This is a genomic window from Sphingobacterium haloxyli (assembly GCF_002980525.1).
Classification (GTDB): Bacteria; Bacteroidota; Bacteroidia; order Sphingobacteriales; family Sphingobacteriaceae; genus Sphingobacterium; species Sphingobacterium haloxyli.
The window spans coordinates 230,687-346,029 of sequence record NZ_PVBQ01000002.1 but is presented as its reverse complement, the minus strand read 5'-3'; the positions used below and the strand labels follow the sequence as shown (position 1 = coordinate 346,029).

Below are 115,343 nucleotides of genomic sequence, written 5' to 3'. Positions count from 1 at the left end.
CGCGTATAAGCGGATTAAATCGTCATCCCGTTTTCCTACGCCTACATAAATCGCCTTATCGATGGCTGTTGGTAGGACAAAGCCTTCATTGTAATCCGTATGTTCGCCAATGATATTAATTCTTCCCGGCGAGCGGACCACATGTGTCGGCGCATATCCAAAAACGGCCGTATATCTTTCTTCTATCTGCTGTTTCGAAATCATGTGTTTATGCTATCCTTTGTAATGAATCGTCGATTGTTGTTTCAAGGTATTTGCTGCTTGTTCTGGGGTAATGTCACGTTGTGGTGTCGCCAACATCTCGTAACCGACCATAAATTTCTTTACGGTAGCCGAACGTAATAACGGCGGATAAAAGTGCATATGCCAGTGCCATTCGGGATATTCCCCAGAATTTACAGGCGATTGGTGCATGCCTGCTGAATACGGAAATGAAGTCTTAAAAATATTATCGTAACGAATGGTTAATTCGCGTAAGGTACGCGCAAAGTCTTCTTTTTCCACTTCGCTAAATGCTAAAACGGAAGGAACAGGCCGTTTACTGATAATCATCGTTTCGTAAGGCCAAGCTGCCCAGAAAGGAACAAGCGCCACGAAATGTTCATTATCGATGATGATACGTTCGTCTTTTTTCAGTTCGATCGCTACATAATCTTGAAGGAGTGTACGCCCGTGCTGCTTGAAATAGGCCTTCTGTTGCGTAGTCTCTTTTTCTATCTCCACAGGTAGTGAGCTTTCCGCCCAAATCTGACCGTGTGGATGCGGATTGCTACAGCCCATAATGCTGCCTTTATTCTCAAATATCTGAATGTATTTTATCCATTCTTTTGCAGCCAGTTCCTTAAATTCCTTTTGCCAAAGGTCCACTACGGCTTTAATCGCCGGTAAATCCATTTGAGGAAGTGTCAGATCATGACGCGGTGAAAAGGAAATCACCTTGCATATTCCTCTTTCGGATTCGGCTATAAGTAAGTTTCCCTCATTAAATTGCTCAACGGACGTTTCTTCCAGTAAAGCGGAAAAATCATTGACAAATACAAAACTGTCTTTATAGTCCGGATTTTGCGTACCATCTGCGCGTACGTTACCCGGGCATAAATAGCACTTCGGGTCGTACTGTGGACGGTTATCGGGTGCTAAATCTTCGACCTGTCCTTGCCAAGGGCGTTTACTACGATGGGGAGAAACAAGGATATAGTCTCCAGTTAACAGATTCTTACGTTTGTGTGGTTGTTCTGCAAAATCTAACATGATTTAAGGTTATATTTTTATAAATATCAACTTTTTTTTGCAAAAACAAAACAGGATGACAATAAAAAGTGTCTATAATACACTTTATAGATGCGGGATGTCACAAAGACTGGCGTATCTTATTTAGATCGATGAGGCTTTTCTAAAAGACAGATACTAAGACAACATTGGTTTTTCCCCTTTTATCAATTCGAAAACGGTTATCTCTGGTAGAATACCCACGCGTCCCGGGTAGCCTAAAAATCCATAACCGACGTTTACATAGAGTTTTTGGTCTTGTTCTTCATAAAGCCCCGCCCATTCTTTATATACGTATTTAGCAGGACTCCACTGGAAATGTTCGCCACGGACCCCGAACTGCATGCCATGGGTATGCCCCGCGAACATCACGTCAACATTCGTATCCAGCACCTGTGCTCTCCAATGTGAAGGGTCGTGTGACAGAAGAAGTTTCACGGGAGATTCTTCCGTTCCCATCAACGCCTTTTTTAGATCGCCTTTCTTCGGAAAACGACCCGTGCCCCAGTTTTCCACTCCTATAATCGATATCTTCTCATTATTCACCGCGATACTCCGATTCTCATCCAATAACAAATCCCAGCCCATCACTTTGTGGGTTTCTTTAAGATCTTTCAGGTTTTTACGCTTTGCCGCAGAATCCTCTCTACCAAAATAGTAATCTCCATAATCGTGATTACCTAATACCGAGTATACGCCTAAATCTGCTTTCAGCTTGGTAAAAATATCTTGGTAATCCCTCATTTCAGAAGCTACATTGTTAACTAGATCTCCGGTAAAAAACACGGCATCTGGTCTTTCGCCCATTAGCATTTCTATCCCGCCCAATACGGCTTTTTTATTATAAAAAGATCCAGAGTGTACATCGGATATCTGAGCGATACGCATACCATGAAAGGATGCTGGAAGATTAGGTAGATACAGCTTCTGTCGGATAACTTTATAGTCATAACCACCGGAGATCATTCCCCACGACAAGGGGAATATAGGCAACGACGCCACCAGTATTCCGGATTTGGTTAAAAACTCGGAGCGTGAAATACCATTAACCGGCTTTTCTGGCAGTGGTTCCGAGAGTTCCTCTACATGGTCGGCTATATTTCTGTTCTTGCGCGGCGTAAAAAGTTTGGCAATCCAGATTCCCCCTCGGCGAACGTCGTCGAGAAGCAAAATGATGATGAAAATAAACTTACTGACCGCGGTCATGAAAAACGCGACCAGGATAATCGACCTATAAGCTAGCGGAAGATTAAACTGCGCCGAGATATAGAGTCCTAATAAAAGGCCAATAGAATAGCCCCACCATACAAATGAAAACCACTTCGTTTTCGCGACCTTAATTTTCGTCGCCCGTAAAGCGAAGAAAATGTAAACGTCAAAAATAAGTAATAATATTGCGTTAAATATTAACATATCAATTCTTTTGTCATTGTGCTAATCGTTTTAGCACGTTAATCCATTTGGGATCGTCATTCAGACTTTCGACCATGGTAATTTCTTCCCCCCCCAATGATTTAAACTCGTTCGCATATTCAACACGAATTTCATCTAATGTTTCTATACAGTCGGCAACGAAAGCCGGACTAAATACCAGCAGCCTCTTAAATCCTCGCTCTGCCATTTGGTGAAGTGTATCAGAGGTATATGGCTGAATCCACGGTGTCTTTCCTAACCTAGACTGGAAACAAACAGAATACTGTTCTTTTGAGATACCCAGTTTTGCTGATATTGCGCGCGATGTTGCATAGCACTGTGACAGATAACAATGCGCTTTTTTCTGCTCTCTACAGGATTCACAGCCCGTATCCGGACAATTTAGCGTACCGGTCGGATCGACTTTACTGAGCTGTCTTACCGGTAATCCGTGATAACTGAACAGGACATGGTCATACTCCTCAATGGGATATTGACGTGCGTGATCGGCATACGCTTCACACATCTCTTCATCATCACAATAATTACTAACGAATGTCACTTGTGGAAAATACTGCCAACCCCGCATGATTTCCATTACTTTATCAATAACCGAGCCGGTAGTGGCAGATGCGTATTGGGGGAAAAGGGGAATCACCCGAATAGATTCCAACTGCATTGGCTCCATTCTCTTGAGTGCCGATGCAATAGAAGGGCTTTGGTAGCGCATAGCCAGCTCTACATGGTATTCATCTCCAAGTTCTCGTTGTAACAAATCACGTTGTAATTGACTGTAATATAGCAGTGGAGATCCCGTTTCATCATCCCATATCGTACGATAGGTTGCTGCTGACAGCGGTGCACGCTTAGGAACGATCGCCCCTTTTACCAGTAATGTCCGTCCCAGATAAGGAATATCCATTACACGAGGATCCATCAAAAATTCTGTCAAATACCGACGTACATCAGCTGTTGTAGGATTGTCCGGTGTGCCTAATTGCACCAAAAGAACTCCCTTTGTAGCACTCTTATTCATTTGTTACAAAAATAACCATAAATTATACGAGAGAGAGGAAAGCACCTATAATATGAGAATAACATGACCGTGGTTAAAGGCGCTCCAGCGCTTGTTTCACGTCCTCCATAAGCCACATAGGGGTAGATGTCGCACCACAGATACCGACTGTATCATTAGTTTCGAAAAGAGTTTCATCCAATTCTGCGGGGTCGGATATAAAATAACTCTGGGGGTTCGCTTGTTTACACACATCGTAAAGCACCTTCCCGTTAGAAGATTTCTTTCCGGATACAAATATGATCTTGTTATATCGGCGAGCAAAGCCCCCTAAATCTTCGTAACGGTTAGATACCTGTCGACATATGGTATCGTTGGCTTTTACTTCATAGCCTCGGTTTTGTAATTCCGCTTTAATAGCGTAAAACTTGTCAACGCTTTTTGTAGTTTGGCTATATAATGTAAAAGACGACGGAAGTTCGATATTATCTAGTTCCTCTAAGTCTTGAAAAACAATAGCTTCATTGTTTGTTTGCCCTTGTAGACCGATCACTTCTGCGTGGCCGTGTTTGCCAAAAATCAAGATTTTTTCTCGACCGTCATGCGAGGTCTTGATTCTGTTTTGAAGTTTGAGAACCACCGGACACGAGGCATCAATAAGGCTAATATTATTGTTTAGCGCTGTACGATAAGTCTCGGGAGCTTCGCCATGTGCCCGAATCAGGACTTTTTCATTTTTTAAGTTAGCTAAATCTCCGTGACCGATAATACGTAGACCTTTTGCTTTTAAACGGGCTACTTCTTCGTCGTTATGAACGATATCGCCCAGGCAATATAAATATCCATCCTCTTCAAGGATTTCTTCCGCCATATCAATAGCATAAACAACACCAAAACAGAAGCCGGAGTCTTTATCAATCGTTACTTGAAGATCTTTAGCCATACCTTACAAAAATACAGATTATTTTTGTAATTAATACTTCTTGATCAGACTCCCTCCTAAAGGTATAAAACTGATAGGGTTAAAAGAAGGTTTTTCTTAAGCAACTTTTTTTAGAAAAAAGTTGCGCAAAAAAGCGTCCTTCAAATATTTGAGAGAATTGGATAGTACTAAGAATGGATTTCTACAGACCTCAAACATTTGGATGGACATTGAAGGTTAAGGAAGGGTTCATACAATTGTATTGTTCCGCCCTTAACTGCTAATGCCGCATCAAAAATTTTGAAATATGTAGGAATTAAATATATGCACTATCCTTCCCATCAAAACTATTCTCGATGCGGGAAAAGTGCGGGGTAGTGGGACGCATAAAATTTTTCGGCGGCGAGGTTTTTGGTTCTTTGTCACTGGGAAAAAGAACATGAAAAATTGATAAAAGAAATGGCTCTTTTAAAACAACCTCTTCCACCAAGACTTCTTAATACCTACATACCACTGATTATTTTCTTCTTTTACAGGAAACACATCGATATAATTCCCTTGTCCCTCGTCACCTCTTCCGGTTTGCAAATCAAATCGATGCCTGTGATAAGAACAAACTAATTTTTCACCTTCACACCAGCCCAGACTAAGGTCGGCTCCTGCATGAGGACAACGGCTCGAAGTAGCGTAAAGTTTTCCATTCAATAAAATGATGCAAAGCTTCTTGCCGCCGACCTCCGCTTTCTCAATTTTCCCGTCTTGCCGAGGCTTTTTTATAGCAAACCATTCTATATTATCCTTATCCATGTCTAAAGATAACAAAATGCAATAACCGTTCGCTGCATTAAAACAAAAAAAGAGACGCCGAGGCGTCTCTACTACTGTAAACAAATCGTTCAATAAAAAATCTATTGAAATTTCTTAGCGTTTATCTTTCTTTCGTTTTCTGTAAGGTAAATCTTACGCAAACGAATGGACTGAGGTGTCACCTCGATATACTCATCTGCTTGAATATATTCCATACATTCTTCCAGCGAAAACTTGATGGCTGGCGCGATTCGTGTGTTATCATCCGAGCCAGAAGCACGCATATTAGTCAACTGTTTTCCTTTTGTGACATTGATTGTCAAATCATTATCACGGATATGTTCGCCCAAGACTTGCCCTTCGTAAATATCTGCACCTGGATCAACAAAGAAACGTCCACGGTCTTGCAGCTTATCAATAGAATACGCAGTTGTTGTACCGGTATCCAAAGAAATCAATACACCCGCCAAACGACCCGGAATAGTTCCTTTCCAAGGTTCATATCCTTTCAAACGATGAGCCATTACCGCTTCGCCAGCTGTAGCTGTCAAGACGTTATTCCGTAATCCGATGATACCTCTCGATGGGATGGAAAATTCCAAATGCTGCATTTCTCCCTTTGTTTCCATTACGAGTAGCTCTCCTTTCCGCTGGGTAACCAACTCGATCACTTTTCCTGACACATCTGCCGGCACATCAACAACCATCTCTTCGATCGGTTCACACTTCACCCCGTCAATTTCTTTTACAATTACTTGCGGCTGGCCTACTTGTAATTCGTAGCCTTCACGACGCATTGTTTCGATCAATACCGACAAATGCAGAATTCCACGACCATACACTAACCAAGCATCCGGAGACTCCGTAGGAACTACACGCAACGCAAGGTTTTTCTCCAATTCTTTCTGCAAACGGTCGTGGATATGACGAGAGGTAACAAACTTACCTTCTTTACCAAAGAACGGAGAATTATTGATCGTGAACAACATATTCATTGTTGGCTCGTCGATGTGAATAACCTCCAATTGCTCGGGGTTTTCAAAATCAGCTATGGTATCTCCAATTTCAAAGCCTTCTATACCTACGACCGCACAGATATCGCCAGCTTTTACTTCCGATACCTTTGCGCGTCCTAAACCTTCAAATATCTGCAATTCTTTTACGCGGGATTTCACAACTTTTCCGTCACGTTTCACTAAGGAAACGGGTTGATTTTCTTTGATAACACCACGTGCTACACGCCCGATAGCAATACGTCCAACAAATGTAGAGTAGTCTAATGACGTAATCTGCATCTGCAATGTACCCTCAGAGATTTTCGGGGCAGGGATATGCGTAACAATAGCATCGAGCAATTCTGTGAAATCTGTTGTGGGTTGTTGCCAATCAGTAGACATCCAGCCTTGCTTAGAAGAACCGTATAAAACCGGGAAATCGAGCTGTTCTTCAGTCGCGCCTAAATTGAAGAATAAATCGAATACTTGTTCGTAGACTTCATCTGGACGACAATTTTCTTTGTCGACTTTGTTCACCACTACGATAGGTTTTATTCCTAAAGCCAGTGCTTTCCCCGTAACGAAACGAGTTTGTGGCATTGGGCCCTCGAACGCGTCCACCAACAATACCACCCCATCTGCCATTTTTAATACACGCTCCACTTCTCCACCGAAATCGGCGTGACCTGGCGTATCGATGATGTTGATTTTGGTATCTTTATATTTTACGGATACGTTTTTGGACACAATCGTGATACCCCGCTCACGTTCCAAGTCATTGTTGTCCAAAATCAATTCTCCCATATTTTCGTTATCCCTGAACTGATTCGTATAATGTAGGATTTTATCAACGAGGGTTGTTTTGCCGTGGTCAACGTGCGCGATAATCGCAATATTTCTGATGTTTTGCATTGAGCGATAATGTATTATATAAAAATTTTGAGGTGCAAAGATAACCATTTTGCACCTCAATTTTTTATTTTTTAGATTATTATTTTATTAACTGCTATTTAGCCTTCCTTTCTTACTCCTTAAGGGCCATCTATTTTTTCGCTATTACACCCAGCTGTTTGCCCACTTTGGTAAAAGCGGCAATGGCCTTATCTAGATGCGACCGATCATGGGCTGCGGAAAGCTGCACACGGATTCTAGCTTTGTCCTGCGGAACAACCGGATAATAAAAACCAATCACATAAATGCCTTCGTCTAACATTTTAGCCGCAAATCCCTGTGCCAACTTAGCATCATATAACATCACCGGGACAATCGGATGGAAACCGGGCTTAATATCGAAACCAGCTTCCAACATCTTTTCACGGAAATATTTCGTGTTATTTTCGAGTTTGTCGCGAAGCTCAGTTGTTTCGCTCAACATGCCTAATACGGCGACAGAAGCACCTGCAATTGCTGGAGCCAGAGTGTTCGAAAACAAATACGGCCGCGACCGCTGGCGCAACATATCAATAATTTCCTTACGTCCCGAGGTGAAACCTCCTGAAGCACCTCCCAGTGCCTTTCCGAGGGTACCCGTAATGATATCCACACGATCTATCACACCGAAGAGTTCGTGCGTTCCTCGGCCGGTCTTACCTATAAAGCCCGAGCAGTGCGACTCATCAATCATCACCAAAGCCCCATATTGGTCCGCTAAGTCACAGATTTTATCCAATGGTGCCACCGACCCATCCATGGAGAACGCCCCATCGGTTACAATAATTTTATGACGAGCTCCTGAAGCTGCTTTCAGTTGGGCTTCCAAGTCTTCCATGTCACAGTTTTTATATCGGAAGCGCTGCGCCTTACACAAACGTACACCATCTATAATAGAGGCATGGTTAAGTTCGTCCGATATAATAGCATCTTCTGCACCAAGCAACGGCTCGAAAACACCTCCGTTGGCATCGAATGCCGCCGCATATAAAATGGTATCTTCCGTACCCAAAAATTCGGATATTTTACGCTCCAGTTCTTTATGAACATCTTGCGTTCCACAGATGAAGCGAACGGATGACATGCCATAGCCATACTGGTCAATCGCTTTCTTTGCCGCTTCTATTACTTTTGGATGGGAAGACAGACCCAAATAATTGTTTGCACAAAAATTGATGACTTCCTGTCCTGTACTGACTTTGATATCCGCTCCCTGTGGCGTCACTATAATACGCTCTTCTTTATACAGACCTGCCTCTTTAATTGCTGCAAGCTCTTTTTCCAATGCCGGTTTTAACGTGTTGTACATCTTAAAAGTTATGAGTTATAAGTGATGAATTATAAGTAGGTAAAGTTATATTTTCTTTACTTTTACGAAGATAACGGTATATTTTGGAATACGGCGCATGAAATCGTTTGCTCAATTTATTCGTAACGTAGCGCTTCCACAGGATCCAGTTTGGAAGCCTTTGACGCCGGATAATAGCCTGACAGCATCCCTACGCCGACACAAACAGACATACCTAAAGCCATCCATTTCCACGGAATAATAAAATCTGCTCCTAAGGCTAGCGCTAATAAGTTACCGATAACAATACCAACTGCAACACCTACAATGCCGCCCAATACACAAATAACGATAGCCTCCATTAAGAACTGTTTTCTAATGACGGAGGGGGTCGCTCCTATTGCCTTACGCACACCTATTTCACGTGTTCGTTCCGTAACCGAAACAAGCATAATATTCATCAAACCGATAGAAGCACCCACCAGTGTTATAAAGGCGATAACAACCGCCCCTAAGGTCACGTAGGCGAGATTCTGCATCAATATCTGTGCGACGGCATCTGATTTAACTATTTCAAAGTCGTTAGTTTGTTTAGCGGTCAATCCACGGATTTTACGAAAAGTTGCAATGGCTTCTCCTTCCGCTCCTTCCATTTTATATGGATCTGTAGTCATTACCGTAATGACAAATGAAGGATCTCCTTGTGCCATCATCGATCGGCTCCTCGAGAGGGGAATGAAACAGGTTTTATCTGATCCGAAGCCTGCGCTGGAACCTTTGCTTTCCAACACACCTACCACGGTAAACCGCTCTCCCCCTATGGTGATATATGCTCCGATTGGGCTTTTCTTATTCTTGAATAGTTTACTCTTAACCTCCTCACCTATAATCACAACACTATTGGCATTTTCCACATCCTGCACCGTAAAATCACGACCATCCGAAAGCTTGTACCCTGATGTCTGTAGATAGTTGTCGTCTACCCCTATCACGCCGATATTGGGATTTGTTTTTTCTGCCATGTACTTGGCAGTTGCCCCCCAGGTAACGTTTGCGCTGAGCGAAACAATAGCCTTATAATCAAAGCGCTCCTTGAACGATAGCGCGTCCCGATACGTTATGGATGGAAAAACTTTTGCCTGGCTTCCTGAATCTCCAATACGAACATTCACACCGCGGTTACGAATATTAAATGAGTTTGCTCCCATGGACGAAAAAGAGTTGGTCAACGAACTCTGCATGGCGTCTATCGAGGTCAATACGCCAATCAGCGCCATAATACCTATAGCAATGATAAGCGCCGTGAGAAAGGTACGCAACTTGTTACTTACAATGGATTGCAAGGCAAGTTTGACATTCTCACGATAAGACATATTAACGGACATAACGTGTTATTTCATTCAAACTTACATAAAATGCGCAGTATTCACGAACTCCTAATAGAAAAATCATGGTAAGTAATCGCATGTAAACGGCCCTGTGCGTAACTCTCCCCAGCCATTAAGAGCTATCAGTTTGTCAGTTGCCAGGTCTGTGTTCGACCAATCAAGGAAAACCCTACATAACCACGCACGAGAAGCCTGTTACCCTCTCGCGTGATGTTACATTTATATGTTTTACCATTCTTGGGATCTACAATAGTCCCCCCAGAAAACTCGCCACCCTTTTTTGTTATCCCTCGGATAATCTCCAGTCCCAACAAAGGCTGATTTTTACGATCGTCTTTACACTGTAAACATTTGTCGTTTTCGGGCTTTATTAGTAGCCTGCTAATTTTTCCGTAATATTTCCCATCTGATTTTTGGAAGATTTCCACAACGGATCTTGCCTCCCCCGTTTCATCGTCTATGGTTTTCCACTTTCCAATAATATTTTGGTTATTTTGTGCTGTAGCGTTAAATCCAATCAACATGCTAAGCCATACGAACAATATTTTTCTCATATCTTTTTGTTTATAACTATCAACCACACGTAAAACAATCAAAAACCATGCAGAAAACGGAGCGTAATGCGTTCAGCAGTACACTAACGGTTAACCGGATTAAACAATATTTCGTTCAGGCCGCAGTAAGGACAACAGATCGTGTTGTAAATTGACAACTTCCCCTATTACGATAATTGCTGGATGCGACATCCGTGTTTCCCGACTAACTTTGACAAGATCCTTGACTTTGCATACCACTTTCTTTTCATTTGCTTGAGAAACCTGCTGTATAATAGCAGCCGGTTTATCGCCTTTCCCATTCATCAGATATGTCCGCGCGATTTCGGCTAATTTACGCATTCCCATGTAGATGACAACGGTAGAATTACAATGGACTGCTAGCGAGAGATCAGCTGCCATGTCACCATCTGCTTTCATTCCAGTTAACGCCCACACACCTTCACTAATACCGCGATGGGTCAGTGGAATATCGTTCAACCCGACTCCTTGCATACTGCTGATTCCCGGAACATACTCAACATCCACTCCTAACGTCTTCGCTACCAACCATTCTTCAAAACCTCTACCAAAAACATAAGGATCACCACCTTTCAACCTCACCACGTTTGAAAAACGTTTACAATAATAAGCAATCAATGCATTGATGTTCTCCTGCGGCACACATTTACCATACGGACGCTTACCAACATATATTTTTTGACACTTTTTAGAAGCGATATCGAGCATTTTTTCATTAACAAGGTTATCATAAAGCAAAATATCAGCGTTTTCAATACATTTATAAGCTTTTATTGTCAATAATTCCAAGTCACCCGGACCAGAACCAACTATTTTCAACACATTTCTTGTATTTTTCACAATAAACAAAACAAAAATATAAAACATTATAACCAAAAATATAAAAAACACGATATAAATCATAAAAAAATTGATTTTATAAAATATAAATATATAAATTAGCAAAAATAATTCATCAAACTATCGTTTTCTTTTAAAAAAATGAAAAAATGAGAGAAAAAAGAGTCGTAATAATAGGAAATGGAATGGTTGGACATCGGTTTTGCGAAAAAATATCAAATAAAAAAGGAGATTTTAAGCTAATCGTATTTGGCGAAGAGCCCATTCGAGCATATGACCGCGTACACCTCACCGATTACCTCGGAAAAAAGACGCTAGACGATTTATTCATGTCCGAAAATCGATGGTATAAAGAAAATAACATAGACCTTCATCTAGGGGACCCCATTAAAAAGATAGACACAACGAAAAAGCGTGTTTTTTCCATAAAAGGTTTGAGCATAGACTACGACTACCTTGTCTTTGCTACCGGCTCCTCAGCTTTCGTCCCTCCAATTCCCGGCGTAGAAAAAGAAGGCGTCTTTTTATATAGAAACATTAATGACCTCGACCTCATCAGGGAATACACCTCAAAAGCAACAAAAGGCGCCGTGATAGGCGGAGGACTACTAGGGCTCGAGGCCGCCAAAGCTCTAGTTGACTTAGGCATCAATGACACCGCAGTTGTGGAATTCGCCCCACGGCTAATGCCAAGACAGATTGACGAACTGGCAAGCAACACACTACAAACCAAACTCAAGAGTTTGGGACTGACCTGTTTGTTGCAGAAATCTACTGACCACATAGTAGGCGACCGAAAAATAGAGGGCCTTTCATTTGCAGACGAAACGCAATTGGAAGCCGACATATTGATTATTTCTGCCGGCATAAAACCACGAGATGAACTTGCAAAAGCCGCCGGACTAACCATCGGAAGTCGTGGTGGAATTGTGGTCGACGAGCACATGCGCACATCCGATCCAGCCATTTTTGCCGTCGGCGAATGTGCCCTATATGAAGAGATGATTTACGGCCTCGTTGCCCCAGGATACGAAATGGCCGAGACAGCAGCCGCAACCATCGCCGGAGAACAAAAAGTATTTTCAGGCTTCGACATGAGCACTAAACTAAAACTCATGGGAGTTGATGTTGCTAGTTTCGGCGACCCATTTATTAGCGAACCGTACGCATACACCATCTTACTGGAAGACAAAAACAAAGGAATATACAAACGTCTTAACATCAGCACTGACGGAAAGAGATTACTAGGCGGCATCCTCGTCGGCGAAGCCAGCAGCTATAACATGCTCCTACAGACTGTCAACAACAACATGCCTCTACCCGAACATCCCGAAACACTACTACTTGGCGAAACGAGCTCAGGAAAAAGCTCGAGCTCAGGCTTAGAAGCCCTACCGGACAACGCACTGATATGCAGTTGTGAAGGAGTGACAAAAGCAACGATATGCGATGCCGTCACACAGCAAAATTGTGAAGACGTCGATAGCGTGAGAAAATGCACTAAAGCAGGTTCTGGATGCGGCGGCTGCGTCCCGATGATCAAAGACCTGGTAACCTACACCATGAAACAACAGGGAAAATACATCCGCAACAGTATCTGTGAACATTTTAACTTTAGCAGACAGGAACTATTTGATCTAATAAAAATTCATGAACTAAAGTCCTACGATGAAGTATTGGACAACTTTGGAACCGGACACGGCTGCGAAAGCTGCAAACCCGTAGTATCTTCTCTTTTAGCTAGCTTGTGGAACGAGATGATATTAGGAAAAGGAAACGATGTAGCACAGGACAGCAACGATCGTTTCTTAGCCAATATACAACGAGGCGGGACATACTCCGTTGTACCACGGATTCCAGGAGGTGAAATCACACCAGAAAAACTAATCACCATCGGAGAAGTCGCCAAGAAATACAATCTCTACACCAAAATCACCGGTGGCCAGCGCATCGACCTGTTTGGCGCACATCTCAATGATCTTCCTTTCATCTGGGAAGAACTGATTACCGCTGGATTCGAAAGCGGACACGCATACGGAAAAGCACTACGCACTGTCAAAAGCTGCGTAGGTAGCACGTGGTGCCGCTACGGATTACACGACAGCGTCTCTTTTGCGATTCAGATCGAGGAACGCTACAGAGGGATTCGATCGCCCCATAAATTGAAATCAGGCGTCAGCGGCTGCATCCGGGAATGTGCCGAAGCACAGGCAAAAGATTTTGGCATTATTGCAACTGAAAAAGGATGGAACTTATACGTCTGCGGAAACGGCGGCAGCAAACCACAACACGCACAACTCCTAGCCAGCGACATCGACAGCGAGACCTGCATAAAGTATCTTGACAGATTCCTTATGTTTTACATCCGCACTGCCGACCCATTGATGCGCACCGCGACTTGGCTAAATAAAATGGAAGGCGGCATCGACTACCTACGAAACGTCGTGGTAAACGACAGCCTAGAAATGTCCGAAACATGGGAGAATGAGATGCAGGCATTGGTAAATGCTTATCAATGCGAATGGAAGACAGCGGTCAACGACCCCAACATTCGCAAACGCTTCGTACATTTTGTTAATGCCCCGGACGAAAAAGACGATACTGTAAGGTTCGAAGAGATGCGCGGACAAAAAAAAGCTACAGGCTGGAATAATTCGATGATATATTAATAAAACAACACAATCTTAAAAAATTCACCATGGAAACATTGACAAGCACCTCATGGAAATTAGCCTGCCGGGTAGAAGACACGATTGAAAACGGAGGCGTTTGCATAAAATTGGACAACACACAGATTGCACTATTCTATTTCAAGCGTCGCGACGAGTGGTTCGCCACACAGAATGAATGCCCACACAAAAGACAGATGATTCTAAGCAGAGGCATGATAGGCTCCTTAGGAGACAAACCTAAGGTTGCGTGCCCATTTCATAAAAAGACATTCGCACTAGACACAGGAGAATGCCTCTCTGGCGACGAATGCAGCATCAAGACCTATCCAGTAAAAGTCGAGGACAACCTGATCTACATCGCCATATAACACAAAAACAGCAGCTTAACACATTAACAACATTGCCACATGACAAAAATCAGCAATATCGTTCAGACTGGATTACTCACACTGGCAACAGCCTTCACCGCACAAGCCCAGGACAAAAAAATCAGCGCAAAAGCATTTGAAGGCATAGTGGTTGCAGGCTACGTAGATGGGGGCGCCTATCTCAACTGCACAGGCCCTTCCGTTAAGTATACCGAACAAAAATGGAATCTCACACTAGGCTTCCTCCCCGCGTTAAAAATCAAGAAAGACAGCGCCCCAGTCAAAAACTCCACGCTAACCCCGACACTTGCTTTAGGCGCCACACTAACTCTGTTTAAGCATTTCGCCATACAAATACCCACATTCTACACACCAAAGACAAGCACACAGAACGGACGATGGACTTTAGGCGCTGGACTAGGCTATAAAATCTGAATCGACAAAAAACTCAAACCTGTTCTCTTCGCTAACCACCCATACCGAGGGAAGATTAGGCTCGGAGCCCACTGCTCCGGCCTATTTTTCAAACGCGACACTATACCTCACTATAATACAGAAGCCGCACTTTATCTTTGATTTTGACGCGTTTGTTCGCCAAGCACAGAACCCCCTCCCCAATCAACTCCGCGAGCATACGATATGCACTCTCATAGGTACACCCAACATAAGCAGCCAAATCCGTCTTAGATAACACCATAGCAATATACCCATCTTCATCAATTCCCAATTTATTTTCCAACTGTACAATACTCCATGCCAATCTGCCTTTTACAGATAATCGCGTTTGATTGACGACTTTCTGCTCCGAAACCTGCAGCTCCTCCGCATAAAACATAAGCAGCTCATAGGTCAGCCCGATGTTTGTCTTCAGCAAGACCTTAAAAAAATCAATCGGCATAAAGCACAACACACTATCCTCCACACACATTGCCGATATCGGAAACAGAGATTTCCCCACCGCCACCCCACGATGCCCTACAATATCTCCTTTTTTTGCAAAACGCACAATACTATCCTTACCTCCCCTACACTGATAGACCTTCACCAGCCCCTGCTGAACAAAATATACACCATCGACAGACCCTCCTTCCGCTATAAATTGCTGTCCTTTTTTCAGACAAATAACGGTTCGCTTTATATTGATATTTTCCCTCCATTCCACACCAACATGTTTACACATAAAACAAGTGTGATCACATGTTTTTACTTTTTTAGTCATCGTAATATATTTAAAACTCTAGTAAAACCACAATAATACGACTAACTTCTGTAAAAAATCAGTTAATTTAGTGGAAAAACACAAAAATAACACAATTATAACAACGCAAATAACCAAAATATCATCATATAACTTAAACAACACCAATAAATACAACTTTTATAGATAAAAAATCATTACAAACCCGTTTTTTTATTAGAAATAAACAAAATATACAACAAAATATCTATATATTAGCAGTAATAAATGTAATTTTATATGATATAAACAACAATTAATACCAAAAAAAAGAGAAAAACAACATCAAACCCATATATTTCCCAAGATCGAAACCCATCTTGAAGGAAAGAAAACACGAAAAGCAGAGACATGAGAGACATAAGCCACAAGACCAGCACATTACGCACCGCGAACACCCATGCTGTCGTGTATATTACAGAACAAACAGCCCTCCGAATTAAAAAGGGCGAACTGCCAAAAGGGAATTTGTTTGACGTTGCTCGGGCTGCAGCTTTCTTGGGCGCAAAAACAACCCCACAACTGCTTCCCCACTGCCACCCCGTCAATATCGACGCCATGGAGGTCGATTTTGAGCACATATCTCCTGTATCTCATCCCGAATTCTTTATTGACCCGCAAGCATCACAGGCAGGATTGTTGGTTAGGGTATCCGCCAAGTCCATCGGCCGAACAGGAATAGAAATGGAAGCACTTACCGCTGCAACAACTGCGGCGCTCGAGCTCTACGATATGCTAAAACCGATAGATATGCGGTTGGAGATAGGTCATATACGCTTAGTAAACAAAACCGGTGGTAAATCAGATACCAGTCTATTTCTAGCGCCACTAGCCACTTGCGCCATTTTAGTGTGCTCGGATTCGACAGCACAGGGTCGGCGATTAGATAACAGCGGCCGGAAAATTGAGAAGATGTTACTTGCTACCGGCGCACAAGTATTGGACTATCAAATCGTCGCCGATGAAAAACAACTGATTCAGCAGGCTGTTAAAATGTGGGCCGACAAAGACATACAGTTTATATTTACAACCGGAGGGACGGGGCTAGGACCACGTGACGTAACGGTGGAGGCTGTTTCAGATATTTTAGACAAAACGGCATCGGGCATCACCGAAGCCATGCGCGGGCATGGTCAGCAGCGGACCCCGTTAGCCATGATGAGTCGCTCGGTGGCGGGCACCATTAGAAACTCGTTTGTTGTCACATTACCGGGCAGCACTAACGGTGTTAAAGAGTGTTTAGAAGCTATTTTGCCAGCATTGTTCCATGCCCGAAAAATGATTATGGGAGGAGGCCATTGAGATGTTGACGTACTTAGAAGCGCGAGATGCCATCCGTCATATAGCCAAACCGTTCGCCACCGAGCGGGTTAAACTTTCCCAAGCCTTGAATCGTGTACTAGCCCAGCCTGTTTATGCGGATCGAGATTATCCACCGTTCAATCGCGCAGCAATGGACGGGATAGCAATACGTTTTTGCGATTGGGACGAAGGCACACGGGAATTCCATATTCAGCAAACAATTTTTGCCGGCATGGGCGTATCTACCTCCTTAATGAAGCGGGCGTGCTACAAAATTATGACGGGTGCTGCCTGTCCGAATACCGTCGATACCGTTATCCGAATGGAAGACTTAGCTTTTACAGAGCGTGGAACAGTTATTGTCCGATCCGAATCAATTAGTATCGGACAACACATTGCGCGACAAGGCGAAGACCTAGCGAAAGGTGAATTGACCTTTACCGCACCTCGCATCTGCGACGTCTCACTCATCGGTGTGCTGGCCGCGCTAGGCATTGATGATGTACCGGTTTATGCTATGCCCACCGTAGCTATTATCACTACGGGCAACGAAGTGATAGCAGTCGACCAGCAGCCACGACATTTTCAAATCCGAAACAGCAACAGGCATCTATTGCAAGCTCTTTGTCAGCAATGGCAGTTGCCCGTCCAGTACTGCCAGCATGTCTCGGACGATCCCAAAGCACTATCAGCTACCCTGAACGAAAGCCTAAAATATCAGCTAATTCTTATCAATGGCGGTGTCTCGGCCGGTGACGCCGATTACGTACCACAAATCTTGCAGGCAATGGGCATCAACATCTTGTTTCACAAGGTATCAATCAAACCGGGGAAGCCGCTGTTAGCCGCGTCTCTGCCCTCAGGCACAATGATCTTCGCCTTGCCTGGAAACCCTATATCTTGCTTTATGACCTTCAAGCTATTCGTAGAAGAATACCTTCATCACTGTTTGAATTTCAGCAAGGAACGCTTCATCAAAACGACACTAAAGAACCTCAGGTCAAAAAAATCGGCTCTGGACGAATTTTTCCCTGTCTTTCGCAGCCCCGACAATGAGGGGCACATTTGGAAGCCAAATCACGGCTCAGGCGACATAACAGCCACTGTTGGCTGCGACGGCATCGGCTGGCATCCTCACCATAAACAGGTCATTCATGCAGATGACACCATAGCGGTACTTTCTCTACAACCTTTCTTTAACGTTACTTAATCATACTAAACAATGCAAAAGAACCAACACCCTCTTACAAAACTCAATATCTTTTCGCTCAAAGGCGTTCAGATGCGTACATTCCACATTACCTGGATTACCTTCTTTTTCTGCTTTTTCGGATGGTTCGGTGCAGCTCCATTGATGCCCATGATCCGCGATCAGCTGAATTTATCCAAGAGTGAAGTCGGTAATATCATTATTGCCTCCGTATCTGCGACAATTATTGCCCGCTTGCTGATAGGGAAGTTATGCGACACGCTAGGTCCGCGTCTAACATATACCATACTGTTAATCGTCGGAGCCTTTCCGGTAATGCTCATCGGTCTAAGCAACGATTACACATCCTTTTTACTGTTTCGGTTTTTGATCGGAATTGTCGGAGCATCTTTTGTCATCACACAATTTCATACATCTATGATGTTTGCCCCTAATATTGTTGGCACCGCCAATGCAGTCACTGGTGGATGGGGAAATTTAGGAGGGGGTGTTACGAACCTAGTCATGCCGCTGATTGCAGCGGGCTTTGCAGCTATGGGTTTTGTGAGCGAAGCCGATTCCTGGAGGTTGGCCATGGTCGTTCCAGGCATCATTTTACTGATTATGGCTTTTGTTTATTATCGATACACCACAGATACGCCAGCAGGCAATTTCAGGGACGTGGAAAAAACGAATATTAGCACAGAGCAGAAAAAACACAAAGGGTCACTGACGGACACGTTACGCGACTATCGGGTATGGGTATTGACGCTGGCCTACGCTGCCTGTTTCGGCATTGAAATCACCGTAGACAATGTGGCGGCCATGTTTTTTATCGACCGATTTGGAACCAGCATCATTATGGCGGGCGCCATGGCGGGCATATTTGGAGGGATGAACCTCTTTGCCAGAGCACTCGGTGGGATTGTGAGTGATAGGGTGGGAGAAAAATTCGGCATGAAAGGAAAAGGAACGCTACTAGGCCTGCTGCTGATCCTAGAAGGTATAGGCATCGCGCTATTCGCTGCCTCGGGCACACTTTTCTTCGCTGTTGTCTCCATGTTGATTTTCGCCTTATTCCTAAAAATGGCCAACGGTTGTACATACGGCATCGTCCCTTTTATCAACAAAAATAATATAGGTGTAGTTAGCGGTGTGGTTGGCGCTGGAGGAAATATCGGTGCCATGTTGGTAGGATTTCTCTTTAAATCTGAAAACCTCACCTATGCTGAAGCATTTCAATACATCGGCTTAGGAGTCGTCCTCATTGGTCTGCTAGTTGTTGTCACCAAGTTCCACCCTAAACCAGCGACGCAGCATAATATCGAGGCGAACGAGCTGGATTTTCAACGGTCATGATATAGAATAATTGATTTTTCCCTTTGTTAGACATGAAAGAAACAGAAACAACAAGCACCTGTTGTTATTGCGGTGTTGGATGCGGTGTTAAAATCCGGACAGAAAAACACGGATTGATAACGGTGGTGGGTGATGAAGATCATCCCGTCAATCAAGGAAAATTATGCAGCAAGGGGATGAACCTACAGTATACCGTCAATGATAAATCTGATCGTTTGCTATATCCTCAAATGCGGTACCACCGCAGCATGCCGGTGCAACGGGTAAGCTGGGATGACGCACTCACCCGTACCGCGGCTGTTTTTCGCACCATGATTGATAAGTACGGTCCCGAATCAGTTGCTTTTTACGCTTCAGGCCAATGTCTCACCGAAGAATATTACGTTATCAATAAGCTCATCAAAGGCTTCATTGGCAGCAATAACTTAGACACTAACTCGCGTTTATGCATGAGTAGCGCTGTGGCCGCCTACAAAATGGCCCTTGGAGAGGATAGCGTGCCTATTTGTTACGATGACATTGAACTGTCTGACTGCCTTTTGATAGAAGGCGCTAATCCAGCTTGGTGTCATCCGATTCTTTGGCGTCGGGTGGAAGCACATAAAGCTGAAAACCCGCGTACTAGAATCATCGTAGTTGATCCTCGCAAAACAGATAGCGCAGCTATTGCCGACTTACACCTTCAAATCCACCCGGGAACAGACATAATCTTAAATTATGCTATCGGCAGGTTGTTAATCGAAAATGGCGACATAGACCACGAATTTATAAAAAAGCATACGGAGGGATTTGAGGCATACGAAGCACGTGTGATGGAACGCACGATAAACGAAGCTGCCAACATCTGCCGTATAGCTGAAGATGAAATCCGTCAGGCGGCAGCCTATATCGGTGAATCAAAAACATTACTGACCATGTGGACCATGGGGCTCAATCAAAGTGTGAAGGGGGTAGATAAAAACCTTTCGCTCATCAACCTCAATCTCATTACCGGGAAAATCGGTAAGCCCGGCTCAGGACCTTTTTCACTAACTGGACAACCCAATGCCATGGGTGGTCGAGAGGTAGGCGGCTTAGCCAACTTGCTGCCTGCACACCGGGATCTGAAAAATGAGGTCCATCGACAGGAAGTTGCCGACTTTTGGGGTGGAACGATCGTATCCGAAAAGGCGGGTCTAACAGCTACCGAAATGTTTGACGCGTTGGCCGATGGACGACTGAAAGCCATCTGGATATTGTGCACCAATCCATTGACAAGTCTGCCTGATACACGAAAAGTTGAACTGGCTCTTGAAAAGGCGAAGTTTGTAGTGGTTCAAGAAATAAGTAACAAACCACAAACACTAGCGTATGCTGATGTCATTTTGCCGGCTGCTGCCTGGGCCGAGAAAGAAGGCACCATGACCAACTCCGAACGTCGAATCAGTCATTTACACAAAGTCATTGATCCGCCGGGCGAAGCTCTTCCAGACGCTGAAATCATCTGTCGTTTTGCAAAAAAAATGGGATTTACAAGCTTTGATTATCCCGATCCGGAATCGATTTATCGCGAACACACGCTGCTGACGGCCAAGACCAACATCGGTATTGAGGGGTTAAACTATACATTGATCGATCAGCATAAGACCGTCCAGTGGCCCTACTATAAGCGAAGAAACCAAGGTACGAAGCGCTTGTTTGCGGACCACAACTTCCACACCCCTTCCCGTAAGGCAGTTATTCACAGCCCAGACGTCAATTTCCAGAGCGAGATGCCAGACAGGGAATTTCCGTTTATCTTGACCACGGGCCGTATCCGCGATCACTGGCACACCATGTCCAAGACGGGTAAAGTAAGTAAGTTGAAGCAGCATATAAACGAATCCCGACTTGAAATCCACCCAGATGATGCTACCCACATCGGTATAATGGACGGACAATTGGTGGAAGTCATCTCACGACGCGGCAACATACGGGTAAAAGCCAACCTTAGCAACGGTATTAAACCCGGTTGTGTCTTTTTACCTATGCACTGGGGAAAGCTTGGCGGTAGCGATTTGCACCGGACAAACAACCTGACTAATACGCTCCTCGATCCGATTTCCAAAGAGCCGGACTTCAAGTTCTGCGCTGTACAAGTCACGCCGTACAGCAAGCCTCGTGAGCGTATTGTTATTGTTGGTGCAGGAGCCGGTGCTTTTGGATTTATCAGAGCTTACCGCGAAATCAATACCGTCGACGAAATAACCGTTATCAGCAACGAAAACCTCCCTTTTTATAACCGTGTGATGTTACCCCATTACGTGAGTGGTGATCAGCGGTGGGAAGAGTTAGTCAAAATGCGGGATGAAGAGGAAAGGAGCACCTATGATATTACACATGTAAGAGGTGCGACGGTAATCCATATCGACCGTAAAAATAAGGTTGTAGAGGACTCACGCGGTGTAAAGACACCATACGACACGCTAATCCTAGGCACAGGTAGCCGACCTGCTATGCCAAGGGACATCCCACCTTTGCCGGGAATTTTCACCATCAGACGGCGTTCTGACGCGGACAATCTCCGCAAATTTCTCCGAAAAGACGCCGCTGTCGTAATCATTGGCGGCGGCTTACTGGGGCTGGAGATGGCCGCCAGCTTACGGGAGATGGGCGTACAGATCACAATCGTACAACGCGTCTCGCGTTTTCTGAACAGGCAGCTGGATGTCTTGGGCAGCCAATTGCTCCACGAAGAAATGGTGGAGCAGGGCTGCGACGTGTATTATAACGATGAGGTGCAGCTTTATTACGGACGTAACAAAGTCAACAAGGTAGAGCTAAAGAGTGGGCGCCAAATTAAGTGCGATGCCGTGATTGTTGCCATCGGTACTACTCCTAACATCGAACTTGCAAAAGCCGCCGGGCTGCATTGCCAACGTGGCGTTGTGGTTAACAATCGGTTACAAACCAGCGACCCGTCGATCTATGCCGTTGGCGAGATTGCGGAATTTGAAGGAACACTATATGGTATTACCGTCGCCGCTGAGCAACAAGCTAGTGTAGTGGCTCGGTATCATAACGGCGATATCGCCAGTATTTATGAGGGTTCCATTTTTATGAATATCATCAAGATACAGGGGTTCGACCTTTGCAGTATTGGCATGGTCGATTGTCCAAACGACGAATACGAGGAGATTGTGTTTATTGACAAAGCGAAACGCTATTATAAAAAATGCGTCGTCTACCAAGATCGTCTTGTAGGAGCTATTCTAATCGGAGACAAGAATGAGTTTCTTGAATTCAAAGACCTGATTATCAATAAGACCGAACTGAGCGAAAAGCGCTTACAGCTGTTGCGTAGCGGCGCGTCGAAGGAACCCATAATCGGCAAACTCGTTTGCAGTTGTAGCCAAGTGGGCGAAGGCAACCTAGATAAGCTGATGCAATCAGGCTGTACAGAACTGAAAGAACTTTGCGAAAGCAGTGGTGCCGGAACGGGTTGTGGTTCTTGCCGCCCACAGGTACTGACGATTTTAGAGAACTTTCTAGGCAAACAAAAAGAAATGGAGGCGACCCATGATTGATCATGAAAAATCGGAACAACAACAACGCGTAAAGGTCAATCTTTCCGGCGGTTTTGTGTCCGTAGGGGATTTTAAAGTACTACTGGAGGCCATTGACGCGGCAGGCATCAGAAAAGTAAAAATTGGCACCCGCCAACAGCTCCTGTTTTCGGCGAGTCCAGTACAAATAGAAGAATTGGCGTACGATTTCTTCAACCAAGAACTGTTACATGAGGTAAACGACACGAGATATCCAAATATCGTCAGTTCCTATGTAGCGGACGGCATCTATAATCAACCGAATTGGCTACGAGAAGGAATCTATAAAGATATTTTAGCATCATTTACCGCTACACCGAAGTTCAAAATCAACATCGTTGATGCCACTCAGTCCCTAGTACCGTATTATACGGGCAACCTCAATTTTGTATCCTCCGAGATCGGTAATTATTGGCACCTGTATATCCGTTGGCCTAAAACTAATCAGATTTACACCTGGTCATCCCTCGTCTATTCGCTAGATATTGCCCCCATTAGCGAAGAGCTGGAAACCGCCATCCTCGGTAAAAAAGAAGTGTCCGAAGAAGAAATAACCGGCATCTGTACAACTTTGGAAGCTAGCATGACAGCATCGAAACAGTTCCTTTTTCAAGAGCAGGCTTCCCCGCTAGTGGAATCTGAGTTCCGGCTGCCCTACTATGAGGGATTCAATAGATATGACGACAAATATTGGCTCGGCATATACCAACCTGACGAAAGCTATCGGGTTTCATTTTTGCTCGACGTCTGTAAGATTTGCCAAACAACACGCGTCGGACAACTATACACAACCCCGTGGCGCTCGTTAATCATTAAAGATATCCATCAGGAAGATCGAAAAGAGTGGGATAGCATTCTCGACAAGCACCGCATCAATCTACGTCATGCTTCTAACCAGCTGAATTGGCAGATTGAAGATTGGTGCGAACCCGCACTGAAGCTGAAACGTTCCATCGTTCGGTATTTTGATCGTTGGAATATCCGAACCTACAGGTTGTCCTTTGGTATCAAGATCGGATCGAACAGTGGTATTTGGGGCTCTATTATTATCAAAAGCACTGGCGAAGAAAGCAACGGAGGTGTTTTTGACGTTTTCCACACAAAAGATTTCAACGCTAATTCCCACACGCTAGTCCCATACCAACGAGGAATATCCGGGAAGGTCCTACCTGGAACTTTGAAGACACTTTGTGATCATTTCTACGATCTCACACCACACAACACCGATATGCCTGATGAGCAGGCTGTCGTTGCTTTACCGGAACCTACACATGGCGCACAGGAATCGCTATTCCAATGCTCGCATTGTCTCAGTGTGTACGATCCGTTCTACGGTGACCTATTAGCATCCATAAAACCGGGCACGGAATTCGCTAACTTGCCGGTAGATTATACCTGCGGGTTGTGCGATTCGCCTAAGAAGGATTTTAGACCCATTAACAAAATCAGTACAACAACTTGACATGGAAGCATATTACATAACGCTAGTCCTATTTATAGTAGGTTTTTTATATGCTTCTGTTGGACATGGAGGTGCCAGCGGATATATCGCTGTCTTCTCGATTTTTTCGATTCCTGTGGCACAGTATAAACCGCTTATTTTAATGCTCAACATGCTGGTTGCTGGCACAGGCTTTGTGCAGTTTCAGCGTGCCGGGCATTTCAGATGGTCTACTTGTTTACCTTTTATATTTACGTCTATACCCGCGGCATTCCTCGGCGCAAAATACGCCTTGGGAGGAAAAATCTACTTCATTCTACTTGGTTTAGCGTTGATATTGCCCACAATTCGGTTATTTGGCATTACTCCGAAAGAACATCAGGAAAGTAAGCCCGTAAACATACCCCTCGCATTGTTGATAGGTGCGATTATCGGTGTATTGTCGGGGATGCTCAACATCGGCGGCGGGATTTTTTTAAGCCCTTTACTCATCCTTTTAGGATGGACTAATGCGAAAGAGGCCGCAGCCACCTCCGCTATTTTTATAACGCTGAACTCGTTCAGTGGATTGCTCGGTAATACGGCGCCTGTCTATTTCGACGCACCATTTTTTATATGGTTTTGCGCTGCGGCTGTCGGAGGATTTACTGGTGCGTATTTTGGGAGCACCCGTTTTCCGATGGCAACAATACGAACTTTACTCAGCCTGGTGTTACTAATAGCTTCCTGCAAACTATTATTTTTTATGTGATGAACAACTTAACAGACCATATTGGAAGATCGTTCAAAGTGCTACGTGTGAGCCTGCTCGACAGATGCAATTTTGCTTGTACATATTGCGTGTGTGACGATGACCGTACAATAAAAAAGCCTAAAAAGACGCAGCTGTCCGTTCACGAACTCAGTACACTGATTGGTCGCTTACATGACACGCTACACCTACAAACCGTACGCTTGACGGGAGGTGAACCACTACTGTACACCAGTTTGACCGAACTAATAGCATCCATCCGACATGCAGGTATTAAGGATATCAAGATGACCACTAACGGTCTTCTATTGGCCCAAAAAGCCGAATCACTGGAAAAAGCCGGGCTTCGATCGGTCAATGTCTCGCTGGATGCATTGACCGAGAATACCTTCCTCCAGATAACAAGGCGAAAGGGAGTAAAGCGCGTAATTGCCGGAATAACAGCCGCAAAAGACGCTGGACTAGATGTAAAAATCAACGCTGTATTATCGCGCGGCGAGAACGACAACGAAATTTTGCCCTTGCTTGACTTTGCCTTCCAAAACAATATTAAAATACGTTTCCTAGAGCTGATGGGCATGGGGCATCTGTTTGGCGAAAAGGACAATAAATTCTTCTCCATGCAAGCAATATTGGACAAAATAAGCACGGTCTATCAAATTAGCGAACAACCGAAAAAATATGGTGATACGGCAACATATTGGACAACACGCTGCGGCAACACTTTTGGAATCATTGCCAATGAAAGTCGGCCTTTTTGTGCAGACTGCAACCGTCTGCGGCTAGATAGCAACGGGAATATCTACGGTTGTTTAAGCAGTGATGTACCTATATCTTTAGCGGAAATAAACAGTCGAGAAGGACTGGAAGCAAGTTTATATGCTGCGCTGGCGCAAAAACAGATGCAATTTTCAGGAAGTGAAATGAGTATGTTAACAATTGGAGGATAAATATGGTTACACTAACATTTTATGCAGGGTTGAAAGATTACTTTCCTGCGGACATGAATCTAGGAGAAATACCCAGCGATATCGGGAGTTTACGCCAATACCTGCGCGGTCAAAAACCCTTAGCATCTGCGTTGCTAGGCCAATGCCGGTTCGCCGTAGACAATACGTTTGTAGATGAAGACCATCTACTTCGTCAGGGAGATATTGTCCTTGTTATTCCACCGAGCAGCGGAGGGTAATGATGACACATCTCAGTACAGAAAAAATTGACGTGATGGCACTTTGGGAGCACTGTCATCATGTGGCAGCCGGTGGTATTGTGCTGTTCAGCGGCGAGGTGCGAAATAACCATCGCGGCAGGAACGTTTCACATCTCTACTATGAGGCTGCCGAGCAGATGGCTGAAAAGATGATCGCGGATCTACTGGACGAAGCGAAACAACGCTGGGAATTACAGATCGCCTATGCAGTCCATCGGCTAGGCAATGTTCCGGTTATGGAGACTGCCGTAGTGGTTGTTACCGGCGCAGCACATCGCAAAGAAGCTTACGAGGCCAATCAGTATATCATTGACCGCATTAAGCATGAGACACCCATTTGGAAGTGTGAATACTTCGCGGACGGCCAACGGATTTGGGGAGGGCATTGCTCTTGTCATCAGGAGTCGACATAGGAATGTAATAATCCTTTTAGCTATGAAAAAAAACGCACCTACGTTGTTAGGATTGGTGCTATGTGGCGGCAAAAGTAGCCGTATGGGAACCGATAAAGGACAGTTACTCAAGGGCGATTGCACCTGGGCAGAGCATATGTGCAATAGGCTGTCCAGCCTAGGACTGCAAACCTATCTTTCTATTAATCCGCTCCAGCAACAAAATTATAGTAAGATTTTTCCTACTGAGTTTTTGGTAACGGATCGGGTGGATGTAAAAGGACCTCTGGCGGGTATGTTGAGCGCACATCAACTGTTCCCGGTCAAAGATATATTTGTCTTGCCATGTGATATGATCGATATAGAAATTACCATATTGCAACGTCTGTTGGATATTCGCCAGCAGATTATACATGCTGATGTATATTTGTATACGAAGAGTAGTTATCTGGAACCATTATGTGCGATCTACACCGCTTCTGGATTAGAGAAGTTATCCGTCGATTATCAAAAAGGGCACCTGACTAACTTTTCCGTAAACCGTGCCATAAAAAACCTCAGTATGGTAAAACTCTCCGCTGCGGAACATAGGAAAGATTTCCGAAACTACAACACACCCGACAGTGTCCGTAAATGGCAGAAGACAAAAACCTTATTTGGCACTTTTTTTGAGTAATTTATAACATAAATTACATTAGCGCACAACTTATTATGAGGTTTATTATCAACTTATTTATTACGGGTGCAGTGATTGCCATCGCGGCCTATATTGTTCCAGGAGCACAAGTAGCTGGCTTTTGGTGGGCAATCGTAACGGGCTTAGTTATTGGATTGGTAAATGCCATTGTAGGTGGTATTTTAAGACTATTTACTTTTCCTTTAAACTGGTTGACATTCGGGCTTGTTTCCTTTATCATTACCGTATTAATGGTCTTGTTAAGCGACAAGCTCATGGGAACCAAATTCGACGTGGATGGATTCTGGACTGCATCATTATTCGCTATTGTTGTAGCTATCATTGAAATGATTATTGGTGGTATCGGAGGTAACAAAAAGCGGTAGGTTACCGCTTTTTGTTTTTCTTTTTCATTTTATTAACCCAAATAAGCACACCGGTTACCGGAAGTGACGTCGCGACCAAACAACTAATAAAATACAGTAATTTACTGAACGGTCCGTATACATCACCAATATGTAGCGCTTTTACAGAGCTGCCGATCTGGTTCCGAATAGATTTTTCCCGGAATATGTCTTTCTCCAGTACTTCTCCTGTATATTGGTCTAATACCAACCTATCGCTTGCCGATGGCGCGAAGAAACCTACTTTATTTTTCGTAACACTGACTGTCCCCGTACTATCTGAAGCAAAATTTATCGTAATATCGCCGTCATAAGACAAGGCAGTATTCACCGCCAGAATTGTTTCTTCGACCGTCATCGCACGCTTTCCATAGATTAACTTTGATACCGGTTCAATCTTTTCTTCACGAGGCGCGTTCCGATTCTGATAGGTCCCCCACGTCTTCTGCCAGCCCTCCCTATACCATTCAAACGACCAAAATGGGCCGGTTACCGCCATGAGAAATAATATAATCCAAGTGTATAATCCCAGCGTATTGTGTAAATCGTGATTTACTCGTTTCCAGTTGGCTGTCCAACGGATTTTAAAGCCATTCCTCCAAGCCCTCATTTTCTTAGGAAACCAGATGACCAATCCGGTCAGTACACCCAATAAAAATAACAACGTCGCGGTTCCTGTAATCCAGGAGCCTAGTTTACGGTTTTCCACCCCGTTGATAATCGGCTCTTCGATCTCGTTCAGCAATAACCAACGGTGTAACCCAAACATTTTGCCCATGAATTCGGCTGTTTTTGTTTTCACCTTGGATGGATCTCCCAGCACATCTCCGGTATAGGGATCGACCATCATCTGATTAGGGAACCTCCGGCGTCCACCGCCGCCAGCGGGCGACACTTGACGACTGGCCTGAGCTTTCGCCACAGCGTCGCCTTTAGTTGCTGCTTGAGCTTCACGGTGGACCCCATGTTGATGAGCGACACTCTGCGTAGCCTGCCGGGGTTCGCTCACTATTGAATCCGATTTTACGGTTGCTTTGCTCGCCTCCTGCTCTTGCTTTTTCTTCCAATCGGCTCTTTCGCCGTCTTTTGCTTTGGGCTCTGTATTGTATAAAATAGCAGTCGCCTTTCCTTCGTAAAAAGGCACTTTAATGCCCGCTATATTGCCTTCAATAGCAGGCTTCGCCAATGCCAGCAGGTAATCTGGTGACAGCCTTTCACCCTTTTTTTCTACTTGATAGTACTCGGACAGCGCGGCTTCTCGAAACTCGGTATTATACACATAAATCGTCCCTGTCAAACAGACGATAAAAACAATAATACCCGACACTAAACCTCCCCATAGGTGGATATCGTTGAAAAATTTCCGGATTTTCACCCAGCTTGTGTTATCCTTATTACGTCTAGGCTTACTCATTTCCCTTTTTCTCTCATTTTTGAAACAGAAAATCAGGTAAGGCGACGAATCGTCTTACCTGATTTGATTTTTAAACTATTATTATCCGGCAATTAATAGGCGCCAATATAGAAGCTACCCGATTGGTTTTTAAGTTTAGCGCCTTTTTTAATTTGTTTTGTTGCCAAGTCAAATATATATAGATTACCATCTACTCCATTAGGCGTCATAGGAATATATACATTGTTCCCGTGCACACCGATATGTTGAAATTGGCCAAATGTACCTGTGATAGCAGTTATACCAGCAGATTGATTTGCTGAACGGCCAGAAAAACCGATATCCGTTTGATTATCTGTTGCTAACTTGGTTGCTGTTTTTGCGTTCAAATCGATAACAGCGATATACCCCCCATCGACATTGGTTTCTGTATATAATACAAGACCGATACCCTCTTTGATATATCTCCATGCTCTGATTTGTATATTATTAGAAGCAGAAAGTGCTGTTTTTAAATCAAAATTATAGCTGTTATCATACTCACTGGTAGAGCTATTGATTCGCAAGATCTGTGAACCAGATGTAGCAGTTGCTTGATAAACATTCCCGTCCGTTCCCACGTATTGTGTCATTGTACGATAACCGTGGTTATTTGTTTTACTAACCGCAGGGTCGGCATAAATTAATTTGGGGTTGCCTAAAGAAGGAAAGTCTACAACCAAGGTCGCTGTCCCTAATTCTCTTTCGTCTTGAGTCCAGGTTTGATTACCGGAATTATTAACGCCAGATGGCTCTGTCACATCTATTTTTGTCAAGTTACAACCAATAAAAATTTTATTTTTTGCAGCATTCAAAACGGGAACATCGATACGACCTATTTGATACCCGGCTTTCGTCTGCTCAGCCGTAAACGGGATTTCAAATTCGTGCTGACGTCTAATTTGCGGATCGTCTAGATCTAGCACAGCTATTCTCGCGGTACTTTTTACATCGATAAAGTCCGCTCCGGCGCCTTCACCTGTCGCTTGAACCTGTGCTGATGCATATACGCCCACACCAATACCTTCCGCAGCCACTACCCAACGAGGAGCTGTTCCCAGTATAGGCTCTGTATTTACTTCTTCACGCGTATCTTCAAATTTATCTGCACCTTCAACTCGATATTTGTTAAAAATACCACCATCGTCGCCGGTGTATTGAATATTATAAAGAAAGTTTCCATTTGCCGAACCCTGCACACGTGCTGTACGCTGCGACCTTAAAGGATACCCACTCGTGAAAACATTTATCTCGAAATCTGGATTTGCAGCTTGCTCAGGAGAAATAGCATAGGCCATTGTTCCCCCATTGCCGGCCGTGCCTTCACCGTCTGGAAAAGCTGCTGTCAAGGTAATGTATTTCCTTTCCCATACGTCCGGTCCAGAAATTTGGGGGTCATTAGAGGGTCCATCATTTTTATCACAACCAACCAATGTGGTAGCGAGTACAGAACACCATACTATCGACTTTAAAAAATGAGTTTTCATAGTCTTATCTGTTAAAATTATTTATTGTATAGTTTAATTTAATATAAAATGCTCTTCCTGGCTTCTGTACACCAAAATTGTCATAAATTTCGGCGTTGAATATATTTTTTGCATCTAAGCTTGCCACCAGCCGTCCATGCGGAAAACGATAACTGGCTCCTAAGTCATGTGAAAATTGCGTAGGGGTTGTGAACCATTCAGACTCCATCCAGATCGTTCTGAATGGGGCTACATACCCTGTATTATAATAGAGGTTCAAAGCCGAACGTTGTTGAAAGATATTATTTAAACGATATTGCACATTGCCATTTATCGTAAAAAATGGTTCATTGGGCACTTGCCTGTTATATAGGCTGTTCGGATTGCCTCTTTCGTCCGTTTCTACCTTAAACAAAGAATTGAATTTGGAAAAGTTAAGCATAACATTCAATCTATTGTCGTATATATAATTTACCTCTCCCTCAAAGCCGATTGATTGTGTTTTGGATAAGTTAATGAATTGCGTAACCTGTATGTCCTCAACTTGATTCTCACGGCCTTCCAAAACCTCGTCTTCTCTCGTCTGTAGTATAATTTTATCATAACCGTTACGCCAGAAAAAGTTTGCGTACAAGGATAACTTGTGTTTACCCAGGTTTACCATGCCGTAACGAGCTCCCATGTTGTAGTTGATCGCCATTTCAGGTAAAATGTAGGGGTTCGGCAGCAAATTGTTTTCCGGTTCGCCGTACACATGGCGATCGGTAGGCATAATAAATGATTTTTCCGCTGATGCAATCAAGAAACCGTCTTTTATAGCTTGATAAGATAGCGTTCCTCCAAAACCTTTATTGTCCCGTGTTGTCCTGTTCTCTTCATAGACGATAGCACCATCCACTTCTCTTATCGGAACATGTTGAAGCGTATTGTAAAGCATGTATTTTCCAAAAACATTGGTTCTCAGTCTTCCATTGAACATTTCCGCCTCATAATTCATCGCCAAAATATTGGTAGTTAAGTCGTTTTGAGTTATCCAACGGCTTCTCTCTGGATTCAACAAGTCCCGGTCATTTCTGCCCGATTTCTCAAAATTATGGTTTAAAGAAACACGGTGTCCTGGATAAACCATATAAGCCAAGTTAGAACGGACGTTCGAAATATTTCTATCAATATCACTCATAACAGCATCACCCTGCTGTCCTTGTCCAGGCGCGTGCGGATAAGGCTTAATTTCGCCATCAGTGTTAGGCGGCGCCATCAACAACGTGCCGTCCCAATTATATTTTCGACTGACTGTATCTTGCAAATAAGTGTTGCGTCTGCTATGAACCGCATTAACATTTAGGGACAATCCGTCAACGAACAGGTTTCTTTTATTATAGTTGAGGCTAAATACATGTGCCTGATATTCATTGAAACGTCCAAAGTAAGGTCTGGTCATCGTTATGCCATGAGGAATTTCCTTATAAGAATCAGACACATTATATGCTACAAATATTTGATCCGCCCAACTGACATCGGTGAATCCTAGTTCAAAGCGACCTCCCACTGTCTCAAACTTATCATTCGGTCGTTTGGTTCGGTAGTATCTACTCAAGCGTCCGTTCGGGTGTGTATATTTCGAAAATTTCCCCCACATTTCGTAATCATTATCGGAATGACTATAAAAACCTGAAGCCCGGAAAGTAAGCCCATTCTTTTGGTTGCGATACAACCCGCCTACGTCTGCTCGGTACGTGTTAAACGACCCGTAAGAAACTGCTGCTGTAATATTATTAGCGGAGGCATCCTTTTTCATAATTACATTGATTGCGCCACCGATATAGTTTCCGCTTAAATGAGAAGGCAAAACACCTTTATAGACTTCGATTCGCTCAATCATGGCGGGAGGGATATTATTTAAATTGAAAGAAGAACCATACGTCGACAATTCGATACCATCCAAGAACAAACCGATGGTACTGCCCGACATACCATTTAAGTTATATTCAATGGGGGCACCCTCTCCCCCATTTTGTCTCACCCGTACCCCCACTGCCCGATCTAACAACTCATTAGTTGTCAGATTACGAAGCGAAGCTTCTTTAGTTTCAATAACGGCCACGGCAAAGCCACTCGTTTCCATCGCTTTTTTCTCCGTCATCCGGCTTACCTCCACACCCTCTATCGCAATATCACCTGTTGTCGATACCGCGATAGAAAAATCATGCATAGGTTTGTCTACTCTTAACTGGACGGTTTTAGGTTCAATTTCGATAGCCGTAATTTGAATTTCTCGTTTTCCGTACGGCACATTACTTAAGGAGTAACGCCCCTCCTTATCGGACATACTACTGATATCCGTTCCTTTCACCCGTACCGTGGCATGGCTGATGGATTCACCGGAGGCCAGATGGATTTTTCCCGTTACTGTACTCTGCTGCCCAAAAACTGTTATTGACAATAAGGTGAATAAACAAACTACTGTATATGATATCGATGTTTCCAACTTCATTTTAGAACTGGTCTAAATAGTAATGCGGTGCAAATATAGATTTATTCTAAATAAGAAAATAACGCAATCGGAAAATAAATATTCAAATTCGGAAAATGGGAATATATATAAACAACCGATTGCACCCCTGATTTATGCTTTTTTTTGCAGGATTTTGCTTCTTTCTTCGATTGGAAAGGTTTTTATTGTTAAATTTGTTACTCAGGTTGTAAACAATATAATTATTCCTAATGGCAAGATTAAACTTATTGGAGGAGACTCGTTTTGAACGTGTACCGGTGAAGGTGTACGCTAATCAGGACGAAGCCTCTGCGGATGTTGCTAATCGTATAGCTACCATCATTAAAGAAAAGCAGGCAAGAGGCGAAACAGCGGTATTGGGGCTGGCTACCGGGGCCACACCCGTTAAAGTATATAAAGAACTAGTACGTCTTCATAAAGAAGAAGGATTAAGCTTTCAAAATGTGGTTACATTCAATCTGGACGAGTATTATCCTATGAAACCTGATGCTCCCCAAAGTTATGTGACCTTTATGAACAAACATCTGTTTGACCACATCGACGTTCTTCAGGAGAATATCAATATTCCTGATGGTACGCTGCCAGAGGATGCCATCCACACCTATTGCGAAGCATATGAGCAGAAAATATCCAATTTAGGAGGCATCGATATCCAGCTTCTAGGTATCGGTCGGACAGGACACATCGGGTTTAATGAACCCGGTTCAGCGCCAAACTCGGGTACCCGCTTAGTCGTATTGGATGACCTGACACGCCGGGACGCTTCCCGTGATTTTGGAGGTAAAGAAAATGTACCCACCAAAGCGCTGACGATGGGGGTTGGAACCATCTTTAAAGCTAAAGAGATTGTCCTCATGGCTTGGAATGAGAAAAAAGCGCAGATTGTAAAAAAAGCTGTGGAAGGAGAAATATCGTCGGACATACCGGCCACATACCTCCAACTTTCTGATTCGGTCGAATTTATACTGGATAGAGATGCGGCTTCACAATTGACGCGTTTTGATTTGCCTTGGTTAGCACATGAAGTAACATGGACCGATACATTGATAAAAAAAGCTGTTGTGTGGTTATCATTGAAATTGAATAAAGCTATCTTAAAGCTTACCGATGACGACTATAACAATAATGGTATGGCTCAACTAGTAACGGAAAAAGGGCCTGCATACAGCATCAATATCAGGATTTTCAATGAATTGCAACGTACCATCACCGGCTGGCCGGGAGGAAAGCCCGGAGTAGATGATACCAATCGTCCCGAAAGAGCAGAACCGGGACACAAAAATGTTATCCTGTTTTCACCGCACCCCGATGACGATGTCATTTCTATGGGTGGAACATTTATCCGGCTAGCTGATCAAGGACATAATGTGCATGTTGCTTATCAAACTTCAGGCAATACGGCGGTTTGGGACGACGATGTATTGCGATACCTCGAATTTGTCCAAGATTTTGCCGTTGCTGTCGATGATGACAACGGTGTTACTGCCAAAATCTATAAGGAAGCGAAAGAGTTTTTCAAAACAAAACAGCCAAATCAGGTCGATCCCGAAATCATCCGTTCAGTAAAGGCGTTAATACGCAAAGGAGAAGCTATCGCGGGGGCACGTTTTGTGGGGCTTCCAGACGATAATATTCATTTTCAAGATTTACCTTTCTATGATCGCGGTAAGTTTTCCAAGGAAGTTTCTTATGAAGATGACATCCAGCAAACGATGGAATTGCTCCGAAAAGTAAAACCGCATCAGGTATTTGCGGCCGGTGATTTCGCAGATCCGCATGGGACGCATAAGGTATGTTTTGATATACTGTTCGAAGCCTTGAAGCGCCTATCAAAGACAGATGACTGGACAAATGACTGCTGGTTATGGCTGTATCGAGGCGCTTGGCATGAATATCCAATTCACGAGATTGAAATGGCGGTTCCACTTTCTCCACAAGAAGTTAAACGCAAGCGTCTTGCTATCTTTAAACACCAATCCCAAAAAGATGTGCCTGTGTTTCCGGGGGACGACCCACGTGAATTTTGGGTGCGTGCGGAAAATCGAACAAGCGAAACAGCGGAGTTATATCATAAACTGGGATTGGCAGATTACGAGGCAATTGAGGCTTTCGTGAGATGGAAATTTGCGTAACAAATAACGGAATAACAAGTGACGGGAATCTAGCTACTCGTCACTTGTTGCCATTATTTTATAAAAATTACCAAACATAACCTAGCTCTACTATAATTTCAGTCCCCTGTAATAGCAGGAAGCTATATTTTAAGGAATTTGGAATGAAGCCAAAATGCCTTTTAAAAGCAGTAGTGAAATGGGTAGCATGTTTATACCCTGTCATTCGAGCCACATCCGATATCCGGTGGTTGCCGGTAAGGATAAGTTCTTTGGCATATTCCATCTTTTTCTCCGTGATGTAATTCATAACCGTTTTACCAAAATATTGCTTAAAATACTTCTTTAAGTATTGTACATTAGTACCTACCTGTTTGGCAAGCTCGGGGATGTTACGGTTCTTTGACAAATCCTCTTCAATAATTTGTTTAGCAAGTAAAACTTTTGCATAATGATCTTTAACCATGACCACCTGCTGTGTACTTTCACTTTCTACAGCCAGTGATTCGATTTGATGCAGTACAAAATCCAAAATAATCAGCTCTGTACGCATTCTGTAGAGCAAATCCGTCTCTGATAATGAATTAAGCTGTTCGAATAAAAGTCGAAATCGCGTATCACTTCTTGTGACAAAACCTCCTGCAAACCTTCCTGATTCGCGCTGATATTTATCGTGAAAAAAATTAAGACTTTCCGGAGCGATCAATACAATGACAAGATAGTTGCGCTCGTCTTCGCTTCGTATTTCGACTGTACTGCGCGCCTCGAGATAATGAATAACATTATGCCCTTCTGGCAAAACGTACGAATCGTAGGATAAGGTGTAATGAACGGTTTGTGAACAATCATGGGAAAGCACATTGACATAGCAAGCTCTTTCTGTTTGATAAGAAAACAGCGTATTTCCTGTTATGTATTGATATTGAAAAGCGTATTGCGTGTCGATCAACGCACAACTACCTACCATTTTATTTAGATTAATTCCACACAAAGCAAATATACCGATATTTTTGTGTTTTGCAATTATCCCCTCAATTTACAATGCCCTGACCCAAGATAATGGTTAGAAAATAAAAATTCTTTACTTTTGATAAAAAAAATGACAACCGCAATGAAGCACATATTTACTTTCCTCTTAGCCGTTCCGACACTTCTCTTTGCACAAACGAAGGAAGAACTTATCGCGCAGGTCGAGGCAAACCCTTCCAGTGTCGAAACATTAAAAACAATACAGCGAGTAGGTGGATACAACCCCGATTACAAAGAGCTGGAAAAGCTATTTAAAGGTTTAGACAAGTCTGTTCGAAAATCTAAGCAAGGCAAGCAATTTGGCTATTATCTCAAGCGCCTGGAAAATTCTTCTGTGGGAAAAAAAGCACCTGCCATTACCCAACTCACTCCAGAAGGTGACCCTTTCTCTCTTTCGGACTTACGTGGTAAATACGTGTTGATTGAGTTCTGGGCTTCCTGGTGTCCGGATTGCCGTAGAGAAAACCCTAATTTGGTCAAGACATATGCTGAATTTAAAGACAAGAATTTTGAGATCTTGGGTGTTTCTTTTGACCGTAAACTTGACGATTGGGTCGCTGCTATTGAAAAAGATAAATTAACCTGGAAACACATCTCCGATCTACAATCGTGGCAGAATGCAGCAGGAACGCTATATGGTGTGCGTGCGATTCCACAAAATATTCTAGTAGACCCCGAGGGTATTATTGTAGCGCGCAACTTGCATGGCGAAGAGCTGGATATGAAATTGAGGGAGCTACTGAAATAAAAAATAGCGGAAGATTGTATTGCTTTCCGCTATTTTTATGTCATCCTAACCTTTATACGGCATCTTTGCCGCTTCTATGAGTTCCTTCATCTCTAACTTGATATAGTCCACATTTGGTGTAGATCCTGTTAAGAAATAACGGATATTCCCTTCTTTGTCGATAATAAACTTAGCTGGAATACCCCGAACGCCCATTTCTGTAGCGAGTATCGCTCCGGTTTCCGGGTCTTTTTGGTCATCGTACAAGACCTCAAATGGGTATCCGTTCTTCTCAATAAACGCCGGCACTTTTGACTTGTATTCTTTATCGCGTTCCCAGGTATTGATAAACAGAAACTGGACCTCGTCGTCCGCAGCATACATCTCCTGTGCGGCTTTCATTCCCGGAAAAGAACGGATACAGGGTTGGCACCAAGTCGCCCAAAAGTCGAGCACTACGACTTTACCTTTCAAACTTGCCAGCGAAACGCTTTCTCCTTCTAGATTCAACAGCTCAAATGCGGGAGCAGGTTTATACACCTCCATTTCTTTGATATGATCTCGGATTCCTTTGATGACTTCCCCATCCAATCGTGTAAAATAAGCTTCCACCCCTTGATCTGATCCGTTCATAACCGCGTACAGTTCCTTCATTTTATCTTTGTATGTAAAGGTACCTTGCTTATAGAGGATTTCCAATTGTTGCAAAGCTTCCAACTTACGACCAGCAGCCTCTAGTCCCTTAAAATAGGTGCCGCTAAAGCGAGAGGCCTGCTCTGGAACTAAAGCTATTGCCCGTTCGATAAGCTGCATTGCTTCCGTCTGCTTGCCTTGAGCATCGTATATTTCCGCTAATTGACTGACGTAACCCGGATACCCTACGGCCGCAAAACCCGCTTTGTTGTCCTTTTGTTCCTTAGGGAGATTGATATAATATTCCGCGTCGTTAATCGCTGTTTGAATCAACGGGATTGCTGCCAGCGTATCGCCTTGCTGCAGGAAGCTTGTCGCTACCGGGATATAGCCTTGCGCGCGCCAGAAACGCTCATTCATCTGCTCAACATAGGAAAGTGCTTTCGCCTCGTCACCCTCAGCAGCAAAGCTACGCGCGAGCGAAGCTATCACATAATCGTAGTTGAGTTTATCGCCTTCTACTTTTTCCATCGGCCATTTTTTCACCCACCTCTTAAACAGTTTTTCTTGTTCTTTAGTGCTTTCCAAGTCATAAAAGCCTTGTATATAAGCATCGCGCGCAGCTACACCTTTCGGAAACTTGCGAACAATTTCTTTGCGTATGGAATCCGCGGCATCCTCATAGCCGAGTCCGTAAATGAAATTGCTGGCAAAAATTAGATCACCTTCATCTTTGGAGGTTTTTGCTACGTCAAACAGTCCCTTGGCTAACGTGTCTTTTTCTGCTTTCGAGCCGGATTCGACTATTTTCGCATATTCCGCTCTTTTTTCTTGCAGACTGCTTTGTGCCATGGTTGCGCTTGCAGCGAAGGCCAGGGCTGCTGTGATTAACTTTTTCATTGTTATATTTTCTTGTTTCTTATTGTTTAATTGCTTTTTTCCGCAAGGGCGTATGCATGTTTGTTACAACGCATAGGCACTACGCCCTACGATTCGCCTTTATACACCATATCCAAAACCATATCAAAACCGGCGATGGCTTCGCTGGGTTCACTGACGACACCCGCTAGGGATACGGAGAATAGGTACAATTTACTTTCCTGGCCATTCCAGGTCGCGACCAGCAGTTCACCGTATTCACGACCATTATCGTCTATGGCTTTAAACTTCGTATTGATAATCTTCTCGCCTGCCGGGAATGTATGCAGCTGGTTTGCCGAATTTGCATTGACGCCGTAGCGATATAGTCGATTTTCATAGCCGTAAAAGATATGTGCCGATTGGGATGAAGAGGCGATGCTCGTCGCTTCCGTATCCAGAATATAAGGAGCATTCATCGTTTGTTTCATCCGCGTAATTACCGGATTCCCTTCGGTGGTGACACAAGAAAATTGCAACAAATAAGGCTGCGTACCTTCGTACATCACGGCATTATGTACATTAGCTACATTAGCCACACCCATATAATGCATACCTAAGCCAACATCATTCATATCGAAAATAGACGTATTGCTCGCATTGGTCGGAAAAGCATCTATGGTTTGTCCACCAGTCGTATAAAAACGTTGATTTTGCTGATCGTAGAGAATGTGCTGATAAACGATGGGGTGAGCCCGCCAATCGTGTTCCCCAACATTCGCGGTGAAAGGCGCGATTTGATAGTCGTACTCCACACCAGGTGCTTGCATACTTGGTCCGAACTTCTTCGCGCCCGGAAAACCACCGGTCATATTCGCCTGCAAAAGACCGTCGTTAAGGATTACACCTAAATTCGTTCCCGACCAGCCGATAAAGGATAAGTTTTTGGTGGCTGGAGGCACGAAGTATAGGGCATCCAGATTATAGCGTATCTGCAGGGTCAACGGATCAAGCTCTACCGCATCGTGCTTGCCTGCAACGTATAATTTTCTTCCAGTGGGCGAGACATCATCTGTTACTGAACCTGAGGAGAGACTGAGTATCAGGGGCTCCGCAATGGGATAATTCGGATTAACCAGCGAATAGATACCACGCTCTATCGAGCCATCCGGCAGCAACATGGAAAAGTCTGCAAAACCTCCTTTATCTTCCAAAACCATCCAACCTTCACTATAGCGATTGGTGATGCGCAGGTCGTAAAAATAAAACCCAGAAACCCCACTCTTATTATCCGTTACTTTAAAGGTAAGTCGATACGGTTCGCCAAGAATGAAAAAGTCAGAAATCGCTGTTTCTAGTTCTTTTTCCCTACTCAGTGTATCTCTTGGCTCACGATAGCTCACCGCCGAATTATTTCGCGCAGCAATCCAGAGATAGCTGTAATCACCCTTTGAATCGTCAACGTTTGGCGACAGGCTTAAGTGCTGCCCTAGACCAATTTCAATGACATCAGGCGCTTCTACATCGCTAATATCAAAGGTAATCGGCTCTTCGTAGGAAAAATTATTCTTATCTTTTGTACATGCGCCGATCGTGATAAGCAGCAGCATGTATCCTATTATTTTCATCTTCTTCATTGCCTAATAAAATTTAACCGGGTTACCATTTTCGTCGATCAAATCGCCGTTTTCCTGTTCGTAATTATACAACGCTTGGTAAGCCGTTTGCACAATAAAATTTCTATCCTGCGGCAAGGGGTTGCTTCCCCAGCTGGTGTATCCCGTCACACTGCTGATAAAGCGGATCTTCACCTCCGAATATTCCCCGAAAGAAGACAGCCAAGAGCTGTCCCAATTCGTTGGCTTCAGCAACTGGTCGGTGATGGTAAACTTAAACTCCCGACGGGTATATTCCGATCGTCCAACTGGCTGAGCTCCTGTATCGTTGTATCCTGCCCGCAAATCCTCTGAATCCTTGATACGTAGCAAAGCGGTTACCAAAGAATCCCGCAGTCCGGGCTGGCGGTACAACACGATGGCAATATCATTACCATATTGACCTGCAGGAATCAGCGGGTTCAAAATCTCGTAGTGGTACCCAGATTTCGCATCGTTACCTTCATCGGCGACAAAGTTGATCCTGCGATCGTGATCCGCCGCCAGTCCTGTAATCCGGCAATATACGTAGAAGGTATCCTGTTCCACCTCCTCCGGCTCGAAGGCGAAGGAATAGTTGAGGGAATCAAGACTATAAAAACCGCCGTTATTCAATTGCGCACCAAAATATACACTGGCTTCGTCCTCAAACATGAGACGTTCATCTTCCTTACATCCCAGTATCAACAACAGAGCCAACAGGCCGTATATCGTTCTTTTTTTCATTTTTCTCCTCCTTTTTGATAGTCAGGGTTAAACTCTATTTCCATATCCGGAATCGGCAAGGTGTACACGGTGTTCATAGTTCCGAAATAAACGCTGTTTTGCAAACTAGCATAGCCAAAGCGCTTATAAAAATACCACAGCTGCCCTTCCGCATAATATTCCTTCCGGTATTCCTTAAATAGTTCATCCTGCAAAGCAGCTTCATCCGGAAGGTTTTCGGAAGTAAAAGGACGTACGATGTTTCGTGCTTCGCGAACGACATTCAGGTATTCCCGAGCTTCTACTAAGGACTCCGCCGATTCTGCAGCGATATAATACATTTCCGGCAGACGAATCAACGGTATCAGGCGCTGCTTAACATTCGTACTGTGATCGGAATAATATTTCTTGGAATAAACGGCCGAATTACTATGGGGCGACCAGCGGCTTGGTGAAGCAAGCGACGAGCGAATGTCCGAACCCAGGCCATCGACAGTAGTTTCATAGATACCGTTCAACACCGATTGGGTATTAAACAGGTCTCTTCCTTCGGGTTCTAAAGCATTAGTCTTGAAGAAGTCATCCGCTACGTCGTTTAGACGGGAATGGTGTAGGGAGAAGATATGCTCGGAGGTAAAAATAATATTGGAGCGCTCATCTCGTTCATCATAGTTTCTTCCCGAAATCGGCGAAAAGTAGAACCATCCGCTATTGATCACCTCATCCGCATAAGTCTTTGCATTCTCTTTATCGCCGGCATAGCGGTACATTCGTGCCAACAAGGCTTTCGCCGCCCAGTAATTCATGCGATTTTGGCGGAACATATAGGACAGCTCTGCACCGATCACAGTCGTTCCTTGATTACCCGCTATTTGATCGATGTTCTGCATTTCCTCCTGCAAGGCGATGCCCGCCAACATATCCGTTTCTATGCGCTCCACAATTTCGGCGGCAGTCAGCACATCGCTCGGCGAAACGGTAAATTCCGTTACATACGGAATTGCCGGTTCATTGGCTGTTGCCTCGCTGAAAGCCGGCGCAAATAAGCGCAGCAAATCGAAATGCAGGAAGCCCCGTAAAGCCAACGCCTCTCCCTTGATCAGGCGGTAATCTTTTTCCGACAATTCCGCCGGCTGGGTGTCCATATGCTTCAACAAATAATTCAGCTGCGCAATACTGTTATATTGCTTTGCCCAAAGGTTCTCGATGACGGCTCTCGGACTATGTTGGCTATCGTTCGCCTCGGTGTATGCATAACGGGCGGATAAGCCATAATAATCGGTGCTGCTATTGCTCTTATTCGCATATAATTGTGCCAGCACGTCTACAAAGCGGAAGCTCAGCTCGGCGCCATACGTCGCTTCATCGTTCATGGATTGGTAAGCCCCAACCAGCACATCGATGTACCCCTGTGCCGTTTGAAACTGCTCGCCCTCATCGAACTGGTTCGACGGACGGACGTCCAGCCATTTATTACAGGACACCGTTGTGAGTATCAGCACAAGGCAGAAGCCCAAGGTTTGTATATTTCTATTTATATTCTTCATGGTCTTATCTTAAAATGAGGTCGTAAACTGCAACGTAAATGTTCTGGAAAACGGATAATCTAAACCTCTTTCGCGCTGAATGGCCGACCATTGATACAATTCGTTACTAAACAAAGTAATGCGTGTATTCGACAGGTTTAGGCGTTTGTTTAGCGCACCGCTGAAGCGGTAGTATACCGAAACACTTTCCAGAGAGAGCAAATCACTGCGTTGTACAAAGCGCGAGGAGTTGTAAGTCGGCGTATTAATGGCAAAACCATTATAATCAAGCAAGCCCTTGAAAAAAGTAACATCTCCCGGCTGCAGCCAACGCTCTTCCGCCACACGGCGATCTACATTATAGATGTTTACCTGGGCATTTTCTACCCGATCAACCAACGTCTGGTTGTAGGCATAACCGCCAATCCGGAAGCGAAGGAATACGTTGGCCCCAATACCATGGTATTCAAAATTTGTTCCGAAGGTTCCCTCCAGTTTCGGGCGGCCATCTGCAATAATCACTTGATCGCGGGGATCGTAGATATTGGTCAAGCTGCCGTCTTGTTTCTCGAAAATCTCATAGCCCGATGCCGGATCAATCCCATGTGATTTCACGGCCCAAATGGCGTTGGTGGACTGCCCAACGGCATACCGGGTAATCGGCACGGAGGACAATGTCGTGTCTGCCCGCCCATTCAGGGCTTCCAAGGTGCTTGACAACTTGGTGATCTCGTTGTCTACGCGGAACAAGTTCGCAAAAACCGCCCAATTGTTGCGATTAGACATGGAGTTAATAATATTGTAACGCACGTAAAGTTCATACCCCTTCGTTTTCATATCACCGATATTCTCGGAATAACTCGTAAAACCTGAGGAAGGCGCTGTAGTCACCGTACCGATAGAACCCTGTGTGGTTTCTATATAATAGTTACCCACGACATTCAGGCGATTAAATACATTGATATCGAAACCAAGGTTATTCTTTTGCGTTTTTTGCCAAGAAAGATCATCGTTACCGAAACCTAACAAGTAAGAACCGATCATGCCTCGGTAATCCATGTTGTTATAGAAACGGGAGGTTGTTCTCGCCAGATAAGAATCAAAATTTTGCGAGCCGGTATAGCCGAAGGAGTAACGCAGCCTAAACATATTCAGCCATTCTTCTTCTTGCAACCACGGCTCATTATGTACATTCCATCCTCCACCGAACGACCAGAAAGGGGCAATACGGTTGTTCGCTCCAAACTGCGAAGATCCGTCCAGGCGAAAAGAAGCATCCATCAAAAAACGGTTATCATAGGCGTAAGAACCATTCACAAAAGCACCCAACAAACGGGTAAATCCTTCGTCTCCCGTCACACTGCTGCCGTCCCGAAAACCCAGCCCCTGCGTCACATCGTCCATGCGGGCATTCGGAAAACCGACAACCGTATAAAGGTTGGAAAAACTCTTCACCTGCTGTGCATTCATCCCGAGCGTTCCAAACAGTAAATGCTTGCCAAAGGCTTTGTTTACATTCGCGCCAAGGTTGATATCATAATTGGTGCGCTTGCCATGTCCTTTATCGTAAGAGCCGCGCTCGAAAGTTTCCGTAGCCGAAAAGGACGTATGTTGCGCCGGCAAAAAGCGATCCGACTCATCCCACTGAAACTGCAAAGCCACACTACCCGTCAGTCGTAACCAAGGGTTCACCTGCCATTGCAGTGCGGTGTTGTTCATGATATTCGTATAACCCGTTTGGTCAACCACTCCTAAATTCGCATTATATAGCGGATTCATCGGTCGCACCGGATTGTTGTTCGACGGGATAATGCCGTCCAAGTTATCGTAGGAATCGAAATTCGTCAAGCGTCTGCCTCTTTCGTCATACACTGTTTCGAGAAAATACTTTAACGAGCCATCATCGTTGTACGGTGTCCAATAGGGATTCAGGCGTGTATACTGCCGGAAGGTGCCGTAAGGCGAATTTTTGCCCAGATTGCTAGTGACCGTCACCTCATTGCGCACATTCAAACCATTTTTTCGATAGGCCAGATACGCATTTCCTAATATGTTGCGGCGACTAGATCCCTTCATTACCCCCTGCGTATTCAAGTAGGTTCCACCGATACCGTAGAGTATACTTTCATCGCCACCTTCTATGTAAAGATTATGTTTATGTCCTGCCCCCACTTGTATCGGCAAGGTTGTCCAATCGGTATTCACCCCCCGTTCGATTTCCGAAAGTCGGTGGTTGTAGTAATGCTCCAGCTGTTGTTCGATGCGGGTATCCCCGTAAAAGGAGTACACGCCGGTACGGTTTTCAATATCAAATTTCTCGCGGGCGTTCAGCAGGTTATAGTCCGACAGATCGGCCATTTCCAAGGACATATTGCCCGTATACGTAATCCGCAGATCGCCGGAAGCCGGGCGTACCGTTTCGATCACCACCACACCGTTGGCCGCTCTGGATCCATAAATCGCAGTCGCCGTTGCATCTTTCAATAGGTCTACCGATTTGATGCGCGTCAGATCGAGGTCGTTAATCCGCGTCAGCGACACCTCAAAGCCATCCAAAATAAAGAGGGGTGTATTCGGCGCGGTTTCGTAATTAAAAGGACTGGTGGTTGTTCCACTCGGGTCTACGAGACTATTGCCTCCACGCAGCGTAATCTCCGGCAAAGCATTCGGATTGGAGCCCATATTGATATTCTCCGGCATTTGGAAAGAAGGGTCTAAGGATTTAAGTGCCGTCAGCACGTTATTTCCTGCTACCTGCTGTAGTTCCTCTTGATTAAAGGAACGCACGGCACCAGTATACACTTCTTTTGGGCGCTCAAATAGACCGGTTACGACTACGTCTTCAATTTGTGTAGCTTGGTCGGGTCGCATAGTCACAGCTAGTGAACTTCTATTTCCCACGCGAATTTCCTGTTTTTCATAACCGATAGACGAGAACACAAGAACAGTCGTATCGCTCGGAACTGGCAAAGACCAGATACCATTCTCGTCGCTTGCTGTGCTGGAGATATTTCGCAATTCCGGCGGAAGTTCTCGCCAATCCCGGATATAGACAGATACACCGCCTAACGGCTTGCCTGAAGCATCCAGAATTTGTCCATTGACGACACGATGCTGTGCTGTCTGATCTCCCCTTTCGAAGGGAATGTTCTTCTCAAAAAGCACGATATTCTTTCCACGTTGGCTATATCCGAGCGATTTCCCCTGCAGTAAGAGATCTAAAACCTCCGCAATCGTGCGCTTTTTAGATGTCAGGACGGGCGCTCCATATCTATCTACAATTTCACTCGGATAGAAAACATTCATACCCGTTTCCATTTCCAGCTGCTGTAACGCAGCTTTTAAGGTAGCTGTGCGAATACCTAACTCAACTGTATTCGTATGGATATTCTGCCCCAGAATGGAACTAGAAGCTAAAAGATTAATTGTCAAGGTCAGCAGAATGCCACAGATTAAATTGACCCTCATAAGGAAAAGAAAGTTAAATCGCTTATGCAAGCACGGAAAACAACACGGCTCTCTGCTTGCAAAAAACAAGATTTTTTGCATTATTTGTATTGGGTTAAAGTTTTACCAAAAATTTAAAAACCTAAGCTCCCTGTTTTTGCTTCCTACGGCTACAGGGGCTTTTTTTCTTTATCTTATTGTACTAAGGATCGTGATTCTTATTTTTCTCCATGCGTTATTAAGTTAATTAAATGACCAGTGTCTATGTTTTAGTTGATTTTACGTTATTTTTTAATACAGGCCTTTCCGTCTATCTCTACCACTTGTCCCTTTCGTCGGAAAACTGCTCCACGCGCTGTACATAAAAAGCCCAACACTTCTTCGAGTGTTTCCAGCCCGCTGAACTTCCCACTTATGGGACAACGTGCTAAATCGGGGTTCTTGAAACGAATCTCTACATCATATCGGCGCTCCAGTCTCGAGGTCAGTTCTCCGAAAGCCTGTGCATCAAAACGCATGTCTTCCGCTGTCCAATCAAATGTGCTATCCGCTGCTGCCAGCGCCTCCTGTTTAGGAACTTCGACTGCTGAATGCACTTCTACCTTCTGATTTGCAGTCAGTTCCGCCATGATCTTTTCTTCACGTTCCACCCGTACTTTTCCACGCTGTACCATTACCTTTACCTCTTCTTCTCCATCAGTTGCTTTTATTGTAAAGGCCGTTCCCAAGACGACGGTCTTTACTTTTCCGGTATGTATGATAAAAGGTTGATTTTCCTTCCTATTGATATCAAAATAGGCTTCACCTACCAAGGAAACCTCACGGGTAGCTCCCTTAAAATCCGTTTTGTACTCCAATCTGCTACCGGGCCGAAGAACAACACGGGAGCTATCTGACAACAATACAAATCGATTTTCCGACTGTTCTTTTGGTGATGTTGCGATCAATGCTTCACGCCCTTTATCATTCAGTTTCCAAAAGCCTATTCCCAAAACTGCCAAACATACTGCTGCTACGGCGGCATACAACCAAAGACGTTTACCAGTTTTTTGGTTCGCTGCATTTTCATCCAGCATCGTCCATACATTATCCCGGATACGATTATGCACCAGTTCCTCTTCACCCGGATTCTCCGTCTCCCAAAACACATCGTCGTCGGTATCCTGTCGGTACCATTTCAAAAGACGCTCACGTTCTGCTGTACTTGCCGTTCCCTGCAAGTATTTACGAATTAAATGATGTAGTTCATTACTGTCCATAAATCCGGTTGTTATATAGAGAGTACCATATTGGATAGGGTATCCCTACATGAAAATTTATTTTTCAAAAAAAAATCGAGAATATTAAATAAAAAAAAGGAAAAATAAACTAAAACCAACCCGACGCAAGTTAATCCGCAGCACTTTTAACGCTCTTGTGATGTTAGCTTCGACCGCTTTTTCTGAAATGTGAAGCTCTTTTGCTATTTCTTGGTGAGACTTTTGATCTTTTCGACTTAACTGGAACACCAATCGACATCTTTCTGGTAATTTTTCAACAATACCATCGACATACTCTTGTAAAAAACGGGCATCGATCACTTCTTCGTCTAACTGATGATCATTTTTTGGCAAAACAGCATCCCGAATCATTTCTTGCCGGCGTGTGCGATGCAACATTTTAAAGGTAGAGAATTTGACTGCTGTAGCCAGATAACTAGATAAATGTTCTATTTCAAGGATATTGCGGCGTTGCCAAAGAGAAATAAAGACATCTTGTACGATCTCCTCCGCCATCTCTTTATCGTTTGTGTGCTGAAATGAGATGGCTAACAATCTCTTCCAATAGTATGCATACACTTGCGCAAAGACCTCCTTGTCTCCATTTTTGATGGCGGTTACATATTGCTTTTTGTCAAAATTATCAAACAGCACTTTCATATTTATGCCTCATTCTCTTTTTACCATACTATCCTTAACGGACACCGTGTTAACAAGGGTATGCTTAGACCCTACCCTATTATTATAGTGCTATATACTAACTGGAACACCAGGCAAATATAATATATATAAAAATAAAGTCTATTAAAACTATAGATTATTTTTTTATGTTAGTTTAGACATTAATTTGCTCAAATATAACATCTTTCTCAAAAACACAGAATTACGAGCAATAATTTGTGAAAATTATAATAAAAAGGATTGTTACAAAAAATTTCAAAGTTGAAAAAATCCTCTAATATGCGTGCAAAGACATGATCGTAGCAGCTATTTCTTTATAAAGACTTTTTTTATTCCTGTGATAATAGCCACCGTTACTGTACCAACAATTAACCCCACCATAAACTCCTTAATAATAGCGGGAAGAGATGGGAAAAGGTGATGGATATAGTCAATATTATGTACAAAAATGCCGCCTGAAACCAATATCAGTGCTATAGTACCAATAATCGCCAAAGCTTTAATAATCACGGGCAAGGATTTGACCAACAAATGTCCCAAGCGAGACGAAAAACCTTGTCCATTTCCGTACTTAATTAGCTTATAACCGGTGTCATCCATACGGACAATAAGCGCAACAATGCCATAAACACCCACGGTTGCTAACAGAGCGACGACAGAAACGGTCATAATCTGTATGGTCAAAGTTCTATCCAGAACTGTCCCTAACGCGATGATAACGATCTCAACGGAAAGTATAAAATCGGTTGTTATCGCTGACCTGATTTTTGCTTTTTCCACGTCTAAACTTTCTTCCTCTTTTTCTTCCACGATGGCTCCCGTAACTTTTGGTCGGTGAAAGAAATATTCGATAATCTTTTCCGCCCCTTCATAAGCAAGGTAAAAACCTCCTAAAATCAAAGCGATTTTTATAGCAATTGGAAAAAAAGCGTTTAGCAACAATGCAATCGGAACGATAATAAGCTTATTGATAAACGAGCCTTTTGTAATCGCCCAAAGCACTGGCAGTTCCCGAGAGGACAAAAAACCTGTTGCTTTCTCTGCGTTGACAGCCAAGTCGTCCCCCAATATACCTGCGGTTTTACGGGTAGCGATCTTAGCCGTCACCGCTACATCATCCATTAACGCCGCAATATCATCCAAAACTGCAAAAATACCTGATGCCATATTCTTCTGTCCTATATAATTAGGGAATAAAAATAGAAAATAATCTTATATTTAAAGTTGTAGTTTAAGATTTTCAATTTTTTGCATCGCGCTTGATTATTTCGATCATATGAATTTACAAACCGTTCCGTTAATTGTTCTATTATTAAGCGGTATGATCATATCTGCCACGGCACAACAACGGAAACCAAACATTGTCTTTATTCTAACCGACGATCTGGGTATCGGCGACATAGGTTCTTACGGACAGGAAAAAATTAAAACACCTAACCTGGATAAACTCGCTAGCCGTGGTATGCGATTTGAAAATTTCTACTCGGGCACATCCGTATGTGCACCTTCTCGTTCCGCACTGATGACAGGACAACATACAGGGCATACCTACATCCGCGGAAACAAAGAAGTCCAGCCGGAAGGACAGGAACCGCTGGCCGATAGTATCGCAACGGTTGCCATGTTGCTGAAAAAAGCCGGTTACACAACAGGTGCATTTGGTAAATGGGGGTTGGGTATGGTCGGCACATCCGGAGATCCGCTAGAAAAAGGATTTGATGAGTTTTACGGTTACAATTGTCAACGTCAATCTCATCGCTACTACCCTACCCACCTGTGGCATAATGCTGAAAAGATGGTGCTGGAAGGGAATAATTTGCAACAAAAAATACACTATGCGCCTGAGCTAATCCAGCAAAAAACATTAGCTTTTATTGAAGAGAACCAGCACAAACCTTTCTTCCTCTTTGTGCCAACAGTCCTTCCGCATGCGGAATTGGCAGGACCGAACGATGAATTCTATCAGCAATATAGCGCGAGCTTCCCAGAGACGGCGCACAAGGGAAACGATTATGGGCCGCATGCCACCATTCCTGGGTATGCTTCGGTCGAGAAACCCCGTGCCACATTTGCAGCCATGGTCAGTCGGCTAGACAACTACGTCGGTGAAATCGTAGACAAACTGGAACAATTGGGGCTATCCGAGAACACCTTGATTATTTTCACCAGTGATAACGGCGCGCATCGGGAAGGTGGTGCCGATCCGCAATTTTTTAACAGCTCTGCCGGATTAAAAGGATACAAACGCGACCTCTACGAAGGTGGTATTAGAGTTCCTATGTTAGCGGTTTGGCCGGGCAAAATAAGTCCTGCAAATACGATGTCACTTGTAGCTGCATTTTGGGATGTATTGCCGACACTCGCGGAAGTCTCCGGCGTTTCGATTCCCGATTCTACAGACGGGATTTCGATATTACCCACACTCACTGGAAAAGGAAAACAACGCAAGCATCGGTATCTATACTGGGAGTTTCATGAGGACGGAGGAAGACAGGCTGTTCGCTCAAGCGACTGGAAATTGGTAAGGCTCAAAGTTAAAGATGGAAGTCAAACGATCGAAGAGCTATACAACTTGAAGAACGATCCGGCAGAGCGCGATAATATCATCCGTAAGCATGGCAAAATAGCGAAGAAACTCGGAAAATACATCGATGAGGCCCATCGGGAGAGTCCTATTTTTCCTTTGATAAAGCAAATAAAATAGCTGTCGTTTATCTTCACGAAAGGCAAACGCCAGCGTATTACTTCTTCCTGCTCTTCGACCAGGGACTTTCAGTACTAATTTTCTTTTTTATCCAAACAAAGCGCTAAATAAATTCTCTAATGTTGCTAACGGACGAATAGCGATGTCGTACTTCTTAGCATCTAGCCCTTTTGTGTTATATTTTGAAATAAAAATGCCCTCGAACCCCAATTTTTCTGCCTCTGTAATTCGCTGTTCTATGCGGTTTACGGCCCGAATTTCGCCGGACAGCCCGACTTCTCCCGCAAATGTTACCTGCGACGGCAATGGGATATCCTGTTGAGAGGATATTAATGCCGCGATAACCGCCAAATCGATAGCAGGGTCTTCTACACGCAATCCTCCAGCAATATTCAAGAAGACATCCTGTGCGCTGAGCCGGAACCCGAAGCGCTTTTCCAACACAGCCAATAGCATGCTTAGACGTTTCGTGTCGAATCCTGTAGAGGTTCGTTGCGGCGTTCCAAAGGCCGAATTGCTTACCAAAGCTTGTACTTCGATCATCAATGGACGCACCCCTTCTAACATAGCAGCGATGGCAACCCCGCTTACCGGTTCATCTCGCTGTGAAATCATGATTTCCGAAGGGTTGGAAACTTCTCGGAGTCCCGAACCTTGCATCTCATATATCCCTAGCTCGGACGACGAACCGAAACGGTTCTTTACAGCTCGCAGGATTCGATACACATGGTTGCGATCACCTTCAAACTGCAACACCGTATCCACCATATGTTCCAATACTTTCGGTCCCGCAATAGAACCGTCTTTGGTAATATGGCCAACGATAAATACCGGTGTGCTTGTCTCTTTTGCAAAACGCAGGAGTTCCGCCGTGCATTCACGCACTTGGGAAACCGAGCCTGGAGCCGATTCGATCTGCGACGAATGCAAAGTCTGTATAGAGTCAATGACTACGATATCAGGTTGCACAGTTTCTATTTGCTTAAATATCTGCTGGGTAGAGGTTTCTGTCAAGATATAGCAATTTGCTTTTGAGCTCTGTGACAGTCTTTCTGCACGCATTTTAATCTGTCGCTCGCTTTCTTCTCCCGAGATGTAAAGCGTTTTTACTTTCGGTATACCTAGCGCTAATTGTAACATCAGCGTCGACTTCCCGATTCCAGGTTCGCCGCCGATCAACACGAGCGAGCCCGGCACAATCCCTCCGCCAAGGACCCGATTAAATTCGGTGTCGGGGGTAGCTAATCGTTGTTCATCCTGATAAACGATTTCGTTTATAATCGCCGCTTTATTTGACCGTCGTGATGTGCTTGGTGCGGACGTACTGCGCCATTCGGGAACTTTGGAACTCGCCTTTTCTACCACTTCTTCGACAAAGGTATTCCACTGCTTACACGATGGGCACTGCCCCAGCCACTTGGCTGATTCATATCCACACTGCTGACAGAAATATGTTGATTTTGCTTTAGCCATTGAACGAAAATAAGAAAAACAAGAAGACTTTTTCAAAAAACCTTGTCCTTCTGTAATATCGTCGTGTTGTTTCGCCGTGACTACCGAGAGGTAAATCTCTACATGCTCTATTTTATGGAAGATGAAGCTACCATACCCACGAAAGAAACTTCAGGCATCTGGGGCACGGCCCCAGGTGCCTGAAGTTTCTTCTCTACATAAATATATACCTTAATTCGGATAGCCAGGATTCTGTACCCAGTGGGTATTTACGTCAAGAACCATTGTTGGTACCGGAAATATACGACGGAAGCGCTCTGAAAACCCCGCAGGATACAGCGATCTGAAGCCCCAATCATCTTCAAATTTTCCAAAGCGAATCAAATCGTTACGACGCCAAGACTCATCGGCGAACTCGCGAGCCCGTTCATCCAGCAAATTATCTAGCGTAGGCGCTATTGTAAGCGCCGGAGCATTCACATAAGCCCGGATCTGGTTGATCAGCGATCCCGGTGTATCGCCGTTGGTAGGTGTTGCTCCGCGCAGGATCGCCTCAGCTTTCATCAACAAGACATCCGCATAACGAAAGATCGGCACATCGTTACTTTGATTCCGCGCGTTCGCCGACGTTACCGCTATGTCCATGTAAAATTTAATCGATCTATAGCCCATGGAGCGTCCTTTAAGATCGTTACCTACGTTCAAAGTTGGCCCACCGCCTGGGCGCAACTCGATCTCGCGCACCGTTTCTAGGTGCCAGTCAAACTGAACGTCCGCGTCAGGACCATCATAGTCCTGATCGATACCTCGTTTAGATGTACGGATTAAGAAGGGGCGATCCAGATCTTCGGTATAGTTAGACCAATAATACTGTAAGCCTCCAATATAAGACGCATTGCGCTCATCGCCTTCTAAATTAAACTTGTCCAAGTAGCTTGGTAGCACGCGGAACGTCCCTCCTACACTCTGTGGAAGCGGCGCAAACTGGTCCTGAGCACTACGGTGAATCCAGAAACGCGTATAAGTCATCCCGTGTTGCCGCTCGCGATCATAAGGCATCGCAAAAATGAAATCCCGAATATGCGGACCATTATCGGGACGAAACTTCTCCAGAAAGCGATGGCTGTCCACAATAAATTGGCCGGAACTAATGATTTCGTCGCACATGGCGACCACCTGATCCAGTTTCTCATTGCTCGCTGCGGGCGTATAGCTGCTTACATCTCCAGATGTATACACAGCCCAGTTCAGGTAGAGTTTTGCCAATAAAGCCTCTGCCATGTACTTGGTCGCCTTTCCGTAGGTTGCTGCTGTTACTTGAGTCGGCAATTCGTCCTTAACTTCCAATAGCTCCTGTTCGATAAATTCTGCAATTTGAGCTCGGCTTGTCCGCTGCGGAACCTCATCTACCGGCTCCGTGAGCAACGGTACATCGCCAAAATTATCCATTAGGATAAAGTAGTAATACGCACGGATAGCACGAGCCGGAGCGGTTAAGTCCGGGTTTGTTTCGTTTAGCAGAGCAATCGCATTGTTTGCCAGCGTAATGCCGGTGATTGCTGAGTTCCACATGCCGGGAAGTAAGCCATTGTCGGCCGTCCAGTTGTGCACATGAAACTCCCGATAACGACCACCGTCAAACCAGTCGGTCCCCATAGACACGCTCACCGCTTCATCTCCAGAAAGTGTTTGCGCCATCCAGTGATCGCGGCCTAAGGCACCGCGATACGCGGCATATACGTCAGCCATAATGGCCTCTGCGGCGCGCTCAGAATCCGGAAATTCCGTAAGCTGCGACTTAATATCTACATCCAGATCCGTGCACGATATCAGCGTCAAGCTTAGCGCAGATATCGAAAAAAATCGTTTTACTATTTTTGCGTTCATCTCTTTATTTTTTTGCTAATCAGTATAAATCCTCCTCGGATTACAAATTAAAGTTCAGGCCAAACATAAGGGTCCGTGTACGAGGGTAAGTCTGCCGGTTATCGATACCCGGTGTCAGCCCACCTAAACCTACTTCCGGATCATTTCCCGAGTAGTTGGTAATGACAAAAGCATTATTCACGGTTGCGTAAACCCGTAGATTCTTGATCGGGAGGTTTTGAACAGGCACTTTATAGCCCAACGTAATATAGGCCAAGCGCATAAAGCTTCCGTTCTCCAAATAGCGGTCTGATAAGTAATGTGCGTTTCTGTCTGTCATCAGTTCGGTGTTGAGCACGCTTGCCAATACATTTTTCTCGCCGGCGTTGCCCACCACATTGGAATGCCGCGCGCGGGTACCGTTCATTATTTTCTGTCCGAATGCACCTTGGAACATCATATTCAAGGAGAAATCTTTATAACGGAAGCTATTGTTCCAACCCATAACGAGTTTCGGTTGCGGACTCCCGGTTACCGCCTGGTCTTTACGCTCCGGCGTGTCGGTGGTTTCTCCTGTACGTTCACCGGTTTCGGCATCGCGCACATAGAACACGGAGACTCCTTCGTCATTATACCCTGCCCACTCCCAAGTATAGAATTGCCCGATTGGAGCACCTGGTGTCAGGCGTTGCTGGAAGACATTCGTCTGTCCGGCTCCGGCGAGATCCGATAATTCAATAAAGTCACGTGTAAATTCTCCCTTTGAGATGCTGATCACCTCATTCTTATTATGCGATAAAACAACGCCGGTATTCCATCCAAAATCATTGCGGGCTATTGCCTTGGCGTCCAAGGTAAACTCTATACCCCGGTTTTTGATTTCGCCCACATTAGCGGTTAACATGGAGTGGCGATAACGGGCCGTACTCACCGCGTAGTCGAAAATCAAATCGGTTGTTTTCTTTTCATAAACTTCTACGGAACCGGACAAACGGTTATTCAGCAAGACGAAATCCGCACCGACGTTCAACATTGTTGTTGTTTCCCACTTCAGATCCGGATTGGCGTTGCGTAACGCTGTCAAGGTACGTAATTCCCTTACAGTACCATCGGCCAGTACATAGTCGAAAAATGAAGAAGTAGTACCGTATACCGGTTGCGCGATGAACGCATCAAAACCCAGTGAGTTTCCGCTGACACCAAAACCTGCACGCAGTTTCAGATCGTTCACTACGGTAGATCCTTTCAGAAAACTCTCCTCGGACAGACGCCAGGCAGCAGACACCGATGGGAACGTCGCCCAACGGTGATTTTCTCCGAAAGCGGAGGAACCATCACGGCGAACAGTGGCCTGAATCAAGTACCTGTTGTCGTACCCATAGTTCACACGGCCATATACGGAAATCATCCGCAAAGTAGACAGTAAATGTCCGCCTGTTGCCAAACGGTCGATGACATTCGCCATCCCCGGGTTGTAGTAGCCCAAGTCGTCGTTGTAGTAATCGTTGGTAACCAGCTGGAAACCATCACCATTATTATTCTCTTCCCAAGAATAGCCCGCCAAAGCGGAGAACTTATGCAAACCGTTGAAGGTCTTGTCATAACTCAGGTTCATCTCCATCACCCGGCGTTCATCCTCTGAGGCAGAGCGCAATGCACGTCCATTTTGATTACGAGCCGCCATGGATAGACTGCTAAAATATTCAGCATTGTTGTATTGTGTGTTTTGTAGAGACAAGTCGATGTTGTACGTCAGGCTAGGTAAAATCTTATACCCCACTTTTGCATGCGCCTGCAGGACCTTTGATTTTCTAACATTCTGCGCCTCTTCGATCAACGAAACGGGGTTAGCATATTGGGAGCGAATCGGAACTTCAAACCACGACCCGTCATCATTACGTACTGGCGACACCGGCAGATAGTAAAGCATCGCATCGTATACACTCAAGCCCTCACCCCAAGCCAATACATCGTTCCGTTTGGTCATACTCGCATTGATATTAAAAGAAGCCGTCAAGCGGTCGTCCAAAGCCTTTGTCTGCAAAAAGCCTCGTCCGATCTGACGTCCCATATCGGTACCTTTTATGACTCCATTATTTTGGATGGTGTTCAGACTGGCGTGGTATTGCGTTTTTTCCGTTCCACCTACAATCGAAATATTGTGATTGGTTGAATTTCCGGTACGTTCTACTTCCCGCTGCCAATCGGTATCCGCACCGGTATCATCGGTGGGCTGCATGGAGAACTCAGGATTATCCGCGATATATTTACGGTATTGATCGCTGTTCATCATATCATAATGATTGGCCACCTTATCCATGGCGACATAGCCGTTGTAGGAAATATCGGATTGCCCTGCCCGGCCGCTTTTCGTTGTCACGATAATTACTCCGTTGGCCGCTTTAGATCCGTATATCGCTGTTGCAGAAGCGTCACGAAGCACATCAATCGATTCAATATCATCCGGAGCAATCAAGTTGAGCGATGCTCCGGGCACACCATCGATCACATAATAAGGCTCCATCGCTGCACCGGAGCGCAACGTCGATGCCCCGCGCAAGCTCATGGAAGGTCCCGCATTGGGATTGCTATTGTTCGTGGAAATCGTCAGACCAGGGACTTTTCCCTGCAACATCTGCGCGGGCGAGGTAAACACGCCGACGTTCATATCTTCTGCCTTCACCGTAGTGATGGAACTGGTTACATCTTTTCTAGAAACGCGGCCGTATCCAATTACAACTTCCTCCAAGGCCGTGCTGATAGGTTGTAACCTTACACTCAAAGCAAGCGGTTGCCCTGCTTGAATTCTATAGCCGGAGAGGGTATCAGGTTGGAACCCGACATAACTGAAGATAAATTGATAGGGGCCTCCTTCAGGCAGATCAGTGAAGCTGAATAACCCTTTGTCAGAAGAACTGGTGGTGAAACTTTTCCCGGATGTTCCGTGAACAGCTTTGATACTTACTCCAGAAAGAAATTCACCGGATTGATCCTGGGTCGCGCCCTTTACTTGCTCTTGCTGCGCTTGTACCGAAGCTAAGCCGGCGAAGAGTAGTGCAGCGCAAAGCACGCGTTTTTTTCTCAATTGATACGTGTTAAACATGGTTTTTTATTATGGATTATCATTTTTATGCGTATGTTTTTCTTCATCCTGCCGGTAAATGTTATAAGAACCATCGGGTTCTTCTTCAAATCGGAGGTCGTTAATGAGACAAATGACAGTTAAGACATTATGGATAGCTTCGTGTTGCGGATCAACAATGCCAGTATAAAGGATATCATTGATGCTATTATCTCGGATCCGTATGGTAGTTTGATAAACTTCTTGTAACTTCACGAAGACATCCCGCAACGGAATATTATCCAATGACAACAGGTTTTTATTCGTTTCCACCGTCTCAGTCTGCGTTGATTTTTCAACTTCTGGCTTGTCGCCTTTGCGGTGTTGAACAATCCGCATATTGGCATCAAATAAGAGATTAGCACCTTTACGATCCAATAACACACTTTCAAAAGCCGGTATACCGGTCGTGGAGGCTACCATAACCTTTCCTGTATGAAGCACTACGTTAGTATGTCGATCTTCGATGTATGTATCGATAGTAAAAGAAGTACCGAGCGCTGTAGTTTTTGTTTCTCCCGCAAATACGCTAAACGGCCTTTTTGCATCCTTTTCTACATCGAAAAAAGCTTTCCCTTCCAAGTGAACTTCGCGTGCCGAGTCTGAAAAATCGGCTAAATATCGGATACTGCTCTTCTTATATAAGTGCACTGTAGAACGATCAGATAGGTGAATGGTGTCCACAGGTATAGATTCGTTAGTTATGACAACCCACTGCGGCGATGATGTGCTGTCCCGCTGTACAAAAACCGGCATGTCTGACGGAAGAGATGCTTCCCAGAAATGAAACGAGATAAACAGAAGTAGAGATGCTGCGATACCCAGCTGTACTATTCGATTGGATCGCCGAAGGTGGTGTTCCCGTTTTCGGATTCTTATTTTTTCATGTAATATTCCTTCATCAATGTTTTGCGCCATCTTTTGGGAAGGTATTTCGGCTTTTGTTGTCCCGTCATACTTCCCCCATTCAACATCGTTAAAGATTTCTTCAACCACAACCGGATCTTCCCAGATTTTTCGACGTGCCTGTTGCTTTGCTTCAGATTTGCGGCCTTTGCCGCCTCGTTTTCTTCCGAACTTCATATTAGTATTACGTCGCCCGAAGAGGTACCCCTAGTGACTTAATAATTATTTAATAATGGCAACCGTAATTCTTATTGGATCAGTTTGGTCAAGTGGGGCATGGCAATTCCCATGAATAGGTCGCTCCAGCGAGATAATCGCGGTTCATATTGACACACAAGAATAGCTTACGCGATTACAACATCACCGAGTAGAGATGCTGTTTTAACTGCAAAAGAGCTTTACTGATATGGTATTCAACAGCTTTGGGAGAAATGGAAAACATATGGGCAATTTCTCTATGCGATAAGCCCTGTTTGCGGCTTAACTCAAAAACCAGCCGCCTCATCTTAGGCATATTCTCAATGTCCTTTTCCATAATATGCAACAGATCTTTGCTTTCTATCGCGTCAACCAAACTGTCGGTAAAGGGTGTTTCAGCGGACTCTCCTTCATATTTGAAGCGGGTAGCTTCTTTCCGAAGCACATCAATCATTACCTGTCTGGCCATACCAAACAACTGCACATCGATGCCCAGCTTCTCGCTGAGTATCCCACGTTGCTTCCACAGTTTGATAAAGGTGAGCTGCGTAACCTCCTCAGCTACATAGGCTGACTTCGTACGTTGCAATATAAAGCCATAAATCTGCGGATGATAGCGGTTAAAAACATGCTGGAATGCATGTTGGTCATCCTTTTTTATTGCTTTGATATGCTCCATAAAGTGCACAAATTTAGTCGGTTTACAGGTAGCCCACGGTTAACATGATGTTACATTTTTATGAATTCATAAATAACGTCTTGTATCCGGCTTCGTATATTTAAATCCAGTAGCTTTGTTGAGACTTGTGGGTGAACCCTATTGGACAAGAAAATATACACAAACTGATTTTTTGGATCGATCCATACACAGGTTCCTGTATAACCGGTGTGCCCGAACACAGCCTCATTTGCCAATCGGGATGGGTATTCTTTTTTCTTGTCCGGATCAGCTCGGTCAAAACCGAGCCCACGTCTACTATTTGACGACTGCTTTGAGGTAAATAAATCGACCGTCTCCGGCCTAAAATACCGAATTCCTCCATATTCACCTCTGTTTAACAATAATTGGCCGTAGATGGCCAGATCATTTGCCGTACCAAAAAGCCCCGCATGCCCAGCCACACCACCAGCCATTGCCGCTCCTTCATCGTGTACATATCCTTGCAATAGCTCTTTTCGAAAAACAGTATCGTGTTGTGTTGGTACGATCCGGCCTTTTGCAAACCGCTGGCGCGGATTGTAGCCAGCGGTTTGCATGCCTATCGGCCGATACAGCAATTCTTGTACATAATCCTCCATTGGCTTGGATATCATACGCTCGGCAATTTCTTTCATCACATACATACTAACATCACTATACACATAGTTTCCCGTCGGTTTCACCGCAGATTGTAGCATCTGGGGCCACATCACATCTCGGTAATAGCCATTACGCAGATAAGCGTTATCAGCTACGCGTATTTGATGGCTAGTATTCTGTTTATGCACCAAGTCGCCAGGTTTGAGGTTACGATAGAATGGAATAAAAGGGATAAAACCAGCTTCATGTAATAACACGCTCCGAAGCGGAATATTCTTTTTATTGGTTTCTTGAGCCTGTCCCAGATAGCATCCCATTGTGCTGTCTAAATTAATGATATCCCGCTCCTGTAAATGCATCACCACCGGAGTCGTCCCTGCTATTTTACTGACGGACGCGAGATCGAATATATCCGAAGTTTTCGTTTTTTCGTTTCCGTGATAGGTATGTGTACCATACGCTTTATCGAAAATAACTTGCCCATTTTTCACCGCCATAACGACTAGACCTGGTGTCGCGCGCTCCTGAATAGCTTCCGTGGCAATGGCGTCAATCGTTTTCGTCATATTCTCAAGATCCACTCCGCAGGAACTTTCTGTAGCATATTGTAAGCGGGTCTGTTCTGTTTTATTTTGCCCTTGCGTAATGGCTAACCCACCGAAAATCGACATTGCGGCATACTGCTGCGCTTCCTTATTAAATTCGGGGTAAACCAACTCCGAAAACTGACCTTGCAAACGACCCGGCGACCAACTGGAGGTTGTTTTCCTATTTTCAAACCGTACGATAATAACCTGCTTTTTGTGCACCATCGATTGTTGGACCATCAATAATAAGTCGTTGCGAAAATCTTCTCGCGTACCGGCTACAATGATGGTGTTATGATATTTTGTGTGCTCTTCATACTGATTAAAATCAAAACTTTTTACATCAGCATAACGCCCTACCATATTCACGAAATGAGCATATTTATTAGGAAAAGGCGTAACTACCGCTATATGGTGCCTATCCAAACGCTTCAGCGGCACTAGTCCTCCCGAATTTTGGATCATATTCGCTTTATTAACCACGTTCTGTTTATACTGAGCGACACTGCTCGACGTGTATAATAGCAATAATAAGCAAAAATAAGTTATGATACTTTTCATTCTATTCATCATTTTAAATTGTAAATTTATTAAAAGATTCTACATCTACGGTTCTTAATACTATTTAAGACTATACAAAAATGCACGATCCCTCCTTAACCTCTAATGTCGCCTCCGGATATTTGAGGTATGTAGAAATCAATCCTTAGCACTATCCCTCATCTCAAATATCCGCAGCGACGATTTTTTTGGTTCTTTTTTGGGGTAAAAAAGAACACAAAACCCTATATTTGATACATGCCCGAGGTTATAGACACTAAGACTATTTTTTCCCTTTTGGAGGTATCCCGTAGCATTCAAAAAACCATCGCGGAACGATACAAAAGTCTATATTGGATCAAGGCGGAGATGAACAAGTTGAACCATTACAGCCACTCAGGCCACTGTTATCCTGAACTGGTCGAGAAGAAAGAGGGCAAGGTGGTAGCAGAAATGCGTTCTATATTGTGGAAAGCCGATTACCAACGTATTAACGATCAGTTTCGTAGGCTGCTAAATGAGCCACTACGTGATGGCATCACCATTTTATTCCAAGCAGCCATTTCTTATGACCCACTGTATGGATTTAGCCTTAAAATCGTAGACATTGATCCTACGTTTGTATTGGGCGAGCTGGAAAGGGAGAAGCGAGAAAGTATCCGGAAGCTTCAGGCAGCGGGCATATTCAGTGCGAATCGAAAATTATATTTTCCACGTCTGCCTAAACGCCTTGCCATCATATCTGTGGAAACAAGCAAAGGCTTATCCGATTTTTTCAAGATTATTGAGCGTAACCCATGGAAGTACAAATTTGAATACACGTTGTTCCCCGCACTATTGCAGGGTGACAAATCGGTTCCATCTATTATTAGACAATTGGCAAACATTGCTGAGAAAACCGAGGAATTTGATGCCGTAGCAATCATTCGCGGAGGTGGTGGAGAGGTGGGCCTTTCCTCATACAATAATTATCAACTAGCCAAGGCTATCGCTATTTTTCCAATTCCAGTTATTACGGGTATTGGCCATTCTACTAACGAGACAGTAAGCGAGATGGTTGCTTACCAAAATGCGATTACTCCCAGTGAACTAGCCGATTTCCTGATACAAAAATTCCATCAATTTGCTATTCCGGTAGATGAAATCCAAAACCGTATTATACAGGCTTCAAAAAAGCTATTTGAGCAAGAAGAGCGCTTGTTAACGCAATTCAGCCAATCCTTATCTTGGAATGCTAAAACCGTCCTTACTACCCACCAGCACAATTTGACGACATCGATAAACCATTTACAACTTTTTAGTAGGCAATCGCTGAAAGACCGGCAGACGCTCATTAACAACATACAGCGATTAATGCAATTAGCAGATCCAAAGCAACTATTAAAAAAAGGATTCAGCATTACTAAAATTAACGGTCATGCCATTACACAAGATACTTCTGTGAAGGCGGGCGACGAAATAGAAACCATCCTGTACGATGGGACATTGCGCAGTAAAGTAACAAGATAAAATTATGTACCAGCAATATGACAGAAAATACATACACCTATAACGATGCGTTTGAGGAGCTTCAAGTGATTGTCTCGGAAATTGAATCTGGACAAACCAATGTCGACGAGCTTACACAAAAAATACGTCGAGCATCCCAACTAATAGCCATTTGTAGAGCCAAGCTGACGTCCTCTGAAGAAGAGGTAGAAAAATTGCTGGCGAAACTGGCAGAAAGTACAGCGGACAGTCCCGACCAGGAATTCACGGGGAGCCATGAAGAGGAATAATCAGATTAAAACATAGCCCAACACAAGGGCACTCATTGGGCTATGTTTAATGGACAATGAATTTATACCGTGACCTTAGTTCCGACAGGCTTTCCCGCTATGATATCTAAAATAACACGATCTCTCTTGCCATTAGCGATATATGTAGGAATATGCTTCGCTGCTGTATTTTTAGCGACCTTGAGTTTCGACTCCATACCACCACGACCAGAAGTCTCGCCTTTATTTGTCTTGGCGACGTACTGCTCGACTTGTTGATCAACCTTAATTTCACTGATGAGTTCGGAACCCTCATCCGCCGGATGCCCTGTATAAAATCCGTCAATATCGGTTAATATAATGAGCATATCAGCATGGATTAATTCCGCAATTAGACTGGCTAACTCATCATTGTCCGAAAACATAGAATGTGATACGGAAACTGCGTCATCCTCGTTTGCTATTGGAATAACGCCTTCTGCCATCAATCCCTCATAGCAGTTAATCATATTGGTACGGTGTTCACCTGGGTTAAAATCACGTTTGGTGGCCAATACCTGCGCACATCGCATACCATAATTCTGAAAAAGAGTATAGTAGTGCCGCATTAGCCGAGGTTGACCTATAGCCGAATAAACTTGCCTGCGCTGAGACTTGTCTTCTATCACACTATCGCCTAAGATCTCTCGACCGGCGTTTACCGAGCCGGATGAAACCAATACCGTCATGATATCTTCTTCGTATAATTCCGCTACTTGATCAACCAATTTATTCAGAGCCGGTTGCATAATACGATTGTCCCGATTGGTCATGACACTTGTCCCTATCTTAACGACAATTCTCTTTTTATACTTATGCATGCTGTTTATTGTTCTCCTTTCCCAGCTGTACCGCCCGGTCAAACGCGGCATAAGCTGCATCTTTAATCAACTCCTTGACATTGTTTTCTTCCATCGAATCCAGCGCAGCGCGGGTGGTGCCACCTTTAGAGGCCACTCTATCCATCCATGCAGTGGGGTTAATGTCAGAACTGTTAAACAGTTCGACCGCCCCTTGAAATGTCTGTGCTACCATCAACCGCGCATCCTTTTCGCAAAAACCCATTTTTATAGCGGCCTCCATCATCGATTCCATAAAATAGAATACGTAAGCCGGTCCCGAACCAGATATACCTGTGGATTTATCAATCTCCATTTCGTTGGCAAGCTTAATGGATCGTCCTGTGGTATCAATCAATTTTTCTACTGTCAACAGCTCTAGTCGCGAAACTTCTTTAGAGCCCACAAAGGATGTGAACCCGTGTCCTACCTGCGCCGCAAGATTAGGCATTGCACGGACTACTTTCTTAATCCCCATAGCTTCCTGCATCGTCTTAATCGTAACACCCGCCATGATAGACACGAAAATTTGGTCTGGTTTTTTGTGCTCTTTAATCGCTTCAAAAACTTCGTCGCTATGATAAGGCTTCACAGCGATAAATACAATGTCTGCTTTTGGCAAACAATCTGCTAATTTCTCGTAGACATCGAACGTGCCTTCCGCCCGTAATTCGGCAATTTTTTCTGCCGAATTGTCTAAAATCATCAAATCTTTTTCTTTCAATAAGTCTGATTGGGCCATCCCTTGAGCATACGTTAGCCCCATGTTTCCGGCGCCAATTACTAGAATCTTCATTTAATTATTTTTTTAATAGAATAACATTAGTTCGCTAACACCCCACAAGGAACGTGCTGAAAATTAAGATGATGCAAAATAAGCGGGTATATTCTCACAGAACAAATGACACAAAGCTCTGTTAAGTAGGGGCTTAACCTGCTTCGAAATTTTTTTCAAATTTTTTTCAATAGGATAAATGTCAGCTCTGTCAAAATGACCACAAAAGCCGACACATTTTGGCGCGACGAGAAATGTTTTATCTTGCTATCACCGTTTTCATACGAGCGCGCGCAATTACTTTATTTTCGAGTTTTGTTTCGATTTCTACCAGCGTAACACCCATAAATTCCTGTAGAATCGTTATGGCAGAAAAAACGGTTTCTCCTATTTTGGGCAACCCATCAACCACTACATTCTGCATAGAACCGATATAGCCCATTGGTGCATTTTCGCCCTTCAGAAAATGGCCATATCCGGTGTGTAAGGCCACCGACTGTGCCATATGCTCAAGCAAACCACTTTCAGCTAATCTTTCGTCATCGACAAACAAACCGCCTGCTTTTACAGAAAACGTCGACACCAATCCGCTATCGCAATAACTTTCCAAGCTCGAAACCATCACTATAGGCGCTCGCTGGGGAATGAGTTTTATTAACGTTTCGTCTGAAATAGGTAGAGATATCATTTCCAAAAATCAAAAAAGTTAAACCATTGGAGCGGATACTTCTGTAAAATCCCTTCCACACTGCTCGTATAGGCCGCAAGAACAGCGTGGGGCTCGCGCTGTTTTACATCAACTGCTCTACGTGCATAAAGATGATATCGAAGTCCAGATTCGCGCATCACATAGACAAAAATAACGGGAGCAGATAAGCGCGAGGCGATACGAAAAGGCCCTGCAGGAAAATGTGCCACTTTACCAAGTAATGGAGCAGTGAGTGTTTTAGCACCATCAAAATACCGATCCCCTGTAAAACAAATAAGTTCGTTATTCGACAAGGCTTCGTTGATCGCAAAGACATGGGACATATCTTCTTGAATATGGATGAACTTGACACTTGGTTTCTCAGAAATACGCTTTATATATTCTTTGATGATGGTACGTTCCTGGTCTGCTGCTACTAAGTTGATTTGAAGATCCACGTCAATATCAGCAAAGAATTTATCGGCAATTTCAAAATTACCCACATGCGCCGATATGAGAATACCTCCCCGTTTTTTCGCTAGAACTTCCTTTAAAATATCTATTCCATCAAATTGATAAGTATATTTGCCCCGTAAACCAGACGAGATAGCCACCTTGTCGATGATGGTCTGCCCAAACACGAAGTAGGTTTGATAAACGTTCCATAACGCTTTCCATATCCCATATCCCTGCCGTTGACGCAAATAGTAGTAAATAGCACGGAAACTTTTGGGAGAGAAGAGAAAATAGTAGAATGATACAAAGATAAGCAAACCGTACGCAGCACGGACGCCTAGTTTTTTGATTAAAAAGACAAATATCTTATAGCCAAGGAGTGTTCCTTTTGACTTTCCGTCCCATTGGCTCATGTCCCTCCCTATTTAATTCCTTGCCGTCATTCTTTGTTCTACAATATTATAGAAATCCTGGAAAGTAACCACGCCTTCAAAATCTGCCTCCGCTAACTTAACACCAAAATTGGACTCGATAATAACAACCAAGTCCACATAGTCTAAACTATCTAGGTCAAGAGATTCTTTTAAAGACGCTTCCGGACTGATAATCTGCTCATCTACCTCAAACTCATCCACCAAGATTTCATTTATCTTTTGATATACACTCGCTTTATCCATCGTTAAATTTCTTGACAACCAATGCGGAATTGGTCCCACCAAATCCGAAAGAATTAGACAAATATATGTCAAATTCTTGTTTTATAGCGTGGGAAACAAAATTTAATTCCTTGATATCATCATCTGGCTCATCCAAATTAATGTTAGGCGCTATAAATCCATGCTGCATCATCAGGGTAGAATATACGATTTCCGAAGCTCCTGCCATCCAACATTCGTGTCCTGTCATGGATTTCGTAGAACTGACATATGGCTTATTCCCAAATACTTCTAAAATTGCTTTTGCTTCATTTGCGTCACCAATCGGTGTGGACGTCGCATGGGCATTGATATAGGCAATATCTTCTGCCCGTATATTGGCCTGTCCAAGTGCTCGTCGCATAGCTTTTGCCGGCCCTTGGATATTAGGGGTTGATATATGGCCACCGTTCGAAGAAAACCCATAACCTATTATTTCTGCGATGATCGGCGCGCCTCTATTTATGGCCGATTCATAACTCTCCAATATTACCGTTGCCGCCCCCCCGCTAGGAACCAAGCCTGTGCGCCTTTTATCGAAAGGCCTTGAAGCCTGTTGTGGGCGGTCAATATCTGTCGCAAAGACTCCCAAGCCATCAAAACTCGCCATGGCATAAGGGTTGATTTCCTGTGCACCGCCACAAATAATCATATCCTGCAGCCCTTGCTGAATAAACATGTAGCCTAGGCCAATGGCATGTGACCCGCTAGCACAAGCTGCACTAATCGTCATGTTAATTCCAGACAATCCAAAAATAGTTGCCAAATTCATGGTAACGGTAGAGTTCATGGATCTGAAGATAGCTCCAGAGCCAATAAGCTGAGTATCTTTCTTCTCGCGTACAATATCCGTTGCTTCAATAACCGCCTTGGAGACACTATCGTTTCCAAACAAAATGCCTACCTCTCGCTTATTCAGGTCATCTGCTAGTAATCGGGCTTGTCCAAGTGCTTCTACGGTTGCCATATAAGCATACTCGGACTCCTCGCCCATACTTATACGTTGACGCCTATTGAGCGCCTTCTTTAAATCTGGTGGGGGCACTGAACCTGTTAACGGCGATTGAAACCCGAAGGCTAGTCGTTCTTCATCCATTACAATACCCGATCTACCCTCAAAGAGTGATTGTTTAACTTCTCCTAAATTTGTCCCGATGCAGGAATAGATACCCATCCCCGTAATGACCACACGTTTACTCATCCGACAATTCTACGTATAAATTCCACCATTTATATTGATAATTTCCCCCGTGATATAACCAGCTTTCTTAGACGCAAGGAAGCAGACTAAATCAGCGACCTCTTCTACCTCCCCAAATCGGTTTGCCGGAATAAGCGTCTTCAGTTCCTTTTCGTTCATTCCCGCTGTCATATCCGAACGGATAAATCCTGGAGCAACCGCGTTAACCGTAACGTTTCTCTTTGCAATTTCTTGTGCCAATGCTTTTGTAGCACCCACAACGCCAGCCTTTGCCGCGGAGTAATTGACCTGCCCAGCCGTACCTTTGACACCCGAGACTGAGACGACATTAATGATTCGTCCATACCGTTGACGTAATAGTTTTTGGATAAAAAAATGTGTTACGTTATAAAAGCCTTGCAAAGAAACGTCTATCACAGCAGACCAGTCTTCCGGAAGCATCCACATAAATAGACCATCTTTCGTAATACCGGCATTATTAACGATGACTTCTACGATCGCTTCCGGGTGACGCTCGCTCCATATATTTAGTGCCTCTTTTACTTCAGTTGCATTTCCAACATCGAATTTGATAATTTCGCCAGTTGCTCCCTCACCTTGTAATGCAACCAATGTTTCTTTGGCCGCGTCTTCGTTCCCTTGATAATTAATCAGCACATGATATCCCAATTCGCCAGCTAATTTTTTACAGATTGCTCGCCCGATACCTCTCGATCCGCCTGTTACTAGAGCACATTTCATATTATATCATCCGTTAATAACGTCTATTTCTTCATCAAATATTCCTTGACCTGCTGAATGGCAGGATAAAGTGGTTTGTCGTCCGAAAAAGCCGGAATAATTGCACTAATTTCATCATACACCGCTTTTGTCTTTGAAGATACAAAATTTTGATAATTTAAAATATCAATTGCTTGTCGCACAGCTATACTTTGTACGGCAAGTACTTCAAACGCATTGACAATCACGCGATTCGTTATCACCGCGGCATTTGCCCCCATACTCACAATATCTTGGTTATCGTTGTTATTCGGAATACTGTGTATATACATGGAGGTAGAAAGCGTTTGGTTTTCAGCCGTGGTGGACGTAGCCGTAAATTGTGCTCCCTGCATCCCAAAATTAAAACCAAGCTTGCCCATATTTAAAAATGGAGGCAGCAGCTCGTTGATTTTAGCATTCATGAGATAGTTTAATTGCCGCTCTGATAACATAGTAAGTCGTGTAATCGCCAACTTTAATTTATCCATTTCTAGAGAGATATAATCGCCGTGAAAATTTCCTCCATGATAAACGTTTTGATCTTTCACCGAAATAATAGGATTATCACTAACTGAGTTCAATTCATCCTCGAGCACCTTCCCTGTATGCCGAATCGTCTCCAAAATCGGCCCTAAAATCTGTGGAACACAGCGCAGAGAATAGTATTCCTGTACCTTGTCTTTAAAAACGTCTTCTTGATTATTACCGGAGTACAAATCTTCCTCACGTTTTTTTATTAGGCCACTATCGGCTAAATGTTCCCGCATACGTGTGGCAATCTGATTTTGTCCAACATGCAACTTTACTGAGTTCAAGCTTACCGAATAATGATCGTCATGTGCCTTTACAATTTCATTCATCGCACAAGAAAGCCAAATCGACCAGTCCAACAACTTAGATGCATAGAAGTAATTGACAATGCCTATGCCTGTCATCACGGATGTACCATTGATCAGCGCCAGCCCCTCTCGCACCACGACATCAATCGGCTTTAATTTTTCTTCCTCAAAAACAGTTGCGGTAGGTCTGCGTTCATTTTTATAAATAACTTCCCCTTCTCCGATTAAAACAAGGGCCAAATGCGCCAGTTGTACCAAATCACCACTTGCCCCCACGCCGCCGTGCGCAAAGATTACGGGCGTAATACTTCGGTTGATCAATTCTTTGAGTAGTTCAATAACACTCGAATGGATCCCGGACTTCCCTTTAGAGAGGTTTGCCAAACGCGTCAGCATGGTTGCCTTTACATGGAGCGACGACAATACCTCGCCCGTACCGGCAGCATGGCTACGAATCAAATTGTATTGTAACTGATTCGTATCTTCATCTTGTATACGGTACTGTGCCATTGGTCCAAACCCGGTATTCACCCCATAGATCACTCTATTCGCGGCAAATTCTTTCAGGAAAGTGTGACTTTCTTCGATCGCTCGGAACACCTCCGGTTCTACACCGAGAGGCTCATCCTTAAATACAATCTCATAAAACTGAGACAGCGTTAATTCTTTATCTACCGAAACCATTATATTTCTGTATTCGTGCTATTTTTTGTTTCCCACAGAAAAGCACAGATTTTACTGTTATTTTTGCTGGGCAGGATCATATTGAACCATTGCAAAAATACTATAATTTAATTTTATTCGCTTAATTCATCAAATTATGAATGTCGAGGAAGTAGACATTTTAATTATCGGTGCCGGCCCATCGGGCTGCGTCGCCGCTGGGTATCTAGAACAACAAGGTGTTCGCATCAAGATTATCGAGAAATCCAAGTTTCCTCGTCTGGTTGTAGGCGAGAGTCTAATTCCTCGCGTGATGGACCACTTTAAAGAAGCTGGACTGTTGCCCGCATTAGAAGCGCAAGGTTTTCAAAAAAAGCCTGGCGCACGCTTTATCCGGGGCGAAGTCGTTAGTATCTTTGATTTTGGTGATAAATTTGGAGAAGGATGGGATTGGACCTGGCAGGTGCCCCGTGCAGACTTCGACTACGCGATGACCCAAGCGTTGCAGCGAAGGCAGGTCGATATTGCTTTTGAGACAAGCGTCACGGCGATTGAATTTGAGGGCACCGACTCTTTAACCACCATTCAAGACAAGGCAGGAAACCGCTCACAAATAAAAGCAAAATTTGTTATCGATGCCAGCGGATATGGACGGGTTCTCCCGCGTCTGTTATGTTTAGACAAGCCATCATCGCTGAATCCGCATTCCGCCATCTTTTCCCATGTTAGAGATATCAATCGTCCTGAAGGTGTAGAAGGTACGCAAATTTCTTTTGATGTATTAGATAGAGAAGTGTGGCTATGGGTCATACCCTTTTCGAATGGAATGACAAGTCTAGGCATTGTTGCGCATACTGATTTTATCGAGCGATTGAAAGGAGACGACGGTACAGCGAAAGCCTTAGAAAGAGCGATTAAGCTATCCGATTTCTATGTGAAGCGTTTTGCAAATGCCGCCTTTGAATTTGAGCCTATTCATCTTAAAAACTATTCTGCTGCTGTCTCTAAAATGTTCGGAGATGGGTTTACACTAACGGGCAATAGCGCTGAGTTTCTCGATCCCGTATTTTCGTCAGGTGTATGTTTTGCAACTGAATCGGGTATTCTTTCTGCAAAACTAGCCTACCGACAGTTGCAAGGAGAGAAAATTGATTGGCAGGTGGAATATGCCGACTATATGGAATACGGCATCAGCGTGTTTACTACCTATGTGAAAGAATGGTATACAGGCAATCTGCAAACGCTTTTTTTCCACCGCCCCGAAAACTTGGATGTAAAGCGTAAGATATGCGCGGTACTGGCGGGCTATGTCTGGAACAAAGAGAATCCGTTTGTCAAGAAACATGATAGGGTAATCCGCACCTTAGCTTATATGTTAGGGGGTGACGAGCGATGATACGACACTGATCACATAAATAAGCAAAAAGCTATTCACCTTCTGATTTAGGCGGTTGTGTTTTGGTTGCACCGGCCTTGAACCTTGGTTTGAAACCCGCCGGTTTGCTTGTCGGAGTTTCGGACGTCTCCGGCTTGTGCTCCTCTTTAGGCTTTTCCGGTTCAGCCGCCTTTGTGGCCCCTGCCTTGAATCTTGGTTTGAAACCCGCCGGTTTGCTTGTCGGAGTTTCGGATGTCTCCGGCTTGTGCTCCTCTTTAGGCTTTTCCGGTTCAGCCGCCTTTGTGGCCCCTGCCTTGAATCTTGGTTTGAAACCCGCCGGTTTGCTTGTCGGAGTTTCGGATGTCTCCGGCTTGTGCTCCTCTTTAGGCTTTTCCGGTTCAGCCGCCTTTGTTGCCCCTGCCTTGAATCTTGGTTTGAAACCCGCCGGTTTGCTTGACGGGGTTTCGGCTTCTTTTGAGCGGGGAGATAGTTCTTCCAATATCTCCACCGCAACAGATTCATCCTTGACAGCAGTTTCCACTTCCTCCGTCAAGGCGTACTGCTTTCTTAGCTTATTAAACCAGAATTTCTTGGTATGATCAAAACTTTTTTCTCCCATTTGAGCATAGTGCTGCCTAAACTCCTCATACAGCGGGCCATTATCGCCCCGTAACTGTGACAAATCTATTTTCTTTTTGGCAAAAAAATCCTCAAATGTCATCACGAACAATTACTCCATATTATGATATACCGCCTGTACATCGTCATCCTCTTCGATCTTATCGATCAGTTTGAGCACATCGGCAGCCTGTTCTTCATCTAATGCAGTATGGGATAAAGCAATACGTTCTAATTTGGCAGATTTCACTTCAACCCCCTTTTGCTCTAAAAGGCTTTGCATATTCCCAAAGTCCTCAAACGAGGTTTGAACAACGACAATATCATTACCTTCTTCATCGGCTTCTACATATAGCTCTTCCAGTCCTCCATCAATAAGTTCTAGTTCCAATTCTTCTACATCCAGGTCTTCCGTGGCCCCAAATCGAAAAATCGATTTTCGTTGGAAGATAAAATCAAGCGATCCTGTTTTGCCCAATGAACCGCCCGATTTGGTAAAATAACTTCTAATGTTTGCCACCGTACGGTTGGTGTTATCAGTTGCCGTTTCTATCAAAACTGGTACGCCATGTGGACCATATCCTTCATAAACATATTCTTCATACCCTTTCGCGTCCTTTTCAGAAGCCCTTTTGATAGCTGCTTCAACACGATCTTTCGGCATGTTGACCGCTTTAGCATTTTGAATGGCAGTACGCAAACGGGAGTTATTTTCCGGATGTGGACCGCCCTCTTTTACCGCGATGGCTATCTCTTTTCCTAAGCGTGTAAACTGCACGGCCATTTTGGCCCAACGTTTAAATTTTCTTTCTTTCCTAAATTCAAAGGCTCTGCCCATTGTTTTATACGTTTGTTTTGAGGTTCGCAATCATGTCTTCTGTTATCGACGCCAAATCAAACTTTGGTTCCCAGCTCCAATCTTTACGCGCAAAAGAATCATCGATGCTTGCAGGCCAACTGTCGGCAATCGCTTGACGAGGGTCATAATCAACATAAGACATCTCAAAATTAGGAAGAATTTTTTTAATTTCTTCGGCAATCTCCGCAGGAGTGAAAGATAGTCCCGCGAGATTATAGCTTGAACGGATGGAGATCTGTTCACTAGGAGTATCCATCAGTTCGATAGTTCCACGCACCGCGTCTTCCATATAGAGCATGGGCAAAGCTGTGTTGGCAGAGAGAAAACACGCGTACTGACCATGCTTGAGCGCTTCTATAAAAATATCGATAGCGTAATCTGTTGTCCCACCTCCCGGCGCAGTTTTCCAAGAAATAATCCCCGGATAGCGAATACTGCGAATGTCTAGATCATATTTATGATGATAATATTCACAAAGCCGTTCGCCTGCCAGTTTACTGACTCCATAAATACTAACAGGATCCATCACACAATATTGATCCGTGTATTGTTTGGGAGAGTGCGGTCCAAAAACGGCGATGGAGCTAGGCCAAAAAATCTTCTTAATCCCAAGCTCCAATGCTAGATCCAATACATGTAGCAGACCATTTATGTTAAGATCCCAAGCTTTTTGCGGGTATTTCTCACCAGTCGCAGAAAGCATGGCCGCAAGCAGATAAACCTGTGTGGGCTTATATTTCTCAAACAAACTCTTTAATGCAGATTTGTCCAATACGTTGATGATCTCAAAAATTTCATCTTCTTTTAATGCATGTGGTTCCCGAATGTCTGAAGTGATGACATTTTCGGCACCGAATCTACTGCGAAGCGCTGTTGCCAGCTCTGATCCAATTTGACCATTCGCGCCAATCATTATTATACGCTCTTTCATTGTGACAAAGTTAGCGCATTTTTTAGGCAAAATTGGATAGCAATCGATTGCTTAGTTTGTCCTTTTTTTATAGAAAAAACCAGAATTACAAATCTTTAAATATTCAGAGGAAAACATTACACGGTATTTAATAAATTGCAAAATATCTTTTTATTTTCGTACTTTTACAGGCTAGATTTATCGCAAAAAATTTAACATCTTAAACAAATAAAACAAATTCAATTATGAAAGTTGCAGTAGTAGGCGCAACGGGCCTTGTAGGGTCAGAGATTTTGACCGTTTTAGCGGAACGTAATTTCCCGGTAACAGCGTTAATTCCTGTCGCATCGGAGCGGAGCAAGGGTAAGGAAATCGAGTTTAAGGGGAACAAGTACAAGGTCGTTACGCCAGCCGAAGCTATTGCTCTCCACCCTGATGTAGCTTTGTTTTCTGCAGGAGGCGAAACTTCAACAGAATATGCCCCTCAGTTCGCGGAAGCGGGCATTACGGTCGTTGACAACTCGTCGGCATGGCGTATGGACCCGACGAAAAAATTGGTTGTTCCGGAAGTAAATGGCGAAGTGTTGTCCGCAGCGGATAAAATTATCGCAAACCCAAATTGTTCTACTATCCAAATGGTAGTGGTGCTTCAACCGCTACATGCGAAGTATAAAATAAAACGCGTAGTCGTATCTACTTATCAATCTGTTACTGGAACGGGTGTAAAAGCCGTTAATCAATTGATGGATGAACGAGCAGGAAAAGATGGTGAAAAAGCATATCCATATCAAATCGACTTAAATGTCATCCCTCATATTGATGTATTCCAAGACAATGGGTACACAAAAGAGGAAATGAAAATGATCAAGGAGACGAATAAGATCATGGGTGACGACTCCATCCGTGTAACAGCAACGACGGTCCGTATTCCGGTCATGGGGGGGCATTCCGAGGCTGTGAACATAGAGTTTGAAAATGATTTTGACCTGGCGGAAGTACGTCAATTACTAGGGGAGCAAGAGGGCGTCATTGTGATCGATGACCCTGCAAATCTCCAATATCCTATGCCCAAAGATGCGCATGGAAAAGATGAGGTTTTAGTAGGGCGTATCCGTCGTGATGAGTCGCAAGATAAAACATTAAATCTTTGGGTTGTAGCAGATAACCTAAGAAAAGGAGCGGCAACGAATGCGGTGCAGATCGCCGAATTGCTTCTTAAAAAAGGGTTAATTTAGCAACTTTTTTTAGAAAAAAGTTGTGCAAACCGAACGTAGTGAGTTCATGAACACCAAAGTAAGCATTAGTTCATAAAAAGCGCCACTTTAAAATTTTGAATAAAGGAATAAATTTTACATGTGGCATTCAAAGGTTAAGGAGGGGATAGTACAATTGCATGATCCCCTCCTTAACTTTAATTGTCGCATCCAGATATTTGAGGTATGTAGAAACTCATTCTTCGTATTATCCATTATCTCAAATATCTGAAGCGACGAGGTTTTTGCTTCTTTTTCACGGGGAAAAAGAAGGTAAAAGTAATATCATGTTAAAAGAAGAAAGACAAGCCTATATCATCCATCAGATAAACCTACACAACAAGGTATTATCATCTGACTTAAGTGTACAGCTCAACGTGTCTGAAGATACCATACGACGCGATTTAAACGAGCTAGCCGAGAACGGCCAGGTACTAAAAGTATATGGAGGTGCGTTATCCAAATCTTTTCAATTCCCTTTTCAGGAGGGAAACGTGTATGCTAAAGAATCAAAAAAAGAGATTGCCCACAAGGCCATCGGACTGATACAGAGCGGAATGACGGTATTGGTAGGAGGCGGAACAACCATGATTGAATTGGCGCGATCAGTCCCCAATGATCTTCAGTGTACGTTCTTTACCATCAGCCCACTCGTTGCACTTGAGTTAGCGGAGAAAGATAACATCGATGTTATCCTTATTGGTGGGAAATTATCTAGAAACACAAATATTGTATCCGGTGCGCAGGTTATCAATGAGCTCTCAGATCTACGGGTAGATCTATGTTTGCTTGGCACAAACAGTTTGTCGCTGGACGAAGGTATCACAGATTCGGACTGGGAAGTTGTCCAGATTAAACGAGCAATGATTAAATGTTCTAAGAACCTCGCTATCCTCAGTATTGCAGAGAAATTGAACTCTAATCAGAAAATGCGCGTCGCTCCGTTACGGGACGTCACCTATCTCGTTACGGACCTTGATCCCAAACATCCTAAATTAACGGAATTTGCCTATCAGATCGAAGTGAAGTAAATGTTTTTTAAGACGCGTCGCGTCTCAATAACATCATTTCGATCGGCTTAATGGTTATATACGCAAAATACGCTTGTAATAACTTATTTTTAAAACCGAGTAACTTTAGCCCTTCTTTTACCTTCGGTGTGTGCATGAGGGTCTGAAAAACGCGCTCCCGCCAATTCAGACGTGCCAATGTGGTATTAATCCATTCTAAATAGGCCGGACGGATCACTTCACGCAGCACCGAAACATTCAACGGCTCCAGTGGGTGGTTAAGAAGAGCGTCATAATTAAGGGAATTTTGATAGGTATATTGATGCTTTTCGTCTTCGAACAACAAATTATGCTTTTTGAAGAAATCCCGCTGCCACAGTCTGTCAGCCCTTCTTTCAGGAGCTAAGTTCAGCATCGCTATAGCAATATCCTGATCCAGAAAAGGAGAATATGCTTCGAAACCATAATGCGTCGGTAATGTAATCAAAAATTGCAACATCATCATCTTCGTCCGCATCGTGGCCAGTATGCGGTATTCTGGAATTTTCAAAAGCTCCTTTTGTTTTTCGAAGAGTGGCGCGACCAAAGCTTCTTTATATTCTACATCCATTGCCTGTCCTGCATCGGCACTCATGCCATGTGTATGACCAAGCTTGCGATATGATTCAAGTGAGTTTATTTCTGGGATAGCGACAGCACCCGCCCATGCATCCCCTATAATCCCACTTAGCAGATGCATTTTCTTGTGATTTTCAATGTTGGCGATCTGGTCAAAGAACTCCATGTGGTATGTACCGGATGCAGCTATGGATACACCATATAATGCATACCATTCGGGCATGTAAGAATTGAAGTTACCGAGATCTATCCTTCGCCAATAAGTACCCAATCGCTCCGAAAGAGCTTTAGCATAAACAACCTCTCTCGACAGATTTTGATTGTAGGACGTTCCGTAGGTGTAGGCGTGAATCCTGTTCCGCTCCTTTAACAACACATTCAGCAAGCGGGAATCAAACCCACCGCTGGTCGGAATCAAAATATCCTCTTGAAATGATGATGCCCAACTATTTACCCGCTCCTCCATCATGTCCAACACATCTTCTTCTTTTGTTTGCTTCCCTAATTCATCTACTACACGGTCTTCATGTTCCACTACCTGAATCTTACCGGCTACTACACGCAACGTCTCATTAGGCAGAAGGAATTTCACATGCTTAATAGGTGTACGTCCGAATACGGCATAACCATAATCTAGATAGGCTGCGATCCCGTTTGTATCTATTTCCAGATTAGCATAGTCAATAACATCTTCTATGGAAGCACCAACGGCGCCTGTTTTCTCATGATAGAATACCGTTCCGCATCCTACCCAATTCCCTTTTATTGTTTCTATCATTTCCACTTCGATAACTTACGCTTCCCTATCTCCAGGAGCTCAAACCACACCACATTGCTGATCAGGTGGCTACCCAGCAGATAAACCAGCACAAATATAGCGCATTGTAACAACAGCCTAACCAGATAGGACGTATCTCCTATAAAATAGCCCGATGTCCACACCACAGCAAAAGCAATCAGACTCACCACAAAAGAAGGGCCTATATCCTTAAGTTGTTTGAACAAACCGTACCCATATACCTTGCTGCTGACCCAAGTACTGATGCCATATAGCACCAGTCGTACCCCAATCTGGCCGTAGATGATACTCAAGATGCCAAACGGATAGGTCAGCCATAAAACCAGCAACGCCAATGTTAGCTGACTCAGTTCCAACCATAGGGTGTAATTGGCTTTTCCTTTCACGTTTAAAAAATTGGTATTTAAATCTATCAGCGAAAAAAATATGCCGGCGAAGCATAACAGCTGGAAATAGGGCACAGAAGGCAACCATTTGTCGGTCAGCACTAACACAAAGGCCGGCTCGGCAACGGCAATAGCACAAAAAACGGCAGGAAATAGTACGAAAGCCAATGTTTGCATCGATTTTCTGCAGGCGTTTAAAAAACGTGGATAATCGTTCTGTATCGATGCCAACGTCGTCAATGTCGTCCCCTGTATAATGGAAGAAATCAGCATGCTGGGCGTTTCTCCCCACTTATTCGACTGATAATAATAGCCTGTGTCCTGTAATGTAAAATGCTTTCCGATAAACGAATAATATACCTGCGAAAAGGATCTGCTCAGTATCCTCCCCATCATAAAGGAAGAAGAGAATTTCAAATGGTTACGCAGAATGCGTCCCGAAAAGAAAAAGTTCAACCGCCAGTCGCCCCATATCCATAACATGGTCGTGCGGAAGCAGGAATAAAGAAGAGCCTGCAGCAGCAAAGCCCAAACCCCAAATCCAAACAACGCTAGCGAGACAACCAATATACCCGAAAATACGACGGCCAGGACGTTGATGCGCGCAGTCTCCTTGAACGCGAAACTTCGCAATAACTTAACATACTGCACAAGACCGAACGACTGTGTCAATACTTGCAGGAAAAGCACACGAGCATATAAGGCCAGGTTATCGATATTGTTAAAACGCTCTATGGAGGGGGCAGCAAAGAAAAGGAGAAGATACAGCAGGACACTGACCAGCAGGTTAAAAGCAAACATGCTGGAATAGTCTTTTTCATCAACCTTAGGAGAACGTACCAATGAAGTTGCTAAGCCGCTGTCCACAATAGATGTGGCGATGTTTGTAAAGATTATCAAAACCGCTACTACACCGAAATCTTCTTCGGGAAGCACACGAGCGGTAATGATGCCCACCAATGTTATCACCAATTGGTATCCAAATCGGTCAATAGCATTCCAAAGCAATCCTTTAAGGGTATTTTGCTTGATATTCTCGCTCATGCAAAGACATTGAAGTCACAAAGTTAGCAAAGATTTCTATAGAAATGAGTCTGTAAAACCAATCTTATGATATCCTCTAGTAGTATCCTATATCGATTACCACTATAGATTTTTCTTTCTTCTCAAAATCCTGAAAATCTGTCATGGCAATATTTCAGCTTGACCAAAAAACAATGTCCTTTTCGTCTTTGCTACCATGCGATAACCTTTTTGTTTGAGGAACTCTATGATGGGTGTTGTTGGAACTACACCGATTTCAAAGTTATCTTCAACTAGTATGTAACGGGGTCGATATTTAACCCAGTTATTAGATTGCAATACAGCCAAATCAAATCCTTCTGCGTCAATTGATAAAAAATCAATTTCAGTATTTTCTTTAAGATGTTCATCTAGAACAGCGTCTAATCTTCTAACCGGAACAGCTATTGTGTTTGTAATAGAATATCTCGTACTGTGATCACGTTCTTCTGATATCCTTTTTGAGAAACCATTCAGAGCCGGCTCGTTAAAACAATAGTATGTTAACGTTCCGTTATTTTCCGCGATACCGACATTGAGATTAACATCTCGTTTTCGAAACCACCTAAACCATTTCATCGCGTCGGGATTTGGCTCTATGTTAATACCTTTCCATCCCCTTTTGTAAAAAGCCATTGTATTGGAGAACCGATACGGATGATGTGCACCAACATCTACATAAAAACCTCTATATTTTTTCTTTCCTTCGTAAAAACTTAGTAGTACAACATCCTCCCCTTCCTGCGAATAGGATCGATAACTTAAAAAATTATCAAGAGGCACATATTTTAGGAGCGTCTTTTTAAAAGAAGGCATAAACGTAAAATAAATTGATCAACAAGTTAGTATTATTTTTTCCAATTCCAAAAAAGATGCGCACAACGAGTCACAGTTTGTGCCTCATCACGTTTTTGTTTGAATTTGTTTCTTTATTTATTTTTCCTATATTAGTCGATAATAAGCACTAAATTTTTGATCTAAAAGCACTTTTTTCTTTTTTTGCTGTGTCCCTTTTGTACGTATTCTTACACGACAAGTTTATTTTTATTATAAATAGTTATATTATGAAAAATTTCACACTCTTGTGCGTACTATTGTTTGGAACAGTAGCCGCATATGCACAGTTAAAAGTTTTCCCGAACAAACGAGTACTTATCGGTGAAGGACCCAATCCGCCAGCTCACACTTTTGAAACCTATTTAGGGACGATGGCTATGAACTTTACCAATCGCCCGCTATGGTTCAATATCGCATCTTCCGATCCTCGTATTCAAACTACCACAGGCGGTAAAATTGTATTTTATAATACAGCTAATAGCGGTTACATTGATATTCAAGTTAAAGCAGTTCTTACGACATCAGATGCCAAGTTCAAGACTAATGTTGCATCAATCGGAGACAATGGGAGTGCATTAACCACGGTAAAACAGCTTAAAGGCGTAGAGTTTAACTTTAGAGACGAAGTAAACGGCATAAAGCATGCGGGTTTTATTGCACAAGACTTGGAAAAAGTGTTACCGCATCTCGTACATACGGACGACAGTGTCGGTAACAAGGCAATAGATTACCAAGCGATAATCCCTTATCTAGTAGAAGCGATTAAAGAACAACAAGTACAAATTGATCAACTAAAACAAAAACTTTCTGCGTCAGCACCTAATACCGATACAAATAACGCAGAAAACAGGCTGGCAGGAGAAGCGGCACGGGACGAAAAGCGATTGATACACCTTGCTGTTCATGCGCAAGAATAAGAAAAGGAGGTATGTTATGAAAACGTTATATGTAGCGGTCTTCTTTCTGGCGGGTATGCTGACATTCAGCTACGCGCAGGATGATTTTTATTATTACCACGGAGAGAAGAAAGCAATCAAACTCCACCCGACCCTTCGTTATATCGCGCTTGAGGATAGTATACAGCACATGAAGACTCTTTTAGATATGGGGGCACAAATTCATGAACGAGGTGTATATACGACACAAGAGAAAGAACGATATTGGGTAATTGTCGATATTGTCAAAGAAAATATAAAAAATATACAGCAACTCACTACATTACCTAACATCTCCTACATTGGTCCGGTGGTAGGTGTCAATGACACTTCCTACGTGGCTATATCCCAATTTTTCCATATAGAGGTAACTTTAGAAAGCCAGTTAAACCAAGTGATCGAATTAGCTAAAAAGAATGGGGCGGACTATGTTGGAGCAATTCCTTATACTAATGGATGGCATACTTTCGAGTCGAAAGGCTCCAAATCCAGTTTAGCGATAGCTAATCAGCTCTTTGAAACAGAAAAAATAAAGGAAATTTCACCAGATTTTATGTTTGATTTCGCACCTTTTCTTAACAAAATGAAAGATAAACGCTTTTTCGGGAACGGTACGCAGACCTGTACCAACGACCCTCAATTTCCGCAGCAATGGGGACTACAGAACAGTAACGGAATAGATGTAAAGGCTTGTACCGCCTGGGGAATAACAAAGGGATCGTTATCGACAACAGTAGCAGTCTTAGACACTGGTATAGACCCTACTCTCACGGAATTTGCAACGAATTTATCCTCGACATCTTTTGATGCCCAGTCAGGTACTTCACCCGCTGTTGTCTATCCCAGCGACCACGGAACACATGTTGCAGGAATAATCGGCGCAAATCAGAATGCCTTCCTTATTTCGGGAATAGCACCATCCGTAGAATTAATGGCTGTAAGCCACTCGCTCGCTGTAATACCCAATATCTCTGCGCAACTCGCATCGGGACTGAATTGGGCATGGCAAAACGGGGCGGATGTTATCAACAACTCTTGGGGGGACCAAGGAGGTGCCTTTTATGGTAATCTGCAAAGTGCTGTACTCGAAAGTGCTATTAATAGTGCGCAAAATAGTGGTAGAGGAGGGCTAGGTACCATTGTAGTTTTTGCATCGGGCAATTATGCTCCCGTCATGGATTATCCCGCTACTTATTCTCCAAACTCACTAACTGTGGGTTCTATCACATCAAGTGGCAGTCGATCCTCCTCTTCCGGATATGGTGCTGCACTCGATGTCGTTGCTCCTGGCTCTAATATTCTATCAACCACATTTAGCAACACCACGACTTACAAAAGTGGAACTTCCATGGCGGCGCCTTTTACTTCCGGTTTAGCAGGGCTTATTTTGTCCATCCAACCAACTTTAACACGATTACAAGTTAATAACTTTATCGAAAGCACCGCACAAAAAGTCGGTGGCTATAGTTATACCGCAACCGCGGGACGTCCAAATGGCACATGGAACAATCAAATGGGATATGGCTTGATAAACGCACACGCAGCTCTTGTGGCTGCGGGAGGTGGTGGTACTTGTACACCGTCTACCCCACCCACGGTTATCAATGGAACGAACTATACCAGCAATACGGCCCTCAACGGCTGTAACTTTGAATTTACCAATTCCAATGTGACAAATAATGCATCACTGACCGTAAACGCAAATGGATACGTATTGTTGGCTTCCGACTTTAGTGTAGTGGCGGGAAGTTCACTCACTGTTCAATAAGCACAGCACGCTGTCATTATAAAAGGCAATCCCAAAAAGATTGCCTTTTATAACAGATAACCTACTTTATTTTAACCTGTTACAGAGAAATTATAAATTTGTATCATCAAACTGACAAACAACTTATTATCATGAAAAAGCTACTATTTCCCTACTTCCTGCTCAGTCTGCTTGCTTTGTTTTCCTGCAGCAAGGAACAAGAATACCTAGAGAATGAAAAGGTTTCGGAGTTAAGCGAACGTTTGCAAGGGGAGTGGATTAGTGTCGAACCTGCTGAAGACTATTTTAAAGTTGTTTTTCAAAAAGACAATTTGCTACGATATTACATCGGCATAGGAACAGAACATGAAAACCTCCACTATACCGCACCGTATCAGTTGATGGTTGAAAATGAAACAATTCTTCGCATACGTCGCTCCTACCATCCTTCCGGGCAAAAGGCAGATTTCAACCATCAGATCTATTTTGAAGGAGATTTGCTGCGCGTTAAAAACCTCCAAAAAGATCTCACGCAAGTCGACGGTAATTATCCTGGCGATGTAAGTGTGGGATACCACGATGTGGTATTTGAGCGGGAAAACTAGATTTGGTCTTTCAACGACAATCAAGCCGAAGGAAAAACTGCATGCTTTTGACCATCCACAAAAGTCACCGGTAATTTACCCGTACCTCTTTCCTCAAAAAACACCTTCCCCCGAGTGTAATTTTCGCTATACAAATAAATATTAGCACGGTTTTTGAATCATTCTTTGTTCTTTTGTAATGCATGCAAACACTGGCTCCTATCATATTATTCGTATACAATCGTCCTAAGCATACCAGACGGGCGCTCACGGCGTTGGAGAAGAACCTATTAGCCAAAGACTCGCTGTTGTACATTATTTCTGATGCCGCAAAAAACGCAGATGCCGTTGAAAACGTCAATCAAGTACGCGCCATTATCCGCGAACCCTGGGATTTTAAGCATATTACGATTATCGAGCGCCAGAAGAACTGGGGGCTTGCCGAAAACGTGATCGATGGCGTCACTAAAATTATCAACGAATATGATAAAGCCATTGTGTTAGAAGATGACTTGGAGACCTCTCCCTATGCACTAACTTATTTCAATGACGCCCTCCATCGCTATGAGCATGAGGAACGCGTCATGGAAATCAGCGGTTATATGTACCCGGTGGAACATCCGAAACGCTTGCCAAAATCGTTCTTTTTCCGGGTTGCAAATAGTTGGGGATGGGCTACCTGGAAAAGAGCATGGAATCACTTCAACCCAGACATCAATGCCCTGACAGAACATTTCAAGCGGAAGGATATCAGACGTTTCAGTGTAGACGGGAGAGAGAATTTCTGGAAACAGGTAAAGGAATTTAAAGCCGGAAAGATCAATTCCTGGGCTATTCGATGGTATCTTTCCGTCTTCAATCAGGATGGTTTGGTACTATACCCGCGACAATCTATGATACAGAATATCGGGACGGATGGTTCTGGTACCCACTCAGATCTCGACGATGTATATCACGTGGAACTAGCAACCCAAAAAGTAAAGTACTTCCCTAACGAAATCGTAGAGAGCGAAAAAGCCTATGAAGCTATTAAATATTTTTACGCACATCGAAAGGGAAATATCATCGAACGCTTAATCCGGTTCTTAATTAAAAAGTTCGGACGAAAATAAATACGGAGTATGAACAAGCTTTTACCCAAAGTTTCTATTATAACAGTCGTATACAACGATGTTCAGGGCATTGAATACACTATTCGATCGGTCATGAAACAGACTTATGCTGAATTAGAATATATTATTGTAGACGGGCTTTCTACCGACGGTACACTCGATGTAATAAATCAATACAGCGAAGAAGTGTCCATGCTGATTTCGGAAAAAGACAACGGCATTTACGATGCAATGAATAAGGGATTAGCTATTGCCACGGGTGACTATGTCCTGTTTCTCAATTCCGGAGACGAACTCTACGAAGATATGACACTGGAAAAAGTCTTTTCCTCGGCAGAAAATGCCGATATCTATTATGGGGAAACGCTATTAATAGACGAAGAGCGCAACGTTATTGGCAATCGCCGTCATGCGGCACCGCAACGTTTCGACTGGAAATCATTTCGGTACGGCATGAATATCTGTCATCAGGCAATTTACGTGAAACGAAATATTGCTGAGCCCTATGATCTACAATACCAACTCAGCGCTGACGTTGATTGGGTAATTCGCGCTGCAAGAAAGGCGAACAAAATAAAAAATGTGAACCAACATGTGGCTAAATACCTTGTTGGCGGAATGACCCAAAAGCGCCACCGACAGAGCTTGACGGAGCGCTATACAATTTTCAAAAAGCATTATGGGACAATCCCCAATCTTATCAATCACGGCGTTATCGCCGCTCGCCTTATCCTATACCGACTAAAGCATGGCAAAACAAGAGAATAACCTGTTTAACCCCGAAATATTGATCGAACTTGCCAACACCAAAATGCCTTTTGGCAAACACCAAGGTTGGCTATTATGCAATCTGCCTGAACCTTACTTAAACTGGTTTCATCGAAATGGTTTTCCAAAGGGAAAACTTGGTATGCAACTGGCAACGCTTTATGAGATTAAGTTGAATGGTTTGGAGTATCTGCTTAAACCGTTGCTTAAGAAATAAGAAGGTTTTTCTCTATACTAAATTTGTGTCGCTCGAGCCGCGACTGGCTTTTCCTTTTTTTTCCGCAAAAAAAGGAAACAAAAAAACTCGTCGCTGTTTTTTTGTTGAAGCCTTATTGGATAGTGCAAATAGCAAATGTTTACATACTCAACAAAAAAGAGGCGACCTTGATGTTAAGGATGGAACAATACAATTGCATGAACCCTTCCTTAACCTTCAATGTCCATCCAAATGTTTGAGGTCTGTAGAAATCCATTCTTAGTACTATCCAATTCTCTCAAATATTTGAAGGACGCTTTTTTGCGCTACTTTTTTCTAAAAAAAGTTGCTTAAAAAAAGCCTTCTTTTAATCTGTTATCACAGTAAAAGTGACCTCCGTCAATTTTTATCTGACATTTTTCCTTATTTTTGCAACCAGAAATAATTTTCAAACATTAAACGCCGTTTGCAGCGGTATCAATGAATATGGCAAAATATCAAACATTACTGTACTATTGTTACAGTCCAATCGAAGATGCAGAACAATTTGCTGCGGAACATCTAGAATTCTGTAAATCACTTGGCCTTGTAGGGCGTATCATCGTTGCCAACGAGGGGTTGAACGGCACCGTTTCCGGAACACCGGAGGCTTGTAAAGCCTATATGAAAGCTGTACACGCCGATGCGCGATTCAATAAGACGGATTTTAAGATCGATGAGGTCAATGAACCGTCCTTTATCAAGATGCACTGCCGATACAAACCTGAAATCGTACATTCTGGCTTACGCAATCCTGCGGTAATAGACCCGAACAAGGAAACGGGCAAACACTTGGAGCCAAAAGATTTCATGGAAATGAAGGACCAGGAAGACGTCGTGATTTTGGACGTACGTTCCAATTACGAGCACGCCGTGGGACGGTTCAAAAATGCCGTGACTTTAGATATAGAAAACTTCCGCGAATTTCCGGAAAAGATCAAAGAACTAGAGCAATTTAAAGACAAAAAGATACTGACTTATTGTACTGGCGGAATCAAATGTGAAAAAGCTTCTGCACTATTGCTAAAAGAAGGGTTTAAAGATGTTTACCAACTCCACGGCGGCATTATCAAATACGGCAAGGAAGTAAAAGGTAAAGACTTCGAAGGCCAGTGTTATGTATTTGACAACCGGGTTACGGTCGATGTTAACAAAATCAACCCAAAGATCGTTTCCACCTGTAGAAATTGCGGAAAAGTAACACCTAAGATGATTAATTGTGCCAACCCGGAATGCAACGAGCATTTCACACAATGTGATGCGTGTGGTTGGGAAATGGACGGCTGTTGCTCTACAGCTTGCATGGAACACCCTCGTAAACGACCTTACGACGGTACCGGTTATTACGTGAAACTACCGCAACCAGTCAACGAAGAAAAAATTAGCAAAAGAAAGCATAAGTATTTTCCACCAAAGGGAAAATCGACTCTTTTAGATAGCGAATAACAGCATTTTAAAGTTTCTCAATGGCAAACAATAGATAAATAAAATACGAAATATTATTTATTGTTTGCCATTTTAATTATCTTTGAGCAACATCAACTAATTGTTTCCGAGAAATTTAACGGTTAAATTTCAAACTAAATCAGCTAGCCGTGCCAAAAAGCAAGAAAACATTTTTACTGCGAAAAGTACTTATAGGTACAATTATCGCCATTTTCGCATACCTCAGTATTGTCTTTATTTATCAGTATATAGCCTATCAGAAAGTAAAGGAGCGTTTAGACGCCGCATACGCTTTGAGCTTACAACAATCATCTGCATTCTATCGCCTGTTCTCCGTCTATGGAGAAGCCGACAATCTTTTCCGACAATATACAGTAGACTTTGACCAACACACCTACGAGGAATATCGAGTTAAGCTCGACACCATTAAATATTATATTGATTCGTTATCGACACTTCCTAACACAAACAATTTATTACAACAGAGCAACACGGACATTCAAAAAAGAGACCTGCTTGCGGGTGAATTTGCAACACTTAAAAAGACAATTGACGATCTGGTGTTCATGGCGCAGGACTCCCTCCCGATATTGACCTCACAGAGCCAACGGGTAGCTACGCCACGCTATATATCCGCAGATTCGGCGATTAGTAAAATTTTAAATGACACAGCACTTAATGAAATAGATACGGTAGTACGAAAAAAGCAGAACCTTTTCAATCGTATTTTCAATGCCAAGAACGATACGCTACTAGCTAATACCACACAACGGTTCAATGTCCAGCAAATTGATGTCCTACAACGGAACGTCGAGAACCTCATTGTTCAGAACGAGACAATATACAACAGAAGCTTGGGCAATTTAAGACAAAATTTCACCGCATTGAGACAAAAAGAAAGAGCGCTAATCCAAGCAAATTATTTTCTATTGAACAATTTAAAAATCGGTGTTGATAATATTAGAGAACTTGAGCGAGCGGCTGTACGCGAAGCGGAGGCCAGAGATCTAAATATCTACAAAGAAAATTCCAAGCGGCTGGGAAATCAGCTTATAATCTCCTTATCTGTCATGTTATTCATGATGCTGTTTATTCTCTATTATCAATCCAAAGCCACCACGTACGAAAAGCGACTAGAGGAAGAAAAAGACTATGCGGCAAAAGTTGCCGAAGAGAAGACGAGTGTTTTAGCCAATATAAGTCACGAAGTACGTTCGCCTATTAATTCACTTATGGGCATTATCGATATCTTGCGAAAGAACGGCAACAAGGATACAATCCAGCCGGAATACCTGGATTCGGCAGCACATGAAATATCCGTTATCAATAGCACGGTGAACGATATCTTGAGTCTTAGCAAGCTCGAAGTAGGCGGATTGGAGGTGAAAAACGAATATTTTTCCCCGTATCGGTTACTATTGGATATCGTCAATCTCCATACCTATCAAGCACGAAAAAAGAGTTTATCTTTAACGCAGCAAATTGACATTGACCCTCAACTGGAAATTTATAGTAGCTCCTTCCGGATCCGACAAATCGTCTCCAACCTGATTAGCAATGCTATAAAATATACGCCTAACGGTACGATAAGTATAAAAGCTTACACGAGGAAAGTAGGTATCAAGGTCACACTTTTCGTCGAAGTTATAGATACAGGCCTAGGGATCGCTCCCGAGCACCAATCGCAGATTTTCCGTCAATATTACATGACGGACAATAAGAGTAAGACCAAAGGATTCGGTCTTGGACTTTACATTTCCAAATTGTTATCGGAACAGCTTCAGGGTGATATCACGCTAGAAAGTGCTGTTGGAAAAGGCTCTACGTTTACGTTGTCACTGCCAATTAATAAAAATCGTCTAGAAAACACCGCACTTAAGACATATACTTTAGCCGATCTCCCAAAAGATTTACAATTGGTGCTGATCGATGACAACCGCATTAATATTCTTTATTTAAAACATTATTTCAAAGATTTTCCAAACATACATACGTTTGAGAAAGCTTCGGATGCTTTAGCGTTTATACAACAAAGCCCCGTGGATGCCGTAATCACGGACGTCTCTATGCCTGAGATAGACGGATGGGACGTACTCCGGGAAATCCGGAATAGTGCCGAAAAACAGCATACCAAAGTGTTCGCGTTCACCGCAGACACCATGCACCTCGAGGTGGAGAAAAATGAAGCATATGCATTTGACTGTATTCTAAGCAAACCGTTGGATGAGCACCAGCTGGTAGCCTGTATCGTCGGGTAATCACGTCTCGGTGTCCCTAGAGATTTTGAAGCTCCAGCAACACCGGGCAGTGGTCGGAATGTACAGCGGAAGGAATAATCTCCGCAGCGACGATTCTATCCGCCAATGGCTTGGAGACCATATTATAATCAATCCGCCAACCGAGATTTCTTGCTCGTGCCCCTGCACGATAGCTCCACCAAGTGTAGTGATGTGGTTCCGGGTTTAGGTGACGGAAAGAGTCTACGTATCCAGCATCAATAAAATTCTCCATCCATTCACGTTCTGCAGGTAAAAAGCCGGAGCTATTGGCATTAGATTTCGGATTGTGAATATCGATAGCGCGATGACATATGTTATAATCCCCTGAAATCACCAAGTTTGGTCTTTCCTGGAGAAGCTTATCACTGTATATCTGAAAATCATCCAAAAAACGATATTTGAAATCTTGTCGTATATCGCCTGTTGTTCCCGAAGGAAAATATACACTCATGACAGAAACATCGTCAAAATCGGCGCGGATAGTACGCCCTTCAAAATCATAATCTTCATGTCCACAGCCATATTCGACATGTTTTGGTGTAATCTTGGTGAAAATAGCCGTGCCGCTATACCCCTTCTTTTGTGCCGGATACCAATAGTGCTCATATCCCATCTCTTCCAGTAGAAGAATTTCGGGGACCTGATCCTGGGTAGCCTTAATTTCCTGCAAGCACACAACATCTGCATCCATCGCCTTCATCCAGCCCAACCAATCTTTTTTGAGTGCAGCCCTTATGCCATTTACGTTGTAAGTAATGATCTTCATTAATAAAACCTCGAATAAAAAATATCTAGAACCTTGGTTAAAAAGCCCGTTTTAGGAGGCAGCCCTTCCATTTCCCGCTCGAGATTTAAGGCTTCTCTTCTGGTCAACAATTTCATGGACATCCGTACGTCAGCCAAGGGGCGATCTCGTTCGTCTGTTTCGACTACTGCGATCTCGTCGATGACTTTTACGCCTCTTAACAATTCTCCAAACACAGTGTAGTTTCCATCTAAATGCGGTGTTCCTCCAATGGTCGTATATATATCGCGCTGCTGAGCAGTCAGTTTCTTCCCTTTCAATCTAAACTGTTCTAAGGAGTCTAACGCCGCTGGTGTAAATACGCGTCCTTGTACCAGATAAAACTGAGAAGCAGAAGACTGTTTCGCAGGATTGTCATCCCGTGCCGCACCGATCGTTCCTTTTTTATGGATAAGGTCTTCTTGAATCTCCGCCGGAATCTTATAATCGGGTCCACCGTCGCCAAGCGGCTGCTTTTGTGCAGCATAGCGTGAATTCGGGTCACCTCCTTGCACCATAAAATTATGAATAACCCGATGAAACATCAACCCTTCATAATATCCTTCTTTAACCAATTCGACAAAATTGTCCCGGTGTTTGGGTGTTTCGTTATAAAGCCTTAATAAACAGTCCCCCTTATCGGTTTTTATCGATACATAATGATATTTAGGTGTCTTCGCCCAGGCTAGCGTAACCAAAAGCATGCTGCATATAAGCAGACCTATTTTCTTCAAATTTGTTTTCATAAATATGTGCTACGATAAGGTGTAGGTATCTTGAAAATAGTCTATAATTAATGATTTGAGAATCATTTCCTGTTCTAACAGTGTATAGTTAGGAATAGGCTTCACTAAGTCCCAATGTGGCCACCCCTCTTCGTCCAATCCTTTCAGTTCATAGAAACCCATAGCGCTGAACAAGCGACAATTAGCGATGTGCATAAGTTCTTCCTTTTGCCGTTTGGAAAATTGCTGCGGGCCTTTTCCAAGTTCTTGGACACCAATCAGAAAAAGCATAACCTTGATATCGGGAAGTTCCATGTCGAAGTCGCTTGCGACAACGCGTTGCAACTCAGCCCACTTTTTATTAATTTCCGATGCTTTCATACCTGAACAAAGGTAAGGAATTATTTACGCAGTTCACGAATAAGTTCTCGACAGCGCTTGTCGATCATCTGGTAGACTGGCTCAAACTGATGTTCATCGAAATAGGGATCCGGCACAGTATCTTGGGACAAAAACATACGTACTTTCGCTTTGTCTTCTTCGCTTTTTGCCAGTGCCATAACGTCTCGAAAGTTGTTGTCATCCATTACAAAAATATGGTCATAACGTTCAAAAAAGTCCGACCGGAAACATTGAGCCCGCTGCGTTGCTATATCAACTCCATATTTCTTCGCCACAGCGATAGAACGTTTGTCTGGCTGCTGTCCCACATGCCAATCGCCGGTACCCGCGGAATCTATTTGCCAATCTAAACCCTCTTGCTCTACCAGATGCTTCATTATTCCGTGAGCCAGCGGAGACCGACAAATATTACCTAAACAAACCATCAAAATCTTCATGTCGTAAACTATTTATTAAAAAAACGCGTCATCTACCTTACAGCAGATGACACGTCTATATCTACACTATTATCGCAATTAGTATTGGATAGGGAAGTTGAATTCTACCGTTCCGCTTTCCGAAACGCCGGTAATGCGAACAATATTTCGTTTAGTACTACCTAACGCAGATTCCACATCATCTACATTATTAACGGGTTTACCATTTACATGTGTGACGATTAGACCTTTTTCTACGCCAAAATACTCAAACATTCCACCGCGATGTATCTGGGTGATGACAACACCAGAGTTTACACCGAATTTTTTCTTCTGCGCATCGGAAGCAGGCGTAAAGCTTGCGCCCAATTTGTTAAATATCTCGGTAGCACTTGCATTCACTTCTTCGTCAGCACTCGATTTTTTAGTATCTTGAGCCTTTAGGGTGACCGTTACATCACGCTCTTTTCCATCCCGTTTGTAAGTAAGCTTCAGCTTATCACCCGGATTCAGTCGTGCAACCCGTTCTTGTAAGTCGGAAGACGAATAGATTACACGGTCTTCCACTTTCGTTATTACGTCACCCTTCTTTATGCCAGCTGCAGCTGCAGCACCATCTTTTACGACGTCAAATACATAGAGACCATGGATGTCGTCGATTTTGAATTCTTCTCTAATGGCTTCATCAACTTCACGGAAGTTCACACCAACATATCCGCGTTGTACGGTACCAAACTCTTTAAAGTCGTTTACAATTTTCTTTACTAGGTTGACAGGGATGGCAAACCCATAGCCCGCATAAACACCAGTTGGTGAAGCAATTGCGGCATTAATACCAATCAGCTCGCCGCGTGTATTCACCAACGCACCGCCACTATTACCCTTGTTAATAACGGCATCCGTTTGGATAAACGACTCTACCGCCGTACGGACGATGGGCTCTTGTGGTTGTCCATACCCATAAGGCGATCCTTGCCCTTGCTCGCCTAAGATTCCAATTTGACGACCTTTAGCACTTACAATACCAGCCGTTACGGTAGACTGCAAACTCAATGGATAACCCACAGCTAGCACCCATTCGCCAATTCGTACATTATCCGAGTCACCAAATTTAACGAAAGGCAGCTTAGACGCATTCACCTTAAGTAACGCTAAGTCGAAGTCAGCATCTCTACCGATAACTTTCGCCTCAAATGTCCGCTGGTCGGTTAATTTTACTTCGATTTTATCTGCATCTTCTACCACGTGGTTGTTGGTTACAATATATCCATCAGGAGAAATCAATACCCCAGACCCAGATGCCCTAGCTTGGCGAGGCTGTGCTTGACGCCGTTGTGGCATACCAAAAAATTCTTCAAACATATCGAAAGGAGAAGCACCGCCACCTCTGGAGCCTCGAGCAGTCATCGTCACATTAATATGTACGACACCTGGCGATACAGCTGCGGCAGCTTCCGTGAAATCCGGATTACCTGTCGAAGACATGATTTCATTTCCCGGGTTATTTGCAAAATAAACTTTTTGTTGTTCTTCGAAGGTCATGCTCTCCATTTGCTTATTCTCGAAGAGCTTATATCCCCCGATAGCGACTGCGCCTCCAACAGCGGCTATTAATAAACTTATTCCTATTTTCTTCATTGCTATGATTATCTATTATCTTTAAAAATATTTACTTTTACTTTGTTTTATGGCTTGTCCAAATGTAATACCATTAGGAATTGCTTGGGAAGTTTTGACAGTTAAAAAATGTTAACGGACGACGTCTGTGTTTATTTTTAACACGATTTAACAGTGCTGCTTAACTTTGTAACAAGAATATTAATTTTCATCAGCATTAATGTTTTTAGCGGAAAATGAAATATGCATTAATAATTTTCCTTGAATATAGCAATTATACAGGTCTTATCAAATAATCGAACAATGGATAGTAAAATAAAGTTTTCAAAATATCAGGGTGCGGGCAACGATTTTATTCTTATTGACAACAGAAGCGGTTTTTTGGATCGTAATAATGATGAGTTAATCCAATCGTTATGCGACAGAAGGTTCGGAATTGGCGCAGACGGTTTAATGCTTCTTCAAGATAACAAAAATTTTGATTTTGAAATGGTATATTACAATGCCGACGGCGGAGAAGCTAGCATGTGCGGTAATGGAGGACGATGCATTGTTGCATTTGCACGCGATTTAGGCATCATCGCCGACAAAACTGTCTTTTTGGCAGTGGACGGCAGACATGACGCTCTTATTCATGAAAATCAAGTGGATCTAGGGATGATCGACGTATCCTCCGTGGCACGGGATGGAGACGCTTATGTTTTAAACACCGGCTCTCCCCATTACATCGCCTGGGCAAATGACCTCCATAACATGGATGTATATCAAATCGGATCTTCTATCCGTAATAACGACACTTATCAAACAGAAGGCATCAACGTGAATTTCGTTGAACGAGAAGAAGCGGGCTATTTCGTCCGAACGTATGAACGTGGCGTTGAAGATGAAACGCTCGCTTGCGGCACGGGAGCTACTGCCGCTGCTATGGCTATTGCCCTTCATGACGGTTTAGATGGGCATTTAGAAATCCCGATCCGTGTGCTCGGCGGACAATTGTATATCAGTTTTCACAAGCAAGGTCAACATTTTACAAACGTGCGTCTTAAAGGACCAGCGCAATTTGTATTCGAAGGGACATTTCAAGACTGAGTACGTTTCAGTCCGCATCACCAGGAAGCCATATTGATCGCTTTTATCTACGCCATGCACCATCCCCCCTTAACATTCAAGGTGGCATCCGGATATTTGAGGTATGTAGAAATTCATCCTTAGCACTATCTTCGATCTCAAATATCCGAAGCCACGAGGTTTTGGTTCTTTTCACGGGGAAAAGAACAATAAAATCCTTATATTAGAGCCTTTTTTAGAAAGCTCCAGGATTTTTTAATGCAACAGGTCGATAGCAAATTACCATTCAAGTTAATATACTCTTTAGGACAGCACCCCTATTTAGGTTATCTGATAGAACCACACATCGTTCAACTGAACGCTAATGGGTCTTATTCGTTGAGCTATAAACGTATTTTTACAAATACTATTGGTGATTTTGCTCCCGCATTAGACGAAACCGACGATCACCTTGTTAAGCTGCTAGACGAGATCGAGCAGACACACATTATCAAGATATTCAACAAAAAGGCCATACGTCCTGTTGATTTTTTTGGCAAAGTTTTCGATGATAAAACTTATGATAGAATCCGTCCCAGGATCGAACAAAAAATGGTTACCGCATTAAAGCAATTGCGCGGAAAACCCCTTTTTTTAATGAGTAAAGACGGTTATCCTGCCGATAAGCAGATACATATTGCCGACGAATCTACATCTATCCTATTTCACTTCCGTCGTAACGAGACAGAGACACGCTATTTTCCCACGTTAAAATACAAAGGTCATCGACTGGACTTTATGTATAAAGGTGCACAAGTCGTGGTAAATAGAGAAGCCTGGTTGTTACTGGAAAATACGCTTTATTACTTCGAACAAGACATCGATGGTAAAAAACTAAGTCCGTTTCTGAACAAACGCTACATCAGCGTGGCACGTAATACCGAAAAACGATACTTTGAGTCTTTTGTAACCGGGCTGATAGAAAAATATCATGTTTATGCCGAGGGTTTTGACATCAAGACGCATAGGGAAAATGCGACCCCTGTTGTTAAGCTGTTTTATGTTCCCAACGGCCAATCCTTTTTACAGCTGTCTTTTGCTTACGGTCCTTATGAATTCTCGGGGAGTACAGACCACCCTGTTACCGTACGGTTAGCTTACGATGAAAAAACAGATGATTATGTTTTTCATCGCATAAAGCGCTCATTGTCCTGGGAGAAGAAACAAGGTCTTTACTTAGAAGAGCTAGGGCTCCGTAAGAGAGATTTGCTATTTGCCAACTATATACTCGAAGTGGAACATGAATCTATTGTTGATTGGCTAAATAGGAACCAGTCCGCACTTGTGGAAAAAGGGTTTGCTATCACGCAAGCAAAAGGCGACCGTCGTATCTTCATCGGCAAAACCTCACTAGAAATGACCATAGAAGAGGGTAATGATTGGTTTGACATACAAGCAGTAGCTCATTTTGGCCCCTATGAAATTCCATTTATAACACTGCGGGAGCATATCCTAAACAAGATTAAGGAATTTACATTGCCAAATGGGGAAATCGCGATTATCCCAGAGGAATGGTTTTCCCAATATGAACACTTGTTCCTTTTTACCGCCGACAAGCATAGCTTAAAGCTGAATAAAACTCATATTGGGTTATTATACGAAATATCGGAACACACCGAGCGTTCCTTTCACCGCAAGCTGGAACAATTATTAAACTTCGACAGCATTAATGAAGCACCTATCCCAACAGGATTTCTAGGCAATCTTCGTCCTTATCAACGAGCTGGATACAATTGGTTTCACTTTCTCCAAGAATATAAGTTTGGCGGATGCCTTGCTGACGATATGGGATTAGGAAAAACTGTACAGACACTCGCTTTGCTACAACAGCAGAAAGAGCATCTAAAAGGAACAGATCATACAAAAACATCGCTTCTGATACTGCCGACATCACTCCTATATAACTGGCAGAAAGAAGCAGAAAAATTCGCACCCGGACTTCGGATTCATCTCCATACGGGTTCCAGCCGGTTGAAAGATGCTTTTGGCTTTTCCCATTTTGATTTAGTCATAACAACTTATGGGATTGTACGCAGCGACGCGGAGCTTTTAAGCAAATTTTTCTTCAACTACATCATCCTAGATGAAAGTCAACATATCAAAAATCCCACTTCAAAATCATTTAAGGCCATTAAAGGTTTAAAAAGTAAGTATAAATTGGCGCTGAGTGGCACCCCAATAGAGAATTCTGTGGCAGATATATGGTCACAAATGCATTTCGCGAACCCCGGTTTACTCGGCTCGTACAGCTATTTTCAGAAAGAATTCGTCGTACCCATCGAAAAAAAGAAAGACGAAGAAAAAGCGGCTCGTTTACAAGCGATTATCAAGCCCTTCATTCTCCGCCGTACCAAAGATCAAGTTGCCAAAGAACTTCCTCCTAAAACAGAGCAGACTATTTATTGTGAAATGACGGAGGAACAGACGAAGTTATATGAGCGCATCAAGTCGGAATACCGGAATGCCTTGTTGGACAACCAATTGCAACAGAACGGGCATGGTAACCAGATTATGCTATTACAGGGTCTCACAAAACTCAGGCAAATCGCAAACCACCCGACAATGGTGGAAGAGAACGATGACTTTTCTTCCGGTAAATTCGATACGGTTATGGAAATGTTACAGTCGATCATCGCGGAGCAGCACAAAGTGCTTATCTTTTCCCAATTCGTAAAGCATTTGCAATTGTTCCGCCACGAGTTCGAACGTAAAAAAATACCCTATGCCTATTTGGACGGGAATACAAAAAAACGATCGGACGCGGTTAATATGTTTAAAGAACGGGAAGACACACAGATTTTCTTAATCTCTATTAAAGCGGGGGGTGTAGGCCTTAACCTTACCGAAGCTGACTACGTGTTTATCTTAGACCCATGGTGGAATCCGGCAGTAGAACAACAAGCCATAGACCGTTCACACCGTATCGGACAAACGAAAAATGTATTTATCTACAAGTTCATTAGTAAGGATACCGTAGAGGAAAAGATCATAGCACTGCAAAGTCAAAAGAAAGCACTGTCCTCTGCACTTATTACCACCGAAGAAAGTTTCATCAAATCGTTATCCACGGAAGATATACAAGAGTTGTTACGGTAGTTTCTCTTCATTTTTTTGTCTTGACACAAAAAAACGAAGCAAAAAAAAGTCAAGACTTGCAGGGTTCCGCTACCTTTACTTGTCTATTCCTAAACAGCATGAAACTCCCTCCGGTCAAACAACATGCTGTTTTTACGGAATAGTCTGCGTAAAGCTGGCCGCGGAACAATGCTATGTCGTCTCAACCCACGTGATCGCAATCAATCAATGATCGCTTCTATCTACGCAATGCCCTAAGCTTCTCTTAGCCCTAAAGGTCGCATCGTTGTCTAAATCAAGTTGCGACCAAGCCTTCAACTCAACTGTACAGCATTGTACTATCCCCTCCTTAAGACAGCATGTCGCATCCAAATTTTTGAGGCTTGTAGAAACTCATTCTTAGTACTACCCCTATCCTCAAAGATTTGAAGCGACGACTTTTTTTGTTTCTTTTTTTGAGGTAAAAAAAGAAACAAAAAACTATCTCTTATCAATAAAAGTAACCGGCTTCCGGCTCAAAGGATTAAAAATAACGCGTTGTAACTCTTCCGACGACCGCCTTTCTACACGGGGTGTCACCCGTAGTTTTGCTCGAAAACGATCTTTAATCTGCGACAGAAATTCTGCTGCAGTCTCTTTTGTACTGATATAGATGACGATTTCATCCGTTCCTATGTCGTTATGCGATATTTCAATGACGTGGTGTTCAATCTCGGCAAAGCCGGCAAGTAGGTCATGCAGTGCAGGCGGATACAAAGTCGTCCCCTTGTATTTTACCATTTGCTGTTTTCTTCCTTCTACAGGGCCAATGCGATAGGTATTACGCCCACAAACGCAAGGAGCAACGTGTTTTCGGACAATGTCACCTGTTTTAAATCGCAACAGCGGCACACCCTGCACACCTAAGGTTGTGACAACGAGCTCGCCACTTTCGCCATCGGGCACAGGTCGTTCGTCCTCGTCTAATACTTCGGCGATAATAAGATCCTCGTGTAAATGTCCGCCTTGAAAAGCTTCACATTCGGTGAACGCCGCTCCCATTTCTGTAGAAGCATACGTGGAATACAGTTTCAATGGCCACTTTTCACGTATACGTCTCGTGAGCACGGAATCGTTTAGGGAGGCGTCCCGTAACGACTCCCCTATACACAACACCGCCTCTATACCCGCGTTGCAATAATCAATGTTATGTTGTTCAGCATATTCTATCAGCTTTAATAAAAAAGACGGTACGGCAATCAGAAACCGAGGCCTATGCTTTAAAATAACATCCCATTGTAATTGTGGAATTCCCGAACCCACACGCAAAATACCCGCTTCAAGCTTTCGTAGACCGAGAAAGTACGCTAGGCCAGCCATAAACCGCCTGTCCATCGTGGTCATCAATTGGACCACATCACCTGGTTTTACACCAATCGTCTGAAACGAACGCATCTCATTATACGCTAAACGCTCCAAGTCTTTTTCCGTAAGTCCAAACGTTACCGGTTTGCCTAAAGTTCCCGATGTCGAACAATAATCTATAATTTCTTCGCGTCCGACACAGGAGAAATCCTCATTACACGCTTGAATGTCGTCTTTACTCGTTGTTGGTATATGCACTAAATCTCCAAGCGTCTGTATCTCGGCCACTTCAATAGCATGCCGCTCAAACAAGCGCCTGTAGTAAGGTGAATGTTCCTGGATATATAGCAACTGCCTGCGTAAAAGTTCTTCTTGATAAGCCTTAATTTCTTCCGGCGATTGTCTTTCCATTTTTAAGTATTTAGTACAAAGTATGGCCCCTAATGCAGATCATGCCCCACGAATCTTCTCTAATAAATACGATTTCCCCAATATTTCGGAACAGGTCGCTATGGCACCCACCGTGACCCCCAAAATACCGTGCATATATATCCCATGCCCTGTAAGATATAGATTTTCTATCTTCGTCTTCGGCGCGACAAACGTCTTTAAGGGGTCCCTGGCATCCTTTATATGGCCATACAAATTACCCCGGTGCATGCCAATGTAATCTCGATAGGATAAGGGAGTCGATACATATGTCCGATTGACGGCCTCCACCAACTCCGGAAAATACCGCTTCATCTTCTCCAATAACTGTTCCGTTTTAGCTGCTTTAAAACTTTCATATGCCGCGCCCCTGCCTTCTGGATGGATTACCGTATTCATCGTATCTTCCCAAGCCTCCACCTCATCAAAATGCATATACGTTAGCACCGTAAAGGTATCTGCATAACCAGGATGTCGCGAGTCCTCCGTCATAGATAGCATAAACATATTTGCCCAATCATCTTTTTGGTAAGTTGCTGCGTGCCAAACGGAATTTGCATTTTGGTGCCAGTAAATGTTGTGGCCTTTATACTGTACCTTTGCTGGTTGCAAAATACCATGTAAACTAAACGAAGAGGTCGTTACCGATAATGCTTGGATGCGGTCATAAAAAGCCTTTCGAAAATGTTCCTTTCCAACTAATTGCAACGCTCTTTTAGGGTCTGTATTCATTACAAACAAATCGCCCCTCACTTGATTTCCATTGTTTGTTAGCGCACTGTAGATCTTTCCACCCTCGACTTCTAGTTTCGTTACTTCTTCACGTTTGTATGCCTCCCCGCCTAATTTCCGCAGTTCACGAATCAGTAATTTACTGATTTGACTACCCCCAAGTACGCATCTATAAGCACTTTGGATATAAGAATTGACGGCGAGTGCATGGACATAAAAGGGCGTTTTATCATCTTCGCCCGCGTATAGGAAATTATTCCCAACCAATACCGCACGCAAACGTTCATTGTCCGTTAACCCTGTAAAATAATCCTTGACACTTAGGCTTATAACTTCCGGTGCATAACCCTCTCCATCTTCCACACAATATAATGGGAACGCCTTACAGGTATACTGTAAATCAGCAATATATTTTATCAATGCTGAACGTTCGGTCGGGAAATACGCCGACAAATAATCTACAAAGGCATCATAGCCCTGTGCAATGGGATAACAAACTTTCTCGTCACCAAAACAAATCTGGTCGAAAACCGTAGGCATAGGTTCTAGCCGAAGATGAGACATAATCCCCACATAGGAAAAATAACGGTATAAATTCTGTCCATCCCCCAGACTCCCAATATAATGCACCCCTGTATCGAACACTTTCTTATTGCGGGAAAACGTCTGCAAATTCCCACCAAACTGATTGTTTTTTTCCAACACGCAAACACGTAGCCCTTCCTTTGCCAGTATAACTGCTGATACCAAGCCGCCCAGTCCGCTCCCCACGATAACGACATCGTATTGTTTATGTGTTCCTCCGGTCATTTGGTATAGCAAATTAGGGTAGCAGACAACTCCTCTTCCTTCCATCCTAAAGTCAGTAATCGCTGCGCTCTCTCAAAAATATAGATTTCTTCAAAGTCCTCCAAAAATGAACTCGGCAGGCACCTGAATTCAACGGACGGATGGATAATCAATATCGGACAAGAAACATCCAGCGCTGAAACAAAGCGTACTTGGCGCTGTTTTCTCCAGTAAATACTTTCCGCTACCGCACGCTTTTCATCATCTACAATGACCCCCAGCACTTTCCGGTTTCCACTTTGTAAGGACAACAGATAGTCAAATTCGCCATAAGTGTGCGAAAGGTGTGCCACGTGAACCTCCTCGCCGAGGTACGGATTCAGCTCGTGGTAATAGCGGAGACCTTGCGTTAGGTTTTTCTTGACATCCGCCACGATATCTTCATCTTTATAATAATAGGCCAGTTGTATTTTCGCTCGAAAATACAGCATATCTTCCTCTTGTCGCCGATACCTGCTATACGTTTTTCGAAAGTGCCGCATCACCCGCTTAGTACGCTCCAGATACCCCTCACCAAAAACGGGATCATCCAAACGAATGCGCTCTCCGATAACCTGCGTCGTGGCGCCTCCAAAAATAAGTACATCACCTTTGGGCAATACATCGCCATTGCCCAGCAGATAGATAGGTAGGACATCCAGCCGCAATTGTTCCGCAAGATAAAAGGCGCCTTTATGAAAACGTTTCACGACATTGTCGTAGGAACGGGTACCCTCAGGAAACACAATCAACGAATAACCCTGTGCAACTTTCTCTCGAAGTACATCTACCCCGTTGTCCAATCCTTGACTGACGGGATAAAACCCTAATGCCTTTACCGCTCGGCCAAAAAGAGGGGAATTCCAGACCCAATCGTTTACCAGAAAAATGCCTTTCGGAACAAGCATACCGAGCGATAACGTGTCGAGAAATGAACTATGGTTCGCAATAATGATGGCGGGTTTGTCGAATGTTTCGCCATGCAAATTTATCGTCTTATGCTTTGTCTGCGGATGAAGATATAGCACGGATTTCATAAACGCAGCCATTGTTTTCCTAAAAAGTAGGTCTTTCTTTTCCTTCGATAACGGTAAAACAGCCAGTAACACCCGTCCGAAAAAAGAAACCAGTAAACTCCCTATGCCATAATAAGCAAAAAACAACAAAGACAATAAAAGGATGGTTATCGTAAAGGGAGATTTTCCTCGCTTCGCGCGATTTGAAATAAAGAAATGAAACAAGATCGGGTAGAATACGAAGGTAATGATGACGGCGGCAAACACACCAATCAAAGATACGGATGCAATGGACAACAACGCGGGGTGTTTAGCAAACACCAGTGCGCCAATTGCCAGTACCGTAGTCAATACCGCCAACAATATCGATGTGCGATACGTTTGCAATGTATCCTTGCCTGTGCTATACTGTTTCTGCAAGGCGGCTGTCATAAATATGCTAAAATCCACCCCGTGTCCAAAAACCAAGGTACACACGATCGCACTAAATATATTTAGCTCCAACCCGAAAAGACCCATGAGCCCTGCGGTAACCAATCCTGTAAGACCGATTGGAATCGCGCTCAACAAAACCAACTCCAAGCGACGAAAAAACACCCAAAGTATAAACAAAACCGCGAAGAACGAATAGCTCACCAAACTGCCGAAATCATCGCGCAGTTGTCCTAAAAACGTTTCGTTCAGCTGTTGCCGGTCAATAATGAAGACGTCTTGGTTCGCATCCATAGTCTGGACGAAAGCTTCACGCTTAGCGTCATCCAGTTTCACCAAAATAGACACGGTAAAGAACCCATCTCGCTCGGCCACAAAATCCGATAATCGTAACGCACGTTGCGATTGGAGATCATGCCATGCTAATGGTTGCGGTCGTTCCGTTAATAACGCATAAAAATCGGTGTGCGTTTCCGCTTCAAATCCATATTTTTCTCCTTCCTTTTGTAGCCGGGAGATCAGCTCATCCGTGTGTTGACTATCCCAGAACTTATTCCATGCGCCAATTTTCTCTTGCTGTAAAGTTGTTGATAGGGGTATTATCGGTAAACCTTGGTAATCCACGATTTCATTTTTTGCTTTGGCTCCAAGCAGATACGCGGCTAAACGATCGCTTTTTTGTGCCACGTCTTCAAAGGTTTTTCCAGTAGACACCAAATAAACAGATTTCGAAGATGCATTCGTGAGCTTATCCAACTTATGCTCCACCTGCCGCAATGCTGTCGGCACAAAATTGAGATCAGCAAGATCATTGTTATAGCCCACTCGTCCGCTTGTGAAGCAGCTTAGCACCAAAATAATCAGACAAATAGCAATCAATATCTTGCTTCGTTCAAACGGAAATGCAGCTAATTTGTCCAGTACCGAATTATGACGAAGGTCTCGTTTCGGGCGATAAAGGTGTGGAACAATAAGCAATGTCAAAACAGCTGAGGAAAAAACGCTTATCGACGCGAAGATACCCAGATCAATCAGCGCCTCTGAATGCACAAACAATAGGCACAAAAATACCACCGCATTAGTGGCTCCGCTCATCAACAAGGGACGCGTCAGTTCACGATAAAGTTGGCGGACATTACCTGATCTTTTATGGTGCGTCAGGATATGCAGTGTGTAATCGACGGTTATACCGATCAAAACCGCGGCAACGCTGAGCGAGATCGCCGAAATCACCGGTTTGTAAAGATAAAGGCAAGCCATCCCGAACAAAGCGGCGAAAATAGTAGGTACAAAAACCAATAGGGGAATGTATATGCTGCGATAGAAAAAGATAAGCAACACCATGAGTACTGACATCGAAATCAGCACCGTCGTTAAAATGTCTGTCTTTATCTGCTGGGCATTCGCTACCGCAATAAAAGCCGCTCCATAATAAGAAATGGTGACTTTCTGCTCAGCACGCTGCTGTAACTGCGCTCGCAAACGGTAAAGATGTTCTACGAGCAGCGTATTGTGTTCCGTATCCGCGCTTGGAAACGTCGGGTCCAAAAAAAGCAAAAGTTGGCTTGTGTCCGTAGTCGTTATAAATCCATCGTAAAGCCTAAAATTCTCGCCTACCGCATGCTGTCGCATCTTCTGCAAACCTAAAAGCGCCAACCCCAAAGGGTCTTTTTGGATAAAGGTTCGCATAACAAGGCCGGTCGGCGAAATCAACGTGCGATAATTTTGGGATACCCGCTCCGAAATAGAATCCAGTTCTAGCCGTTTCGTTATCGTCCGATAATCTCCTGCATCTAAAAAAAGTGGGAGATTTTGATAGACAAAATCATACACACCTTCCATCTCGTCTTGTTCGATCTTGCCCGTAACTTCACGAATATAAAGGCTATCTGCTTCAATAGAGTCTAGAAACGCATCCGCAGCCGCCGTTAGAGCACTCACTTCGGTTTCTCCGTCCCTTTCGATCAAAACCGCGATTTTGTCTGCGAAACGAATTTGGCTTAGTGCTTTTGAAAACTCATCTGTCTGCTCGTTTTTGGGAATAACCTTGGTAATATCTTCTTCAAAACGAAGCTTGGAAGCTATGAGCCCACAGCTCGCCAGAAACAGTAACGCCATAAAAGCAGCGAGCAGCTTGTTTCGCTGTGTCCGAACATAGATATGATAGAAAATCTTCTCCATTAATGAACGGAAACCGGTTTTTGCCTATATAGTTTGATAAAAAAATAACTGAAAGAACCAATCAACACTGCCATTACACCAGCAAGTATAAAACTGCCTATAATATATTGCCAAATGTGTGATTTAACGGTTTCCAATGATACCCTGTCAAGTTGAACAGTAGTAGAAGACGGGTACACAAGGCTACCCACTACTAATGAAGCGTATATCACCAATGGAATCAGCGGAGCGAAGCTAATATTGGAGAAAACGAAAGCGAGTACTTTGTTCAAGCGCAGGAAAACGGCTAACGTAATCGTAATCGCCGTCTGAAACCCCCAAAACGGCGCAATCCCCATAAAAACGCCTAAACCGATAGATAAGGCCTTCTTTACAGGGGAATCGGTACTGCCCAATATATTTTCCTTAACGAAGTCAGACCATCTTTTTTTTTTGAAGCTCCAAAAAAAATTGCGCGGCAGGATATAGAAAAACGTTAAAAAAACCAACACCGTGTTTAAGATGCTGATACGTGTAAAATCTTTAAATGGACGAAAATGGGATACACGCTCTTGGGGGTCGTACAGCACACGAATAGGAATATTCTGTACGTCAACGCCACGCCAAGCAGCACGGACTATGATTTCAATCTCAAACTCAAACTTACGGGTATAATATTTTTGGGATATCGCCGCTAGCGGATACGCCCGGAACCCCGATTGCGTATCAGTCAGCTTAATTCCTGTTTCAAACCAATACCAAAAATTCGAGAATTTGTTGCCAAAACTGCTCTTTCGCGGTACCGCATCCTGATTCATGTTACGGCTTCCGATTAGCAAGACCGGATGGCTTGCTTTTGTAATAGCGTTCACAAACACCGGAATATCAGACGGATAGTGCTGACCGTCGGAATCAATGGTGATCGCATACTGATAACGTCGAAATCTCGCCCGCTTTATTCCCCTTCGCAGGGCCATCCCTTTTCCTTGATTACGCGCGGATGTGATGACGTCTATTTGTGAATATTGCTTTAAGATCGTTGCTGTCGTGTCGGTAGATCCGTCGTTGACCACAATGACATCAGTGGTGTATAGGAGCACACCATCCAATACCCGTTTTAAGGTTTTTTCATTATTATACGTCGGTATAATAACAACAATGCCCAAACGTTTTATTTCTCCTGCTATCGTCTCGCGTTCAACCATTTTCAAGTTTAACGTGATGAATCACGTTTATACATCACGGGCAAAAATAATGATTTTTATCTTCTTTTTCACCGGGAAAGAGAAGCCCTATACGTAACCGCTAATTTCAATGCAATGGTATCCGCAAAGGTCATTATACTCTTTACTCTCACCTGTTCCTGCTCATCATACGAGATTTCAAATTCGAAATGCAGAACTGGATTTTCATTAGGGTTGATTAGAGCGGTAAACTTAACACTTGACGCGTATACTAAAAATAGTGTTTTTTGTACGATCTCTTCCATCAACTCTTTCAAAATCTGCATCATACATACTCCCGGAGCAACCGGATTATCCGGAAAATGGCCATCGAATATCGGATGAGCAGGATTCAAAGATATCTCCGCAATGTATCTATTATCTGATAAAGACGTGATATGCTGTACATGATAAAAATCCGGCAACAAAGTCATATCATTCTTTTTAAAAGGTAGATTGGTCTACATCTAAAGTAAGAGCTATTGTTAAAGGAAACTTTTTATGTTCTGCCACTATGCTCGTCGGCATATCCTCCTCACTCCACTCACTGTACAGAATAGTTAAGTGCTCTTTAGCTCCTTTAATCTGTTGAATGCGTTCCACCCTACGTTCCTTTATCACATAATAGCAATTGTCGACCACATATACGGGGTAATAATGCTGTTGATTTGCAAACATCACGGCCGATGTCGCGTAGCGCTGTTCGGTCATCGTGCGAAAAATATTAACAACCTCTTTTACAATCATGCGTCTATTTAAGTCGTGCATCGCATAATGTAATTCATATCCATCTGGCAAGACACTGACATCAAACAACGTTTGCCCAAAGTCACTCACCAATGCAACACGGTGTTCATTCCGACCTAGTGTTTTCACTAATAAGCTCCCATTAATATGCTTCTTAAAAGCATCTAGTTTCGCGCGATACACTAAGGTCTGGGCGGTATCGATATAATAATTATTTAATTCCTTTGGCGCTGACCCACGTATCCCAGAGGCATTCGGGTATTGATAGGTGCCACAGGAAACAAAAAAGAACAGCAGGAAAAAATTACAGGTTAAAAATCGACTCATCAATCGTTGCATTTACTTTTCTATTCTTTATAACAAAACGTGTATAGTCGTCCGAGGGCTCCACTAGTTTGACTTCCTCTACGTGCTTATCTGTTGGTGAAAATAACAGCACAATTTCCTTAATATATTTTTTCGCGCCAGCTAATTTCGGCGTCAGACGCAACATATCGGCCTTGCCTTGTTTTAAATAGGCAACCGCAAATTCCTTTTCATCGTATTTTCCTCCACGCATGCTGGACGAAACCAAGGCACTTATTTTTTGAAACTGCTTACTGTTGCCCATATCAATAGTTTGTTTCTTACCTTGGTCATCGATATAGATCTTATTGTCTTTGAAAACCATTTTATACTGAAAGGGCGCGGTATATGCCCAACTGAGTTTATCAGGGTGTGCTAGATATAGTTTCCCCGACGATTCCACCGGATTCTTCATAAAACTTAGGTGCTTGTACTGCACAAAATCTGCCGATATGGTTTTAATTTCCACAAGCTGCTGCAAAGACTTTTGGAAACTAGCCCGCTCGTTCGCAGTCATTTCCCTAGGCTGTGCCCATCCGCAGAAAGGCAACCATAACACTAAAAAATAAAGCAGTTTATTTTTCATATCCATGCAAATTTAACAAATCATCCACAGAAACTGATATATATCCTTGTTTCTGTAAATAAGGCAATAATCGCTTTAGAACATTGACGGTACGCTGTGAAGTATCGTGGAAAAGTATGATATCCCCCGATTTGAGCTTCTTACATACCCGTTCATATATTTTGTCCTCTTGCAACGTCACCGTATCCAATGAGCGGTTACTCCACCCGATGATCTGCTGTTTGGTATATTGGACTCCTTTGGCTACCGATGGATTAGTCACACCGAAAGGAGGCCGAAATAGTTTAGGTGTTTTGCCTACTGTTTGGTAAATAATCGAACTGCACTGTTCCAGCTCCGCAACAACATCCTTTTCTTTTAAAAAACCAAAACTTTTAGGATGAGCGTAGGTATGGTTGCCGATGGTATGTCCTTCGTCCACGATCTGCTTTGCGATATGCGGGTATGCCAACACCTGCTTTCCAATACAGAAAAAAGTAGCTTTAGACTGATAAGCTTTCAATAATCGTAAAACTTCCGTTGTATGAAGCGAAGGTCCATCGTCAAAAGTAAGAGCAACCCGCCCTTCGGCATTATATTTCTTTCGGAAAAAAGTAGGGGTAAAATATCCCAGGCGGATATCAAATGCACCCCAGGTTGTCAACCCAATGGCCAACAGCAAGACAACAAGAAACCATATAAAAGAGCCACCAAAGATTCCGACAAGCGAGGCGATGCATCCTGCCACCAGAAACAACGGATATAGTATAGCGTGTTTTAACATGCTCGAACAAAAACAAGAGCGTGATCTTTACCTTGATACTGGTTATATAACAGGATATTTCTCCAAGTTGTTTTCGGATAGTTTTTCTCGTTCCAATACAAAACGGGCGGAACGGTCTGATATTTCATTACAAAGGCCGCCGCCGCTAAACCGAAAGCAGAACAACTATCAAACTGACCACTCAGATGCTTATAATACAAGGAGGTTGCAGCTGGAAGTTCCAGCTGTATAGCTGAATAGAACAGATCATCCTGCTCATCGCCATTATAGCCGAGGATGACCGCATCCATATCATCAGGTCGTAAATCGTTTGTCGCAATAAAACTTTGTAAAAAGGAACTCACTTCTGAGGGTTCTAAGTCATTTTGTAGAACAACATCCACTACTTCGCCGTACGAGGAAGCTATTTTATGTCCACCCATCGAAAAAAAATGTGCCCCTTCTGCATAATTGACACCGGGAGAGACACTTGTTTTCACCGTTTCATGGATACTTCCTGCTTTTATATACCCTCCAGCTTGCAAATACGAATAGGTCTGTTCAGCGACCTCATCTACTCCTCCTAGCAGCACATTGTCCCCTTCGCCCATTTGCAACAGCATCAGGGTATCCAGCAAAGCCGATTCAAAAGAGATCGCTCCATTTACGTAGGTTACGTTATATCCTTTACATTGTAATTGCAACGCGATCTGCGCGGCAACGGTATTGTGCGTAGACTGGATAAAAGAGGTGGGCGTGAGAAATTGTTCCTCATTTTCCCACAAACTACGGAGAAATTTATCGGAATCTTCGGAGCATCCTAGCCCTGTTCCGGTAACAATGGCATCGGGTATCGTCACGGACGCTTCTTCTAACGCTTGCTTCGCAGCGTAAATGCCCATCTTCATTCCTCTCGACATCCGGCGGATCACCCCGGGTGAAATAAGTCCTTTATACGAGGGTTGGTCAGCGGGTGTGATCGCGTCCGCTATTACCTGTGCATCTGAAAAAATTTCCGGCCGCCACACGCCTTGTGCAGTTACTGCACCAATCCCGTTTATGAATACACTTCTCTTCACGCTTTTGAAAAAATAAGGGATGAACAATTACCACCGAATCCGAAAGAGTTAGAAAGCACGTGCGATAATGATTGGTGTTGTGTCTCCGTTTCCGGAATCAAATCGAGTTCTTCCATCGGTGTATCGAAATGAAGGTTAGCTGGTATAATACCCTGTTGCAACGCTAATATACTATATACGGCTTCAATAGCGCCAGCCGCAGCTAATGTATGCCCCGTAAAAGGCTTCGTTGAGCTAAATGGCGGGACAGTGTTTTTAAAGATACGCTGCATGGCTCGTCCTTCTGACAGATCATTGTTTGGTGTTGCTGTTCCATGTGCATTGACATAATCAATGGCGTGCGGTGTTAACTGCGCCACCGCCAATGCTTTCTCCATCGCCAAAAAAGCCCCTTCTCCATTTTCCGAAGATGCGGTTTGATGAAAGGCATCATTAGCATTGCCATACCCTGTCAAGTAGGCCAATACACCTTTGCCCTCCCGTTGTACAATTTCTTCAGATTCTAATACAAGGTATGCAGCCCCCTCTCCTAGATTAAGCCCTTTACGGTGCATGTCGAAAGGTTGACAGGGGGCATCCGCTAAAATCATTAGGGCATGGAATCCGTTGACGGTAAACTTGCTCAGACCATCCGTTCCGCCAACGATCACGCGGTCCAAACGTCCGGAACGAATCAAACGAGCCCCCATCATAATGGCATTTGCCGCGGAAGAACAGGCCGTGCTGACAGTGGTAACCAGACCTTTTATTCCTATATACTGGGCGATTTTATGCGTAGAATCACCCGCCGGATGCGAAGGGATATAACGATGCCATTCGGACGACGTAAGATAGGTCATGCCATATCGTTCCGTATAATCCATACCGCCGACACTGGTCGATGATATCAATCCCGTCCGCAAATCGCAAACATCTTGCACGTTTGCTGATTCCAGCGCCTGGCGAACAGCACAAGCTCCCAAAAGGGCGGTTCTTGTAAAAGCGTGAGGTGAAGTTAACCCCAAACTGTCCGATAGCGCTTCGTTGCTATGTTTTATCTCGCCTACCCAAATATATTCTTGTAAACGTGTGGGAAAGTTTGCTATCCGGGAAAGACCATGTTTACCCGCTAATATTGTCTGCAGGTTTTCTTCTACAGTATTACCAATTGAAGAAATAATACCTATCCCCGTAACCGCAACTCCCCTGCCTGTCATTACTTCGTTCTATTCTCCGATATATAAGCAGCCATCGTTTCGACAGATTGAAAAATGTCTCTTCCTTTTTTCGGATCAGACAGCTTAATTCCATACGTTTTATCCATTAAGACAATCAGCTCCAATGCATCGATAGAGTCTAACCCTAGCCCTTCGCCAAACAACACTTCTTCATCTTGGATATCAGCGGGCGTAATATCTTCCAGATTGAGGACTTCAATAATTTGTCTTTTTAACTCTTCTTTTAATGCCGTCATTATATATTAAAAATAAAGACAAACCTAAACAAAAAGCACTATTTTCACTAAAAAATATAAAAAAGTGCCCGATAATCTTCCTGAAAGTATTCTACCCATCCACATAAAACCCGTTTTGCTTTATTGGATTGTAACAGGTAATCGGCATAAGCAAAAATAGTTTCCTCGGGGAATTCTTCTGCAATAAAAAACGCATTCTCCGTTTGCAAACCGTGCCGGATACTGATTTCGCCGGCACAGATATTGGCGAGGGTATAAACAAAAGTCGCCGGCCGAGGGTAATAGTTTTCCGTATCCTGGATGCTTTCCTGATGTTTTATATCTGTATCCAGACTACCGGACTTGTTTGCCAACACCAGTGCTAGTTCATCCTTATCTTCGCCCCGTAAGATGTATTCTGCCGCCAGAAAAGCCAACTTACTCAAGGCATCCATCTTATAGAATTTCGGATAGTCGATGTCCAGATGATGGAAAGCATCTTTTGCAAAATCTGAAAATGGCATATCCGTTGCGCTCGACCAAACGAGCATATCGTCGACCACAATCCGATGTTGTTCAATGGTACAGGATTTTTGTATAGTGATTTTTTCTAGCATAATATTTACAGGACTCCCTAAGGCTTCACAAATCTAATCAAACACTACCGTACTCTCAAATGCCTATGGCACTCCAATCTCTACGCCATGAAGCTTCGTCGCACACACTTTGGCAAAAACTGTTGAACGGCTAACCACACCTTTCCACCAGCATCGCCGCATTACTTCCACCGAAACCAGAGGCTGTTTTCAGTAAACGGGTTAGTGGCCTATAACCTGCTTCGCGAATGATGTTCACCGGTTGCGAAACACCTAACTCCTCAAATCCTAATGTCGGAAGCAGTACCTCTTCTTGCATGGCTTTCAACGCGATGACCGTTTCCAATAAGCCAGACGCGCCCAATGTATGCCCATAATAACCTTTCAGACTGTGAATGGGAACATCCTGCAGCCCTAACCGATGAAACGCAACAGCCTCCATTTCATCGTTGTACAGCGTTGCCGTTCCATGGGCCGATATGAAATCGATATCTTTTATATCGATACTCGCCTCTCGTCCGGCACGCAACACACTTTGTACAAGCCCTTCTCCTGTGCGAGATGGCCCCGAAATATGATTTGCATCATTGATAGCTGCTTCTCCTAAAATCTTGAACTCCCCCTTTTCTTTGGAAACATATACACAAGCAGCCGCTTCACCCAAGGATACCCCCGCTCGATCTTTGTCAAACGGTTTGCAGGGAAATGGACTCATGGCTTGGAATGCCTGAAAACCCGACACTACAAATTCAGAGACAACATCTCCCGCCAAAACCACGGCGTCGTCGTACTGACCAATCTGAATCAGGCGCTTGGCAACCGATAGCGCCAGTAAGCCTGATACACAAGCATGCGATACGACAATAGGTTGTGTCTGGAATCCCAGCGCCTCTGCCATTTTATTGGCTAACACGTTAAGCTGCGCGTCTGCCATTCTTCCATCTTGTAAAAGCGAAACATTACCCTTTGTTGTGGACAGCACCAAAGCTGTACGTGGCGTAAGTACATATTTTGACGCAATCGGTTTTGCCGCTGTGAATAACATCCGCTCCAATAAGGTACTGTCTTGCACAGGTGTTAACAGCCCAGCAGCCTCCTCCGATATAAATTTCGCCACATAGCTATTTTTTATCCGACCGACATCGTGCCGTATAATCCCCCCATTTCCCATCAACAGTTGCGTCCAGTTCGATAGCAAATCCATGCCCAACGGGGTGACGCAATTCATGCCGTGTATATATATGGGATCAAACGTCATTACAGCAAGCCTACCTGTTTTTTCCAGTCTAACACAAAATCGGGGACACTTAACACGAGGTTTTGTCCTGCATCCAAAAACACCTGTACCGTTTCCCCGTGACAGACTAATTGATCTTTACTATTATACACCTTAAATCGGAAAATCATCTTTGCGGCGGGTGTATCGACGTATGCCGTCACAATACGTGCCGTATCCCCATAACGTAACGGTAATTTATGCTCGCAGGTGGATTTTACAATGGGGGTCGTAAATCCTGCTTTTTGTACAGTCATATAATCAATACCGTAGGTTTTCCCAAACGCTTCTCTACCCTGTTCGAAATATAATATATAATGGCCGTGCCACACAATACCTAAGGAATCCACCTCACTAAAGCGCACCGGAACGGTCACTGATTCCGTCAGCCCCGATTCTTCATAAAGTTGTTCTCTTCTTTTTATCATAGCATCGCACGAATACGTGCTTCTGTGTAAAGCAAACCTACTTAAATTCATTTTCATATGCAATATGATCGGCATCGACAGCAATAGAAGGTTTTTCTTAAGCAACTTTTTTGCCGCTCGAGCCGCGGCGGGGCTTGTACTTTTTTTCTCTCAAAAAAAGTACACAAAAAAAGTCGCCGCTGAAAAATTTGATGCGTCCCACTACCCCGCACTTTTCCCGCATCGAGAATAGGTTTTGATAGGATAGGATAGTACAGAAATGATATTCCTGCAGTTATCAAAATTTTGTTAGGCGGCATTTGAGTGTTAAGGGAGGGATAATACAATTGCATGAACCCTCCTTAACTTTAATTGTCGCATCCAAATGTTTTACGACTGCACCATCTCATCCTTAGCACTATCCCTATTGTAAAACATTTGAAGCGACGATATTTTTTGCTTCTTTTTTGAGGAAAAAAAGAAGATGAAAAATTGATAAAAGAAAAACCTTCTTTTAAAATGTCGATACAGCAAAAATGACATCGATCAATTTTTATCCCATAATTTTCGTTATTTTTACCACAAAAACACCATGGCATTAGTAAATATCCCGCGACTGGATTTGCTTCAATATACGCAAGGTCGTGCGGAAGAACGAACACAATTTGTACAAGATATAGGAAAGGCACTTAACGAAACGGGCTTCGTGACTATCGCAAACCATGGGTTGAGCCAAGAACTCATTGACGACCTCTACGCTGTCGTGAAAGCTTTTTTTGGTCTTCCGGAAGCGGTCAAAAGGAAGTACGAATTTCCGGAATTAGCCGGACAACGCGGGTATACCGCTAAAGGAAAAGAGAAAGCCAAAGACGCGAATACACCGGACTTAAAAGAATTTTGGCAGCGTGGACAGACCGTCGTAGGTGAAAACTATACCAAAACGGACTTTCCAGATAACATTATCGTTGACGAATTGCCTCGGTTTAACGAAGTAACGAGCGAAGTCTATAAACGATTAGAAAATGCCGGACGTGAACTGCTTAAAGCCGTTGCTTCCTATTTAGATCTGGAAGAAGACTATTTTGAGAAGTTTGTTGTCAACGGCAATTCCATCCTACGAGCTATCCATTATTTCCCTATTGAAAATCCAGCAGCGATACCGGCGGACGCCGTTCGTGCGGGAGCCCACGAGGACATCAATCTGATCACACTGCTTATTGGTGCCAGCGCGGACGGCCTAGAAGTGTGGACCAAAGACGGCAAATGGTTACCGATCAAAGCCAAAGGAGAAGATATCGTCGTCAACGTCGGTGATATGTTACAGCGGCTAACGAACAATAAACTCAAGTCTACCACCCATCGCGTGGTAAACCCACCACGTGAACTCATGAAGACATCGCGCTATTCCGTACCTTTCTTCCTGCATCCCAAGGCTTCCATGAGCTTAGCCTGTTTAGACGCTTGCATTTCCGAAGATTATCCTAAGGCATATCAAGATTATACGGCAGGACAATATCTGGACGAGCGTTTGCGTGAGATTGGGTTGAAAATGTAATAACAAAGACAATGATATTATCAGATAAAAGAATTCTAGAAGAAATAGACAACGGCACCATCGTCATCGAACCATTCGACCGAAAATGCTTGGGAACAAATTCATACGATGTCCACTTGGGTAAGTATCTTGCCACCTATAAAGACGATGTCCTAGATGCAAAAAAGCACAACGAAATCGCACATTTTGAAATACCGGAAGAAGGATTTATCCTCCAACCGGGGAAACTGTATTTAGGCGTTACATTGGAATACACCGAGACACACGGGCATGTCCCGTTTCTGGAAGGAAAATCCAGTACAGGTCGTTTGGGAATAGACATCCATGCGACAGCTGGTAAAGGAGATGTAGGCTTTTGTAATACCTGGACGCTGGAGATCTCTGTAGCGCAACCCGTCCGGGTGTATGCAGGCATGCCTGTCGGCCAACTTATCTATTTCGTCGTTGACGGCGATATCGAAACGCTTTATAACACGAAAGGAAATGCCAAATACAATAACAAAACCATCCGTCCTGTAGAGAGCATGATGTGGAAAAATGCATTCTAATAAAGAAGTTGCAAGCAACTTCTTTATTAGAATTCCATGAGATAAGCCTTCAAAAACGCGTCGAGATCGCCATCCAGCACGGCTTGCGTGTTGGATGTTTCCACATTCGTACGCAGGTCTTTGATCAATTTATAGGGATGCAGCACGTAATTCCGGATTTGCGAACCCCATTCTATCTTTTTCTTAGAACCTTCAATCGCTGCGGTCGCTTCCTGACGTTTCCGCATTTCAATCTCATAAAGCTGGGATTTCAACAAGCGCAGCGCATTTTCTTTATTCTGAAGCTGCGAGCGCGACTCCTGGTTCTTAATGATAATACCTGTCGGCTTGTGATGTAAACGGACGGCTGTCTCGACTTTGTTCACGTTCTGTCCGCCGGCACCTCCAGAGCGAAAAGTATCCCATTCGATATCGGCGTCTTTCACGTCGATCTCGATGTTATCGTCCACCAACGGGTAAACATATACCGAAGCAAAAGACGTATGCCGTTTCGCGTTGGAATCAAACGGTGAAATCCGAACCAAGCGGTGCACCCCGTTTTCCCCTTTTAAATAGCCGTATGCAAAGTTTCCCGAAAATTGTAGCGTCACCGTTTTGATTCCCGCTACATCGCCTTCCTGATAATCCTGCTCTACTACCTTGCATCCGTGTCTTTCGCCCCACATGATGTACATGCGCATCAACATGGAAGCCCAATCGCAGGATTCGGTACCGCCCGCTCCTGCTGTAATCTGCAAAATAGCGTCAAGCTGATCCTCTTCGGAACTTAACATGTTCTTAAATTCCAATTCGGCTACTTGAGCAAGGGTCGTTTCATATTGTTCATTTACATCTTGCTCACTCGCATCACCAGATTGAAAAAATTCATACATGACGCCCACATCGTCCACCGCGGCCGACACTTCGTCGAAATGATCTGTCCATACTTTCAACGCCTTAATCGCATGCAAAACTTTCTCCGCCGCTTTGGGTTCGTCCCAAAAATCGGGGCGCAACGTAATTTCTGTTTTTTCTACTATCTCTGATTTCCGTGCATCGATGTCAAAGATGCCTCCTTAGGGACGTTACTCTATCCCTCAAGTCTTGAATTTGTTCCTTGGTCATGCCCAAAAATAAAATAAAACCCTCATGAATCCTAATTCAGAAAAAAAGTCAAAAAAAGCTATCTTTGATCTAAACAAAACAAACGAACACAAATATGTTTCCAAACGTAGATTTCACAACCACACAAGCGTACAAATACCTAGCAGACCATTATATTTCCATTAATGAGAAATCCTTAAAACAGCTATTTGCCGAAGACCCACAGCGCTTCGAGAAGTTCTCGCTACAATTGGAGGATATCTTGGTGGATTTTTCGAAGAACAGGATAGATGACAAAACGCTAGCACTTTTGGTACAGCTGGCAAAAGAATGTCAACTAGGAGAGGCTATCGAAGCCATGTTCGGCGGAAAAAAAATCAATCAAA

General features: G+C 43.6%; 100 protein-coding genes (2 of these 100 running past the window's edge). 36 read left to right on the top strand and 64 right to left on the bottom strand.

Annotated features, from left to right (window positions below; translation table 11 throughout):
• The 11 genes from galK to cobA all read right to left on the bottom strand — a co-directional run.
• Positions 1 to 204, bottom strand: the beginning of a protein-coding gene (galK, locus tag C5745_RS03350) for a galactokinase (protein WP_105715550.1). The gene continues 951 nt to the left of window position 1, outside the view; the window shows 204 of its 1,155 coding nt (coding positions 1-204); the start codon lies at positions 202 to 204; the stop codon falls past the left edge of the window.
• A 9-nt stretch (positions 205 to 213) separates the two neighbouring features.
• On the bottom strand, positions 214 to 1,251 hold the full coding sequence (locus C5745_RS03345; RefSeq protein WP_105715549.1) for a UDP-glucose--hexose-1-phosphate uridylyltransferase: 1,038 nt from the start codon (positions 1,249 to 1,251) through the stop codon (positions 214 to 216).
• Between the two features lie 156 nt (positions 1,252 to 1,407).
• The gene (locus C5745_RS03340; RefSeq protein ID WP_105715548.1) at positions 1,408 to 2,682 is read right to left on the bottom strand and encodes a metallophosphoesterase; all 1,275 of its coding nucleotides are present in this window, start codon (positions 2,680 to 2,682) and stop codon (positions 1,408 to 1,410) included.
• Positions 2,683 to 2,695: 13 nt separating this feature from the next.
• A complete protein-coding gene (gene hemH / locus C5745_RS03335) occupies positions 2,696 to 3,718 on the bottom strand; it encodes a ferrochelatase (protein ID WP_105715547.1) in 1,023 nt (340 codons plus the stop codon).
• Positions 3,719 to 3,791: 73 nt separating this feature from the next.
• Positions 3,792 to 4,640 carry a 4-hydroxy-3-methylbut-2-enyl diphosphate reductase gene (locus C5745_RS03330; protein ID WP_105715546.1) on the bottom strand — a complete coding sequence of 283 codons (849 nt, stop codon included), beginning with the start codon at positions 4,638 to 4,640 and terminating at the stop codon, positions 3,792 to 3,794.
• A gap of 447 nt (positions 4,641 to 5,087) precedes the next feature.
• Positions 5,088 to 5,426 carry a Rieske (2Fe-2S) protein gene (locus C5745_RS03325; protein WP_105715545.1) on the bottom strand — a complete coding sequence of 113 codons (339 nt, stop codon included), beginning with the start codon at positions 5,424 to 5,426 and terminating at the stop codon, positions 5,088 to 5,090.
• A gap of 101 nt (positions 5,427 to 5,527) precedes the next feature.
• Positions 5,528 to 7,333 (bottom strand): translational GTPase TypA, encoded by a 1,806-nt coding sequence (typA, locus tag C5745_RS03320; protein ID WP_105715544.1) that lies wholly within the window; start codon positions 7,331 to 7,333, stop codon positions 5,528 to 5,530.
• A 130-nt stretch (positions 7,334 to 7,463) separates the two neighbouring features.
• On the bottom strand, positions 7,464 to 8,660 hold the full coding sequence (gene kbl / locus C5745_RS03315; protein WP_105715543.1) for a glycine C-acetyltransferase: 1,197 nt from the start codon (positions 8,658 to 8,660) through the stop codon (positions 7,464 to 7,466).
• A gap of 116 nt (positions 8,661 to 8,776) precedes the next feature.
• Entirely contained in the window at positions 8,777 to 10,024 is a 1,248-nt protein-coding gene (locus C5745_RS03310) for an ABC transporter permease (RefSeq protein WP_105715542.1), read from the bottom strand.
• A gap of 125 nt (positions 10,025 to 10,149) precedes the next feature.
• A complete protein-coding gene (locus tag C5745_RS03305; protein WP_105715629.1) occupies positions 10,150 to 10,581 on the bottom strand; it encodes a DUF2147 domain-containing protein in 432 nt (143 codons plus the stop codon).
• 99 nt (positions 10,582 to 10,680) lie between these two features.
• On the bottom strand, positions 10,681 to 11,424 hold the full coding sequence (gene cobA, locus C5745_RS03300; RefSeq protein WP_243403235.1) for a uroporphyrinogen-III C-methyltransferase: 744 nt from the start codon (positions 11,422 to 11,424) through the stop codon (positions 10,681 to 10,683).
• Between the two features lie 167 nt (positions 11,425 to 11,591).
• On the opposite strand from cobA, the gene nirB reads away from it, so the two are divergent.
• The 3 genes from nirB to C5745_RS03285 are packed head-to-tail and all read left to right on the top strand — an operon-like array spanning position 11,592 to position 14,917.
• The gene (gene nirB / locus C5745_RS03295; protein ID WP_105715541.1) at positions 11,592 to 14,111 is read left to right on the top strand and encodes a nitrite reductase large subunit NirB; all 2,520 of its coding nucleotides are present in this window, start codon (positions 11,592 to 11,594) and stop codon (positions 14,109 to 14,111) included.
• A gap of 29 nt (positions 14,112 to 14,140) precedes the next feature.
• The gene (nirD, locus tag C5745_RS03290; protein WP_105715540.1) at positions 14,141 to 14,482 is read left to right on the top strand and encodes a nitrite reductase small subunit NirD; all 342 of its coding nucleotides are present in this window, start codon (positions 14,141 to 14,143) and stop codon (positions 14,480 to 14,482) included.
• A 39-nt stretch (positions 14,483 to 14,521) separates the two neighbouring features.
• Complete coding sequence (locus C5745_RS03285; protein ID WP_105715539.1) at positions 14,522 to 14,917, top strand: hypothetical protein; 396 nt, start codon at positions 14,522 to 14,524, stop codon at positions 14,915 to 14,917.
• Positions 14,918 to 15,017: 100 nt separating this feature from the next.
• On the opposite strand, the gene C5745_RS03280 is transcribed toward C5745_RS03285, so the two are convergent.
• Complete coding sequence (locus C5745_RS03280) at positions 15,018 to 15,662, bottom strand: Crp/Fnr family transcriptional regulator (protein WP_165793005.1); 645 nt, start codon at positions 15,660 to 15,662, stop codon at positions 15,018 to 15,020.
• Positions 15,663 to 16,070: 408 nt separating this feature from the next.
• On the opposite strand from C5745_RS03280, the gene moaCB reads away from it, so the two are divergent.
• From moaCB to C5745_RS03225, 11 genes are read left to right on the top strand one after another with little or no spacing between them, the layout of a single operon-like run.
• On the top strand, positions 16,071 to 17,021 hold the full coding sequence (gene moaCB, locus C5745_RS03275; RefSeq protein ID WP_105715537.1) for a bifunctional molybdenum cofactor biosynthesis protein MoaC/MoaB: 951 nt from the start codon (positions 16,071 to 16,073) through the stop codon (positions 17,019 to 17,021).
• Between the two features lies 1 nt (position 17,022).
• The gene (locus C5745_RS03270) at positions 17,023 to 18,231 is read left to right on the top strand and encodes a molybdopterin molybdotransferase MoeA (RefSeq protein WP_105715536.1); all 1,209 of its coding nucleotides are present in this window, start codon (positions 17,023 to 17,025) and stop codon (positions 18,229 to 18,231) included.
• Positions 18,232 to 18,243: 12 nt separating this feature from the next.
• Positions 18,244 to 19,569, top strand: a complete 1,326-nt coding sequence (locus C5745_RS03265; protein WP_105715535.1) for an MFS transporter — start codon at positions 18,244 to 18,246, stop codon at positions 19,567 to 19,569.
• Positions 19,570 to 19,601: 32 nt separating this feature from the next.
• Entirely contained in the window at positions 19,602 to 23,114 is a 3,513-nt protein-coding gene (locus C5745_RS03260) for a nitrate reductase (protein WP_105715534.1), read from the top strand.
• A complete protein-coding gene (locus C5745_RS03255; RefSeq protein ID WP_105715533.1) occupies positions 23,107 to 24,594 on the top strand; it encodes a rubredoxin in 1,488 nt (495 codons plus the stop codon). The genes C5745_RS03260 and C5745_RS03255 overlap by 8 nt, the downstream gene beginning before the upstream one ends.
• Position 24,595: 1 nt before the next feature.
• Complete coding sequence (locus C5745_RS03250; RefSeq protein WP_105715532.1) at positions 24,596 to 25,324, top strand: sulfite exporter TauE/SafE family protein; 729 nt, start codon at positions 24,596 to 24,598, stop codon at positions 25,322 to 25,324.
• The gene (gene moaA, locus C5745_RS03245) at positions 25,324 to 26,274 is read left to right on the top strand and encodes a GTP 3',8-cyclase MoaA (RefSeq protein WP_105715531.1); all 951 of its coding nucleotides are present in this window, start codon (positions 25,324 to 25,326) and stop codon (positions 26,272 to 26,274) included. Before C5745_RS03250 ends, moaA begins: the two co-directional genes overlap by 1 nt.
• Positions 26,275 to 26,276: 2 nt before the next feature.
• Positions 26,277 to 26,513 carry a MoaD/ThiS family protein gene (locus C5745_RS03240; RefSeq protein WP_105715530.1) on the top strand — a complete coding sequence of 79 codons (237 nt, stop codon included), beginning with the start codon at positions 26,277 to 26,279 and terminating at the stop codon, positions 26,511 to 26,513.
• 2 nt (positions 26,514 to 26,515) lie between these two features.
• Positions 26,516 to 26,947, top strand: a complete 432-nt coding sequence (locus C5745_RS03235) for a molybdenum cofactor biosynthesis protein MoaE (protein WP_105715627.1) — start codon at positions 26,516 to 26,518, stop codon at positions 26,945 to 26,947.
• 22 nt (positions 26,948 to 26,969) lie between these two features.
• The gene (mobA, locus tag C5745_RS03230; protein ID WP_165793004.1) at positions 26,970 to 27,602 is read left to right on the top strand and encodes a molybdenum cofactor guanylyltransferase; all 633 of its coding nucleotides are present in this window, start codon (positions 26,970 to 26,972) and stop codon (positions 27,600 to 27,602) included.
• Positions 27,603 to 27,637: 35 nt separating this feature from the next.
• Positions 27,638 to 27,988: a phage holin family protein gene (locus C5745_RS03225; RefSeq protein WP_105715528.1), complete on the top strand. Its 351-nt coding sequence runs from the start codon at positions 27,638 to 27,640 to the stop codon at positions 27,986 to 27,988.
• 1 nt (position 27,989) lies between these two features.
• Here C5745_RS03225 and C5745_RS03220 read toward each other — a convergent pair whose 3' ends face one another.
• The 3 genes from C5745_RS03220 to C5745_RS03210 form a co-directional block, all read right to left on the bottom strand.
• Complete coding sequence (locus tag C5745_RS03220) at positions 27,990 to 29,420, bottom strand: PepSY-associated TM helix domain-containing protein (protein WP_105715527.1); 1,431 nt, start codon at positions 29,418 to 29,420, stop codon at positions 27,990 to 27,992.
• Positions 29,421 to 29,512: 92 nt separating this feature from the next.
• Positions 29,513 to 30,925, bottom strand: coding sequence for a hypothetical protein (locus C5745_RS03215; protein ID WP_105715526.1), 1,413 nt, complete (start codon positions 30,923 to 30,925; stop codon positions 29,513 to 29,515).
• Positions 30,926 to 30,929: 4 nt separating this feature from the next.
• Entirely contained in the window at positions 30,930 to 33,398 is a 2,469-nt protein-coding gene (locus tag C5745_RS03210) for a TonB-dependent receptor (RefSeq protein ID WP_105715525.1), read from the bottom strand.
• 230 nt (positions 33,399 to 33,628) lie between these two features.
• On the opposite strand from C5745_RS03210, the gene nagB reads away from it, so the two are divergent.
• A complete protein-coding gene (nagB, locus tag C5745_RS03200; protein ID WP_105715523.1) occupies positions 33,629 to 35,551 on the top strand; it encodes a glucosamine-6-phosphate deaminase in 1,923 nt (640 codons plus the stop codon).
• A 67-nt stretch (positions 35,552 to 35,618) separates the two neighbouring features.
• On the opposite strand, the gene C5745_RS03195 is transcribed toward nagB, so the two are convergent.
• Entirely contained in the window at positions 35,619 to 36,497 is an 879-nt protein-coding gene (locus tag C5745_RS03195) for a helix-turn-helix domain-containing protein (protein WP_105715522.1), read from the bottom strand.
• 144 nt (positions 36,498 to 36,641) lie between these two features.
• Between C5745_RS03195 and C5745_RS03190 the strand changes: the two genes are divergently transcribed.
• The gene (locus tag C5745_RS03190; protein WP_105715521.1) at positions 36,642 to 37,307 is read left to right on the top strand and encodes a peroxiredoxin family protein; all 666 of its coding nucleotides are present in this window, start codon (positions 36,642 to 36,644) and stop codon (positions 37,305 to 37,307) included.
• Positions 37,308 to 37,352: 45 nt separating this feature from the next.
• Here C5745_RS03190 and C5745_RS03185 read toward each other — a convergent pair whose 3' ends face one another.
• The 8 genes from C5745_RS03185 to C5745_RS03150 form a co-directional block, all read right to left on the bottom strand.
• Positions 37,353 to 38,819 carry a TlpA disulfide reductase family protein gene (locus tag C5745_RS03185; RefSeq protein ID WP_105715520.1) on the bottom strand — a complete coding sequence of 489 codons (1,467 nt, stop codon included), beginning with the start codon at positions 38,817 to 38,819 and terminating at the stop codon, positions 37,353 to 37,355.
• 86 nt (positions 38,820 to 38,905) lie between these two features.
• Positions 38,906 to 40,414 (bottom strand): PKD-like family lipoprotein, encoded by a 1,509-nt coding sequence (locus C5745_RS03180; protein WP_105715519.1) that lies wholly within the window; start codon positions 40,412 to 40,414, stop codon positions 38,906 to 38,908.
• Positions 40,415 to 40,417: 3 nt separating this feature from the next.
• Positions 40,418 to 41,158 (bottom strand): DUF4843 domain-containing protein, encoded by a 741-nt coding sequence (locus C5745_RS03175; RefSeq protein WP_105715518.1) that lies wholly within the window; start codon positions 41,156 to 41,158, stop codon positions 40,418 to 40,420.
• The gene (locus tag C5745_RS03170) at positions 41,155 to 42,684 is read right to left on the bottom strand and encodes a RagB/SusD family nutrient uptake outer membrane protein (protein ID WP_105715517.1); all 1,530 of its coding nucleotides are present in this window, start codon (positions 42,682 to 42,684) and stop codon (positions 41,155 to 41,157) included. The genes C5745_RS03175 and C5745_RS03170 overlap by 4 nt, the downstream gene beginning before the upstream one ends.
• 9 nt (positions 42,685 to 42,693) lie before the next feature.
• Positions 42,694 to 46,131, bottom strand: a complete 3,438-nt coding sequence (locus C5745_RS03165) for a SusC/RagA family TonB-linked outer membrane protein (RefSeq protein ID WP_165793003.1) — start codon at positions 46,129 to 46,131, stop codon at positions 42,694 to 42,696.
• Between the two features lie 263 nt (positions 46,132 to 46,394).
• Positions 46,395 to 47,369 carry a FecR family protein gene (locus C5745_RS03160; protein WP_105715515.1) on the bottom strand — a complete coding sequence of 325 codons (975 nt, stop codon included), beginning with the start codon at positions 47,367 to 47,369 and terminating at the stop codon, positions 46,395 to 46,397.
• Positions 47,370 to 47,453: 84 nt separating this feature from the next.
• Positions 47,454 to 48,029, bottom strand: a complete 576-nt coding sequence (locus tag C5745_RS03155) for an RNA polymerase sigma-70 factor (RefSeq protein ID WP_105715514.1) — start codon at positions 48,027 to 48,029, stop codon at positions 47,454 to 47,456.
• A 327-nt stretch (positions 48,030 to 48,356) separates the two neighbouring features.
• Positions 48,357 to 49,217, bottom strand: coding sequence for a DUF808 domain-containing protein (locus C5745_RS03150; protein WP_105715513.1), 861 nt, complete (start codon positions 49,215 to 49,217; stop codon positions 48,357 to 48,359).
• 109 nt (positions 49,218 to 49,326) lie between these two features.
• Between C5745_RS03150 and C5745_RS03145 the strand changes: the two genes are divergently transcribed.
• Positions 49,327 to 50,754 carry an arylsulfatase gene (locus tag C5745_RS03145; protein ID WP_105715512.1) on the top strand — a complete coding sequence of 476 codons (1,428 nt, stop codon included), beginning with the start codon at positions 49,327 to 49,329 and terminating at the stop codon, positions 50,752 to 50,754.
• Between the two features lie 87 nt (positions 50,755 to 50,841).
• On the opposite strand, the gene radA is transcribed toward C5745_RS03145, so the two are convergent.
• The gene (radA, locus tag C5745_RS03140) at positions 50,842 to 52,227 is read right to left on the bottom strand and encodes a DNA repair protein RadA (RefSeq protein WP_105715511.1); all 1,386 of its coding nucleotides are present in this window, start codon (positions 52,225 to 52,227) and stop codon (positions 50,842 to 50,844) included.
• A 42-nt stretch (positions 52,228 to 52,269) separates the two neighbouring features.
• Between radA and C5745_RS20150 the strand changes: the two genes are divergently transcribed.
• A complete protein-coding gene (locus C5745_RS20150; protein ID WP_165793002.1) occupies positions 52,270 to 52,410 on the top strand; it encodes a hypothetical protein in 141 nt (46 codons plus the stop codon).
• 27 nt (positions 52,411 to 52,437) lie between these two features.
• Here C5745_RS20150 and C5745_RS03135 read toward each other — a convergent pair whose 3' ends face one another.
• From C5745_RS03135 to C5745_RS03115, 5 genes are all read right to left on the bottom strand, one after another.
• Positions 52,438 to 54,093 carry a RagB/SusD family nutrient uptake outer membrane protein gene (locus C5745_RS03135; RefSeq protein ID WP_105715510.1) on the bottom strand — a complete coding sequence of 552 codons (1,656 nt, stop codon included), beginning with the start codon at positions 54,091 to 54,093 and terminating at the stop codon, positions 52,438 to 52,440.
• 40 nt (positions 54,094 to 54,133) lie between these two features.
• A complete protein-coding gene (locus C5745_RS03130; RefSeq protein WP_105715509.1) occupies positions 54,134 to 57,175 on the bottom strand; it encodes a SusC/RagA family TonB-linked outer membrane protein in 3,042 nt (1,013 codons plus the stop codon).
• Between the two features lie 9 nt (positions 57,176 to 57,184).
• On the bottom strand, positions 57,185 to 58,276 hold the full coding sequence (locus C5745_RS03125; protein WP_105715508.1) for a FecR family protein: 1,092 nt from the start codon (positions 58,274 to 58,276) through the stop codon (positions 57,185 to 57,187).
• Between the two features lie 175 nt (positions 58,277 to 58,451).
• Complete coding sequence (locus tag C5745_RS03120) at positions 58,452 to 58,976, bottom strand: sigma-70 family RNA polymerase sigma factor (RefSeq protein ID WP_105715507.1); 525 nt, start codon at positions 58,974 to 58,976, stop codon at positions 58,452 to 58,454.
• 50 nt (positions 58,977 to 59,026) lie between these two features.
• Positions 59,027 to 60,745, bottom strand: coding sequence for a serine hydrolase domain-containing protein (locus tag C5745_RS03115; RefSeq protein ID WP_105715506.1), 1,719 nt, complete (start codon positions 60,743 to 60,745; stop codon positions 59,027 to 59,029).
• 237 nt (positions 60,746 to 60,982) lie between these two features.
• Here C5745_RS03115 and xseA point away from each other — a divergent pair, with 237 nt between their 5' ends.
• Complete coding sequence (gene xseA, locus C5745_RS03110; protein WP_105715505.1) at positions 60,983 to 62,233, top strand: exodeoxyribonuclease VII large subunit; 1,251 nt, start codon at positions 60,983 to 60,985, stop codon at positions 62,231 to 62,233.
• Between the two features lie 17 nt (positions 62,234 to 62,250).
• Complete coding sequence (xseB, locus tag C5745_RS03105; RefSeq protein ID WP_105715504.1) at positions 62,251 to 62,502, top strand: exodeoxyribonuclease VII small subunit; 252 nt, start codon at positions 62,251 to 62,253, stop codon at positions 62,500 to 62,502.
• 62 nt (positions 62,503 to 62,564) lie between these two features.
• Here xseB and proB read toward each other — a convergent pair whose 3' ends face one another.
• The 8 genes from proB to C5745_RS03065 form a co-directional block, all read right to left on the bottom strand.
• Positions 62,565 to 63,341, bottom strand: a complete 777-nt coding sequence (gene proB / locus C5745_RS03100; RefSeq protein ID WP_105715503.1) for a glutamate 5-kinase — start codon at positions 63,339 to 63,341, stop codon at positions 62,565 to 62,567.
• Positions 63,334 to 64,155, bottom strand: coding sequence for a pyrroline-5-carboxylate reductase (gene proC / locus C5745_RS03095; RefSeq protein ID WP_105715502.1), 822 nt, complete (start codon positions 64,153 to 64,155; stop codon positions 63,334 to 63,336). The genes proB and proC overlap by 8 nt, the downstream gene beginning before the upstream one ends.
• A gap of 238 nt (positions 64,156 to 64,393) precedes the next feature.
• Positions 64,394 to 64,828 carry a hypothetical protein gene (locus tag C5745_RS03090; RefSeq protein WP_207795700.1) on the bottom strand — a complete coding sequence of 145 codons (435 nt, stop codon included), beginning with the start codon at positions 64,826 to 64,828 and terminating at the stop codon, positions 64,394 to 64,396.
• The gene (locus C5745_RS03085) at positions 64,819 to 65,691 is read right to left on the bottom strand and encodes an LpxL/LpxP family acyltransferase (RefSeq protein ID WP_105715500.1); all 873 of its coding nucleotides are present in this window, start codon (positions 65,689 to 65,691) and stop codon (positions 64,819 to 64,821) included. The genes C5745_RS03090 and C5745_RS03085 overlap by 10 nt, the downstream gene beginning before the upstream one ends.
• Positions 65,692 to 65,703: 12 nt before the next feature.
• A complete protein-coding gene (locus tag C5745_RS03080) occupies positions 65,704 to 65,955 on the bottom strand; it encodes an acyl carrier protein (RefSeq protein ID WP_105715499.1) in 252 nt (83 codons plus the stop codon).
• Positions 65,948 to 67,174, bottom strand: a complete 1,227-nt coding sequence (locus tag C5745_RS03075) for a beta-ketoacyl-[acyl-carrier-protein] synthase family protein (RefSeq protein ID WP_105715498.1) — start codon at positions 67,172 to 67,174, stop codon at positions 65,948 to 65,950. Before C5745_RS03075 ends, C5745_RS03080 begins: the two co-directional genes overlap by 8 nt.
• A 9-nt stretch (positions 67,175 to 67,183) precedes the next feature.
• Positions 67,184 to 67,915 carry a 3-oxoacyl-ACP reductase FabG gene (gene fabG / locus C5745_RS03070; protein WP_105715497.1) on the bottom strand — a complete coding sequence of 244 codons (732 nt, stop codon included), beginning with the start codon at positions 67,913 to 67,915 and terminating at the stop codon, positions 67,184 to 67,186.
• Positions 67,916 to 67,938: 23 nt separating this feature from the next.
• Positions 67,939 to 69,459, bottom strand: coding sequence for an HAL/PAL/TAL family ammonia-lyase (locus C5745_RS03065; RefSeq protein WP_105715496.1), 1,521 nt, complete (start codon positions 69,457 to 69,459; stop codon positions 67,939 to 67,941).
• A 136-nt stretch (positions 69,460 to 69,595) separates the two neighbouring features.
• On the opposite strand from C5745_RS03065, the gene C5745_RS03060 reads away from it, so the two are divergent.
• Positions 69,596 to 70,834 carry an NAD(P)/FAD-dependent oxidoreductase gene (locus C5745_RS03060; RefSeq protein WP_105715495.1) on the top strand — a complete coding sequence of 413 codons (1,239 nt, stop codon included), beginning with the start codon at positions 69,596 to 69,598 and terminating at the stop codon, positions 70,832 to 70,834.
• A 31-nt stretch (positions 70,835 to 70,865) separates the two neighbouring features.
• Here C5745_RS03060 and C5745_RS03055 read toward each other — a convergent pair whose 3' ends face one another.
• Genes C5745_RS03055 through C5745_RS03045 form a run of 3 tightly spaced genes read right to left on the bottom strand, consistent with a single transcriptional unit; the run spans position 70,866 to position 73,221 of the window.
• A complete protein-coding gene (locus C5745_RS03055; RefSeq protein ID WP_105715494.1) occupies positions 70,866 to 71,534 on the bottom strand; it encodes a hypothetical protein in 669 nt (222 codons plus the stop codon).
• Between the two features lie 9 nt (positions 71,535 to 71,543).
• A complete protein-coding gene (locus C5745_RS03050) occupies positions 71,544 to 72,269 on the bottom strand; it encodes a YebC/PmpR family DNA-binding transcriptional regulator (RefSeq protein ID WP_105715493.1) in 726 nt (241 codons plus the stop codon).
• A gap of 4 nt (positions 72,270 to 72,273) precedes the next feature.
• Positions 72,274 to 73,221 carry an NAD-dependent epimerase/dehydratase family protein gene (locus C5745_RS03045; RefSeq protein WP_105715492.1) on the bottom strand — a complete coding sequence of 316 codons (948 nt, stop codon included), beginning with the start codon at positions 73,219 to 73,221 and terminating at the stop codon, positions 72,274 to 72,276.
• Between the two features lie 224 nt (positions 73,222 to 73,445).
• Between C5745_RS03045 and C5745_RS03040 the strand changes: the two genes are divergently transcribed.
• Both C5745_RS03040 and C5745_RS03035 read left to right on the top strand, forming a co-directional pair.
• A complete protein-coding gene (locus tag C5745_RS03040) occupies positions 73,446 to 74,435 on the top strand; it encodes an aspartate-semialdehyde dehydrogenase (protein WP_105715491.1) in 990 nt (329 codons plus the stop codon).
• Between the two features lie 305 nt (positions 74,436 to 74,740).
• Positions 74,741 to 75,484 (top strand): DeoR/GlpR family DNA-binding transcription regulator, encoded by a 744-nt coding sequence (locus C5745_RS03035; RefSeq protein WP_105715490.1) that lies wholly within the window; start codon positions 74,741 to 74,743, stop codon positions 75,482 to 75,484.
• Positions 75,485 to 75,491: 7 nt separating this feature from the next.
• Here the strand turns inward: C5745_RS03035 and C5745_RS03030 are convergent, their stop codons facing one another.
• From C5745_RS03030 to C5745_RS03020, 3 genes are all read right to left on the bottom strand, one after another.
• Complete coding sequence (locus C5745_RS03030; RefSeq protein WP_105715489.1) at positions 75,492 to 76,859, bottom strand: asparagine synthetase B family protein; 1,368 nt, start codon at positions 76,857 to 76,859, stop codon at positions 75,492 to 75,494.
• The gene (locus tag C5745_RS03025) at positions 76,856 to 78,310 is read right to left on the bottom strand and encodes a lipopolysaccharide biosynthesis protein (protein WP_105715488.1); all 1,455 of its coding nucleotides are present in this window, start codon (positions 78,308 to 78,310) and stop codon (positions 76,856 to 76,858) included. The genes C5745_RS03030 and C5745_RS03025 overlap by 4 nt, the downstream gene beginning before the upstream one ends.
• Before the next feature lie 141 nt (positions 78,311 to 78,451).
• Positions 78,452 to 79,144, bottom strand: a complete 693-nt coding sequence (locus C5745_RS03020; RefSeq protein ID WP_105715487.1) for an FkbM family methyltransferase — start codon at positions 79,142 to 79,144, stop codon at positions 78,452 to 78,454.
• Positions 79,145 to 79,392: 248 nt separating this feature from the next.
• Here C5745_RS03020 and C5745_RS03015 point away from each other — a divergent pair, with 248 nt between their 5' ends.
• The 8 genes from C5745_RS03015 to C5745_RS02980 all read left to right on the top strand — a co-directional run bounded on the left by C5745_RS03015 (position 79,393) and on the right by C5745_RS02980 (position 88,250).
• Positions 79,393 to 80,082: a tail fiber domain-containing protein gene (locus C5745_RS03015; protein WP_105715486.1), complete on the top strand. Its 690-nt coding sequence runs from the start codon at positions 79,393 to 79,395 to the stop codon at positions 80,080 to 80,082.
• A 16-nt stretch (positions 80,083 to 80,098) separates the two neighbouring features.
• Positions 80,099 to 81,868, top strand: coding sequence for a S8 family peptidase (locus tag C5745_RS03010; protein ID WP_165793001.1), 1,770 nt, complete (start codon positions 80,099 to 80,101; stop codon positions 81,866 to 81,868).
• 131 nt (positions 81,869 to 81,999) lie between these two features.
• Positions 82,000 to 82,452 (top strand): hypothetical protein, encoded by a 453-nt coding sequence (locus tag C5745_RS03005; protein WP_105715484.1) that lies wholly within the window; start codon positions 82,000 to 82,002, stop codon positions 82,450 to 82,452.
• Between the two features lie 182 nt (positions 82,453 to 82,634).
• A complete protein-coding gene (locus C5745_RS03000) occupies positions 82,635 to 83,543 on the top strand; it encodes a glycosyltransferase family protein (protein WP_105715483.1) in 909 nt (302 codons plus the stop codon).
• 9 nt (positions 83,544 to 83,552) lie between these two features.
• Complete coding sequence (locus C5745_RS02995) at positions 83,553 to 84,311, top strand: glycosyltransferase family 2 protein (RefSeq protein ID WP_105715482.1); 759 nt, start codon at positions 83,553 to 83,555, stop codon at positions 84,309 to 84,311.
• Positions 84,292 to 84,528: a DUF3820 family protein gene (locus C5745_RS02990; RefSeq protein WP_243403234.1), complete on the top strand. Its 237-nt coding sequence runs from the start codon at positions 84,292 to 84,294 to the stop codon at positions 84,526 to 84,528. Before C5745_RS02995 ends, C5745_RS02990 begins: the two co-directional genes overlap by 20 nt.
• A 465-nt stretch (positions 84,529 to 84,993) precedes the next feature.
• Entirely contained in the window at positions 84,994 to 85,992 is a 999-nt protein-coding gene (gene trhO / locus C5745_RS02985; RefSeq protein ID WP_105715625.1) for an oxygen-dependent tRNA uridine(34) hydroxylase TrhO, read from the top strand.
• 149 nt (positions 85,993 to 86,141) lie between these two features.
• The gene (locus C5745_RS02980; protein WP_105715481.1) at positions 86,142 to 88,250 is read left to right on the top strand and encodes an ATP-binding response regulator; all 2,109 of its coding nucleotides are present in this window, start codon (positions 86,142 to 86,144) and stop codon (positions 88,248 to 88,250) included.
• 16 nt (positions 88,251 to 88,266) lie between these two features.
• Here C5745_RS02980 and C5745_RS02975 read toward each other — a convergent pair whose 3' ends face one another.
• The 5 genes from C5745_RS02975 to C5745_RS02955 all read right to left on the bottom strand — a co-directional run bounded on the left by C5745_RS02975 (position 88,267) and on the right by C5745_RS02955 (position 92,236).
• The gene (locus tag C5745_RS02975) at positions 88,267 to 89,037 is read right to left on the bottom strand and encodes an exodeoxyribonuclease III (protein ID WP_105715480.1); all 771 of its coding nucleotides are present in this window, start codon (positions 89,035 to 89,037) and stop codon (positions 88,267 to 88,269) included.
• Entirely contained in the window at positions 89,037 to 89,801 is a 765-nt protein-coding gene (locus C5745_RS02970) for a peptidylprolyl isomerase (RefSeq protein ID WP_243403233.1), read from the bottom strand. Before C5745_RS02970 ends, C5745_RS02975 begins: the two co-directional genes overlap by 1 nt.
• A 9-nt stretch (positions 89,802 to 89,810) precedes the next feature.
• A complete protein-coding gene (locus tag C5745_RS02965; RefSeq protein ID WP_105715479.1) occupies positions 89,811 to 90,161 on the bottom strand; it encodes a hypothetical protein in 351 nt (116 codons plus the stop codon).
• A gap of 20 nt (positions 90,162 to 90,181) precedes the next feature.
• Positions 90,182 to 90,607 carry a low molecular weight protein-tyrosine-phosphatase gene (locus C5745_RS02960; protein WP_317046830.1) on the bottom strand — a complete coding sequence of 142 codons (426 nt, stop codon included), beginning with the start codon at positions 90,605 to 90,607 and terminating at the stop codon, positions 90,182 to 90,184.
• A gap of 90 nt (positions 90,608 to 90,697) precedes the next feature.
• Positions 90,698 to 92,236 carry a Do family serine endopeptidase gene (locus C5745_RS02955; protein ID WP_207795699.1) on the bottom strand — a complete coding sequence of 513 codons (1,539 nt, stop codon included), beginning with the start codon at positions 92,234 to 92,236 and terminating at the stop codon, positions 90,698 to 90,700.
• 282 nt (positions 92,237 to 92,518) lie between these two features.
• Between C5745_RS02955 and dapF the strand changes: the two genes are divergently transcribed.
• Positions 92,519 to 93,304, top strand: coding sequence for a diaminopimelate epimerase (dapF, locus tag C5745_RS02950; RefSeq protein ID WP_105715476.1), 786 nt, complete (start codon positions 92,519 to 92,521; stop codon positions 93,302 to 93,304).
• A gap of 237 nt (positions 93,305 to 93,541) precedes the next feature.
• Positions 93,542 to 96,418: a DEAD/DEAH box helicase gene (locus tag C5745_RS02945; protein WP_105715475.1), complete on the top strand. Its 2,877-nt coding sequence runs from the start codon at positions 93,542 to 93,544 to the stop codon at positions 96,416 to 96,418.
• Between the two features lie 459 nt (positions 96,419 to 96,877).
• Here the strand turns inward: C5745_RS02945 and C5745_RS02940 are convergent, their stop codons facing one another.
• From C5745_RS02940 to C5745_RS02875, 14 genes are all read right to left on the bottom strand, one after another.
• Positions 96,878 to 98,152: a phenylacetate--CoA ligase family protein gene (locus tag C5745_RS02940; protein ID WP_105715474.1), complete on the bottom strand. Its 1,275-nt coding sequence runs from the start codon at positions 98,150 to 98,152 to the stop codon at positions 96,878 to 96,880.
• Between the two features lie 39 nt (positions 98,153 to 98,191).
• Positions 98,192 to 99,757: a phytoene desaturase family protein gene (locus C5745_RS02935; RefSeq protein ID WP_165793000.1), complete on the bottom strand. Its 1,566-nt coding sequence runs from the start codon at positions 99,755 to 99,757 to the stop codon at positions 98,192 to 98,194.
• Positions 99,709 to 103,359 carry a 1-acyl-sn-glycerol-3-phosphate acyltransferase gene (locus tag C5745_RS02930; protein ID WP_105715472.1) on the bottom strand — a complete coding sequence of 1,217 codons (3,651 nt, stop codon included), beginning with the start codon at positions 103,357 to 103,359 and terminating at the stop codon, positions 99,709 to 99,711. Before C5745_RS02930 ends, C5745_RS02935 begins: the two co-directional genes overlap by 49 nt.
• Positions 103,359 to 104,543 carry a DUF2062 domain-containing protein gene (locus C5745_RS02925; RefSeq protein ID WP_105715623.1) on the bottom strand — a complete coding sequence of 395 codons (1,185 nt, stop codon included), beginning with the start codon at positions 104,541 to 104,543 and terminating at the stop codon, positions 103,359 to 103,361. The genes C5745_RS02930 and C5745_RS02925 overlap by 1 nt, the downstream gene beginning before the upstream one ends.
• A 68-nt stretch (positions 104,544 to 104,611) precedes the next feature.
• Entirely contained in the window at positions 104,612 to 104,995 is a 384-nt protein-coding gene (locus tag C5745_RS02920) for a hotdog family protein (RefSeq protein ID WP_105715471.1), read from the bottom strand.
• A 10-nt stretch (positions 104,996 to 105,005) separates the two neighbouring features.
• On the bottom strand, positions 105,006 to 105,635 hold the full coding sequence (locus C5745_RS02915; protein WP_105715470.1) for a hypothetical protein: 630 nt from the start codon (positions 105,633 to 105,635) through the stop codon (positions 105,006 to 105,008).
• The gene (locus C5745_RS02910) at positions 105,613 to 106,239 is read right to left on the bottom strand and encodes an outer membrane lipoprotein carrier protein LolA (RefSeq protein ID WP_165792999.1); all 627 of its coding nucleotides are present in this window, start codon (positions 106,237 to 106,239) and stop codon (positions 105,613 to 105,615) included. The genes C5745_RS02915 and C5745_RS02910 overlap by 23 nt, the downstream gene beginning before the upstream one ends.
• Positions 106,229 to 107,002 (bottom strand): polysaccharide deacetylase family protein, encoded by a 774-nt coding sequence (locus tag C5745_RS02905; protein WP_105715468.1) that lies wholly within the window; start codon positions 107,000 to 107,002, stop codon positions 106,229 to 106,231. The genes C5745_RS02910 and C5745_RS02905 overlap by 11 nt, the downstream gene beginning before the upstream one ends.
• The gene (locus tag C5745_RS02900) at positions 106,996 to 108,060 is read right to left on the bottom strand and encodes a beta-ketoacyl synthase N-terminal-like domain-containing protein (protein ID WP_165792998.1); all 1,065 of its coding nucleotides are present in this window, start codon (positions 108,058 to 108,060) and stop codon (positions 106,996 to 106,998) included. The genes C5745_RS02905 and C5745_RS02900 overlap by 7 nt, the downstream gene beginning before the upstream one ends.
• On the bottom strand, positions 108,057 to 109,256 hold the full coding sequence (locus C5745_RS02895) for a beta-ketoacyl-[acyl-carrier-protein] synthase family protein (protein WP_105715466.1): 1,200 nt from the start codon (positions 109,254 to 109,256) through the stop codon (positions 108,057 to 108,059). Before C5745_RS02895 ends, C5745_RS02900 begins: the two co-directional genes overlap by 4 nt.
• Positions 109,256 to 109,513 carry a phosphopantetheine-binding protein gene (locus C5745_RS02890; RefSeq protein WP_105715465.1) on the bottom strand — a complete coding sequence of 86 codons (258 nt, stop codon included), beginning with the start codon at positions 109,511 to 109,513 and terminating at the stop codon, positions 109,256 to 109,258. The genes C5745_RS02895 and C5745_RS02890 overlap by 1 nt, the downstream gene beginning before the upstream one ends.
• Before the next feature lie 47 nt (positions 109,514 to 109,560).
• Entirely contained in the window at positions 109,561 to 110,109 is a 549-nt protein-coding gene (locus tag C5745_RS02885; protein ID WP_105715464.1) for a 3-oxoacyl-ACP synthase, read from the bottom strand.
• A 130-nt stretch (positions 110,110 to 110,239) separates the two neighbouring features.
• Positions 110,240 to 111,316 carry a beta-ketoacyl synthase N-terminal-like domain-containing protein gene (locus C5745_RS02880; protein ID WP_207795697.1) on the bottom strand — a complete coding sequence of 359 codons (1,077 nt, stop codon included), beginning with the start codon at positions 111,314 to 111,316 and terminating at the stop codon, positions 110,240 to 110,242.
• A gap of 29 nt (positions 111,317 to 111,345) precedes the next feature.
• On the bottom strand, positions 111,346 to 111,792 hold the full coding sequence (locus C5745_RS02875; RefSeq protein ID WP_105715462.1) for an acyl-CoA thioesterase: 447 nt from the start codon (positions 111,790 to 111,792) through the stop codon (positions 111,346 to 111,348).
• 571 nt (positions 111,793 to 112,363) lie between these two features.
• On the opposite strand from C5745_RS02875, the gene C5745_RS02870 reads away from it, so the two are divergent.
• Both C5745_RS02870 and dcd read left to right on the top strand, forming a co-directional pair.
• Positions 112,364 to 113,326, top strand: a complete 963-nt coding sequence (locus C5745_RS02870) for an isopenicillin N synthase family dioxygenase (protein ID WP_105715461.1) — start codon at positions 112,364 to 112,366, stop codon at positions 113,324 to 113,326.
• An 11-nt stretch (positions 113,327 to 113,337) separates the two neighbouring features.
• Entirely contained in the window at positions 113,338 to 113,874 is a 537-nt protein-coding gene (gene dcd / locus C5745_RS02865) for a dCTP deaminase (protein ID WP_105715460.1), read from the top strand.
• Positions 113,875 to 113,900: 26 nt separating this feature from the next.
• Here the strand turns inward: dcd and prfB are convergent.
• Positions 113,901 to 114,978, bottom strand: a protein-coding gene (gene prfB / locus C5745_RS02860; RefSeq protein WP_117584405.1) for a peptide chain release factor 2 whose coding sequence is annotated in 2 segments (ribosomal slippage) — positions 113,901 to 114,917 and positions 114,919 to 114,978 — 1,077 coding nt in all. Because the reading frame shifts where the segments join, the coding sequence is not laid out codon by codon here.
• Positions 114,979 to 115,072: 94 nt separating this feature from the next.
• Here prfB and pgi point away from each other — a divergent pair.
• A protein-coding gene (gene pgi / locus C5745_RS02855; protein WP_105715458.1) for a glucose-6-phosphate isomerase crosses the window boundary here: on the top strand, positions 115,073 to 115,343 show its beginning. 1,376 nt of this gene lie beyond the right edge of the window; the window shows 271 of its 1,647 coding nt (coding positions 1-271); it begins with the start codon at positions 115,073 to 115,075; the stop codon falls past the right edge of the window.

Bases quoted from the DNA above. Each gene is read 5' to 3' on its own strand.
- C5745_RS03145 (WP_105715512.1), top strand. From the start codon at position 49,327: ATGAATTTACAAACCGTTCCGTTAATTGTTCTATTATTAAGCGGTATG.
- C5745_RS02945 (WP_105715475.1), top strand. From the start codon at position 93,542: ATGCAACAGGTCGATAGCAAATTACCATTCAAGTTAATATACTCTTTA.
- hemH (WP_105715547.1), bottom strand. From the start codon at position 3,718: ATGAATAAGAGTGCTACAAAGGGAGTTCTTTTGGTGCAATTAGGCACA.
- C5745_RS03255 (WP_105715533.1), top strand. From the start codon at position 23,107: ATGATTGATCATGAAAAATCGGAACAACAACAACGCGTAAAGGTCAAT.
- C5745_RS03185 (WP_105715520.1), bottom strand. From the start codon at position 38,819: ATGAAAAAGTTAATCACAGCAGCCCTGGCCTTCGCTGCAAGCGCAACC.
- C5745_RS03155 (WP_105715514.1), bottom strand. From the start codon at position 48,029: ATGAAAGTGCTGTTTGATAATTTTGACAAAAAGCAATATGTAACCGCC.
- C5745_RS03165 (WP_165793003.1), bottom strand. From the start codon at position 46,131: ATGAGGGTCAATTTAATCTGTGGCATTCTGCTGACCTTGACAATTAAT.
- C5745_RS03160 (WP_105715515.1), bottom strand. From the start codon at position 47,369: ATGGACAGTAATGAACTACATCATTTAATTCGTAAATACTTGCAGGGA.
- C5745_RS03045 (WP_105715492.1), bottom strand. From the start codon at position 73,221: ATGAAAGAGCGTATAATAATGATTGGCGCGAATGGTCAAATTGGATCA.
- C5745_RS03280 (WP_165793005.1), bottom strand. From the start codon at position 15,662: ATGTGTAAACATGTTGGTGTGGAATGGAGGGAAAATATCAATATAAAG.
- C5745_RS03035 (WP_105715490.1), top strand. From the start codon at position 74,741: ATGTTAAAAGAAGAAAGACAAGCCTATATCATCCATCAGATAAACCTA.
- C5745_RS02935 (WP_165793000.1), bottom strand. From the start codon at position 99,757: ATGGAAGGAAGAGGAGTTGTCTGCTACCCTAATTTGCTATACCAAATG.
- C5745_RS03170 (WP_105715517.1), bottom strand. From the start codon at position 42,684: ATGAAGAATATAAATAGAAATATACAAACCTTGGGCTTCTGCCTTGTG.
- C5745_RS03270 (WP_105715536.1), top strand. From the start codon at position 17,023: ATGTTGACGTACTTAGAAGCGCGAGATGCCATCCGTCATATAGCCAAA.
- C5745_RS03265 (WP_105715535.1), top strand. From the start codon at position 18,244: ATGCAAAAGAACCAACACCCTCTTACAAAACTCAATATCTTTTCGCTC.
- C5745_RS03055 (WP_105715494.1), bottom strand. From the start codon at position 71,534: ATGACATTTGAGGATTTTTTTGCCAAAAAGAAAATAGATTTGTCACAG.
- C5745_RS03120 (WP_105715507.1), bottom strand. From the start codon at position 58,976: ATGGAGCATATCAAAGCAATAAAAAAGGATGACCAACATGCATTCCAG.
- C5745_RS02990 (WP_243403234.1), top strand. From the start codon at position 84,292: ATGGCAAAACAAGAGAATAACCTGTTTAACCCCGAAATATTGATCGAA.
- C5745_RS03065 (WP_105715496.1), bottom strand. From the start codon at position 69,459: ATGGTTTCGGTAGATAAAGAATTAACGCTGTCTCAGTTTTATGAGATT.
- C5745_RS03030 (WP_105715489.1), bottom strand. From the start codon at position 76,859: ATGATAGAAACAATAAAAGGGAATTGGGTAGGATGCGGAACGGTATTC.
- C5745_RS02930 (WP_105715472.1), bottom strand. From the start codon at position 103,359: ATGGAGAAGATTTTCTATCATATCTATGTTCGGACACAGCGAAACAAG.
- C5745_RS03125 (WP_105715508.1), bottom strand. From the start codon at position 58,276: ATGAAGTTCGGAAGAAAACGAGGCGGCAAAGGCCGCAAATCTGAAGCA.
- C5745_RS03080 (WP_105715499.1), bottom strand. From the start codon at position 65,955: ATGGATAAAGCGAGTGTATATCAAAAGATAAATGAAATCTTGGTGGAT.
- proC (WP_105715502.1), bottom strand. From the start codon at position 64,155: ATGAAGATTCTAGTAATTGGCGCCGGAAACATGGGGCTAACGTATGCT.
- C5745_RS03305 (WP_105715629.1), bottom strand. From the start codon at position 10,581: ATGAGAAAAATATTGTTCGTATGGCTTAGCATGTTGATTGGATTTAAC.
- C5745_RS02995 (WP_105715482.1), top strand. From the start codon at position 83,553: ATGAACAAGCTTTTACCCAAAGTTTCTATTATAACAGTCGTATACAAC.
- C5745_RS03215 (WP_105715526.1), bottom strand. From the start codon at position 30,925: ATGAAAACTCATTTTTTAAAGTCGATAGTATGGTGTTCTGTACTCGCT.
- C5745_RS02890 (WP_105715465.1), bottom strand. From the start codon at position 109,513: ATGACGGCATTAAAAGAAGAGTTAAAAAGACAAATTATTGAAGTCCTC.
- C5745_RS03340 (WP_105715548.1), bottom strand. From the start codon at position 2,682: ATGTTAATATTTAACGCAATATTATTACTTATTTTTGACGTTTACATT.
- C5745_RS03210 (WP_105715525.1), bottom strand. From the start codon at position 33,398: ATGAAGTTGGAAACATCGATATCATATACAGTAGTTTGTTTATTCACC.
- xseB (WP_105715504.1), top strand. From the start codon at position 62,251: ATGACAGAAAATACATACACCTATAACGATGCGTTTGAGGAGCTTCAA.
- dapF (WP_105715476.1), top strand. From the start codon at position 92,519: ATGGATAGTAAAATAAAGTTTTCAAAATATCAGGGTGCGGGCAACGAT.
- C5745_RS02910 (WP_165792999.1), bottom strand. From the start codon at position 106,239: ATGAAAAATAAACTGCTTTATTTTTTAGTGTTATGGTTGCCTTTCTGC.
- dcd (WP_105715460.1), top strand. From the start codon at position 113,338: ATGATATTATCAGATAAAAGAATTCTAGAAGAAATAGACAACGGCACC.
- C5745_RS03115 (WP_105715506.1), bottom strand. From the start codon at position 60,745: ATGAAAAGTATCATAACTTATTTTTGCTTATTATTGCTATTATACACG.
- C5745_RS03285 (WP_105715539.1), top strand. From the start codon at position 14,522: ATGACAAAAATCAGCAATATCGTTCAGACTGGATTACTCACACTGGCA.
- C5745_RS03060 (WP_105715495.1), top strand. From the start codon at position 69,596: ATGAATGTCGAGGAAGTAGACATTTTAATTATCGGTGCCGGCCCATCG.
- C5745_RS03260 (WP_105715534.1), top strand. From the start codon at position 19,602: ATGAAAGAAACAGAAACAACAAGCACCTGTTGTTATTGCGGTGTTGGA.
- radA (WP_105715511.1), bottom strand. From the start codon at position 52,227: ATGGCTAAAGCAAAATCAACATATTTCTGTCAGCAGTGTGGATATGAA.
- C5745_RS03250 (WP_105715532.1), top strand. From the start codon at position 24,596: ATGGAAGCATATTACATAACGCTAGTCCTATTTATAGTAGGTTTTTTA.
- C5745_RS03010 (WP_165793001.1), top strand. From the start codon at position 80,099: ATGAAAACGTTATATGTAGCGGTCTTCTTTCTGGCGGGTATGCTGACA.
- C5745_RS03040 (WP_105715491.1), top strand. From the start codon at position 73,446: ATGAAAGTTGCAGTAGTAGGCGCAACGGGCCTTGTAGGGTCAGAGATT.
- C5745_RS02920 (WP_105715471.1), bottom strand. From the start codon at position 104,995: ATGACTTTGTTGCCGGATTTTTATCATGTACAGCATATCACGTCTTTA.
- C5745_RS03345 (WP_105715549.1), bottom strand. From the start codon at position 1,251: ATGTTAGATTTTGCAGAACAACCACACAAACGTAAGAATCTGTTAACT.
- C5745_RS02975 (WP_105715480.1), bottom strand. From the start codon at position 89,037: ATGAAGATCATTACTTACAACGTAAATGGCATAAGGGCTGCACTCAAA.
- C5745_RS03025 (WP_105715488.1), bottom strand. From the start codon at position 78,310: ATGAGCGAGAATATCAAGCAAAATACCCTTAAAGGATTGCTTTGGAAT.
- fabG (WP_105715497.1), bottom strand. From the start codon at position 67,915: ATGAAATGTGCTCTAGTAACAGGCGGATCGAGAGGTATCGGGCGAGCA.
- C5745_RS03220 (WP_105715527.1), bottom strand. From the start codon at position 29,420: ATGAGTAAGCCTAGACGTAATAAGGATAACACAAGCTGGGTGAAAATC.
- C5745_RS03330 (WP_105715546.1), bottom strand. From the start codon at position 4,640: ATGGCTAAAGATCTTCAAGTAACGATTGATAAAGACTCCGGCTTCTGT.
- C5745_RS03075 (WP_105715498.1), bottom strand. From the start codon at position 67,174: ATGAGTAAACGTGTGGTCATTACGGGGATGGGTATCTATTCCTGCATC.
- proB (WP_105715503.1), bottom strand. From the start codon at position 63,341: ATGCATAAGTATAAAAAGAGAATTGTCGTTAAGATAGGGACAAGTGTC.
- C5745_RS03175 (WP_105715518.1), bottom strand. From the start codon at position 41,158: ATGAAAAAAAGAACGATATACGGCCTGTTGGCTCTGTTGTTGATACTG.
- moaA (WP_105715531.1), top strand. From the start codon at position 25,324: ATGAACAACTTAACAGACCATATTGGAAGATCGTTCAAAGTGCTACGT.
- typA (WP_105715544.1), bottom strand. From the start codon at position 7,333: ATGCAAAACATCAGAAATATTGCGATTATCGCGCACGTTGACCACGGC.
- C5745_RS02955 (WP_207795699.1), bottom strand. From the start codon at position 92,236: ATGAAGAAAATAGGAATAAGTTTATTAATAGCCGCTGTTGGAGGCGCA.
- C5745_RS03180 (WP_105715519.1), bottom strand. From the start codon at position 40,414: ATGAAGAAGATGAAAATAATAGGATACATGCTGCTGCTTATCACGATC.
- C5745_RS03000 (WP_105715483.1), top strand. From the start codon at position 82,635: ATGCAAACACTGGCTCCTATCATATTATTCGTATACAATCGTCCTAAG.
- C5745_RS03190 (WP_105715521.1), top strand. From the start codon at position 36,642: ATGAAGCACATATTTACTTTCCTCTTAGCCGTTCCGACACTTCTCTTT.
- nirB (WP_105715541.1), top strand. From the start codon at position 11,592: ATGAGAGAAAAAAGAGTCGTAATAATAGGAAATGGAATGGTTGGACAT.
- C5745_RS03005 (WP_105715484.1), top strand. From the start codon at position 82,000: ATGAAAAAGCTACTATTTCCCTACTTCCTGCTCAGTCTGCTTGCTTTG.
- C5745_RS03235 (WP_105715627.1), top strand. From the start codon at position 26,516: ATGACACATCTCAGTACAGAAAAAATTGACGTGATGGCACTTTGGGAG.
- C5745_RS02870 (WP_105715461.1), top strand. From the start codon at position 112,364: ATGGCATTAGTAAATATCCCGCGACTGGATTTGCTTCAATATACGCAA.
- C5745_RS02905 (WP_105715468.1), bottom strand. From the start codon at position 107,002: ATGTTAAAACACGCTATACTATATCCGTTGTTTCTGGTGGCAGGATGC.
- C5745_RS02915 (WP_105715470.1), bottom strand. From the start codon at position 105,635: ATGAGTCGATTTTTAACCTGTAATTTTTTCCTGCTGTTCTTTTTTGTT.
- C5745_RS03150 (WP_105715513.1), bottom strand. From the start codon at position 49,217: ATGGCATCAGGTATTTTTGCAGTTTTGGATGATATTGCGGCGTTAATG.
- C5745_RS03225 (WP_105715528.1), top strand. From the start codon at position 27,638: ATGAGGTTTATTATCAACTTATTTATTACGGGTGCAGTGATTGCCATC.
- C5745_RS02970 (WP_243403233.1), bottom strand. From the start codon at position 89,801: ATGAAAACAAATTTGAAGAAAATAGGTCTGCTTATATGCAGCATGCTT.
- C5745_RS03050 (WP_105715493.1), bottom strand. From the start codon at position 72,269: ATGGGCAGAGCCTTTGAATTTAGGAAAGAAAGAAAATTTAAACGTTGG.
- C5745_RS02880 (WP_207795697.1), bottom strand. From the start codon at position 111,316: ATGAATTGCGTCACCCCGTTGGGCATGGATTTGCTATCGAACTGGACG.
- C5745_RS03130 (WP_105715509.1), bottom strand. From the start codon at position 57,175: ATGTTTAACACGTATCAATTGAGAAAAAAACGCGTGCTTTGCGCTGCA.
- C5745_RS02875 (WP_105715462.1), bottom strand. From the start codon at position 111,792: ATGATAAAAAGAAGAGAACAACTTTATGAAGAATCGGGGCTGACGGAA.
- C5745_RS03015 (WP_105715486.1), top strand. From the start codon at position 79,393: ATGAAAAATTTCACACTCTTGTGCGTACTATTGTTTGGAACAGTAGCC.
- C5745_RS03310 (WP_105715542.1), bottom strand. From the start codon at position 10,024: ATGTCCGTTAATATGTCTTATCGTGAGAATGTCAAACTTGCCTTGCAA.
- C5745_RS02960 (WP_317046830.1), bottom strand. From the start codon at position 90,607: ATGGTTTGTTTAGGTAATATTTGTCGGTCTCCGCTGGCTCACGGAATA.
- C5745_RS03135 (WP_105715510.1), bottom strand. From the start codon at position 54,093: ATGAACGCAAAAATAGTAAAACGATTTTTTTCGATATCTGCGCTAAGC.
- trhO (WP_105715625.1), top strand. From the start codon at position 84,994: ATGGCAAAATATCAAACATTACTGTACTATTGTTACAGTCCAATCGAA.
- C5745_RS02940 (WP_105715474.1), bottom strand. From the start codon at position 98,152: ATGGAAAGACAATCGCCGGAAGAAATTAAGGCTTATCAAGAAGAACTT.
- C5745_RS03085 (WP_105715500.1), bottom strand. From the start codon at position 65,691: ATGAGCCAATGGGACGGAAAGTCAAAAGGAACACTCCTTGGCTATAAG.
- C5745_RS03325 (WP_105715545.1), bottom strand. From the start codon at position 5,426: ATGGATAAGGATAATATAGAATGGTTTGCTATAAAAAAGCCTCGGCAA.
- C5745_RS03240 (WP_105715530.1), top strand. From the start codon at position 26,277: ATGGTTACACTAACATTTTATGCAGGGTTGAAAGATTACTTTCCTGCG.
- C5745_RS02895 (WP_105715466.1), bottom strand. From the start codon at position 109,256: ATGACAGGCAGGGGAGTTGCGGTTACGGGGATAGGTATTATTTCTTCA.
- nagB (WP_105715523.1), top strand. From the start codon at position 33,629: ATGGCAAGATTAAACTTATTGGAGGAGACTCGTTTTGAACGTGTACCG.
- C5745_RS03020 (WP_105715487.1), bottom strand. From the start codon at position 79,144: ATGCCTTCTTTTAAAAAGACGCTCCTAAAATATGTGCCTCTTGATAAT.
- kbl (WP_105715543.1), bottom strand. From the start codon at position 8,660: ATGTACAACACGTTAAAACCGGCATTGGAAAAAGAGCTTGCAGCAATT.
- nirD (WP_105715540.1), top strand. From the start codon at position 14,141: ATGGAAACATTGACAAGCACCTCATGGAAATTAGCCTGCCGGGTAGAA.
- xseA (WP_105715505.1), top strand. From the start codon at position 60,983: ATGCCCGAGGTTATAGACACTAAGACTATTTTTTCCCTTTTGGAGGTA.
- C5745_RS02965 (WP_105715479.1), bottom strand. From the start codon at position 90,161: ATGAAAGCATCGGAAATTAATAAAAAGTGGGCTGAGTTGCAACGCGTT.
- C5745_RS03195 (WP_105715522.1), bottom strand. From the start codon at position 36,497: ATGGTAGGTAGTTGTGCGTTGATCGACACGCAATACGCTTTTCAATAT.
- mobA (WP_165793004.1), top strand. From the start codon at position 26,970: ATGAAAAAAAACGCACCTACGTTGTTAGGATTGGTGCTATGTGGCGGC.
- C5745_RS02885 (WP_105715464.1), bottom strand. From the start codon at position 110,109: ATGCTAGAAAAAATCACTATACAAAAATCCTGTACCATTGAACAACAT.
- C5745_RS02925 (WP_105715623.1), bottom strand. From the start codon at position 104,543: ATGGTTGAACGCGAGACGATAGCAGGAGAAATAAAACGTTTGGGCATT.
- moaCB (WP_105715537.1), top strand. From the start codon at position 16,071: ATGAGAGACATAAGCCACAAGACCAGCACATTACGCACCGCGAACACC.